The 115,343-nt window shown below is 45.2% G+C and carries 113 protein-coding genes, 3 tRNA genes, 3 rRNA genes, 2 pseudogenes and 2 riboswitches (2 of these 123 only partly in view); of the genes and pseudogenes, 42 read left to right on the top strand and 79 right to left on the bottom strand.

The annotated features are described in order from the left end of the window. The 51 genes from QFZ81_RS34645 to QFZ81_RS34395 all read right to left on the bottom strand — a co-directional run. Positions 1 to 98: the start of a WecB/TagA/CpsF family glycosyltransferase gene (locus QFZ81_RS34645; protein ID WP_307606344.1), read on the bottom strand. 691 nt of this gene lie to the left of the window's left edge; the window shows 98 of its 789 coding nt (coding positions 1-98); it begins with the start codon at positions 96 to 98; the stop codon falls past the left edge of the window. Positions 99 to 160: 62 nt separating this feature from the next. Further along, entirely contained in the window at positions 161 to 1,297 is a 1,137-nt protein-coding gene (csaB, locus tag QFZ81_RS34640; protein WP_307606342.1) for a polysaccharide pyruvyl transferase CsaB, read from the bottom strand. Further along, on the bottom strand, positions 1,273 to 3,333 hold the full coding sequence (locus tag QFZ81_RS34635) for a DUF5693 family protein (protein WP_373463752.1): 2,061 nt from the start codon (positions 3,331 to 3,333) through the stop codon (positions 1,273 to 1,275). The genes csaB and QFZ81_RS34635 overlap by 25 nt, the downstream gene beginning before the upstream one ends. A 175-nt stretch (positions 3,334 to 3,508) precedes the next feature. Continuing rightward, positions 3,509 to 5,212, bottom strand: a complete 1,704-nt coding sequence (locus tag QFZ81_RS34630; RefSeq protein WP_373463800.1) for a phospho-sugar mutase — start codon at positions 5,210 to 5,212, stop codon at positions 3,509 to 3,511. 24 nt (positions 5,213 to 5,236) lie between these two features. Then, positions 5,237 to 5,665, bottom strand: a complete 429-nt coding sequence (gene fabZ / locus QFZ81_RS34625) for a 3-hydroxyacyl-ACP dehydratase FabZ (protein WP_029195635.1) — start codon at positions 5,663 to 5,665, stop codon at positions 5,237 to 5,239. 164 nt (positions 5,666 to 5,829) lie between these two features. Then, complete coding sequence (locus tag QFZ81_RS34620; protein WP_307606336.1) at positions 5,830 to 6,348, bottom strand: CDP-alcohol phosphatidyltransferase family protein; 519 nt, start codon at positions 6,346 to 6,348, stop codon at positions 5,830 to 5,832. 102 nt (positions 6,349 to 6,450) lie between these two features. Beyond that, a complete protein-coding gene (locus QFZ81_RS34615) occupies positions 6,451 to 6,669 on the bottom strand; it encodes a DNA-directed RNA polymerase subunit beta (protein ID WP_171693063.1) in 219 nt (72 codons plus the stop codon). 26 nt (positions 6,670 to 6,695) lie between these two features. Beyond that, complete coding sequence (locus QFZ81_RS34610) at positions 6,696 to 7,562, bottom strand: flagellar hook-basal body protein (RefSeq protein ID WP_307606334.1); 867 nt, start codon at positions 7,560 to 7,562, stop codon at positions 6,696 to 6,698. A gap of 24 nt (positions 7,563 to 7,586) precedes the next feature. Next, positions 7,587 to 8,480, bottom strand: a complete 894-nt coding sequence (locus tag QFZ81_RS34605) for a flagellar hook-basal body protein (protein WP_307606332.1) — start codon at positions 8,478 to 8,480, stop codon at positions 7,587 to 7,589. A 28-nt stretch (positions 8,481 to 8,508) separates the two neighbouring features. Next, entirely contained in the window at positions 8,509 to 9,507 is a 999-nt protein-coding gene (mreB, locus tag QFZ81_RS34600; RefSeq protein ID WP_307436658.1) for a rod shape-determining protein, read from the bottom strand. Between the two features lie 167 nt (positions 9,508 to 9,674). After that, positions 9,675 to 9,965 carry a sporulation transcriptional regulator SpoIIID gene (spoIIID, locus tag QFZ81_RS34595; RefSeq protein WP_047682268.1) on the bottom strand — a complete coding sequence of 97 codons (291 nt, stop codon included), beginning with the start codon at positions 9,963 to 9,965 and terminating at the stop codon, positions 9,675 to 9,677. Between the two features lie 269 nt (positions 9,966 to 10,234). Next, complete coding sequence (locus QFZ81_RS34590; RefSeq protein WP_307436663.1) at positions 10,235 to 10,972, bottom strand: M23 family metallopeptidase; 738 nt, start codon at positions 10,970 to 10,972, stop codon at positions 10,235 to 10,237. Positions 10,973 to 11,054: 82 nt separating this feature from the next. Beyond that, positions 11,055 to 12,107, bottom strand: a complete 1,053-nt coding sequence (gene spoIID / locus QFZ81_RS34585) for a stage II sporulation protein D (RefSeq protein ID WP_307606330.1) — start codon at positions 12,105 to 12,107, stop codon at positions 11,055 to 11,057. Positions 12,108 to 13,275: 1,168 nt separating this feature from the next. Beyond that, positions 13,276 to 14,595 (bottom strand): UDP-N-acetylglucosamine 1-carboxyvinyltransferase, encoded by a 1,320-nt coding sequence (murA, locus tag QFZ81_RS34580; RefSeq protein WP_307449245.1) that lies wholly within the window; start codon positions 14,593 to 14,595, stop codon positions 13,276 to 13,278. A 198-nt stretch (positions 14,596 to 14,793) separates the two neighbouring features. Then, positions 14,794 to 15,054: a DUF1146 family protein gene (locus QFZ81_RS34575; RefSeq protein WP_246321231.1), complete on the bottom strand. Its 261-nt coding sequence runs from the start codon at positions 15,052 to 15,054 to the stop codon at positions 14,794 to 14,796. Positions 15,055 to 15,073: 19 nt separating this feature from the next. After that, positions 15,074 to 17,602, bottom strand: a complete 2,529-nt coding sequence (locus tag QFZ81_RS34570) for a S8 family peptidase (protein ID WP_307606328.1) — start codon at positions 17,600 to 17,602, stop codon at positions 15,074 to 15,076. 314 nt (positions 17,603 to 17,916) lie between these two features. Then, a complete protein-coding gene (locus QFZ81_RS34565; protein WP_307606325.1) occupies positions 17,917 to 19,428 on the bottom strand; it encodes an NADH-quinone oxidoreductase subunit N in 1,512 nt (503 codons plus the stop codon). A gap of 4 nt (positions 19,429 to 19,432) precedes the next feature. Further along, on the bottom strand, positions 19,433 to 21,055 hold the full coding sequence (locus QFZ81_RS34560; RefSeq protein ID WP_307436677.1) for a complex I subunit 4 family protein: 1,623 nt from the start codon (positions 21,053 to 21,055) through the stop codon (positions 19,433 to 19,435). Further along, a complete protein-coding gene (gene nuoL, locus QFZ81_RS34555; RefSeq protein WP_307436681.1) occupies positions 21,045 to 22,976 on the bottom strand; it encodes an NADH-quinone oxidoreductase subunit L in 1,932 nt (643 codons plus the stop codon). The genes QFZ81_RS34560 and nuoL overlap by 11 nt, the downstream gene beginning before the upstream one ends. A gap of 15 nt (positions 22,977 to 22,991) precedes the next feature. Continuing rightward, positions 22,992 to 23,303 (bottom strand): NADH-quinone oxidoreductase subunit NuoK, encoded by a 312-nt coding sequence (gene nuoK / locus QFZ81_RS34550; RefSeq protein WP_029195649.1) that lies wholly within the window; start codon positions 23,301 to 23,303, stop codon positions 22,992 to 22,994. Positions 23,304 to 23,305: 2 nt separating this feature from the next. Further along, positions 23,306 to 23,836: an NADH-quinone oxidoreductase subunit J gene (locus QFZ81_RS34545; RefSeq protein ID WP_057303738.1), complete on the bottom strand. Its 531-nt coding sequence runs from the start codon at positions 23,834 to 23,836 to the stop codon at positions 23,306 to 23,308. Next, the gene (gene nuoI, locus QFZ81_RS34540; protein WP_029195651.1) at positions 23,829 to 24,281 is read right to left on the bottom strand and encodes an NADH-quinone oxidoreductase subunit NuoI; all 453 of its coding nucleotides are present in this window, start codon (positions 24,279 to 24,281) and stop codon (positions 23,829 to 23,831) included. Before nuoI ends, QFZ81_RS34545 begins: the two co-directional genes overlap by 8 nt. A 44-nt stretch (positions 24,282 to 24,325) precedes the next feature. Beyond that, on the bottom strand, positions 24,326 to 25,330 hold the full coding sequence (gene nuoH, locus QFZ81_RS34535) for an NADH-quinone oxidoreductase subunit NuoH (protein WP_307436691.1): 1,005 nt from the start codon (positions 25,328 to 25,330) through the stop codon (positions 24,326 to 24,328). After that, positions 25,330 to 26,430 carry an NADH-quinone oxidoreductase subunit D gene (locus QFZ81_RS34530; RefSeq protein ID WP_307436694.1) on the bottom strand — a complete coding sequence of 367 codons (1,101 nt, stop codon included), beginning with the start codon at positions 26,428 to 26,430 and terminating at the stop codon, positions 25,330 to 25,332. Before QFZ81_RS34530 ends, nuoH begins: the two co-directional genes overlap by 1 nt. A 3-nt stretch (positions 26,431 to 26,433) precedes the next feature. Then, positions 26,434 to 26,955 (bottom strand): NADH-quinone oxidoreductase subunit C, encoded by a 522-nt coding sequence (locus tag QFZ81_RS34525; protein ID WP_307436698.1) that lies wholly within the window; start codon positions 26,953 to 26,955, stop codon positions 26,434 to 26,436. Positions 26,956 to 27,437: 482 nt separating this feature from the next. Further along, complete coding sequence (locus QFZ81_RS34520) at positions 27,438 to 27,956, bottom strand: NuoB/complex I 20 kDa subunit family protein (RefSeq protein WP_029195655.1); 519 nt, start codon at positions 27,954 to 27,956, stop codon at positions 27,438 to 27,440. Further along, positions 27,941 to 28,306, bottom strand: coding sequence for an NADH-quinone oxidoreductase subunit A (locus tag QFZ81_RS34515; RefSeq protein WP_307449247.1), 366 nt, complete (start codon positions 28,304 to 28,306; stop codon positions 27,941 to 27,943). Before QFZ81_RS34515 ends, QFZ81_RS34520 begins: the two co-directional genes overlap by 16 nt. A gap of 232 nt (positions 28,307 to 28,538) precedes the next feature. Then, positions 28,539 to 28,943, bottom strand: coding sequence for a F0F1 ATP synthase subunit epsilon (locus QFZ81_RS34510; protein WP_307436703.1), 405 nt, complete (start codon positions 28,941 to 28,943; stop codon positions 28,539 to 28,541). A gap of 76 nt (positions 28,944 to 29,019) precedes the next feature. Next, positions 29,020 to 30,417 (bottom strand): F0F1 ATP synthase subunit beta, encoded by a 1,398-nt coding sequence (atpD, locus tag QFZ81_RS34505; RefSeq protein WP_171693076.1) that lies wholly within the window; start codon positions 30,415 to 30,417, stop codon positions 29,020 to 29,022. Positions 30,418 to 30,462: 45 nt separating this feature from the next. Next, complete coding sequence (atpG, locus tag QFZ81_RS34500) at positions 30,463 to 31,320, bottom strand: ATP synthase F1 subunit gamma (protein ID WP_171693077.1); 858 nt, start codon at positions 31,318 to 31,320, stop codon at positions 30,463 to 30,465. Between the two features lie 128 nt (positions 31,321 to 31,448). Then, the gene (gene atpA, locus QFZ81_RS34495; RefSeq protein ID WP_307436712.1) at positions 31,449 to 32,963 is read right to left on the bottom strand and encodes a F0F1 ATP synthase subunit alpha; all 1,515 of its coding nucleotides are present in this window, start codon (positions 32,961 to 32,963) and stop codon (positions 31,449 to 31,451) included. 32 nt (positions 32,964 to 32,995) lie between these two features. Further along, entirely contained in the window at positions 32,996 to 33,529 is a 534-nt protein-coding gene (locus QFZ81_RS34490; RefSeq protein ID WP_307436715.1) for a F0F1 ATP synthase subunit delta, read from the bottom strand. Next, the gene (gene atpF / locus QFZ81_RS34485; RefSeq protein WP_307436718.1) at positions 33,526 to 34,011 is read right to left on the bottom strand and encodes a F0F1 ATP synthase subunit B; all 486 of its coding nucleotides are present in this window, start codon (positions 34,009 to 34,011) and stop codon (positions 33,526 to 33,528) included. Before atpF ends, QFZ81_RS34490 begins: the two co-directional genes overlap by 4 nt. 75 nt (positions 34,012 to 34,086) lie before the next feature. After that, positions 34,087 to 34,314, bottom strand: a complete 228-nt coding sequence (gene atpE, locus QFZ81_RS34480) for a F0F1 ATP synthase subunit C (RefSeq protein ID WP_167055274.1) — start codon at positions 34,312 to 34,314, stop codon at positions 34,087 to 34,089. A gap of 76 nt (positions 34,315 to 34,390) precedes the next feature. Beyond that, the gene (gene atpB, locus QFZ81_RS34475) at positions 34,391 to 35,098 is read right to left on the bottom strand and encodes a F0F1 ATP synthase subunit A (protein WP_307436723.1); all 708 of its coding nucleotides are present in this window, start codon (positions 35,096 to 35,098) and stop codon (positions 34,391 to 34,393) included. Positions 35,099 to 35,135: 37 nt separating this feature from the next. Then, positions 35,136 to 35,519: an ATP synthase subunit I gene (locus tag QFZ81_RS34470; protein WP_307436726.1), complete on the bottom strand. Its 384-nt coding sequence runs from the start codon at positions 35,517 to 35,519 to the stop codon at positions 35,136 to 35,138. Further along, positions 35,516 to 35,737 carry an AtpZ/AtpI family protein gene (locus tag QFZ81_RS34465; RefSeq protein WP_307436729.1) on the bottom strand — a complete coding sequence of 74 codons (222 nt, stop codon included), beginning with the start codon at positions 35,735 to 35,737 and terminating at the stop codon, positions 35,516 to 35,518. Before QFZ81_RS34465 ends, QFZ81_RS34470 begins: the two co-directional genes overlap by 4 nt. A 223-nt stretch (positions 35,738 to 35,960) precedes the next feature. Next, a complete protein-coding gene (wecB, locus tag QFZ81_RS34460; RefSeq protein ID WP_307436732.1) occupies positions 35,961 to 37,097 on the bottom strand; it encodes a non-hydrolyzing UDP-N-acetylglucosamine 2-epimerase in 1,137 nt (378 codons plus the stop codon). A gap of 96 nt (positions 37,098 to 37,193) precedes the next feature. After that, positions 37,194 to 37,823 carry a uracil phosphoribosyltransferase gene (upp, locus tag QFZ81_RS34455; RefSeq protein WP_307436734.1) on the bottom strand — a complete coding sequence of 210 codons (630 nt, stop codon included), beginning with the start codon at positions 37,821 to 37,823 and terminating at the stop codon, positions 37,194 to 37,196. A gap of 193 nt (positions 37,824 to 38,016) precedes the next feature. Next, on the bottom strand, positions 38,017 to 39,840 hold the full coding sequence (locus tag QFZ81_RS34450) for an ABC transporter substrate-binding protein (RefSeq protein ID WP_307436737.1): 1,824 nt from the start codon (positions 39,838 to 39,840) through the stop codon (positions 38,017 to 38,019). A gap of 138 nt (positions 39,841 to 39,978) precedes the next feature. Next, positions 39,979 to 41,229: a serine hydroxymethyltransferase gene (locus QFZ81_RS34445; protein WP_171642839.1), complete on the bottom strand. Its 1,251-nt coding sequence runs from the start codon at positions 41,227 to 41,229 to the stop codon at positions 39,979 to 39,981. A gap of 60 nt (positions 41,230 to 41,289) precedes the next feature. After that, positions 41,290 to 41,895, bottom strand: a complete 606-nt coding sequence (locus QFZ81_RS34440) for a TIGR01440 family protein (protein ID WP_307436740.1) — start codon at positions 41,893 to 41,895, stop codon at positions 41,290 to 41,292. A 40-nt stretch (positions 41,896 to 41,935) separates the two neighbouring features. Further along, positions 41,936 to 42,394, bottom strand: coding sequence for a ribose 5-phosphate isomerase B (rpiB, locus tag QFZ81_RS34435; RefSeq protein ID WP_307436743.1), 459 nt, complete (start codon positions 42,392 to 42,394; stop codon positions 41,936 to 41,938). Between the two features lie 104 nt (positions 42,395 to 42,498). Further along, positions 42,499 to 42,579: riboswitch (ZMP/ZTP riboswitch) on the bottom strand. A 76-nt stretch (positions 42,580 to 42,655) separates the two neighbouring features. Beyond that, positions 42,656 to 43,249: a low molecular weight protein arginine phosphatase gene (locus QFZ81_RS34430; RefSeq protein WP_307436746.1), complete on the bottom strand. Its 594-nt coding sequence runs from the start codon at positions 43,247 to 43,249 to the stop codon at positions 42,656 to 42,658. Between the two features lie 57 nt (positions 43,250 to 43,306). Beyond that, on the bottom strand, positions 43,307 to 43,867 hold the full coding sequence (locus QFZ81_RS34425) for a manganese efflux pump MntP (RefSeq protein ID WP_307436749.1): 561 nt from the start codon (positions 43,865 to 43,867) through the stop codon (positions 43,307 to 43,309). Between the two features lie 64 nt (positions 43,868 to 43,931). Further along, the gene (locus QFZ81_RS34420; RefSeq protein ID WP_307436752.1) at positions 43,932 to 45,005 is read right to left on the bottom strand and encodes an L-threonylcarbamoyladenylate synthase; all 1,074 of its coding nucleotides are present in this window, start codon (positions 45,003 to 45,005) and stop codon (positions 43,932 to 43,934) included. A gap of 55 nt (positions 45,006 to 45,060) precedes the next feature. Beyond that, positions 45,061 to 45,819, bottom strand: a complete 759-nt coding sequence (spoIIR, locus tag QFZ81_RS34415; protein WP_307436755.1) for a stage II sporulation protein R — start codon at positions 45,817 to 45,819, stop codon at positions 45,061 to 45,063. A gap of 245 nt (positions 45,820 to 46,064) precedes the next feature. Then, positions 46,065 to 46,949 carry a peptide chain release factor N(5)-glutamine methyltransferase gene (gene prmC, locus QFZ81_RS34410; protein ID WP_307436758.1) on the bottom strand — a complete coding sequence of 295 codons (885 nt, stop codon included), beginning with the start codon at positions 46,947 to 46,949 and terminating at the stop codon, positions 46,065 to 46,067. Next, entirely contained in the window at positions 46,949 to 48,025 is a 1,077-nt protein-coding gene (gene prfA, locus QFZ81_RS34405) for a peptide chain release factor 1 (RefSeq protein WP_047682215.1), read from the bottom strand. The genes prmC and prfA overlap by 1 nt, the downstream gene beginning before the upstream one ends. A gap of 34 nt (positions 48,026 to 48,059) precedes the next feature. Continuing rightward, positions 48,060 to 49,160, bottom strand: coding sequence for a redox-regulated ATPase YchF (gene ychF / locus QFZ81_RS34400; RefSeq protein ID WP_056835783.1), 1,101 nt, complete (start codon positions 49,158 to 49,160; stop codon positions 48,060 to 48,062). 78 nt (positions 49,161 to 49,238) lie between these two features. Then, positions 49,239 to 49,973 (bottom strand): PilZ domain-containing protein, encoded by a 735-nt coding sequence (locus QFZ81_RS34395; RefSeq protein ID WP_307436764.1) that lies wholly within the window; start codon positions 49,971 to 49,973, stop codon positions 49,239 to 49,241. A gap of 102 nt (positions 49,974 to 50,075) precedes the next feature. Further along, a riboswitch (cyclic di-GMP riboswitch) is annotated at positions 50,076 to 50,163 on the bottom strand. Between the two features lie 278 nt (positions 50,164 to 50,441). Between QFZ81_RS34395 and tadA the strand changes: the two genes are divergently transcribed. Both tadA and QFZ81_RS34385 read left to right on the top strand, forming a co-directional pair. Next, positions 50,442 to 50,879, top strand: a complete 438-nt coding sequence (tadA, locus tag QFZ81_RS34390; protein ID WP_307449250.1) for a tRNA adenosine(34) deaminase TadA — start codon at positions 50,442 to 50,444, stop codon at positions 50,877 to 50,879. 138 nt (positions 50,880 to 51,017) lie between these two features. Further along, positions 51,018 to 51,091 (top strand) — tRNA-Arg (locus QFZ81_RS34385). Positions 51,092 to 51,131: 40 nt separating this feature from the next. Here QFZ81_RS34385 and QFZ81_RS34380 read toward each other — a convergent pair. After that, positions 51,132 to 51,692 carry a hypothetical protein gene (locus QFZ81_RS34380; RefSeq protein WP_307606322.1) on the bottom strand — a complete coding sequence of 187 codons (561 nt, stop codon included), beginning with the start codon at positions 51,690 to 51,692 and terminating at the stop codon, positions 51,132 to 51,134. 63 nt (positions 51,693 to 51,755) lie between these two features. Further along, entirely contained in the window at positions 51,756 to 52,010 is a 255-nt protein-coding gene (locus tag QFZ81_RS34375; RefSeq protein ID WP_307436771.1) for a PDC sensor domain-containing protein, read from the bottom strand. Positions 52,011 to 52,406: 396 nt separating this feature from the next. Between QFZ81_RS34375 and QFZ81_RS34370 the strand changes: the two genes are divergently transcribed. Genes QFZ81_RS34370 through QFZ81_RS34355 form a run of 4 tightly spaced genes read left to right on the top strand, consistent with a single transcriptional unit; the run spans position 52,407 to position 55,955 of the window. Beyond that, positions 52,407 to 53,615, top strand: coding sequence for an MFS transporter (locus QFZ81_RS34370; protein ID WP_307436775.1), 1,209 nt, complete (start codon positions 52,407 to 52,409; stop codon positions 53,613 to 53,615). A gap of 60 nt (positions 53,616 to 53,675) precedes the next feature. Further along, on the top strand, positions 53,676 to 54,278 hold the full coding sequence (locus QFZ81_RS34365) for an RNA polymerase sigma factor (protein WP_307436778.1): 603 nt from the start codon (positions 53,676 to 53,678) through the stop codon (positions 54,276 to 54,278). Beyond that, the gene (locus QFZ81_RS34360; protein ID WP_307606320.1) at positions 54,275 to 54,721 is read left to right on the top strand and encodes an anti-sigma factor; all 447 of its coding nucleotides are present in this window, start codon (positions 54,275 to 54,277) and stop codon (positions 54,719 to 54,721) included. Before QFZ81_RS34365 ends, QFZ81_RS34360 begins: the two co-directional genes overlap by 4 nt. 22 nt (positions 54,722 to 54,743) lie before the next feature. After that, complete coding sequence (locus QFZ81_RS34355; RefSeq protein ID WP_307436784.1) at positions 54,744 to 55,955, top strand: hypothetical protein; 1,212 nt, start codon at positions 54,744 to 54,746, stop codon at positions 55,953 to 55,955. Between the two features lie 263 nt (positions 55,956 to 56,218). On the opposite strand, the gene QFZ81_RS34350 is transcribed toward QFZ81_RS34355, so the two are convergent. The 21 genes and pseudogenes from QFZ81_RS34350 to dnaA form a co-directional block, all read right to left on the bottom strand. Continuing rightward, on the bottom strand, positions 56,219 to 56,386 hold the full coding sequence (locus QFZ81_RS34350) for a small acid-soluble spore protein P (protein ID WP_307436787.1): 168 nt from the start codon (positions 56,384 to 56,386) through the stop codon (positions 56,219 to 56,221). Next, positions 56,387 to 56,548 carry a hypothetical protein gene (locus tag QFZ81_RS34345; protein ID WP_164484184.1) on the bottom strand — a complete coding sequence of 54 codons (162 nt, stop codon included), beginning with the start codon at positions 56,546 to 56,548 and terminating at the stop codon, positions 56,387 to 56,389. Between the two features lie 21 nt (positions 56,549 to 56,569). Beyond that, positions 56,570 to 56,917 (bottom strand): hypothetical protein, encoded by a 348-nt coding sequence (locus tag QFZ81_RS34340; protein ID WP_307436789.1) that lies wholly within the window; start codon positions 56,915 to 56,917, stop codon positions 56,570 to 56,572. 128 nt (positions 56,918 to 57,045) lie between these two features. Continuing rightward, positions 57,046 to 57,132, bottom strand: a tRNA-Ser gene (locus QFZ81_RS34335). A gap of 83 nt (positions 57,133 to 57,215) precedes the next feature. Continuing rightward, complete coding sequence (gene serS / locus QFZ81_RS34330) at positions 57,216 to 58,496, bottom strand: serine--tRNA ligase (protein WP_307436792.1); 1,281 nt, start codon at positions 58,494 to 58,496, stop codon at positions 57,216 to 57,218. A gap of 93 nt (positions 58,497 to 58,589) precedes the next feature. Beyond that, positions 58,590 to 59,172, bottom strand: a pseudogene (gene pdxT / locus QFZ81_RS34325) (pyridoxal 5'-phosphate synthase glutaminase subunit PdxT). After that, complete coding sequence (pdxS, locus tag QFZ81_RS34320) at positions 59,172 to 60,053, bottom strand: pyridoxal 5'-phosphate synthase lyase subunit PdxS (RefSeq protein WP_307436797.1); 882 nt, start codon at positions 60,051 to 60,053, stop codon at positions 59,172 to 59,174. Before pdxS ends, pdxT begins: the two are co-directional and overlap by 1 nt. Before the next feature lie 121 nt (positions 60,054 to 60,174). Continuing rightward, the gene (locus QFZ81_RS34315; protein ID WP_307606318.1) at positions 60,175 to 61,530 is read right to left on the bottom strand and encodes a D-alanyl-D-alanine carboxypeptidase family protein; all 1,356 of its coding nucleotides are present in this window, start codon (positions 61,528 to 61,530) and stop codon (positions 60,175 to 60,177) included. 117 nt (positions 61,531 to 61,647) lie between these two features. Further along, complete coding sequence (guaB, locus tag QFZ81_RS34310; RefSeq protein WP_307436802.1) at positions 61,648 to 63,105, bottom strand: IMP dehydrogenase; 1,458 nt, start codon at positions 63,103 to 63,105, stop codon at positions 61,648 to 61,650. Positions 63,106 to 63,268: 163 nt separating this feature from the next. Next, positions 63,269 to 64,471 (bottom strand): putative glycoside hydrolase, encoded by a 1,203-nt coding sequence (locus QFZ81_RS34305; protein ID WP_307436805.1) that lies wholly within the window; start codon positions 64,469 to 64,471, stop codon positions 63,269 to 63,271. Positions 64,472 to 64,573: 102 nt separating this feature from the next. Further along, positions 64,574 to 64,690, bottom strand: a 5S ribosomal RNA gene (rrf, locus tag QFZ81_RS34300). 100 nt (positions 64,691 to 64,790) lie between these two features. After that, positions 64,791 to 67,709, bottom strand: a 23S ribosomal RNA gene (locus tag QFZ81_RS34295). Between the two features lie 198 nt (positions 67,710 to 67,907). Then, positions 67,908 to 69,449 (bottom strand): 16S ribosomal RNA (locus QFZ81_RS34290). Together the 16S, 23S and 5S rRNA genes form the textbook arrangement of a ribosomal RNA operon. A 348-nt stretch (positions 69,450 to 69,797) precedes the next feature. Next, positions 69,798 to 70,865, bottom strand: coding sequence for an HD-GYP domain-containing protein (locus QFZ81_RS34285; RefSeq protein ID WP_307449251.1), 1,068 nt, complete (start codon positions 70,863 to 70,865; stop codon positions 69,798 to 69,800). An 81-nt stretch (positions 70,866 to 70,946) separates the two neighbouring features. Continuing rightward, a pseudogene (gyrA, locus tag QFZ81_RS34280) lies at positions 70,947 to 73,440 on the bottom strand (DNA gyrase subunit A). Positions 73,441 to 73,486: 46 nt separating this feature from the next. Then, entirely contained in the window at positions 73,487 to 75,403 is a 1,917-nt protein-coding gene (gene gyrB / locus QFZ81_RS34275) for a DNA topoisomerase (ATP-hydrolyzing) subunit B (RefSeq protein WP_307436812.1), read from the bottom strand. 152 nt (positions 75,404 to 75,555) lie between these two features. Beyond that, positions 75,556 to 75,804 (bottom strand): extracellular matrix regulator RemB, encoded by a 249-nt coding sequence (remB, locus tag QFZ81_RS34270; RefSeq protein WP_047683999.1) that lies wholly within the window; start codon positions 75,802 to 75,804, stop codon positions 75,556 to 75,558. A gap of 5 nt (positions 75,805 to 75,809) precedes the next feature. After that, on the bottom strand, positions 75,810 to 76,928 hold the full coding sequence (recF, locus tag QFZ81_RS34265; RefSeq protein WP_307436818.1) for a DNA replication/repair protein RecF: 1,119 nt from the start codon (positions 76,926 to 76,928) through the stop codon (positions 75,810 to 75,812). Between the two features lie 28 nt (positions 76,929 to 76,956). Beyond that, entirely contained in the window at positions 76,957 to 77,172 is a 216-nt protein-coding gene (gene yaaA, locus QFZ81_RS34260) for a S4 domain-containing protein YaaA (RefSeq protein ID WP_047684005.1), read from the bottom strand. A gap of 12 nt (positions 77,173 to 77,184) precedes the next feature. After that, positions 77,185 to 78,327 carry a DNA polymerase III subunit beta gene (gene dnaN / locus QFZ81_RS34255; RefSeq protein ID WP_060645524.1) on the bottom strand — a complete coding sequence of 381 codons (1,143 nt, stop codon included), beginning with the start codon at positions 78,325 to 78,327 and terminating at the stop codon, positions 77,185 to 77,187. Between the two features lie 179 nt (positions 78,328 to 78,506). Then, a complete protein-coding gene (gene dnaA, locus QFZ81_RS34250) occupies positions 78,507 to 79,871 on the bottom strand; it encodes a chromosomal replication initiator protein DnaA (RefSeq protein ID WP_307436824.1) in 1,365 nt (454 codons plus the stop codon). A gap of 632 nt (positions 79,872 to 80,503) precedes the next feature. Between dnaA and rpmH the strand changes: the two genes are divergently transcribed. The 12 genes from rpmH (at position 80,504) to QFZ81_RS34190 (ending at position 91,506) form a co-directional block, all read left to right on the top strand. Continuing rightward, positions 80,504 to 80,638 carry a 50S ribosomal protein L34 gene (gene rpmH / locus QFZ81_RS34245; protein WP_029196162.1) on the top strand — a complete coding sequence of 45 codons (135 nt, stop codon included), beginning with the start codon at positions 80,504 to 80,506 and terminating at the stop codon, positions 80,636 to 80,638. A gap of 146 nt (positions 80,639 to 80,784) precedes the next feature. Further along, entirely contained in the window at positions 80,785 to 81,144 is a 360-nt protein-coding gene (rnpA, locus tag QFZ81_RS34240; protein WP_307436834.1) for a ribonuclease P protein component, read from the top strand. A gap of 71 nt (positions 81,145 to 81,215) precedes the next feature. Then, positions 81,216 to 81,983 (top strand): membrane protein insertase YidC, encoded by a 768-nt coding sequence (yidC, locus tag QFZ81_RS34235; RefSeq protein WP_373462563.1) that lies wholly within the window; start codon positions 81,216 to 81,218, stop codon positions 81,981 to 81,983. Then, positions 81,980 to 82,597 carry an RNA-binding cell elongation regulator Jag/EloR gene (jag, locus tag QFZ81_RS34230; protein WP_171690525.1) on the top strand — a complete coding sequence of 206 codons (618 nt, stop codon included), beginning with the start codon at positions 81,980 to 81,982 and terminating at the stop codon, positions 82,595 to 82,597. The genes yidC and jag overlap by 4 nt, the downstream gene beginning before the upstream one ends. A 71-nt stretch (positions 82,598 to 82,668) precedes the next feature. Then, on the top strand, positions 82,669 to 84,045 hold the full coding sequence (mnmE, locus tag QFZ81_RS34225; protein WP_307606315.1) for a tRNA uridine-5-carboxymethylaminomethyl(34) synthesis GTPase MnmE: 1,377 nt from the start codon (positions 82,669 to 82,671) through the stop codon (positions 84,043 to 84,045). 46 nt (positions 84,046 to 84,091) lie between these two features. Further along, positions 84,092 to 85,987: a tRNA uridine-5-carboxymethylaminomethyl(34) synthesis enzyme MnmG gene (gene mnmG, locus QFZ81_RS34220; protein ID WP_307606313.1), complete on the top strand. Its 1,896-nt coding sequence runs from the start codon at positions 84,092 to 84,094 to the stop codon at positions 85,985 to 85,987. Between the two features lie 3 nt (positions 85,988 to 85,990). Continuing rightward, complete coding sequence (rsmG, locus tag QFZ81_RS34215; protein WP_307436845.1) at positions 85,991 to 86,719, top strand: 16S rRNA (guanine(527)-N(7))-methyltransferase RsmG; 729 nt, start codon at positions 85,991 to 85,993, stop codon at positions 86,717 to 86,719. Positions 86,720 to 87,059: 340 nt separating this feature from the next. After that, entirely contained in the window at positions 87,060 to 87,875 is an 816-nt protein-coding gene (gene noc / locus QFZ81_RS34210) for a nucleoid occlusion protein (protein WP_307606310.1), read from the top strand. Positions 87,876 to 88,037: 162 nt separating this feature from the next. Further along, positions 88,038 to 88,796 (top strand): ParA family protein, encoded by a 759-nt coding sequence (locus QFZ81_RS34205; RefSeq protein WP_047684031.1) that lies wholly within the window; start codon positions 88,038 to 88,040, stop codon positions 88,794 to 88,796. Continuing rightward, entirely contained in the window at positions 88,793 to 89,665 is an 873-nt protein-coding gene (locus QFZ81_RS34200; RefSeq protein ID WP_307436852.1) for a ParB/RepB/Spo0J family partition protein, read from the top strand. The genes QFZ81_RS34205 and QFZ81_RS34200 overlap by 4 nt, the downstream gene beginning before the upstream one ends. A gap of 173 nt (positions 89,666 to 89,838) precedes the next feature. Beyond that, positions 89,839 to 90,999 carry an aminotransferase class V-fold PLP-dependent enzyme gene (locus tag QFZ81_RS34195; RefSeq protein WP_307436855.1) on the top strand — a complete coding sequence of 387 codons (1,161 nt, stop codon included), beginning with the start codon at positions 89,839 to 89,841 and terminating at the stop codon, positions 90,997 to 90,999. A 15-nt stretch (positions 91,000 to 91,014) separates the two neighbouring features. Beyond that, a complete protein-coding gene (locus QFZ81_RS34190) occupies positions 91,015 to 91,506 on the top strand; it encodes a DUF4446 family protein (RefSeq protein WP_307436857.1) in 492 nt (163 codons plus the stop codon). Here QFZ81_RS34190 and yyaC read toward each other — a convergent pair. Further along, complete coding sequence (gene yyaC / locus QFZ81_RS34185) at positions 91,481 to 92,104, bottom strand: spore protease YyaC (protein ID WP_307436859.1); 624 nt, start codon at positions 92,102 to 92,104, stop codon at positions 91,481 to 91,483. The genes QFZ81_RS34190 and yyaC overlap by 26 nt on opposite strands. Positions 92,105 to 92,201: 97 nt before the next feature. On the opposite strand from yyaC, the gene QFZ81_RS34180 reads away from it, so the two are divergent. From QFZ81_RS34180 to QFZ81_RS34160, 5 genes are all read left to right on the top strand, one after another. Further along, complete coding sequence (locus QFZ81_RS34180; RefSeq protein WP_082615209.1) at positions 92,202 to 92,438, top strand: putative Se/S carrier protein; 237 nt, start codon at positions 92,202 to 92,204, stop codon at positions 92,436 to 92,438. Between the two features lie 18 nt (positions 92,439 to 92,456). Further along, the gene (locus QFZ81_RS34175; RefSeq protein ID WP_307436866.1) at positions 92,457 to 93,296 is read left to right on the top strand and encodes a mechanosensitive ion channel family protein; all 840 of its coding nucleotides are present in this window, start codon (positions 92,457 to 92,459) and stop codon (positions 93,294 to 93,296) included. A gap of 47 nt (positions 93,297 to 93,343) precedes the next feature. After that, the gene (locus tag QFZ81_RS34170) at positions 93,344 to 93,559 is read left to right on the top strand and encodes a DUF951 domain-containing protein (RefSeq protein WP_307436869.1); all 216 of its coding nucleotides are present in this window, start codon (positions 93,344 to 93,346) and stop codon (positions 93,557 to 93,559) included. A 69-nt stretch (positions 93,560 to 93,628) separates the two neighbouring features. Further along, a tRNA-Ser gene (locus tag QFZ81_RS34165) sits at positions 93,629 to 93,716 on the top strand. A 161-nt stretch (positions 93,717 to 93,877) separates the two neighbouring features. Then, complete coding sequence (locus QFZ81_RS34160; protein WP_307436873.1) at positions 93,878 to 94,309, top strand: hypothetical protein; 432 nt, start codon at positions 93,878 to 93,880, stop codon at positions 94,307 to 94,309. A 43-nt stretch (positions 94,310 to 94,352) separates the two neighbouring features. Here QFZ81_RS34160 and QFZ81_RS34155 read toward each other — a convergent pair whose 3' ends face one another. Continuing rightward, positions 94,353 to 95,717 carry a right-handed parallel beta-helix repeat-containing protein gene (locus QFZ81_RS34155; RefSeq protein WP_307436875.1) on the bottom strand — a complete coding sequence of 455 codons (1,365 nt, stop codon included), beginning with the start codon at positions 95,715 to 95,717 and terminating at the stop codon, positions 94,353 to 94,355. A gap of 194 nt (positions 95,718 to 95,911) precedes the next feature. Between QFZ81_RS34155 and QFZ81_RS34150 the strand changes: the two genes are divergently transcribed. The 5 genes from QFZ81_RS34150 (at position 95,912) to QFZ81_RS34130 (ending at position 100,833) form a co-directional block, all read left to right on the top strand. Further along, positions 95,912 to 97,153 (top strand): hypothetical protein, encoded by a 1,242-nt coding sequence (locus QFZ81_RS34150; RefSeq protein WP_307606306.1) that lies wholly within the window; start codon positions 95,912 to 95,914, stop codon positions 97,151 to 97,153. A gap of 62 nt (positions 97,154 to 97,215) precedes the next feature. Next, positions 97,216 to 97,941 carry an ABC transporter ATP-binding protein gene (locus QFZ81_RS34145; protein ID WP_307606304.1) on the top strand — a complete coding sequence of 242 codons (726 nt, stop codon included), beginning with the start codon at positions 97,216 to 97,218 and terminating at the stop codon, positions 97,939 to 97,941. Then, positions 97,928 to 98,680 (top strand): ABC transporter permease subunit, encoded by a 753-nt coding sequence (locus QFZ81_RS34140; protein WP_307606302.1) that lies wholly within the window; start codon positions 97,928 to 97,930, stop codon positions 98,678 to 98,680. Before QFZ81_RS34145 ends, QFZ81_RS34140 begins: the two co-directional genes overlap by 14 nt. Before the next feature lie 12 nt (positions 98,681 to 98,692). Next, positions 98,693 to 100,120, top strand: a complete 1,428-nt coding sequence (locus QFZ81_RS34135) for a sensor histidine kinase (RefSeq protein ID WP_307606300.1) — start codon at positions 98,693 to 98,695, stop codon at positions 100,118 to 100,120. 17 nt (positions 100,121 to 100,137) lie between these two features. Next, on the top strand, positions 100,138 to 100,833 hold the full coding sequence (locus tag QFZ81_RS34130; protein WP_307449256.1) for a response regulator transcription factor: 696 nt from the start codon (positions 100,138 to 100,140) through the stop codon (positions 100,831 to 100,833). Positions 100,834 to 100,902: 69 nt separating this feature from the next. Here the strand turns inward: QFZ81_RS34130 and QFZ81_RS34125 are convergent, their stop codons facing one another. Together QFZ81_RS34125 and QFZ81_RS34120 are read right to left on the bottom strand one after the other, a co-directional pair. Further along, positions 100,903 to 101,175 carry a hypothetical protein gene (locus QFZ81_RS34125; protein WP_307436889.1) on the bottom strand — a complete coding sequence of 91 codons (273 nt, stop codon included), beginning with the start codon at positions 101,173 to 101,175 and terminating at the stop codon, positions 100,903 to 100,905. A gap of 26 nt (positions 101,176 to 101,201) precedes the next feature. Next, a complete protein-coding gene (locus tag QFZ81_RS34120; protein WP_261303385.1) occupies positions 101,202 to 101,393 on the bottom strand; it encodes a YjzC family protein in 192 nt (63 codons plus the stop codon). 240 nt (positions 101,394 to 101,633) lie between these two features. Here QFZ81_RS34120 and rpsF point away from each other — a divergent pair, with 240 nt between their 5' ends. The 11 genes from rpsF to QFZ81_RS34065 all read left to right on the top strand — a co-directional run bounded on the left by rpsF (position 101,634) and on the right by QFZ81_RS34065 (position 111,249). Next, complete coding sequence (gene rpsF, locus QFZ81_RS34115; RefSeq protein ID WP_028557223.1) at positions 101,634 to 101,921, top strand: 30S ribosomal protein S6; 288 nt, start codon at positions 101,634 to 101,636, stop codon at positions 101,919 to 101,921. A gap of 35 nt (positions 101,922 to 101,956) precedes the next feature. Beyond that, positions 101,957 to 102,442, top strand: coding sequence for a single-stranded DNA-binding protein (ssb, locus tag QFZ81_RS34110; RefSeq protein WP_029196140.1), 486 nt, complete (start codon positions 101,957 to 101,959; stop codon positions 102,440 to 102,442). A gap of 23 nt (positions 102,443 to 102,465) precedes the next feature. Further along, positions 102,466 to 102,753 (top strand): 30S ribosomal protein S18, encoded by a 288-nt coding sequence (gene rpsR, locus QFZ81_RS34105; protein WP_029196139.1) that lies wholly within the window; start codon positions 102,466 to 102,468, stop codon positions 102,751 to 102,753. A gap of 81 nt (positions 102,754 to 102,834) precedes the next feature. Further along, the gene (locus QFZ81_RS34100; protein WP_307436898.1) at positions 102,835 to 103,173 is read left to right on the top strand and encodes a cupin domain-containing protein; all 339 of its coding nucleotides are present in this window, start codon (positions 102,835 to 102,837) and stop codon (positions 103,171 to 103,173) included. A 73-nt stretch (positions 103,174 to 103,246) separates the two neighbouring features. Beyond that, positions 103,247 to 103,558 carry a MazG-like family protein gene (locus QFZ81_RS34095; RefSeq protein ID WP_029196137.1) on the top strand — a complete coding sequence of 104 codons (312 nt, stop codon included), beginning with the start codon at positions 103,247 to 103,249 and terminating at the stop codon, positions 103,556 to 103,558. A gap of 6 nt (positions 103,559 to 103,564) precedes the next feature. Then, a complete protein-coding gene (locus QFZ81_RS34090; protein ID WP_307436904.1) occupies positions 103,565 to 104,479 on the top strand; it encodes a DUF2232 domain-containing protein in 915 nt (304 codons plus the stop codon). Between the two features lie 18 nt (positions 104,480 to 104,497). After that, on the top strand, positions 104,498 to 106,468 hold the full coding sequence (locus QFZ81_RS34085; protein ID WP_307436907.1) for a DHH family phosphoesterase: 1,971 nt from the start codon (positions 104,498 to 104,500) through the stop codon (positions 106,466 to 106,468). Next, complete coding sequence (rplI, locus tag QFZ81_RS34080) at positions 106,465 to 106,914, top strand: 50S ribosomal protein L9 (RefSeq protein ID WP_056838752.1); 450 nt, start codon at positions 106,465 to 106,467, stop codon at positions 106,912 to 106,914. The genes QFZ81_RS34085 and rplI overlap by 4 nt, the downstream gene beginning before the upstream one ends. A 409-nt stretch (positions 106,915 to 107,323) precedes the next feature. Beyond that, entirely contained in the window at positions 107,324 to 108,688 is a 1,365-nt protein-coding gene (gene dnaB / locus QFZ81_RS34075) for a replicative DNA helicase (RefSeq protein WP_307436910.1), read from the top strand. A gap of 441 nt (positions 108,689 to 109,129) precedes the next feature. Beyond that, entirely contained in the window at positions 109,130 to 110,416 is a 1,287-nt protein-coding gene (locus tag QFZ81_RS34070; RefSeq protein ID WP_307436915.1) for an adenylosuccinate synthase, read from the top strand. Between the two features lie 170 nt (positions 110,417 to 110,586). Further along, a complete protein-coding gene (locus QFZ81_RS34065) occupies positions 110,587 to 111,249 on the top strand; it encodes a hypothetical protein (protein ID WP_307436918.1) in 663 nt (220 codons plus the stop codon). On the opposite strand, the gene QFZ81_RS34060 is transcribed toward QFZ81_RS34065, so the two are convergent. Beyond that, complete coding sequence (locus QFZ81_RS34060) at positions 111,246 to 111,503, bottom strand: hypothetical protein (protein WP_307436920.1); 258 nt, start codon at positions 111,501 to 111,503, stop codon at positions 111,246 to 111,248. The two genes, QFZ81_RS34065 and QFZ81_RS34060, sit on opposite strands and share 4 nt — an antisense overlap. Positions 111,504 to 111,775: 272 nt before the next feature. On the opposite strand from QFZ81_RS34060, the gene QFZ81_RS34055 reads away from it, so the two are divergent. The 3 genes from QFZ81_RS34055 to walK all read left to right on the top strand — a co-directional run. Continuing rightward, positions 111,776 to 113,320: a peptidoglycan DD-metalloendopeptidase family protein gene (locus tag QFZ81_RS34055; RefSeq protein ID WP_307436923.1), complete on the top strand. Its 1,545-nt coding sequence runs from the start codon at positions 111,776 to 111,778 to the stop codon at positions 113,318 to 113,320. Between the two features lie 211 nt (positions 113,321 to 113,531). Next, positions 113,532 to 114,251 carry a response regulator YycF gene (gene yycF, locus QFZ81_RS34050; protein WP_029196128.1) on the top strand — a complete coding sequence of 240 codons (720 nt, stop codon included), beginning with the start codon at positions 113,532 to 113,534 and terminating at the stop codon, positions 114,249 to 114,251. A 2-nt stretch (positions 114,252 to 114,253) separates the two neighbouring features. Then, positions 114,254 to 115,343, top strand: partial view of a cell wall metabolism sensor histidine kinase WalK gene (gene walK / locus QFZ81_RS34045; protein ID WP_307436928.1) — the 5' portion only. It continues 743 nt past the right edge of the window; 1,090 of the gene's 1,833 nt are visible here — the first part of the coding sequence; it begins with the start codon at positions 114,254 to 114,256; its stop codon lies beyond the right edge, outside the window.

The raw sequence follows: 115,343 nt of genomic DNA, 5'->3' as shown, positions 1-115,343 counted from the left end.
ATACTCATTTTGGAGATGGGCACTCCGTAGATGCGAACTTTTGGTATAGCATTCGTAGATGCGACTTTAGATTGGGTCGTTGTTGATGTTGAACTCATAGATATCTCTTCCTTTAAATGACGTTGGAAATCGGATTTTGGTTGCCTTTTCTCATTATTTCCTATTTATTATTTCTTTGTTTATAAAAAGAAATGATGCGCTGCGCAGGGAGCTGAGCCTGCGCTTTGAGCTCTTCGATGGCGGCGCGGCTGGACGCCGCCCAAGCCTCTCGGCCGCCGAGCAGGCGCTGCGCCTCGGCCGCGAAGGCATCCGCATCGAAGTGAGCTGTCGATGCGGCGGCTTTCATGCCAAGCCTATGGAGGAACTGGTCGATCTTCGGATCGTACGAGATGCCTACCATAGGCACGAACTGCGAGGCTGCATAAATCAAAGAATGCAGCCTCATCCCGATCAGCAGGTCGCATTCCGCGACCTGCGCGAGCATATCCTGCGGATGGGTGATGCCTCGCACCATCTCCACCCGGGACCCGTGATCGCCGAGGCGGTCGATCACGAACTGCGACGCCACCTCGTCCGAGGGGAGGTGGAAGGGCAAGAACCGCAGCCGCACGTTCGCATCGGCTGCGAGCAGCACTTGCAGGGACCGCGAGAGAGCTTCCAGCTCCGAGCGGTCCTCATTCCAGAAGCGGACGGACACGCCGACCGTCCGCACTAAACCATCCGGCGCGATGTCCGACGCGCCGCCACCAGAACCGGTCCCGCGCAGCGGCAAGCCCATGACCGGGTCAGGCACTACCGTAATGCGTTCCCGAGGGAGCCGCATCTTCCCTAGCAGCTCCGCGGATTCCGTATCGCGGACCGACACATACGCGCAGCGCTGGAATACGCTGCGGATCCAGCCATAAAACATAGGGCGGTTAACCGGCCCGATGCCTTGCGAGTAAATAAAAGTAGGCTTGCCCAGCCACTGCGCAATTTTCAAAACAGCCAAATAATATGGGATCGTCTTCGAGCTTGTAGCATCCTGCAATAAACTGCCGCCGCCGCTAATCAAACCATCGGCTTCACGCAATGCTCGAAACAGCGAACCAGGCTTCATTCGATGATAGGCTTTCACCCCGTACATCGCTGACGTTTTCTCGGGATTAGCAGAAAGGACAATAGGCTCTATCTGTACGCCTTGCTCTCGACCTTGCTCCTGTAAAGCAAACAAAATCGACTGCAGAACAGCTTCATCTCCGCTATTATCGAAGCCATAGTAGCCGGATAGCGCTATTTTGATAACTGAGGCACCCATCGTTTCCAACTCCTAGTGATTATTTCCCAAGCTGCAATCAGAACGAGGCCAATCAAAGCGCCAAACACAAGACCATAGGTAATACGGATCAGGGATATATGAAGCGGCGTATGCAAGTGTGCGAATGTATCTACAATAGAAAGCTGCCCAATTACACCGATGAAGATCAAATAGACAGCATGTCTATAACGAACTGACAAATATGCGCCTAGCAGGAATAACGGGTGTGCGAACAAAAATTCTTTGGTGCGAGGGCGCACGCCCAATGTATTTTCCAAGAAGGAACGGAATAATTTCTCCAGGGTAGAAGCCTGTCCTTCATTTCCTGTACGCGACAAGTAATAATAAACGGCGGCTAGAGCTACGCCAGCGACTACAATCCATAGCACACTAATAAAGGAAGAAAGGATACTGCGAATATTCGCAATCTTATCTCTGTACGTATTATTTTCGCTAAAGAATAGTAAATACACACCTGCGATCACAATAGGAAGCAAATGCAGTACGCCAACGCCGCGGAACTGCTGCAGCACGAGTAAATACGTAACATGATTGAGAAGCGCCACTTCGTAAACGACACCAATCAGCGATATTGCAGATGTTTTGATTAGTGTCCATAAGGCGTAAGCAAGACCTGACTTCCATTTCGCTGCGGCTCCTGAACGAACGGAACGAATGGCTAGCATGATCGCAATACTCGGTGCACTAATGGCTGTACTTAAGGCAAGACCTTGCGCGTATAGATTAGCCGAAAGCGTATGTAAAGCAACAAGACCAAGCATGCCTAAGACGAAGAGGAGCAGCACGGCTTCCGGTATGAAGAAGGACACCATCAGCACGATTAAACTAACACCGCCAAGCAGCATGAAGATGCGGGCGATTTTCTGCCATCCGGTCGTTTGTACCTCGAATGGTTGGGCTTGCCCAAACGTAAACCCGACTTCTTGGATGCGAGGAATAGCGCCGTCTTTTCCTTGCAAACTATCATAGTAAGCTGCTAACGGATCGACTAATTTTCCTTTGTCCAAGCTTTTCACTGGCCTTGCATTCAAGAAAACCATGCGGATATTGCGATCTTTCACTGCAAGGACCAATCGATCCGCAACGCCTTGAATACGATCCTGCAGTTCCGATTTTTTGAGCGGCTCTGTCAACTTTTCTCCGTCTTTCTCTGTGAACGAATGCAGTCGAACGACGTTATAATTGGTTTGCTTTGCTAACGTACTGAACCCTTTTTGCGGCTCTTTTAATAACTCAATAGCTGCTAGGCCAATACCGTTCTTATTAAGAAGATCCGCCATTTTATTCAGGTTAATTTCCGTATTTTCTTCCGTGTAACCCGGAACTTCATTGCCATCGACAATGATGCGCTTCACGCCGATATCATGGAGCTGTTTCAGCAAGCGATCCATTTCATTGGTTACAAAAGGTCTGCGATTCGATAGACGAACTACGATTTGGAACCCTTGATCTTTCAGCATTTGTAATGTCATCGGGTCTGGGTCCATACCCTTGATCGATGCATCGTCCATGCTCATTTGGATCATAAGTCCGTTTCTATTTTTGAAACTCCACGGCTTCGTGACAATCTTCAGATCCGCGAATGTTTTCTGAATCAACGGCTCCAGCTTCTGCTGTGTGGCACTGTCTGCGAATAACACGTAGGTAAAATTTTCGTTAGGATCACCCAAGGTCTGGGTAAGTGCGGCAGCGTCTCGAGAGTTATATATCTCGATGCGTCGGCTCTCTTTAAGCTCCGCTAGTGTACTCTCATACACGGCCATTGAGCTAATGCCCGCTGCTTTCATATTCTTCAGCTGCTCAGCTACAAAAGTCTGCGGATTCGTCTGAATATCCGAAATATCCAGCAAATCACGATAATCGAAAACAAACTCGACTTGATTGGCCGAAGTTTCCGTTTGGTGACGCGTGTAGGCTAACGGCAGGGAGACTACCATTCCAATTATGACGAGCCACCATAGGATATTCTTGAGAGGCTTATTCCATGTTTGATACCATTGTGCCAAGTTGTCCACTCCTTAGAGCTTTCCGATAGAAAGCTTTCTTCGTAAAGCATACATTTACATTGGAAAACCCCTTCAGGTCCTACCTCGGGTAATAGGCCAAATGAATGCGGATTTAATTTCCATCTATTCATTAGACGACCTATCCCTGACTTAGGTTCTGAAGAGGTTCAGTTTTCCTATTTCATTATCCGTCTACACGGTTAAGCACATATTGAATGATGCTATCCAGCTGCTGTGCAGCTGCTGGACCTGTTGATCCTTGTACCGCAAAATAAAACTTAATTTTCGGTTCCGTTCCAGAAGGACGCAAGCAGAACCATGAACCATCATCCAGCTTAAATTTCAGCACATTTTCACGAGGAAGGCCATCTATGCCCTCTGCGTAATCTTCCACTTGGCTTACACGAGTGCCACTGATCTCCGTTGGCGGATTCGTTCTCCAAGCTTCCATGATACGCCCGATTTGTTCCACGCCGTCTTTCCCTTTCAGCGTCCTTGATTCAAGCTTTTCCAAAAAGTAGCCAAAGGATTCGTATAGTTCTTGAAGGACTTCATATAAAGTCTTGCCTTGCTTCTTATAATAAGCTGCAGCTTCAGCAATCAGCATCGCTGCGATAACTGCATCCTTATCTCGGGCATAGTCCCCGGCCAAGTAGCCATAGCTTTCTTCATATCCGAATAAGAACGTATACTCACCATTTTGTTCGAACTGGGACATTTTCTCCCCAATATATTTAAAGCCGGTTAACGTATTTAATGTAGGAATCCCATAATGATTCGCGATGACTGCGCCCATTTCACTTGTGACGATCGTTTTGACGACAACGCCGTTCGCAGGCAGTGTTCCACGCTCTTTCAAGCTTGATAATAAATAATTTACAATGATGGCACCAGACTGATTACCTGACAAAACGACATACTCGCCGTTCGGATCCTTTACAACGGCACCCATGCGATCGGCATCAGGATCGGTTCCGATGATGATATCGGCATTCCAATCTTTCGCTTGTGCAATTGCGAGTGTAAAGGCTTCCCGCTCCTCTGGATTCGGAGACTTAACCGTCGAGAACTGTGCATCCGGGAGCTCTTGCTCGGCTACAACACGTACTTGTCCGAAGCCAACTGCTTTCAGCACTTCGCGTACCGGCACATTGCCAGCTCCATGCAAAGGAGTGAAGATGATGCGGAAATCGCCTTCGATCTGCTTAATCACATCCGGATTCTGGCTAATTGCAGTTACTGCTTTGATGTAAGCTTGATCGACTTCTTCACCTAACCAAGAAAGCAGCCCTTGCGCTTCCGCTTCTTGCTGGGTTATTTTCTTGACCTTGTCGAAGGAATCGATGCTCTGTACTTGTGCAATGACTTGCTCCGCAAACTCAGGAACGAGCTGTCCCCCGTCTGCTCCATATACTTTATAACCATTATATTCAGGTGGGTTGTGACTAGCTGTAACGACAACCCCTGCGGACGCACCTAAGTATCTCACAGCAAAGGATAGCTGCGGAGTCGCGTGCAGCGTTTTAAAGAGATAAGCCTTAATTCCATTCCCTGCGAACACGAGAGCAGATTCTAAAGCGAACTCGGGCGACATATGACGTGAATCATAAGCCAGAACAATGGAAGGACTTGTAGCGCCTGTCCCATTCACATATTGTGCCAAGCCTTGGCTTGCGCGTCCAACGGTATACACGTTGATTCGATTCGTTCCAGCGCCAATCACGCCGCGAAGTCCTCCTGTGCCAAATTCAAGATCTTTATAAAAGCGATCCTCAATTTCTCTCTCATCTTCCCGAATAGCACGCAGTTCTTTCTTCGTTTCGACATCCACTGCTGGATCCTCTAACCATAATTGATACTCTGTTTGTACACGCGTCATAGTAGTCAGGTTCATCTCCTTTTTATCTATGGGTTATTTATTAGCAAGGGCGAACATAAGCTCGCCTTCGACTACCACTTTGTCGCCTACCTTAGCCACAGCTTGGCCTTTGACAATAGTTCCTTTTACACGTGTAATCGTCATTTCCAAAGTAAGTGTATCACCAGGCACTACTTGTTGGCGCCAACGAATGCCGTCTGCACCAGCAAATAAACCAATTTTACCTTTGTATTCAGGCATCGACAGAACAGCCACAGCACCTACTTGTGCCAAAGCTTCCACAATCAGCACACCCGGCATAACCGGATAGCCAGGAAAGTGTCCTGCGAAGAACGGTTCATTGATCGTAACATTCTTTATACCTACAGCTCTGACACCTTCTTCGACCTCCAAAATACGGTCAACAAGCAGGAAGGGAGGGCGATGAGGAATGATCTCTTGAATCTGGTTAATATCTAGCATAGCGGTTTAAAAACTCCTTTCAAAATACTTGTATAAAATACAAGGTAATCACTTACAATAGGGATGTCCCTTCACTAACTGCAGAAGTGAAGGTTCATATAGGGGAGCTTATGTACAGGGCTGTGTTACAGACTTATACATAGGCTCTTTTTACGTAGTATACATTATTTCAATTTGGCTCCTCGATTTAATACAAGGAACTGAATAATATAAATGAAGGAAGTTAAAAATGAGACCCCGATTACAAACCATAAATAGGTCACGGCAAAGGTTAAATGAAAAACAATGAAGAGGATAGCAAAATAGTACAGAACCGTCGTTAACTTTCCCATCACATTGGCGGGAACCGTTAATTTGCCCCTGAAGTGAAAGAAAGCAGAGCCCATAATCATACCTAAATCACGAATGAACATCGCAGCAGCTGCCTGCCAAGGAATCAATTCCGAGATGAGCAGAGATAGGATCACCGCAATCATCATGCTCTTATCAGCAAGTGGGTCCAGCATGACACCGACGGGTGTGATAAGCCCGCGAGTTCTTGCGATATAGCCATCTAGGATATCCGTAAGTCCGGCTGCCAGTAAAATAAAAAAGGCAACTTGGATATGGCCATTAAAAAAAATCACGAGGTACACAGGGATTAGAACAAACCTGCTGATGGTGAGCATGTTCGGTATATTCAAAGTACCCCTCCTGCGCGTTAGTATCCGATAACTGGTACATTTAACCTTCATTCATTATACCGCTGCTTACACAAAAATAAAACTCCCATGCGGGAGTTAGAGTTAATTCGCAAATACCAGATCGTATAAATGCCGCCAAGTACTCATATGAAAGATTTCCCCCGCTGGCTGATGACCAAGCTTGGTGTAACCTACCCATAGGCCGATAAAAACAGCCAACACGCATAGCACAGGAATACGAATGATTTTGAAAATAAGCCATATAATATTCAGCCATTTCGGCCTTGGTTTCTTCTTTGGTGGAGCAGGCTTGTCTGACATCGAGCCCTATCCCTCCCTTTCTAAGATCAGGCGCGCAAATTATTAGCGATATTCATCATCTGATCCGAAGATGTAATAGCTCGGGAATTGAGTTGAAGCGCTCTTTGCACGATAACCAGATCTGTCATTTCATCCGAAAGCGTTACGTTAGATTGCTCCAGAAAACCCTGCATAAGGCTAACACGGTTAGCCGGGTTATCAACTAATGAGTTCACATCTTGTAAGATATTCGCCTTCTCAGCAGCCGTTATGCCATTAGGAATAGCATAAAGGTTATCTCCAACGTCTTGGAGCAACTGTGGACGTACAACGCGAACTAGCTTGATCTGTCCCAAATTAAGGGGTGCTGCACTTGGATCCTGCTCATTGTATCCTTTGATCGTACCGTTCGGTTCAACGACAGGTCGAAAACCAGTCGGCACACGAATCGGGTTGCCATCAACACCAGTGACGAAGTGGCCTTCTTTGGTTGTTAGCACGGTGCCGCCAGTCACATCGGGACTTAAACTGAAAGCACCATTACGGGTCCAAGCAGGCTGGAACACGGGGTTGCCGTTCTCATCTGCCTTACTCACGGATACTTCAAACAATCCGTCACCTTGAATGGCAAAGTCCGTCACTTCCCCCGTGGACTGAATAGGTCCTTGGGATAAATTTGTTTGGATTTGCACCAGCTTCGAGCCCCATCCTTGGTTAAAACCAAGGGGTGAAGACCGGCCTTGCTGACGGAATCCTTCTGGCTGCGATTTGACGTTAGTCAGAACGTCCTCGAAGGAGGCTTCCTTCTTCTTGAAACCATTCGTATTCACATTCGCGATATTATTGGAGAGAATATCCAGCTTTTGCTGTAAGCTATGCATGGATACCGATGAGTTAATCATGGAATTGTTCATGGTCCTGCCCCTTCGCAAGCTAAATTAGACGCGCCCAACTTCATTCGCGGCTTTTTCCATACTTTTATCATAAGATTGGATGACTTTTTGGTTTGCTTCATACGCGCGAAGCGCTGACATCATATCGACCATCGATTGAGCAGAATCCACATTAGAGCGTTCTATGAAGCCTTGACGAACCTCTACTTGGTCACCTGCAGCAACCTGCGTTACAGTCGCTTCATCGCCTGGATTAATGCGCAGCAGCCCGTTACCTTCACGCAGCAACAGATTCGGATCCTCCGCACGCGAAAGCATCAGTCCTACAGGTTGTCCTGCCGGATCTAGAAGTGGAAGACCGTTGCCATCAAGGAACTCACCCTTGTCTGTAACCTTGAAGGAGTGAATCGGTTGGCCCGCTCCATCAACAAGCACCAAGGGTTGTCCATCTCGACCTAGTACTCGGTTGCCGTTCGCGTTAACTAGTTGGCCTGCTGTATCGACCGTGAACTTTCCGTTCAACGAATACCTTTGTTCACCATCAGCGTTCAACACCGTAAACAGTGCCTGCGGCTGAAACGTGCGTTCTCCGTCAGCATTCACGAACTTACCTGAAGCATCAAAGTTCATACCCGGCACTTGAATGTTCGAGACAAGGGCAAAATCGAAGGGATTCTGCGTTTCCTGCAAATCACCCTGCGCATGAATGGAGATGTTCTCTTCGGAGAACACGCCCAAACTCATCTTCCCAAGAGGTGCTGTCGAAGCACCTTGTCCACCGCGAATCGTCGATATAAGCATCTCCGGGAACGATCGAGACAAAGCATTGCCTTGTTTAAATCCTGGGGAATTAATATTGGCAATATTATTAGTAATGGTGTCGTGTCTGCGCTGTTCGGAGATCATGCCTGCCGCCGCGGTATACAATCCTCTTAACATCTCTTCACCTCTTGGGTAGTATGTCTAATTAAAATTTACGTTTGGTAACCTTATCTAAGTTATCTAGCATAATGCCTGTTCCTTTAACGACACAGGACATCGGATCTTCCGCAATTATTACAGGCACTTTCAGTTCGTCCGCCAGCAGTTGATCGAGCCCATGCAGCAAAGCTCCGCCACCTGTCAAAATAACACCACGGTCAATAATGTCTGCCGATAGCTCTGGAGGTGTTCGCTCCAATACACTCTTCGCCGCAGTCACGATGGAGGAAACTGGATCCCACAGCGCTTCCTGAACTTCACTGGAGTGAATCGTGATCGTAAGTGGTAAACCGGATACCATATCTCTACCGCGAATATCCATCTCTTGATCTCTACCGTGTGGATATACCGTTCCGATTTTCAGCTTAATATCTTCGCTCGTCCGTTCACCAATCAGCAGCTTGTACTTATTTTTGATATATTTCGTGATCGCGATATCGAACTTGTCGCCTGCAATCTTAATGGAGGAGGAGGTGACGATGTCGCCCATGGATAACACGGCCACATCTGTCGTCCCTCCGCCGATATCTACAACCATATTGCCGCTAGGCTGGAAGATGTCCATGCCGGCACCAATTGCTGCAGCCTTCGGTTCTTCTTCCATGAATACCTCTCGGGCACCGCTGCGCTCAGCCGCTTCGCGGATAGCCTTCTGCTCAACCGAGGTGATGTTGGTAGGGGCGCAGATCAGTATTCTCGGATGAGAATACCAATTCTTGCCCCCTACTTTTGCGATGAAATGCTTCAACATCATTTCCGTAATATCAAAGTCCGCAATAACGCCATCTTTCAATGGACGAATCGCAATAATGTTGCCTGGAGTTCTACCCACCATGCGGAAAGCTTCTTCTCCTACAGCCAGTACGCGTTTCGTATCGCTTTCAATCGCAACTACGGAAGGCTCATCGAGCACGACACCGCGTCCTTTTACATGAATAAGCACATTCGCCGTGCCGAGATCTATTCCAATATCCTTGCTTAACATTTCTAGTTAATCCTCCCTAAACCTACCGTCCATCCCGTGAAGAATCGGCGCTCTTGTATATAGTTCTAATTATAAGCTAAATTCGCTGTAAATGCATTAATTCCTCTTTTTGTGTGAAATTTCGACAAGGGAAGTATAAAGGAAACCTATCGGGATGAAGGGTACTTTTAGGACTTGACCGTGACCAGGTTTTCGGAAAGCTTCGGATTTCGGGTTTTTCGATACTTAATTTTCGTCGCTTCTCCTCCTCTTAGGTGCCTGATTGACTTGTGATACTCCAAAATGTGCTTCACCTGATTGGCCAGGTCCGGGTTGATTTCCGGTAGTCTTTCCGTCAAATCCTTGTGCACCGTGCTTTTGGAAACGCCGAATTCCTTAGCAATGGTGCGAACCGTATTCTTGGTCTCGACGATACAGGTACCAATCTTAATGGTTCGCTCTTTGATGTAATCGTGCACTCCCCTCGCCTCCCTACTCGAGATAGTTTGGTAAAGTATATGAGGGGCATGACTAGATATTCTACGTAGCCAAGCCTGACAAGCCCATTTCCCATATTTATTTTCAAAATAATCAAGGATAATCGATTCTGCCGTCCTTCGGACAAGCATTTTTGGTAAAAGTGATGCAAAGCAAAGTAAACCTAATCCTTATATCCATGCAAAAAAGCAGCAGGATGTACCCGCTGCCTTTATTTTATGTAGGCTGGTCGCCTATAGGTCGAAACTGATTACTGCTTAGCGTTTAAAAGCGTTTCTGGATTAACCGCTGCATTATCACTAACTTGGCGGACTTCAAAGTGCAGATGCACGCCGTCCTCTTTCTCGAACTCGTTGCGTCCTGCTTTCGCGATGATGTCGCCTTTTTTCACTTCAGCGCCTTTGGCTACTTTCACCTCGGACAAGCTTTGGTAAACACTGATCAAGCCGTTGCTGTGTGTAATTTCAACGAGATTACCAACAACCGGATTCTGCTCAACCGCAGTCACCTTGCCACTCAGAGCAGCTAATACTTCAAATGCTGCGCCATCTTTGGCTTTCAAGTCAATAGCAGTATGCGGCGTCAATTGATCGTTATATTGAATCATTGCCGTCTGCTTCACTTCATTCGTTGCATTCGTGTCATAGAAAGGGATGGAGACTTCGACCAGTGTTCTGTCTTTAACAGGCCACTGTATCGTTTCGGTTTGTGCGTTGACCGCAACCGCCCCGTCCGGTGCTTTGGTAGTGTCTGTCGCTTTGTCGCTGCTGCTAACCTTAATGCCCAGATCTGCTTCGCTGACTGTCTTCTTCCCGGCGTCCTGGTACACCCACATTAAGGTTAAGATAATTGCTGCTGCTGCCATATACGTTGCTGGGAATACCCACTTCTTAGCAAGCAACCTCTTCCATGTGGATGTCGTACTTTGTGCTCCTTGTGCAGTTTTAGGAGCTTCTTCTTTTTGAAAACCTTTGTTTTGATCATTCATGGTTATCACCTCATCAACCATTCTTGACACATTTAAAGGTTTTATACTTGAAGAAAGATATTTTTATAGAAACGTTAAAGGATTACGATTTTCGGATAAAAGGGGTCGCTTTTTCGATAGAGATGCCTGTGTAATAGTAGGTTACGATTTGCTCCGCGGTTTTGCCTTCCTTCGCCATACCATTGGCGCCCCATTGACTTAGGCCAACACCATGGCCATATCCGTAGCTGGTAAACGTGATTTTGGAGCCTGACCATGTCCACGTAAATTGAGAGGATGCTAGTCCTAGCTTCTCTCTTACTTCACGTCCTGAAAATATTTTACCGCCAATGGTTATGGTTTTAATCCGGTGGCCGGTCGACCACGCTAATACTTTCATATTTTTGGCGCTTGTACCTGTTGTTGCTATACTCGTAACGCCTAGCTTCTGAAGCATACTCTTGTAACTGAGATCAACGGTTTCTTGATAGCGAGAAGATAGCTTTATATCCCAGGGGCTTGGCACACTTCGCAGGTAGGGACTCTTGAACGGCCAATAATCTTCCGAGTTTTCGGTGTATCCATTACTTGTCGAGAAAAAGGTGGCGTTGATAGGTTTATGCTCATAAGTGAGGATTAGATCTTTGGTTTCATTCACGGCTCTATCGATTTTGGCCATATTCGTCTCGTAACGCTTGTCCCATCTGTCTCTAAGCTCTTGTTCCGTGATATAAGCTTGATGTGCAGTTGTGTCTGTCACAAGCGCATCGCTAACCGGCATATTGCTGTAGTCCTTCTCTAGCACTCTACGCACAACATAAGTCCTAGCCGCCATAGCCTGCGCTTTGAGCGCCTCCAGCTCGAATTCGATCGGCATTTCGGCGGCGAGCACACCTTTCACATACTGTTCCAGCGGTACCGTCTCAATCGTCGCTTTCTTGGTCAGATACACGGGAATCATTAGGCCTTGTTCGGTGATTGTTTCCTGGAGAAGTCCGTCTTTCGCAATTTGGATGGGAGATTGCGCACCGCCATCCGGAATCTTCTTAACTAGCAATCCTGGAACGATAATAGTCACACATAGCATGGAAGATAAGCAAACAGCCATCCAAAGGATGACCCCTTTGCCCAGCACGCGTTTCTTCTTGAATATCATCTAAGCAGCCTCCATAAGCGCGTTTACTAGCATGTAATTGATATGACTTAGCTTATGATAGGGGTTGCTAGAATAGAACAATGGACTATCTTGTAAAATGCGTGAGATTGTGGATGCTAGAGCTTACGGCGTTCAGCAGCTTCGTAAAGGTAGACGGGCTATAGTGGTTACCAATGTTGCAGTTTCTACAACAATTCACACGTCCAAAGGCTATTTTTCACGTTGAAGTTGCAGTTTGTACAACATCTCAAACCCATTTGTTGCGAAATGGCCCTGTAAAGGGCCAAATTGTTGTACATTAGAGTCAATTTCATAATAAAAGTCTGATTTTTCCACAAGGGATCAATTCGGGAGAAATGCAGTTGGATAAGAGCCTTTAGAGACTGCTATTTCTTCATTTCCAGCGTATTTTGTAAAAATAAGAGTCTCTAGAGACTCTTATCCGTCAAGTAAAGTGTGAATTCGGGAGAAAAGCAATCGGATAAGAGCCTTTAGAGACTGCTATCTCTTCATTTCCACCGTATTTTGTAAAAATAGGAGTCCCTAGAGACTCTTAACGTTCAAGTGAAGTGTGGATTCGGTAGAAATATCGTCGGATAAGACCTTAAGGAGCTAATTTCACAATAAAAGCCCGATTTTCCCATAAGGCGCCTTAAACACCGTACAACTATTGACGTTCAAACCAATTACAGAATTCAGAAAGGGATTTATCCACTTAAATGCCCTGATTTGTAGTAATTAAACGGAGAATAACATGATATCTTGGCACCCAATGGATAACTTGGGTAGGTGACTGTTTTTGAATGCGCTATAAGTCCCTTTGTAGCAAGGGTTTTGAATTATGAAATTGACTCCATTATGCAACATTGAAGGGAGAAAGGCGGGATCTGGGCAGCAATTGTTGCATAATGTACAACATCATTCAACTGAGAGTAAGGATTCATTCATCCGGTAACCTCAAGTGAGCACATGTGACGATGGATTCCCATTTAAGACTCATCCATGTAGAACAAGCTCAGGTCAAACGAATCAACGGTCCCCAAAATACAACAGCATTGCGTGTTGTTGGGCATCCACTAGATATGCAACAATCGCGCATACTCTCCACCTGCTCTAAAGCAAAAAGAACCATCGGAGCAACCCCCCCGATGGTTCTTCAAACACTATCCTAAGCAAGCGTCGGCTGGATGTTGAAAAAACCCAACTCCGCAGCTTCCTGCTCCACTTCTTGCGGCACCGATCTTTGAATATCCGCACCTAGCTCACGCAGTACGTCAGTAATATCAACATACCCGCGATCAATATGGTGAACGCCTGTAATCTCGGTTTCACCTTCTGCAGCTAGCGCCGCTAGAATAAGGGCGGCCCCTGCCCGCAGGTCTGTTGCGCATACCTTTGCACCCTGAAGCTTGGCATTGCCACTCACGATAGCTGTACGGCCATCGACCTTGATATGAGCGTTCATGTTCGAGAACTCCTCGACATGCATGAACCGATTCTCGAACACGGTCTCGGTCACGAGGCTCGTGCCGTCCGCCACCATCAGCAGCGCCATCATTTGCGACTGCATATCGGTTGGGAAGCCTGGATACGGCAGCGTCTTCACATCAACCGCGCGAAGCGGCCCTGAAGCGCAGACACGAATACCGTTCTCATCTTCTTCGATGATAACACCCATTTCTTGCATTTTAGAAATAACAGGTCGGAGATGGTCACCAATAGCACCCTCCATGTACAGTTCACTACCAGTAATAGCTGCGGCAATCATATATGTACCCGCTTCTACGCGATCCGGAATAACCGTATGTACAATCCCACGAAGTTTCTCTACGCCTTCTATGCGAATAACACCTGTTCCTGCCCCGCGAATTGTTGCGCCCATGGCATTCAAGTAATTCGCCAAATCGACAATTTCCGGCTCTTTAGCAGCATTCTCAATGGTGGTTGTGCCCTCAGCGAGCGTTGCAGCCATCATGATGTTCTCGGTTGCGCCTACACTGGCTACATCGAGATAAATTTTGGCACCCTTCAGGCGCCCTTTCACTTTGGCTTCGATATACCCTTGACCCAGTTCGATATCGGCACCCATCGCTTCAAAACCTTTGAGATGCTGATCAATTGGCCTTGTGCCAATCGCACAGCCGCCTGGGAGCGAAATTCTCGCTTGACCAAGCCTTGCTAACAAAGGACCCATCACGAGGAAAGAGGCTCTCATTTTACGGACTAGATCATAAGATGCTTCACATGTGTTAATGTTATGAGCACGAACACGAATAACCTGACGGTCATATTCCACTTCAATACCTAAGCTTTGCAATACTTTATTAATGACTAGTACATCGTCAAGGGGAGGCGCATCATGGATGACGCTTTCACCTTCCGAACCCAGAATGGAAGCTGCAATAATCGGTAGAACCGCATTCTTTGCTCCGTTGATTTTCACATTGCCAGCTAACTTTCGGCCACCGCGGACGATAATTTTGCTCATCATGGTCCCTCCGCGCACTTATTTTAAATTACAAGGTTTTGCACATTTCCTAAGTTTATCATTTCAACCCATACAGTTACAACTGTGTTCTTTTGGTATTCCAACTGACCTACATAGAGTTCGGAGAAGGTTTCATTTTTCGATCCGTTCTATTATCCATTGTTGACAACAAACTTGTTCATTATTCGAAAAATGTGATTAAAACATCTTACCGAAGCCCATGGAGAGCCCTAAATACTGGATAAAAAAACTCGCAACCAAGTGTCCGAGGGCAATAGAAAGCAAAATTTGCAGCATAATCGCTTGAGCCGCCTTAGGTCTTTTGAGCAGGACATCGAAGCGGAACGCTTGCAGCGCCCACCACGATAAGCCAATACACATGATGTAGACAGCAATATCCACCATATTCATCATCGAAGCATATTTCGCCGCTTCATTCCATTTGTCTGTATCTGCCATAAGTCACTCCTCTTCGGTTTTACCGATTCATTACTTTAGCGAGCAGTGTTACGAATTCAGCTCGTGTTGCTTGCTCATCAGGCCGGAAGGTGCCGTCCGAATAGCCGCTTATCCAACCATCCGCCGACATTTGTTTCAGGATCCCCACACCCCAATACGTATCATTTACATCACTAAAAGGTGAGTTGCCCCGTTTTTTCCCTGTCATATTCATGCTGCGGGCAAGCATCTGTGTCATCTCCATACGTGTAAGCGTACGATCAGGCCCAAATGTTCCATCCGGGTAGCCGTCCACAATATTCGCTTGAACCGCTTTGGCTACGTAATCGTAAGCCCAATGCGAAGCATCTATATCACTGAAACGCAGCTCCTGACGTTTAGACAGCTTCAAAGCTCGCGTCAATACCGTTGCTGCCTCTGCACGCGTAATGGGCTGATTTGGAGCAAAACGGTAGTTTCCGTAACCGCTAATTACTCCTTGCTCCGTAAGCTGGCTAATGGCATCCTTTGCCCAGTGTCCATCAATGTCGGCAAATCCGCTCACCAGCGTGTAACTGCCTACTTTTAACCGATACATTTGACTCATAAACCATTGGTTGGCTTGAAGCTTGATATAATAGGTTCCTGCAGGTAGGGTTTTCTCAATAAAAAATTGATCCGTACCATAATCATTTCTATAAAAGCCTTGTTCCCTCAAAGAACTGTCATATAGCGTTGCATATAAAATGCGCGATGTTGGTATATTCGTTAAACGCACTTGGGCGAGACCGTCCTTGCTCATGCGGAATTCGAACCAATCAACGTCATCACTTTTGTTAAATACACCCTCATACACGGAATTCATCGCAGCAAAAGTAGCTTGATACGATTTATCATTCGGCTCATTCGGATCGATCAGCTTCGGCGTGTATTCAATTTCTAACGTATACTCACCCGTAATCGGCTCTGAGTAATCCTTCATATTGCTGACACGAATGTAATACTGACCAGGTAGCAGATCCATTTGGGAGCTGACCTCGATACCTCCATCTCCGGCTTGGTCGATCGTAATCGACTTCTCCCCTTCCTTCTGGAAAAGGATCATCGGATCTATGCGCCCTGTATCTACGGATAGCCTGATACGCATTGTACCTGAGTTTTCTAGGGATATTGCAAACCAATCCAGATCTCCTTTTTGATGAAAAGTACCTCGGATAGATTGACTCCGATCAGGTAAAACGAAGGCTTTATACTGCTTATCATTATCCTCAAATGGATCCTTATAAATAGCAAAATCCGTTCGCATCGAGTAATTTAACGCCGTCTTGCGGGAACGATCCACAGACTGCAGCTGCACGTACGTGCGCCCTTTGGTCACAGAGACCGTGAAAGGCTGACTTCCGTCCGTGGTATTATTCGCGATAAACGTTTCTCCGGAATCGAAACGCACTCGGACACCCGAGCTATCTGCGCTATTCAGCCATAATTTAATAAACCCATCATAAGCCGCATCAATGGCGTACCAATCTTGGTCTTGTGCCGAGCTAAGTACAGCTTTAACAGCCGTATGAACCGGCAATATGGCAGCCTGATTCATATTTTCGTTAGGCTCAAAGTAATCCTCACTGTACGGCTTCGTCAGTGCCAAATCCACTCTTAACAAACCATAGCCCGTTCTGGAATCCCATCCCCCTGACGCCAAGTCTTCTGCCGTCTGCTCGAGCTGCGCACGAACTTGATACACGTTCATACTCGGGTATTTGCCCCATACCAGAGCTGCAGCTGCAGCAACCTGGGGTGCAGACATGGAGCTTCCATCTTGGTACTGATAGCCGCCACCTAGTGCTGTTGTGTATACATCCCATGGCGCCACAAGATCCAGCTCCGGCCCAAAGTTCGAACGAGGGTCAGCAAGCCTTTCCGAGTTAACGCCTCCTACAGCTAGAACAGTTGGATATGCCGCAGGGTATTTCACACTTGTACTTTCATTGCCAACAGCGGCTACGAGCAGTACATTACGATCCTCTGCATACTGCACAATGCCTTCCATATAATCGGAGTATTTGTTCAGCCCTAGGGAAAGCACTACGATTTTCGCGCCGTGATCCACTGCATACTTGATACCTTCGCCAAGCTTCACTTCGCCGCCTGTACCGTCGGCCTCCAATGCTTTGATTGGCATAATCTTGGCATTTGGGGCTATGCCTGCAATCCCTTTATCGTTATTGAACGTGGCCGCAATGATACCTGCTACGTTCGTTCCATGTCCATTATCATCTTGAGGCTTTTTCGAAGGCTGAAGCAGATTCACACCATCTACTAAATTACCAACTAAATCAGGATGTACAAGATCAACGCCCGTATCGACGACCGCTACTACAATTGGTGTCCGGGAATCTCCTGCCGCAGCCCATGCTTGATCGATGTGGATCATATCCAGATAGGTTTGTTTCACTCTCATGGGATCCGTCGACACCGGGTAGGCTGCTTCTACTTTCGTTATCATCCCTGTAAGTTCCACAACAAGCATCATTAGTACAATGAGCCAAAGGTGTCGAGTACATTTCATGAAATCACAGGTCCTTTTTCTTGTATGATCTTTTTTCCTTCTCTATCTATACCACATTACCCGTCTTCTCGATACATATAACGGTTTTTCGTCGCAAAAAGTTCAGATATTCGGGAAAAAATTTTTGTATGTATGGGATGGCGGTCAATCATTCTCCTGTATATTGTACATCGAAATGACAGGCCGTGAAGCCCTTGGAATAATTTGCTGCAAAAGCGATAAATGACTCATTCATCTGGAATCAGCCGAACGCGTAAATCAACGCAAAAAAGCCTTCCCCCACTTTTTAAGCAGGGAAAGGCTTATTCATAAATTTACATAATCAGAAAATCCTTCGTCAAGGTGAAAATGGCTTCGATGCCTTTCAACATCAGGTGTGGAACAACGCCCAGCGCCACGCTGATGAGGGCACATAACCAAACTGTTATCCCTAATGGAATCGACACCTTAATCTCGGCAGGCTCGTAATCGCTGCGCATAAACATTTGGCGTACGATGCCAAAATAGTAGTAAAAGGATACCACACTGGTAGCTATCATCAGTCCCCCTAACCAATAGTGCTGGGTCTGCATTGTTCCCAGGATGATGTAGAGCTTTCCGAAAAACCCGCCAGATAAAGGAATACCAGCCAAAGAAAGCACGATGAGCACCATAGCTACGGCTGTTATTGGGGCCCTGTAATAGAGACCACCAAACCCCTTCGCCTCGGTATGCCCTTCCGCTTGCTCAATAATCATCAGCACAGCAAAAGCTCCGATATTCATAAACAAGTACGCGATCAGATAGAAAATAAATTCAGAAAAGTTCGCGTAATGGGTACCGGAAAAGTAAGTTCCAATCGGAACGAGTAAGTAACCTGCATTGGCAATTCCTGAGTAGGCCAAAAGCCTTTTCATATTCGTTTGCTTCAGCGCAATGAAATTACCGGTTACCATCGCGATGGCAGCCATGACCGATATGGCCAGGAACACGTCCGATTGAAAGCTGCTGTTTTCAAAGCTGCTAAATCCAAACAGCACGTAGAATACGCGGAATAGGATGGCGAAGCCGGCACCCTTGGACACGACGGCCAAAAATGCCGTGACTGGCGTCGGTGCGCCTTGGTACACATCCGGTGCCCAACTGTGGAACGGGGCAGCGGCGATTTTGAAGCCGAAGCCAGCCAACAACATGAAGAATGCTACATAGAGCAACGGCTCGTAAGCAGTTACGAGTGATGGAAGAGCAGCACCAATCTGCGACAGATTGCTGGAACCGACCATCCCGTATAGGAAGGACATGCCATACAAGATGATCGCAGATGAAATACCGCCCATGACCAAATACTTGAAGGCACCCTCGTTAGATTTGTTATCTTTCTTCTTCATAGCTACGAGCAAGTACGAAGTAATACTCAGCAGCTCCAACCCAACGTACAGCGTGATAAGGTCTCCCGAGGATGACATAATCATCGCACCGAGCGCGGCGGGCAGATAGAAGTAGTAATACTCCCCGACATGTGGAATGGCCTCTTCTTTGATGAAGCCTAAGCTCATCAAGACAACGAAGCCAGTACCTAATAAAGTGAACAATTTGAGCAGATTCGAGAAATCATCCACTCTGTAGCTATTATTGAGCAGCCCAATAGCCTCTTCTGGATTCAACTGTAGAACAACGAATATCGCAGAAATAGCGATGCCAACCAACGTCAGCCATCCAATTATCGAGCGACTAAGCCTGTTGGGAAGGACCAAATCCAAGAGAGATAGGATGATCGCAGTGGCAACCAGCGAAAGCTCAGGGAGCAGATGCACTAAATCAGCGACATGGAGTCTTATCTGTTCCACTGGTCTAACCTCCTATCTTCCCGGCAACGCTTTGGATCAATTGATCCAAGCTGCCTATCGTTTGCTGAAGCGGCTGACTTAGCACGCTTGGGTATACACCGAGCAAGAGAATGAACGCCACCAATGTAATCATCGGCACGGCCTCGATTAATCTGGCGTCGCGTATGCCTTGCAGCTGCAGGTTCGGCTGTTTAGGGCCGAACGTGATGTTCAGAACCCCGCGCAGCACGTAAACCGCGGTAAAAATGATCCCAAGTGTACCGACTATCGCGTATACTCGGTGCGTTTCGAAGAGTCCGAGAAACGCGAGGAACTCACTGATGAAGCCGGATAAGCCCGGTAATCCGAGCGATGCCATACCAGCGACCAGCAGAATGCCGCTGATGAACGGTATGGACGACGCGAGACCGCCTAATTGGTCGAGCTGCGTCGTTTGGGTTCGCTCGTAGATGCTGCCTACGAGCAAGAACATCAGGGCCGAGATGAGGCCGTGTGAGATCAGTTGGAACACGGCGCCCTGCAGGCCCGACACATTGAACGCGGCGAGACCCAGCAGGACGATGCCCATGTGGCTAATACTCGAGTAGGCCAGCACGAGCTTGAAGTCCTTTTGTACCATGGCGAGAATCGCGCCGTACACGATATTGATGACGCCGAGGAGCGCCAGCATCCAGGCCCACTGCTTGGCTTCCCCAGGGAAGAACAGAATGCCGAATCGGATGAGGCCGTAGGCCCCCATTTTCAGCAAAATTCCGGAGTGAATCATAACAACAGCAGGCGGAGCCTCTGTATGTACTTTGAGCATCCATGTATGGAACGGGAAGATTGGCAGCTTAATGCCAAAGGCAACCAGAAGCATAATAAACACGGTCCATTTCATGCTCTGACTAAGGAAGAACGGCGATCCTTCTTGATTGACATAAGCGGTGGGATCTTGCAGCAAATTATGTGCAATCGTATGAATGTCACCGCTGTAGTAAATAACAGCTTCTGTCTGCGAAGGCACTTGGTTGAATCCAGCCGTGCTGACGAGGATTAAGAACGCGATCAACATGATCGCCGAGCCAAGTCCATTGTAAAGCAGGAAGCGGTTAGCAGCTTGCTCCCGATTCATATACCCCCAAATACCAATCAAGAAGAACATCGGTACGAGCGTAATTTCGAAGAACAAGAAGAACAAGAAGAGATCCTGTGATAAGAAAACTCCGAACATACCGGTTTCCAGCAGCAAGAACAGAATGAAGTACGTTTTCCAACGTTTCTTGATATACACCGAAGCTAAAGCAGCCATTGACGATACAAGTGCGGTTAGAAACACCAGAGGCAAGGAGATGCCGTCAACCGCCAACGAATACTTAAACTCGAAGAAATACGAAGTAATTTGCTGAATTCCCTCATGATTAAGCGGAACTTTGATCCAGTCCAGCTGTTCTTTATACTGAATCGGATCACCCTGATAATTGTAATCACTATACAACCAAGCCGCCAGAATAAGCGGGATCAGTGTCGTGACAATACCAATTGTTTTAATCAATCGGCCTCGATCACCACGGATGAAGAGCAAGACCAGAACGCCCAAAAGAGGCGAGAAGGCGATCATACTTAGGATGGGTATACTAGCCAGCATGGATGAACCTCCTTCCTGCGATGGCGAGTACCAAAATCAGCATCCCCAAAATCATGATGACACCATAGGTTTGTAGTTGACCATTTTGAAGACGCGAGCCTAGACGCCCTAGTCCGACCACAGTAAAGGCGATCAAACGCACAATACCGTCAACGATATACACATCAAACAATTCGAGTATCCAGCCTAAACCGCGAAGCGGTTTTACAATGACACCATCATAAATTTCATCAATGAAATATTTACGATTCAGCAGCGTATACAGCCACGGCATTTTACTGGAAACCACATCGCGCGGAATCGTACGTTTGAGGTAGATCAAGTAACCGAGCCCAATTCCAAGCACACCAGCCAGTGTGGACAAAATAATAACGGTCCAATTGGCTTTCTCATCATGATCATGCCCGGTCAACCACTGACTGAGCCATTCGTTAAACGGTGTATTCACAAAGCCCGCAACAACAGCAAGCACAGCAAGAACAATCAATGGCGTGGTCATTGTTGCCGGAGATTCATGGGGTTCATGAGCGGTATGCGCTGCATGACCATGATCGTCGTGATCGTCATCAGTAGTCTTTGCTTTGCCTCTAGGCGATCCCATAAACACGAGGAAAAACAGACGCGACATATAGAACGCTGTGAAGAAGGCAGCAATGACACCGACCCAGAACAAGAGCTGGTTATGCTCGTAGGCTTCCGTCAAGATCATATCCTTCGACCAGAACCCTGCGAAAGGGAAAATACCTGACAGTGCCAGCGTGCCTATGCCGAATGTCCAGGTCGTGATTTTCATTTTGCGGGATAAGCCGCCCATTTCGTTAATGTCCTGCGTATGAACAGCGTGAATCACACTGCCTGCGCCCAAGAAGAGCAGCGCTTTGAAGAAGGCATGCGTGAACAAATGGAACATACCAGACGTGTAGGAAACGCCAATCCCGAGTGCCATCATCATATAACCGAGTTGACTCACGGTCGAGTAGGCGAGAATGCGTTTGATATCGTTCTGAACAATACCAATCGTGGCCGCAAAAATCGCTGTGAAACCACCCACATATGCTACAACAAGCAAAGCATCCGGCGATGCGTGGAAAATATCAAAGGTACGCGCAACGAGGTACACCCCAGCGGCAACCATCGTTGCTGCGTGGATTAGCGCACTTATCGGCGTTGGACCTTCCATAGCATCGGGCAGCCACGTATGCAGCGGGAATTGACCAGACTTACCCATCGCCCCGATGAAGATCAGAATAGCAATCCATGTGATGATCGTTGGGTCGATTTTGCCCGTTGTAAAAGCATTATGAATAGATGTGAAATCAAGTGCATGCCCTGGCATGTACCAGTACAACAGCAGAATGGCAATAAATAGGCCAACGTCCCCGATACGGGTAACGATGAATGCCTTTTTCGCAGCAGCCTTCGCTTCTGGCTTGAAGTACCAGAATCCGACGAGCAGGAAGGAACATACCCCTACAAGCTCCCAGAAGATGTACAGCTCCAGCATATTTTCCGAGATAACAAGACCAAGCATAGAGAAGGAGAACAAAGCGATATAGCCAAAAAATACATGAATTCGCTCGTCGCCTTTCATATAACCCTTGGAATAAATGTTCACCAGCAAAGACACCAGTGTGACAATCACGAGCATCAAGGCGTTCAGATTGTTAACCTCAAAGCCCATATTCAGCGTGAAATCGCCCACTTGCAGCCAATGCAGCTTATTCCACGTGTAATCCTCCACTTTACCGCCAATTCGTTCAACGAAAATCAGCAAAGCCACGATAAATGATGCCAGCATCGCGAAAATACTGATGTAAATACCTAGATCTTTTAATTGACGTCCCATAGCCGTAAGCGCTAGAAAAGCAAGCAGCGGAAACAACGGAATGAGCCAGGCGTACTGTGAATAGTCCGATACCATATCCTTGTTAGCCTCCTAGCGCTTCATAGAATCCAAATCCGTAACTTCTACTGTCCCTTTATTTCTGTAAATGGTAATTAGAATCGCGATCCCGACAGCCGCCTCAGCAGCAGCTATGGTGATGTTGAAAAGCGAGAAAATCTGTCCGGTAAGAGCCGGATGGTCACCAAGCTTCGAAAAGGCAATCAAATTCAAGTTCACCGCATTCAGCATAAGCTCAATCGAAAGCAGGACGATAACCCCGTTCTTCTTCGTTAACGCACCGTATAAGCCGATGCAGAACAGGATTGCCGCCAGCGTGAGATAGGGAGTAATAATGTTGCCCACAGCTAATCCTCCTCTCTCTTCGCGACCACGATGGCACCGATGAAGGCTACCGTCAGCAGCACCGACATGATTTCGAAAGGGATAACGTGCTCGTTATAGAGCAGTTTTCCGATTTCTAGTGTGTTATCCTTGCCAGCATCCAGGGTACCCGAAGCGACAAAGGTCGTTTTTTGAATGGCATAAAACAACACTCCGAACAATCCCAAAGCACCAATAATCGCTAGGCCTTCATGCCAAGGACGCTTAGGCTCCTCTTCTTCCCCTTGTCTGTGCCTCGTCATCATAATGCCGAAAATCATCAGAATCGAGATTGCACCTGCGTAGATCAACACTTGCACGAAAGCTACAAACTCAGCCTCCAGAATGACATACAGCCCCGCCAAACTAATAAACGTAAGGGCAACGGCAATGACCATGTGAACGACTTTGGTAAATGAAATCATGAAGATAGCTCCGCCAATTGCGAGTAGAGCGAAGACGAAGAAAGCCCAGCTTGAACCGTTGGATAAGAAATCACCAATTCCGCTAAACATCTTTCTTGGCCCCCCCTTTTGGCAAAGCTGAGTTGTTCTCTTGACGGATATTTTGCGTGTTTTCGCTTAACCACTGCATATTTTTGAACAAATCATCACGACTGTAGGTACTCAGCTCAAAATTGTTCGTCATGACGATTGCTTCTGTCGGACAGACCTCAGTGCAGAGATCGCACAGAATACAAATCTCGAAGTTAATATCGTACGTATCGATAACCTTACCCTTTTTCTCTGGGTCAGGATTCGCTTTACCTGTTAGGGTGATACACTCCGTCGGACAAACGCGTGCACATTGATTACACACAATGCATTTCTCTGGATCAAAATATTGAATACCGCGAAAGCGGTCCGGCATTTTAATCGGAACGTCAGGATATGCGTACGTTATTTTTTTCTGCGTCATACTTTTAAACGTTACGCCTAAACCTTTCATTATGCCCTTCATTCGTTTCCCTCCTTAGAGTTTCCGTAGGAAACTTGATTCGTAAGCTATGTGATGGTCATTACGATCGCCGTAATCAGCATATTAACCAGTGCCAATGGAAGCAGCACTTTCCAGCCGAATCCCATGAGTTGGTCTACCCGTACCCGGGGCAGCGTCGCGCGCAGCCAGAATAGGAAGAACACAACCGAAGAGAATTTCAGCAGGAACCAGATAATACCCGGAATGAAATCAAGGAATGGGAACGGCGAGTGCCATCCACCCAGGAAAATCAAGCTCGTAAGGGAAGCAATGACGAACACGTAAACATACTCCGATAGCATGAAAAAAGCGAAGCGGAAACCACTGTATTCCACATGGTAACCAGCAACCAGCTCAGACTCCGCTTCCGGCAAGTCAAACGGCGTTCGATTGAGCTCCGAGACTCCGGCTATAACAAAAATGATAAAGCCCAGAATCTGAGGAATGAAATTCCAATGCCAGAAACCGCCTGTTTGATGATCAACAATTGTATGTAGATTTAAACTACCTGTCATCATGATGACACCAATAACGGAGATGACGAGCGGTACCTCATAACTAATCATTTGAGCCGCGGAACGCATACCGCCTAACAGCGCATATTTGTTATTCGATGCCCAACCGCCAAGGATGATACCAATCGTAGAAATCCCCGTTAGGGCTACATAAAAGAGCAGACCGACATTCAAATTCGCATTAAACAAACGATCCGAAAATGGAATCGTCGCAATAATTGTGAACGAAGGAATAAACGTAATGATAGGCGCCAGAATGAAAAGCTCGCGCTCTGCTTTTTTAGGAATTGTATCCTCTTTGATTAGAAGCTTGAAGACATCCGCAACACTTTGCAGAAGCCCAAAAGGCCCCGTTCGGTTCGGTCCGATCCGCATCTGCATCCAGCCGATAACCTTACGCTCGAAGTAAATCGCATAGGTTACGAAGCCTAGGACAAGCATCAGCATGACGATGCCCCAGAACAGGAAAACGAAGAAGTTCGTCCATGTTAGACTCTCCTCCAATAAATTCACCATTAGGCATCCACCTCCCCAACGACAATATCGATGCCGCCTAGAATCGTAATCAAGTTGGTCATCGACTCACCGACCAGCAGCTTGGGCAAAATTTGCAGATTCACGAAGGAAGGTCTTCGGAATTTCAAACGGAAAGGCTCTGCTTTGCCTCGGGAAATAATATAGCAGCCAATTTCCCCGCGCGGAGACTCAATAGCCGAATACACTTCCCCTTCTGGAGGACGAATGACTCTAGGCACCTTGCCCATGGTCTCGCCTTGCTCGGGAAACTGCTCAACAGCTTGCTCCAGGATACGAAGGGATTGCTTAACTTCCTCCATACGAAGCAAGTAACGATCATAGCAATCGCCGCCGCTGCGAACAGGCACGTCGAACTGAAAGCGGCTGTACAGGCTGTACGGCTGCGTTTTGCGGATATCCCAGTCTACACCCGTACATCTCAAGTTAGCGCCGCTAAGGCCATACGCAATGGCTGTCTCTGCATCATACTTGCCTACACCCTTGATACGGGATAGAAATATCTCATTCCCCGTTACTAACGTGTGATACTCTTCCAATTTACCGTACATATAAGGAATAAATTTCTTAACTTTATCGATCCAACCCTCTGGAGCGTCCCACTTCACCCCTCCTACACGCATGTAGTTGTAGGTTAGACGAGCGCCGCATAATTCGTTGAACAAATCGATAATAATTTCCCGATCACGGAACGCATATAAGAACGGGCTCATCGCGCCAATGTCCAACAAATAGGTTCCCCACCACACCATGTGAGAGGCGATACGTTGAAGCTCCATCACGATTAAGCGAAGGAACTCCGCTCGTTCTGGTACTTCGAGCTGCATCATTTTCTCTACGGCATTCACTAGCACGTAGTTGGTTGTCATCGCCGATACGTAATCCATACGGTCCGTGTAAGGAATAATTTGTGTATAGCTAAGGTTCTCCGCTAATTTCTCTGTTCCTCTATGTAGATAGCCCATCACGGGTATTGCTTCTTTAATAACCTCTCCATCCAACTTCACGATCACGCGGAAAACCCCGTGCGTACTAGGATGCTGAGGACCAACGTTTAACAGGAGTTCTTCTGTCCGTAACACGAGCTACACCTCCGGGTCAAGCGGTTCGTAATCTTTGCGCAGTGGATGGCCGACCCAATCGTCAGGCATCATGATTCTTACTAAGTTAGGGTGACCTGGGAAATCGATACCCAGTAGGTCGAACACTTCCCGCTCATTCCAATCTGCGGTAGCCCATACTGGAGCCACAGAAGGAATGCTTGGCTGCTCTCGATCTGTTTTCACTTTCACACAATACTCATGCTTGTGTGTGAGGGATAACAGATGATACGCCACCTCTAGGTGCGTCTCTTGGTCAACGCCCGACAGATTGCGCAAGTAATCGCAGCGAAGCTCTTTATGATCCCTGAGCGTCAGCGCGGCCTGCAGCCAACGTGAGCTGTGAATGACTACGTAAGGACGATGCGCATCCCTTTCGTTGATGAATGCGTCGACGACGGTGTCTTCGCCAACGTCGGCTTTCAAAATCGCGACCAGCCGATCAAGCAGCGGCTGGTTCGGTGAAGGCTCCTTCGGCGCTTCAGGCTCCGCCGACTCGGGCTTCACCCCGCGCGCGCTAGCTCGCGCAGCGCGTGCTTCTGCGGCGGCCTGGACTTTGGCCGCCTTCTCGTCGTCCCCAGCATCCGCAGACGCTGGGGTTGGTGCTGCTGCCGACGCGGGCTCGCCCGTCGGCTCAGCGGCCGCCCGCGCAGCGAGGCGGGCGGCTCTCGCCGCGGCGCGCTCCGCTGCCGCGTCACTGCCCTTCGCTGCGTCTGCGTCGCCGCTGCCAGGATCTTGCTCCGCAAGCTCAGCCGCAGGCGCATCGCTCGGCTCGCTCGTCGTCTGCGCAGCCGGGTCAGCGGCCTGCTTCTCCGCCGCGCGATCTACCGCAGCCTGCACGTCCGCGCTAAGCGGCGTCTTACTCGCGCGCGCCTCCGGCGGAAGATCGCCCACTTTAGCGATTGCTTCCTCTAAAGGCGATTCATTCACTTTCTTTCCATCATCAGTTGGAGACGGGGCTACCTTCTCCTCCGGCTTCTTCTCATCACTCATCGATTGGTCACCTGCTTCCCAGTCTTCGCTTCATAGCGAATCTTCTCCTGAAGCTTGTTTATCCCATAAATGAGTGCGGCCGGGTTCGGTGGACAACCCGGAATATAAACATCAACCGGAACAATTTGGTCAACTCCCTTAACGACGGAGTACGACTTCACATAAGGTCCGCCTGCAGTAGCGCAGGACCCCATCGCAATGACCCATTTCGGTTCAGGCATTTGTTCGTAAAGACGGCGCAGCAAAGGAGCCATTTTCTTCGTTACAGTCCCCGCCACAATCATGACATCAGATTGTCTAGGAGACGTACGGAAGATGACTCCGAAACGGTCTAAATCATAGTGGGATCCGCCGGTACCCATCATTTCGATGGCACAACAGGCCAGACCAAAAGTTAACGGCCAAAGCGAATTACTGCGAGCCCAAGCTTTCACTTGCTCCAGTGTCGTCATAAAGACATTACGGTTTAATTCTTCCCGTTCTTCGGGAGATATTGACTCTAGACTGAAGTCCATTGCAGCACCTTCTTCTTCCAAGCGTATATTAATCCAATGGCAAGCAAGGCTACAAAAATACACATTTCCACTAAGGCAAATAGTCCAAGCTGATTAAAAGCAACAGCCCACGGATACAGGAACACGGTTTCCACATCAAAGATAACAAACATCAAAGCAAATAAATAATAACGAATGTTAAACCGGATTTGTCCCTCACCTACAGGCTCATTACCACTCTCATACGTCGTATACTTTTCATCGACGGGTTTACTCGGTCTCAACCATTTGCCTACCGTTAGCGCTATCATAGGGAGAAGAATACCTAATCCTAGAAAGATCGCTACGATTACATAGTTATTTGTATACATCATGTGAATGTAACCGCCTCCATTCGTATTTGCTTTTCTTATGCGTGCTACTAGTTTTGGTAATATTCACCTTCAATATTATAACAAAAAGCCTTTTGGGCGTCGATGACTAATTCCAAACCCCACTTTTCATTCCTAGTGAGTAGATTTTCCATAATTATCTTTTTTTAATCTTCCTATTCGAAAAAAAAGCGGAGGAACCAAAGTTCCCCCGCTTTTCATCAAACATCTATTATTTCCCGGACACACTGATACGATTTACTGCTCTTTGCAAAGCAGCTTCCGCACGTTTGAAGTCAACGTTATCTTGTTTGGTTTCGGCTATACGCTTCTCCGCACGTTCTTTCGCTGCTTTCGCACGATCGATATCAATTTGTTCTGGTAGCTCGGCGCTTTCCGCCAATATAACCACCTTATCCTTGCGCACTTCCATGAAACCGCCGTTTACCGCGATGATTTCGTCTTTAGAGCCCTGTTTCTTCACAGTAATAGGCGCAATTTTCAATGGAGTGACCAGTGGAATGTGATTCGGCAGAATTCCAAGCTCCCCTTCGACACCCTTCACGCTAACCATGTTCACTTGTTCAGCGTACACTTTGCGCTCCGGAGTAACAATTTCCAGTAGGAATGTACTCACTTGGATTCTCCTCCCTTAGAGTTTTGCTAGGCAAAACTGGCTTCGTAAGCATTACTGCGTTGGCATTAAGCCAAACTTACAGTGTTTTTGCTTTCTCGATAGCGTCCTCGATCGTTCCCACGTTGTGGAAAGCCACTTCAGGAAGGTTGTCGTGCTTACCTTCAAGGATTTCTTTGAAGCTGCGCACAGTTTCTTTCAATGGAACATAAAGACCTGGGAAACCGTTGAACGGCTCAGCAACGTGAAGAGGCTGAGACAAGAACAAGCGGAGACGACGCGCACGCTGTACAGTCAATTTATCCTCATCGGATAACTCATCCATACCCAAGATTGCGATAATATCCAGAAGCTCTTTGTAACGTTGAAGAATTCGTTTAACACCTTGTGCTGTTTTATAGTGATCTTCGCCAAGTATTTCTGGCGTCAAGATACGGGAAGAGGAAGCAAGTGGATCTACCGCAGGGAAAATACCTGCTGCAGCAATACTACGCTCCAAGTTCGTTGTTGCGTCCAAGTGAGCGAAAGCCGTTGCTGGAGCCGGATCCGTATAGTCATCGGCAGGAACGTAAATCGCTTGAATGGAAGTAACGGAACCTTTTTTCGTGGACGTAATACGCTCTTGCAGTTGACCCATCTCTGTTGCCAGAGTCGGTTGGTAACCTACTGCTGATGGCATACGGCCCAGCAATGCGGAAACCTCAGAACCTGCTTGAGTAAAGCGGAAAATGTTATCGATGAAAAGAAGAACGTCTTTGCCTTCTTCATCACGGAAATACTCAGCCATTGTCAAACCGGACAAAGCTACGCGAAGACGCGCGCCTGGAGGCTCGTTCATTTGACCGAATACCATCGCTGTTTTTGCGATAACGCCGGAGTCTTTCATCTCGTGGTAAAGGTCATTACCTTCACGAGTACGCTCTCCAACGCCTGCGAAAACGGAGATACCGCCATGCTCTTGTGCAATGTTGTGGATCAATTCTTGCATCGTTACGGTTTTACCTACACCCGCGCCGCCGAAGAGACCGATTTTACCACCCTTAACATAAGGAGCCATAAGGTCGATAACTTTAATTCCTGTTTCAAGAATCTCTGCTTTTGTCGACAAGTTCTCGAAAGCTGGAGCTTCTTTGTGAATGCCGCTTGTAAATGTACGGTCAACGCCTTCGATACCATCGATTGGCTCTCCCAATACGTTAAATACGCGACCTAGTGTTGCTGCTCCAACCGGAACGGTAATTGCAGCTTTTGTATCTTCAGCTGCTGCTCCACGCACAAGTCCGTCAGTTGAGGACATTGCAATACAACGAACCAGGTTGTCACCAAGGTGAACAGCTGCTTCGACTGTCATTGTGGATAGTACGCCATTATCATTTCTTTCAATCTTGATTGCATTCAAAATTTCAGGGAGTTGTCCGCGTTCGAACTCAATGTCGACGACTGGCCCTGTAATTGTTACAACGCGCCCTTTGCTCATGGTTTCCCTCCTAAGAAAAGCTTTGCTTCCGTAGAAGCTTTAATATCATGCGTTCGCGTTCGCTCCAGCAACGATTTCCGATATTTCCTGGGTAATCGAAGCTTGACGCGCACGGTTGTAGGCTAATGTGTAGCCGCTGATCATTTTCGTTGCGTTCTTCGTAGCGGAGTTCATCGCTGTCATTCTCGCACCAAACTCACTTGCTTTACCTTCCAATACAGCACTGTAAATAAGCGTTTCAGCATATTTAGGCAGCAATACTTCCAGAACGCCTTCTGGTGATGGCTCATACTCATAACTTGCAGCAGCCACGCCAGTTACTTCTTCCATAGGAAGCAGGCGGATCATAGTTGGAATTTGGGTAATCGCATTTTTGAATTGGTTGTATACCAAGAACAACTGGTCATACGTTCCGTTTTCGAAGTTCTTCACTGCTGCAGTAGCCACAGATTTAATATCCGCGAATTTCGGTGAATCCGGAACACCTGTTACTTCTTCTACAATTGGCATGTTGCGTTTGTGAAAGAAGTTGCTGCCTTTACGTCCGATTACAAAAATCGAATATTCAGCTGTTGATTTATGGTTTTCACGAATCTCGGTCATGACCTTCCGCAACACGTTAGCGTTGTAGCCTCCAGCCAATCCACGATCCGAGGTGATTACTAAATAGCCTGTCTTCTTCACTTCGCGCGACTGTAACATCGGGTGTTTGATCCCTTTGCTTCCAGCTGCGATGCTTTGAACGACTTCTTTCAACTTATCGGAGTAAGGACGTGCTGCTTCCGCAGAACGTTGTGCTCGTCTCAAATTCGCTGCAGAGACCATTTCCATCGCTCTCGTAATTTGTTTCGTGTTTTGTGTGGACTTGATTTGGCGCTTAATCTCGCGCATTCCTTTTGCCATACCTGCTCACCTCTCTTTTGAGGCTTAGAAAAGCCTTCATTCGAAGACCTGAATTCAGGCGATCAGCCTGCCCAGGATTAACATGGTAGACAAAGCTCCATTTCAACATGAAGCTCTGCCATCATGATTTATTCAGAAGCTGCGAAGCTCTTTTTAAATTGAACAATTGCTTCTACTAGCGCTTTATCGTTATCCGGAGTGATGTCCTTCGTATCACGAATGCTGTGTAGAATTTCTGGACGGTTCGATTCCAGGTAAGCCAAGAATTGACCTTCAAAACGCGTTACGTCTTGAACAGGAAGATCATCCACATGCCCTTTAACAACCGTGTAAAGGGAAGCAACTTGCTTTTCCAAAGACATCGGTTGGTGAACACCTTGTTTCAAAATTTCAAGCGTACGAACACCACGGTCCAAACGCGATTGAGTAGCTTTATCTAAGTCAGATCCGAATGCGGCAAATGCAGCAAGCTCACGATATTGTGCCAAGTCAACACGAAGTGTACCGGCAACTTTTTTCATCGCTTTCGTTTGTGCAGAGCCCCCTACACGGGATACAGAGTTACCAACGTTAACCGCTGGACGCTGACCTGAGTAGAACAAGTCGGATTCTAAGAAGATTTGTCCGTCCGTAATTGAAATTACGTTCGTAGGAATGTAGGCCGAGATATCGCCTGCTTGTGTTTCAATGAAAGGAAGTGCCGTCATAGAACCGCCACCTAGCTCATCATTCAGTTTCGCAGCACGCTCTAGAAGACGGGAGTGCAAGTAGAAAACATCCCCTGGATAAGCTTCACGACCCGGTGGACGACGAAGCAAAAGGGATAACTCACGGTAAGCAGCTGCTTGTTTGGACAAGTCATCATAGACGATCAACACGTGCTCGCCTTTGTACATGAAGTACTCTCCCATTGCGCAACCTGCGTACGGAGCCAACCAAAGCATTGGTGAAGGCTCGGAAGCAGAAGCTGTTACAACGATTGTGTAGTCCAAAGCGCCAGCGTGACGAAGTGTTTCAACAACACCTACGACAGTGGATTGCTTTTGACCGATAGCAACGTAAATACATTTAACTCCGTTGCCTTTTTGGTTGATGATCGCATCGATTGCGATCGCTGTTTTACCTGTTTGACGGTCACCGATGATCAACTCACGTTGTCCACGGCCAACCGGTACCATCGCATCAATCGCTTTGATCCCAGTTTGCATAGGCTCATGTACCGATTTACGGGCCATAACGCCTGGTGCTGGGGATTCGATTGGGCGGAATCCAGTTGTTTCGATAGGACCTCTACCATCGACTGGTTGACCCAGTGGGTTAACAACACGGCCGAGAAGTGCGTCGCCTACAGGAATTTCCATGATGCGGCCGGTACGTTTTACTTGGTCGCCTTCACGAATATCTTTGTAAGGTCCGAGAATAACGATACCTACGTTGCTTTCTTCCAGGTTAAACGCGTAGCCCAGAACGCCACTTGGAAACTCAAGCAGCTCGCCTGCCATTACGCTTTCCAAGCCGTGAGCACGAGCGATACCATCACCAACTTGAATGACTGTACCTACATCAACCACTTGGATATCGGAATTATAGTTTTCAATCTGTTGTTTAATCAATGAGCTGATTTCTTCAGGTTTGATACTCAACGAACTTCACCCCTATTCTTACAGTGCTTGTGTTAAACTAACGCTTTGGCCAAACGATCCAACTTGCCTGCCAAGCTTCCATCATATAAACGATCACCGATGCGCACTTGAACGCCACCGAGCAATTTGGGCTCGACTTCATTCGAAACACGAATCGTTTTACCTGTTACTTTGCTGAAATGTGAAGCAATCTCATCTTGCTGAGCATCCGTCAATTCGAATGCGGAGTAAACAATGGCACTCGCTTGTCCAAGGGCTTCATTCGCAACCTTGACATAGTCGTTAACCAAGGCTGAAAGAATCGATTGTCTTCCTTTATCAATCAAGACCAGCAGCGTGTTCCACACCGGTTCGGAAACTTTGCCTTCGAAAATCTGCTTCAGCAGGTCCGTTTTAGCGGAAGTCCCGATGTTCGGATGGTTCAGGAACTTCTGCAAGTCTGCATTGTCCCTAATCGCACTAGCTACAGATTTCAACTCTTCTTCAACTTGGGAAATGATACCTTTATCCTTCGCTACTTCGAACAGAGCTTTGGCATAACGCTTCGCTACGACGATGTCACTCATACGTTGCCTCCTACCTCTTTGAGGTAATGCTCAACCAGTTGTTCTTGTGACTTTTCGTCGATTTGCTTTTCAATAATTTTGGATGCGATCAGAACGGACATCGCGCCAACTTGGCTGCGAAGAGCGGCAACCGCTTTGTTCTTCTCATTTTCAATATCTTTAAGGGCTTCGTCTTTGAGACGAGCGGACTCTGCTCCAGCAGCACGAATAATTTCATCCGCTTGCTTGGAACCCGTTTGCTTCGCTTGCTCAATGATTTCGTAAGCTTCCTTACGTGTTTTTTGCAGTTCTTGCTTTTGTTCCTCTAACAGTAGTTCAGCTTGCTTGCGGCTTGTTTCTGCTGTTTGAATTTGATCTTTAACCAATTGTCTGCGTTTCTCCATCATGCCGAACAGAGGACCGAACGCAAATTTAGAAAGCAACAAATATAAAATTAAGAACGCGATAAGTTGAATCCAAAATGTGGACCATTCAATATGCAAGTAACGTCACTCCCTTCTGATAACATGGGCAAAACGAAGGCGTGGAGGCTATTGCCTTCCGCGCCAAGCGATTTATTAGCCTGCTTTTCCCATAAAGATGAACGCAAGAACCAATGCAACGACCGGCATTGCCTCAACTAGACCTACCCCGATAAACATTGTTGTTTGAAGCGTACCACGAAGTTCTGGTTGACGGGAAATACCTTCCAAAGCGCGACCTACGATCAAACCGTTACCAATACCTGCTCCTAGTGCTCCTAAACCGAATACGATACCTGCTGCTACTAATGCTATTGCTCCCATTGATAAAATCCTCCCTCAAATTCTTAAGTTTGTTTTTGTATAAGTGACTCGAGACTTCCCGAGGTAAGTCTTACTCTTAATGCTTTTCTTCGTGAATCAACGTTTGCGAGATGTAAACCATTGTTAGCATCGTAAATACGAAGGCTTGAATTGCACCAACGAACACACTGAAGCCCTGCCATACGAAGAGAGGCGCAATCCCAAACCAGCCTGCCCCAATGATGACAGATATCATAATTTCACCTGCATAAATATTACCGTAAAGACGGAAAGCGAGCGTAAGCGGCTTCGATACAACTTCAATCAAATGAAGGATCAGCATAGCCCCTTTAAATTCAAAGTAATGCGCGAAATAATGCTTCGTATTACGAGTTACCCCTAGATAATGACTGAGCAAGATGACGATAACCGTAAGCGCTCCTGTTACAGCGATATCTGCTGTCGGTGATTTCCACCATGATACATGATCTTCAGTCACGATCGAGAACGGAAGGCCAAGCATGTTGCCGATAAAGATGTACATAATGAGCGTAAGACCAAGCGCGATAAAGCCTTTGCCATGCTTCGAACCAATCGTGCTTCCAATAATGCCTTCTACAAACTCAATGGTCCATTCCATAAAGTTTTGCAATTTCGAAGGATTCGTTACCGATGCTCGGCTGGCCCCTGCGATTGCAAGGATAAGCACGATAATGGTGGTAATTCCGATCATCATGAGTGCAGATGCGTCGAAGTGAATACCTAACCACTCAAATTCTGGTGCGTGATGTTCCATGTTTTCCATTTTCACCCCTTTCATCCATTGAAGTTACATCGTGGAATTACTTCTTAGACTTTCGAATAGAAAGAATACCCAGTACGAGTGTTGCCAATTGAGCAAAAAAGTATCCAACGATCGTTGTAGATAACGCAACATGTTCGGGATACCTTACGGCAACCAAACCTACGAACCCAGCGATTGCTGCCCTAGTAAGAAAACCTAGGGTTACCTTCCGCCCGGTCTGCTCTATCGCAGCTGCTGCCAGCTTGTTAATCTTCCAGGCTAAAAACCTTGCGCTGATCATACTCGCAATCGAACCAAGCATAATACCGGCAATGTAAATCCTGTAGTCGACAAGAAGCGCCCATGCAGCCAAACAAAAGGATAAGAAGAAAAGAAATACATTTTGAACCGTTTTCAGAGTGGCTGAAAAGTCATCCATCATAGCCCTCCGTACTGCTTTATCATGAAGTAAATGCTAATGATTCCGGTTACAAGCCCGAGCAAAAATCCGCCTAACAACCAAAGCTGTCCCCCTAGTGTGTGACTCAACCAATCGCCGAGAAAATATCCGGCTCCTAAACAAACAACGAGGTCAATACCAATTGCACTAGTTAACGCTACTGCCCGCCACGGATTATCATTGGGATTTGGCCGTTTCATCGCATCCTCCTGAGAGTTTTCCACATAGGAAAACCCGCTTCGTAGACATAGTGCTACGAATCCTCATTCATTGTATCGAAGCCATGCAAGGTTTGTCAATTGACGGAACTTCATTTGTGACTTCTTACAAAACCACTCAGAGCCTTGCGGCTCTAGGGTTTGCGAGTTTCCAAACCAAACAGTCGAACTGTACGCTGTAGCGTTTGTCATGATTTTGTCACGGTTAGAATGCTTCCGGACGCTCAGAGGTCTTGCCGAAGTGATAAAGTATCGCTTGCACGATGCGTTCAGACGATTTTCCATCCCCATAAGGGTTGGCGGCTTGACTCATTTTGTTGTATAAATCTGGATCGGTTAGAAGCGCGCGAGCACGCTCATAGACCACTTCCTCATCCGTTCCAACGAGTTCAAGCGTACCTGCCTGGATACCCTCAGGACGTTCTGTCGTATCCCGCAGAACTAGAACCGGCACACCAAAAGACGGCGCTTCTTCTTGAAGACCACCAGAGTCTGTCAGGATCATATGGGCGTGCGGATAGAAGTTGTGGAACTCGAATACGTCAAATGGGTCTACCAGCTTGATGCGTGGGTGATTGCCCAGGATCTCATGTGCGGGTTCCTTGACTGCAGGACTTGGATGTACGGGATAAACGATCGCAATGTCTTCGAATTCATCTGCAATACGTTTCACTGCACGGAAGATTTGACGATGAGGCTCACCTTGCGCTTCACGGCGATGCGCCGTCATCAAGATCAGCTTGCGGCCCGCTGCCCATTCCAGAACAGGATGATCAAATTTCTCCTGTACCGTGTATTTAAACACATCCGTAACCGTATTCCCCGTCACATAAATCTGGGATTCAGATTTATTTTCTTTCCGCAGATTATCAGCCGATTGCCCAGTTGGCGCAAAGTGCAAATCCGCTAGCACACCCGTTAATTGACGGTTCATTTCCTCCGGGTAAGGGGACATTTTGTTCCACGTACGAAGACCTGCCTCTACATGTCCCACTTGAATTTGCTGCATGAATGCCGCATAGCTTGCAAGGAATGTCGTCAATGTATCGCCGTGAACGAGAATCAGGTCAGGCTTAGCTTCTTGGAAGACAGGCTCCAAACCTTGCAATACACGCATCGTAATCTCATTTAACGTTTGGCGGTCTTTCATGACGTTCAAGTCGAAATCCGGTTTAATTTTGAAAATATCGAGTACCTGATCCAGCATTTGTCGATGCTGAGCTGTCACACAGACAAGGGACTCAATATGTTCAGGATGCTTCTCCAGCTCCAAAATAAGCGGAGCCATCTTAATCGCTTCGGGTCTTGTTCCGAAGATCGTAATGACTTTTAAACGTTTCATCGGTTTCTTCTCCCCTTAGAGCTTTCCGTAGGAAAGCTATTCTTCGTAAGCATTAACTTTAGAGCTTTCCATAGGAAAGCTTACTTCGTAAGCCAATTACTTAGTGCCGAACAGACGATCCCCTGCGTCACCAAGTCCCGGTACGATATAGCCATGATCGTTCAGGTAGTCATCAACGGCAGCTACGTAAATATCAACATCTGGATGCTCTTGTTGAACTGCTTTGATCCCTTCTGGTGCTGCAATTAAGCACATCAGCTTCATTTGCGTACAGCCTCTGCGTTTCAGCACTTCAATCGCCATATTCGCGGATCCGCCTGTGGCCAGCATCGGGTCAATAACAATTAACTCCCGCTCCAGGACATCTGTCGGCAGCTTCACATAATACTCGACAGGTTGAAGCGTGTCAGGATCACGGTAGAGTCCAACATGTCCAACTTTAGCAGCAGGAATCAGCTTAAGTATCCCATCTACCATACCCAGACCTGCACGCAGGATCGGAATGAGTCCCAGCATTCTGCCAGAAATAATACGGCAATCTGCTGTAGTCACAGGCGTTTTCACCTGAATATGCTCAAGCGGAATATCTCTCGTAATCTCATAGGCCATTAAAGTCGCAACCTCGTCTACGAGATCTCGAAAATCCTTCGTTTTCGTATTCTCATCCCGAATATAAGTTAACTTATGTTGAATTAACGGATGATCACAAATAAATAACTTCCCCATAATTTCCTCCTAAAGAGCTGAGTTTTATATGTATTTCACAAAAAATATCGTCATGGTACGACAAACCTCGTCCATTATATCATATGTTATCCAACTTATCCTCTGAAAAACCAAAGCTTCCGTGAATATCCATTTTACAAGAAAAAACCACTAGGACTATTCACCCGAGCGGCTTTGGAATAACATGATCAGCTCAATCTACGATTTCGGGGCAGAACCAGATGCTCTTGAAATCGAACCAACCAAGCGTATTGAAAGAAATACCTTGAAGGTGTGGACTATAAACTAATTGTTGGGTTGTATGTAGAAGAAATAAGACCGAGTGGTTATGCGATAATAATCCTTGCATGGAGCGGATTCGTTGTAAACGTACCTGACTGTCAGGCTCAGCTTCGATGGAGGCAATGGTTTCATCGAACGTTCTGCGCTGTTCATCGGTCGCGTAAACGCGCAGCGCCAAGTTGCCTATCTTATACATCTCAATCAGACAACGGGCCTCATCGTCATCTGCGACAACCCCGCCGACAATGATATCTGCGCATTGCATCCTATGCACTTTGGACATTTCCTCAAAAGAATATTCTTGTAGAGCAACCTGAATTCCGATTTCGAGGCAGCGAGCATGAACCCATTCAGCTAGAGCACGGTTTTTTGGGGTGAAAGTCATCGTTATCGGCTGGCCTTCATATCCGCATTGACTTAGTAATTCTCTAGCTCGTTCAGGCTGGTCATCTTCCGGCAGTTCGACTGGCGAATCGGTCGGCAAGAAATCTGCTGCAGGTATCGCATTATATAACCCTAGTTCCTTAATCATACCGCTGCGGTTAAGTACTAGCTGCAGCGCTTGACGAAAATGGATATCCTGCTGAGGCCCTTCCTTTCGTAAATTAAAGACCAGCATGCTGGAACCCAGCATCATGATTTCTTTTTTACACCAATGCGCCGGTGTCGGCTGTTTAGAATGACTGAGCTTGCCCATTTGGAAGTTCAGCTGCTGCCACCTTCGCTCACTCACCATTTCCGGAACACAAAGCAGTTCGATACGATCCAGGTGGGCGGACTCCCGGTAATAATCCACGAACGCTTCGAATGTTACGCCTCCCTCATCATATCTCGTAATCCGAAATGGACCAGTCCCAACGGGCAGCATGCCTGGATCGCTCACTTTCTGAGGACTGTACACATCAGCCGGTACGATCGCGGCCTGGTAGGAACTTACGTAGTGTGGAAACATATAATTCGGCGCATTCAACTCGACTCTAACGGTCAGTCGATCCACTGCGCGGATGTCTCTAACAGATTCCAGCAGCCATCGGTTTGGAGAATCTTCCGTGCCTAGCGTACGCACCCGATTAAGCGAAAACACCGCGTCTGCCGATGTCATCTCACGACCATGATGGAATCGTACCCGCTTACGTAAATAAAATGTCCAGATCGTTGCATTCTCATTACATTCCCAGTCATGCGCCAAACCTGGCTCTAAGCTGCCGCAAGCAGGATCAAAATAGATCAGCGTATCGAAAGCCTGCTTGACGAAATGGAGATCACCAGAGAATAGCACATCCACAGGGTCTAGGGTCAAGACTCTCATCTGCATCGGCAATCGAAGGGTTTCAGGATCGCCAGACTCAAGGGTCCCTCTATACCCAAAGTAACTTCCTAACCAAGCTAAGAATCGATCCATGACTCCTGGATCCAATCCTTCTATTTGAAACAAACTCATCGCGCTGTTCAAATTCCCCTGCTCAACATGCAATTTCGCTTCAGTAAACAAAAGATCTTCGACGGAAGCCAGAAACCGGATCGTAGAACGATTACCGCGCCCGCGACCCGGTGTCCAGGAAATCCACGCCATCTCAATCATCTTACGAATCAATATTTTCACATTGCGTTCCGTACAATACAGGTAACCGGCTATTTCTTCAACGGACACGGGCACATCCATATCTGTTTGTTGAAAATTGTGGACCCGCATTATTGTTGTTTTCAACTGCACGTACTGTAAAACAAGCTGCATGGATGCAACCTCCTTTTACACGAATTACCAAGAAGTATAGGTCTGCCCCCATACTTTCGTCAACAGCCCCTGGACCGATAAAAGGGTAAAAAAAAGCCGACTCCAGAGAGCCGGCCTGAACATTTTTTAAAACTAGAATTAATAAGTTAAACCTGGGTAAAGCGGATACTGTGCTGTCAGGTCTTTCACTAAACCGCGTGCTTTTTCCAAAACAGCTTCGTCTTTCGGGTTTTTCAAGGTAAGTCCAATAACTTTCGCGATTGTTTTCATCGCTTCTTCATTCATACCACGGGATGTTACAGCAGGTGTACCAAGACGGATACCGCTAGTGATGAACGGACTTGTTGGGTCAAAAGGAATCGCGTTTTTGTTTGCTGTAATACCAATTTCGTCTAGAACGTGTTCAGCGTCTTTACCCGAAATGTTCAAGTTGCGCAAATCGATCAGCATCAAGTGGTTATCCGTACCGCCGGAAACAAGGTTAATACCTTCAGCTGTTAGAGCAGTCGCCAATGCTTGCGCATTGTTGATCACGTTTTGTCCGTATGTTTTGAAATCTGGTTGCAGAGCTTCACCGAAGGAAACAGCTTTTGCTGCAATCGTATGCATCAAAGGACCACCTTGCGTACCAGGGAAAACGGCCTTATCGATCGCTGCAGCCCAAGCTTTGCGCGTAAGAATCATACCGCCGCGAGGACCGCGAAGCGTTTTGTGCGTTGTTGTCGTTACGAAATGTGCGTGCGGCACTGGGTTCGGGTGCAAACCAGCCGCAACAAGACCTGCAATATGTGCCATATCGACGAAGAAAAGTGCGCCGACATCATTAGCAATGGAAGCCAATGCTTCGAAATCAATCGTGCGCGGGTAAGCACTTGCGCCAGCTACGAGCATGCGAGGCTTGTGTTTGAATGCAGCTTTACGAACATCGTCGTAATCAATGCGGAAATCTTTTTCGCTTACGCCGTAAGCTACGAAGTTGTACAGAATACCGGATGCATTCACAGGGCTACCGTGCGTTAAGTGACCACCATGTGCCAGGTTCATACCCAGAACAGTATCACCAGGGTTTAGAGCCGCCAAGTAAACAGCCATGTTGGCTTGTGCGCCGGAATGCGGTTGAACGTTTGCATGCTCAGCACCGAAAAGCTCTTTTGCACGATCGCGAGCGATATCTTCTACGATGTCTACATGCTCACAGCCGCCATAGTATCTTTTGCCTGGGTAGCCTTCAGCATATTTGTTCGTTAGCACTGTACCCATAGCTTCAAGAACAGCTTGGCTTACGATGTTTTCGGATGCAATAAGCTCAATTTTGTCACGCTGACGGGCAAGCTCAAGGTTCATGGCTGCTACAATTTTAGGATCTTGTTTGCTCAAAAAGTTTGTCATATTAAATTCCTCCTACAGGATAATCTTATTTGTTAAGTCTTTATTCATTGAGGTAAATGGCTAACAATCCGCATCGGGTGCGGCTGTTTGATAGAGCTGATCAGCGATATCTTGCGAGTATACTGCCCTTGTACCACCGACCAGCTTAGGCCGGGTAAAAGCCATCGTTACATAGGCATGGCCAATGTTTCGCACTGGCGGTCTTGCTGGCACAGCAACTGGGCGCAGATGCATCCCGATGAGTGTGCTGCCAATATCGATTCCGGCATGTGCCTGAATCATCTCGACAACGACCGGCTTCGCGAAATGACGGTACGCATAGGAGGCCATCGAGCCTCCGGCCCTTGGCACCGGAATGACAGAGACAGGCTCAAGCTGAGGCGCATGCGATAGCAGCTCTTCCTCAATAACAATCGCGCGGTTCAAATGCTCGCAGCATTGAAAAGCTAAATGCAGCCCGAACTCGCGGCTTATTCGCTGCGCCGTTTCAAAAATCGGCTTGGCCGCATCCAGCGTACCCGATGTACCGATCCTATGCCCGAGAATTTCACTCGTGCTCGTTCCGATAATCAGAATGTGACCTGATCTTAGATTGCCGACTTTGACCAATTCCCGAAGATTCGTTTCCAAAGCCTCGGCAACATTAGAAAGAATGGAATCTGTCATCGTGATCCCTCGTTTCTCGAATTTTCCGTTAGGAAATATTCTATGGATGCAGTGTGAAACGGTCTTCGATACTTTGCACTTTGTTAATCCGATTCTGGTGGCGAACACCTTGAGAAAACTCGGTTTCGAGCCAAATTTTCACGATTTCCTCTGCTACACCCGGTCCAATAACACGTTCCCCTAAGGCAAGTACGTTCGTATCATTGTGCTCACGCGTCGCTTTCGCTGAAAATAGATCATGCACAAGTGCACAGCGGATGCCCGGAACCTTATTCGCGGCAATCGACATCCCGATACCCGTTCCGCAAATCAGAATACCTTTGTCAGCTTCGCCTGATACCACTTGCTCACAAACTTTAAGCGCATAGTCGGGATAATCGACCGAATCTGCACAGGTGCAGCCGTAATCGACGACTTGATGACCTAATGACTCAATAAAAGGAATGATAACATCTTTCAAACGATAGCCTGCATGATCCGCACCTAAAGCAATTTTCATGAGTAGAACGCTCCTTTGCTTGTTCGAAATTCGACCATCCTATTATATCCCAAAGCTCACCAGAAAACGAAAAAAAGAGCGGACACGCTAGAAAACGCGCGTTGCTCTTTTGCCCAGGCGACCGGCCGTATAGCTCAATGCTCCATTGTGGTTACTCCCACTCGTCGCCAGTTACATTGAGTCTTGATTGATACCTCTATTTTATCGCATTCTACCCCATGTGTAAAGATGTATCCGCAATTCGTATATATAGAACGTGAGTTATTTGGAGCCTTCGTTTCGTGCACGTATTTTCTGAACCAATTTATCTAAACTCCCGCTGATTTCCTCGGCCGTTTGTCGGTAAGTCTCTATGGAGCCTCCGAACGGGTCAGAAATGTCAAAGTCAGGAATCGCATGTTCAAGTTTATAAATGCGGCTTCTTTCTTCTACAGACACTTCTTGCGAAAGAGCCTGTTTGAGCTGAAGCTCCGTAACGAGCTGCTCCCTTTCCTCAATCGCCTGTAAAATATGAGCATCATCCAGGGCGTACTCTTTGAGCGTAAAAGTCTTTTCAATCGCACCCGGAAACCGCTGAATGACCGTACGCTTATGACCCATCGTCATCGTCAAAATGAGATCAGCCCAATTCACTTCAGACTCTTGGATCGCCAAAGAACTAATGGACTCCTTGAAGCCCGCTTCCTGTAAAAGCGATGCACTATTTCGGGAAATTGGACCACCCGTCACCGCGGATACCCCTGCTGAACGAACCTCCGCCGCAAGCCCTTCTTGATGCACCCTGATACGCAGCAAACCTTCTGCTAATGGACTGCGGCACGTATTTCCTGTACAGACAAATAGAATTCGCAACATGATTCCCTCCTAATCATAAGCATAAGCTAAGATGAAAACTTTATATACCCTATTGTATCATAGTAAAAACTTGATCCCAAACGTGAGCAAAATAAGCCCGCCAAAAGCCTCGCCATACTCGCCTACCAAGCCGCTTACCCGCCTACCAACCAACAAACCGGCGATGGATAGCAAACCCCCAAACAGACCAAATATCAGCACCGTCAACACAATATCTGTAGCAAACATGCCAAGGGATACACCCACAGAGAATGAATCAATACTGACACTAAGCGAGAAGATCGTCAGGCCCCAAATTGACCTATGATCAAAAGAAGTCGCTTCTTCTCCACGAATCGAACTATATACCATATGCGAACCCAAAAGAATGAGCAAACATCCCCCAGCCGCTGTAGCGACATTCCCTAGCAGCAATGAAACATATTGCCCCATAAACATACCCATCAAAGGCATGAGAACGTGAAATATACCAATCACGAAGCTAATTTTCATAATATCAATCAAACGAATACCCTTCATCCCTATGCCAATCCCTAAGGAAAAAGCATCCAGGCCCAAAGCAATCGCCATAATAATAATTGTTACTAGCTGCCCAAATTCCACCCCAGATGCGAGCATAGCGCTATCCCCCTTGTCCACGTTTCTCTCTCAAGATATGCGGACAAACAGGGAATCATGCTAGCTAAACACGTACAAGCCGGTGACCGGCTGCTTTACGAAGTCGATTCATAATCGCAAGGCCAATCCCCGTTTCAGGACAGCCCTCTGCAGCAATATATTGAATGCCTTCTTGATCAAATTGCCTTAACGCAGCATAAAGATCCTGAGCGATTGTTTCTGGTTGCGATAACGATCCGCAGGCAATAACCAAATCAGCATGATAACAAGAAGCTCTCTCCTCAAAAGTAAGAACACCCGTTGACTCACCTCGTGTTTTGGCAGCATCAATATCGTTTTGGATCCATTCAGCAACAGATTCTGTATCTTCACCATGAACGATATGCATAAATCCTTTTGGTGCATAATGTGTATACTTCATCCCAGGAGCACGCGGTGTTTCGGAATCTTGTACTTCTTCCCGCTCTGGCTCATGAATTCGAATAGCAGGTAGTGCCGATTGCAGCTGCTCTGCCGTAACACCGCCAGGACGCAAAATGTATAGCTCACCGCCTACAATCTCGATAACAGTCGACTCGACACCAACCCCAGTTGCACCACCATCCACGATCCCCCCAATCCGACCATCTAAATCATCTCTGACATGAGAGGCGAGTGTTGGACTAGGTCTGCCTGAGCTATTGGCACTTGGCGCGGCTATAGGAAGTCCCGCTTCACGAAGAAGCTGCAAAGCCACAGGATGATCCGGAATTCGCACACCCACAGTTTTTAGACCAGCGGTTACTAACGGCGAAATGCCACCTGTTTTCACAGGCAGCACAATGGTAAGAGGACCCGGCCAGAAAGCCTCCATAAGCTGGCGATGATCCGACGTAACACGATCAGAAAGAATTAAACTTGAAAGCTGTTCAACATCCGCAATGTGGACAATGAGAGGGTTGTCCGAAGGCCGACCTTTCGCTGAGAAAATCCCTTGAACCGCTGCCGTATTCGTTGCATCTGCCCCAAGACCATATACCGTCTCTGTTGGAAAGGCCACCGTTTCCCCACTTCGGAGAAGCAGAGCAGCTTCAGCTAAATCCTCACCTATCTCGGTCCCTATACCCTGATCCACTTTCCAGTATTTTGTCACGATCATCTATCATCCTAACTTCAAATAAAATTCTGATCCTAATGGGAATGGGTGACTTTTCTTAGCTGAACCACGATACGATCTTCTTCACCATTTCCCAGATAAAAAACTTAACTTGTGGCTGCTTAGCATCAACCGATTCCGTTTTTTCTTCCACTTGTGCATCCTTAACGTCTTTAACGACAGGGTTAGACTTGTCGGGTTTAACCGTTGGAGCAACTTTACTGTCTTTCGTTGCAGGTGTAGGAGATGACTTTACCTTACCATCTCCCTCTGTTTTCGCTACAACAGCAGCCGATGCTACCGCTTCTCCGGATAAGGAATCCACGAAACATAATGGTGGAAACAACACACACCACCAGTTCTGACCTTCCCCCGTTCCAATCGTCACGCGCAGCGCTTCATATTCTCCCGCCGGGTATACTTCATTTCCGTACATTTTCGTTGGAAAAGGGACTTTACCGAGCTCAACTGTATGTGTATAGCTATAGCCACGTGCTTCAATCATTTGTCCAACAAGGATATCAAATTCAGGCAAGTGGGATATTACTACGGCTCTTGCGTCATCCAGCGTTTGCGGACCAACGACCCACTCCTGCATACGAGCAATAATCGCATCACGAATCTCACGTTTCAATGCTTGATCCTGCGCCGAATCGGAGTTTGCTAGAATACGTAAGCGAATAGATTCTTCCGGTATCGTAGGCGAAATAACCGCCGCATTTGAACGATTCGATTCCCAACAAGTTATCATAACAATAAGTGCAAAAGCTACTAATAATAAAGATTTATAAGATTGACGATTAGATCTCTTAACCATGAGGAAAAGCCCCTTTCCCTTCGCTTCTACTAGCCAGTATGGGCAATAAGAGGAGGAGCTAAACCTAGTAAACTATTTAAATTTGTGAAAATGATAGAGTTGGGCTTGGGGGTGGATTCGTTGTTGAAAGAGGTGGCTTTCGGCTGAAGGAGATGAGTTTAACGATGGAAAACACTCTTATCAGACTCCGATACCTCGGTGCTATCCAAAAGTATCGCGTTCGTTCCCAACGCTACGAACTCCCTCTATTCTCGCGATCGGATCGCGATCACATGGCGATCAATGCCCTGGAGATCCGGCACGAATCGGATCTCGTCCCAATCAGCGGCGGCACGCAGCATCGCCGCCACAGCCTCCGCCTGCCGAATGCCCACCTCGAACCCGACCACAGTCGGGATTCGCGGCAGCTGCGGCAGCTGTGAGATCATCCGGCGGTACAGGTCGAGTCCCTCGACACCGCCGAACAAAGCCGTGTGCGGCTCAAACAGCCGCACTTCCGGCTGAAGCGCCGGCAGATCGCCATCAGGGATATACGGTGGGTTAGACACTAGTATATCCGGCGCAATCCGGCGCGCAATGAAGGGCTCGAGAAGGTCCCCCTCGAGCCACTCCACCCGCGCAGCCACGCCGTGGCGCTGCGCATTCACGCGGGCCATCTCCAGCGCTGCCGCGGAGATGTCGCTGGCGGCCACGCGCCACGCAGGGCGCGCGTGTGCCACAGTCACCGGGATCGCTCCGCTCCCGGTGCCCACATCCGCAAGCAGCGGAGCGCCTTGCGGGAACAGACGCGAGCCCTCGTGGAGCAAAGCTTCCACGAGCAGCTCCGTCTCCGGCCGAGGAATCAGCACGGCCGGGCTAACCGCAAAAGGAAGGCCGAAGAAATCCTGCTCGCCGATAATATACTGCACCGGCTCACCCGCGGCCTTCCGCTCCACTAGCTGGCGCCACTTCTCCGCCAGCTCAACAGGAAACTGTTCCGGAAAACGGAACAGCAGTTCCGTCCGACTGCAGCTGAGCAAGTGCTGCAGCAGCAATTCCACACAGGAAGCAGCCTCGGCCACACCGAGCTTCCCTAAAAAAGAAGAAGCCTCAACAAAGGCTTCTCTTAAACTCTTAGCAGCAGTCGGCATCACATTGCCTGCTCCCCGTTATCTAAAGCATCGGACTGCGCTGCAATCGTGAGCGCCGAAACGATCTCTGCCATATCACCATTAAGCACAGTTTCTAAGCGATGCAAAGTCAAGCCAATACGGTGATCGGTAATTCGGCTTTGCGGGAAGTTATACGTACGAATCCGTTCGGAACGGTCACCAGTACCAACCTTGCTTTTACGCTCGCCCGCATATTTCGCTTCCTCTTCCTCACGCATTTTATCGGAAATACGTGTACGAAGCACGCGTAATGCTGACTCTTTATTGGAGTTCTGCGATTTACCATCCTGACAAGTCGCTACGATACCTGTAGGTACGTGCGTCACACGCACAGCGGATTTCGTCGTATTAACCGACTGACCGCCCGCTCCACTGGAACAGAACGTATCGACGCGAATATCCGCATCATGGATGACAATCTCAACATCTTCCGCTTCCGGCATAACCACTACCGTCGACGTTGAGGTATGGATACGTCCACCTGATTCCGTTACAGGAATTCGTTGTACACGGTGCGCCCCACTCTCATACTTCAACTTACTATAAGCGCCTTTACCGGTGATCATGAAAATAATCTCTTTAAACCCGCCCAAATCGTTCACAGAAGCATCGAGAATCTCCGTTCTCCATCCTTGCGCGTCCGCATAGCGCGTATACATGCGATACAAATCGCCCGCGAACAAAGCAGCTTCGTCGCCGCCTGCCGCACCGCGAATTTCGACGATTACGTTCTTATCATCATTAGGGTCTTTAGGCATCATGAGCATTCTAAGTTGTTCTTCCAACTTGGCAGATTGCTCGCTAAGCTCATCGATCTCCATTTTGACCATTTCACGCATTTCATCATCCAGCTTTTCGTTTTGCATCACTTTAGCATCGGCTAGCTGTTCGCTCACACTCTTATATTCGTTATAAGCATCATAAGCTTCTTGAAGATCAGATTGCTCTTTCGAGTATTCTCTAAGTTTCTTCGTATCACTCGTTACATCCGGGTCACACAACAGTTCGCTTAATTTGTCATAGCGGTCTACAATGGACTGAAGTCGATCCAACATATAGGATCACTCCTTTCTTTACTTTTTTTATTAATTACACATTAAATCTGAAATGCATGACGTCCCCGTCATTCACCACGTACTCTTTACCTTCGAGACGCACCTGGCCTTTTTCTTTCGCACCATTCATCGACCCTGCAGCTGTCAAATCATTATAAGAGACGACTTCAGCACGAATAAAACCACGTTCGAAATCGGTATGAATAACACCAGCCGCTTGAGGAGCTTTCGTTCCCTTGCGGATTGTCCATGCTCTTACTTCCTGCACCCCAGCTGTGAAATACGTGTACAAGCCAAGTTTTCTATAAGCTGCTTTAATCAATCTATTCAAGCCGGACTCTTGAAGTCCCAACTCTTCGAGGAACATCGCTTTTTCTTCATCTTCCAACTCGGCGATTTCGGATTCAACCTTCGCACTAATCGACACCACTTCGTTGTTTTCGCTCTCAGCAAATTCTTTCACAATTTTCACAAAAGGATTTTCATCTGCTGTTGCTACTTCATCTTCACTCACGTTTGCCGCATAAAGCACGGGTTTCATGGTCAATAAATGAAGGTCGCGCACGAGAAGTTTCTCATCTTCGCTGAGATCCAGACTCCGTGCTGGTTTATCTTCATAAAGCGCTTCTTTAATACGCTCTAAACACTCCACTTCAGCAACAACCTTTTTGTCGCCGCCCTTGAGGTTTTTGCGCGAACGCTCGATCTTCTTTTCTACCGACTCAATATCTGCCAAAATTAATTCAAGATTAATCGTTTCGATATCGCCGATCGGATCCACTTTACCGGAAACGTGGGTAATATTATCATCTTCAAAACAACGAACAACATGCACAATGGCATCCACTTCACGAATGTGTGCCAAGAATTTATTTCCAAGCCCTTCACCTTTGCTCGCACCCTTTACCAAACCCGCAATATCAACGAATTCAAAGGCTGTCGGGACAATGCTCTTAGGCACAACGATCTCTACCAGCTTCTGCAATCTCTCGTCTGGTACTTCAACTACCCCAACATTCGGATCGATCGTACAAAACGGATAATTCGCAGATTCTGCCCCCGCCTGTGTAATTGCATTAAACAATGTCGATTTTCCTACGTTCGGTAGACCGACGATACCTGCTTTCAAAGCCATTGTAGTTACAACTCCTTAATTTTCGAAAATCATCCTTCTTATTATATAGCACTTGGAACGCAAAAAAAAGCCTGAAGGCTATTGATTCGCCGCAGACTTTTTTTCCGTTGCTCTTTTAAATTGCGCTTCCCGCTTCTGTACGAAGTAAGTTTCGATCTGATTCGTAAGGATAAAACCCCTTAAAGCATTGGTTTTCTCTTGCGGAATGTCGATATAACTGGCCCCATAATAAAAACCATTTTCAACCTTTTCTTTTCTTACAATTTCCATCGAACAAGGCACCGTAAAGCCCAAATCCAGCTCAACTTCGAGCTGTGAATGCTTTTGAACAATCTTATCAATCATAGAATTATCATTAATGGTAAATCCTAAGCCGTTGATGGATATATTTTTGATTGAAATACCAAGTGGGTTTTCAAATTGATGTTTATTCCTTTTATTCATATCCTGAAGTCCGAATAAGAGACCTGTATGTTTCACATCCACACGTGGGAATTCCCGTTTTTCTGCGAATTTCTTACGATTTTCAGGTGGATTAATGACAATGACGGAGCCGAATTCTTTGGCAACAACGGTTGTATTCATCACAAACAAGCCGGATTTGGTATAAACCGTCATTTTCGCTTTATCACCAAGTTGAAAGACATCGTATTCCGGTAATTCCACCTCAATAATGTCTCCGAGTGCATAGGTTAGTACGCCAGTGGCTACGAAATCGTCCTTTCCCAAAACAGCCTTACTATCAATTAGCACGTCAGCGTCATACCCCTCCTTGCTTCCGTAATATTTCATGACGTTATACCCGTTGGCCATTATAATCAGCACCTCTTCCTTACTCAAGTTATTCCCTATATAAAAATAGACCGCCCCTTATGTAGGAGCAGCCTATTACCTCAATCAAAAAAAGCATCGATTTTCGGTAACCAGGCTGCCATAGTTCCAATGGAACCGTAGACCCTCAGCTTTGCGTCCTTGCTTTTCAACAAGTTTGCCATTGTCGAACCTTGCTATTTATTTATACCTATCACGTACTATATGGTCTAAAAGACCTACTAATATCTATCATTATACCTAGCACAGTTGCTATTATCAACAAAATTCCTTGCATAGCTGTTCTTTTTGTTGTATGTAATGTAGAAAGATTAAATATCCACAGCTTTTTAAGTTATCCACAAAGCTATCCACAGGTTGTTAACAACGGAATGAATGTTCGATTGTTATGCACATGTGGATAAAAATATATTAGCGAGGTGTCCCCCTGTGGATGAACATATCCCCTGGATGAAAGAAGCAATTCAAGAGGCTCTCAAAGCAGAAGCCATCCGAGAAGTACCGATTGGAGCTATCGTTGTCCATCAAGGTCAAATCATCGGCCGCGGCTACAATTTGCGTGAAACAACCCTAGATCCTCTCGCTCATGCCGAAATGATCGCTATCAAACAAGCGAGCGAACATCTGCAAGCCTGGCGGCTTTTGGATTGCCAGCTCTACGTCACTCTAGAGCCTTGCCCGATGTGTGCGGGCGCGATTGTGCAATCGCGGATTCCGCAGGTCATCTACGGAACCATTGATCCGAAGGCCGGCTGTGCCGGAACGCTCATGAATTTGCTGCAAGAGGACCGGTTCAATCACCGTGTCGATGTCGTTAGCGGCGTCTTGCAAGAAGAGTGTTCGACGATGTTGACCCAATTTTTCCGTAAATTACGCGGTAAAGCTTAGAATTTCCTGCCTCTAATTCTGCATCGCTGCTGCCAACTCAGCCAGTTTATTCAACGTATACATTCCTTGTCACTAAGAAATACGACCGCCCAAAAGGTTGCGCGACGAAAGCCTTCGTGCTATCATAATTCTTGCCATGCGCCCGTAGCTCAGCAGGATAGAGCAACAGTTTCCTAAACTGTAGGCCGGATGTTCGAATCATCTCGGGCGCGTAACCTTTCAAAACTCAATGAAAACGCCAGGTAACGGTTATTAGCCGCTGACCTGGCGTTTATTATTTTCTAGAAATACGCTGCTGGAGAGAAGAATACCTACTGTCATATCCTGAAAGTTGATAATCTCAGCAGATTGATTTCGCATCCGAACCATTTCCTGGGCAATATTCGCTGCTTCAAAGGTGACCAACTGCTCCTCACTTTCTAGGAATCTGCCATCCTCCTTCGCAAAACCGGTAATCTGCACCAGCAGCAGAGCGAACCACTGTGACTCCGTCTTCCAGTCGAAGCTCTCCAATCGTCCTCTCAACTCAGACTCGCTTAAGGAGTAGAAATGACCTTGAACCAGCTGTAAGAGGAACGCTGACCTGAGTGCAGGGTAGGCCTGGTCAAGTTTCAATTCCAGCGCTCTGCTCTCCTGACTTAAATGCTTCCACTCTCTCTCGATAAATGCTAGTTCATCCTCTTGGCTTTCTTGCGTTGTCTTGTAATCATTGATGACATTCACGAGCCGCACTATCGGTTGATAAATCCGTTTGGATGCGAACCAAGAGAGCAGAACGGCTATAAGTAGCCCTAGTCCTCCAATACTGAGCATGCTCCTCGACATAAATTCCACGGGTGCTGTAAGTTGAGATAAGGAGGTTGCAGTTACATACTTTCACAGAGTTCCTGTACGGGTCAATTGACCGTAAGCAATAGAGTAAGACTGTCCTTTACGATCCAGTATGAAAGAGTCAGATTCTGCCGTCCTGCTCATTACACTTTCATGAATAGCTGCCTTAAATTGGGCGTGCTCCTCGTCGACGGTTTTCTGGGAGACGATAATATGTCCATCTTTTGCCATTAGGAAGGAAGCCCCATTGTTATCTGTGGTCATTTCCTCGACCATCTGCACCAGTTTTTCTTTATTCAAATATAAAATAAGCGCACCGTATGGCTCTCCCACATTAGGAAGCTTTTGAACTAAGGCAACCGTGTTGGAATCCGACTTCGCATTTACTTTAGGCAGCGAATCCCACCAAAAAACGCCTCGCCATGCCCCCTCCTCTATAGTGATGATTTTTGCTAGTCAATGCTAACGGTTGGTCAACAACTGCTTTCAATTTACAAGGCGCATTCGTTTCCATCAATCATCCATTTTTGTTAGAGGAATCATGAGGCGTGGTAAGGGATATCAGCCGATTTCCGACCATTGTCTTATTTTGCAAACATCCAGTCATAGCCTTGCCGCTATCGATGTTCTATAATAAACGGTAGATTTGTTAGTCCTCATTTCAATCCAAGAACCTAATCAGAAAGGGGCTCTTCGATGACAAGCATCAAAGCTTCATCCTCCTATCGCATTCCTCTTTTCTGTATAGTTACACTGCTGTTCTGGATGTCGATGTATACGAGCGTTCCCATCATGGCGCCTTATGTAGAATTCCTTGGCGGGAACCACCAGTTGGCCGGATGGATTGTCGGCATGTACGGGATCTCCCAAATGCTGCTGCGAATTCCTGTAGGTATCATGTCAGACCGATTTCATAAGAGGAAGTTATTTATTACCTTTGGCCTGCTATTCACGGCAATAACCGGTTTAGGACTATGGATAACGCATGATTTCACATGGATCCTTATTCTTCGAGCACTGGCAGGCGCAGCCGCGGCAACATGGGTTGATTTTACCGTATTATTTACGAGCTACTATAAGCATGAAGATTCAACAAAAGCGATCGGAACGATCTCCTTCTTCAATTCACTTGGGCAGGTACTTGGTATTCTCGGGGCAGGATGGGCGGCAGATTCCTTCGGTTGGGAGGCCGTCTTCATTTTGGGAGCTCTGCTAGGCTTGATGGGGATGATTGGATCACTTTTCCTTGTAGAAAAAGTCGAAATTGATGCGCCTAAAATTACGATGCGCGGTATCGGTGACGTTGCGACTGACCGTACGCTGCTGTTCGTTTCCTTACTCGCTATCTTGTCGCAAGTCCTCATATTCGCAACGGTTTTTGGATTTACGCCTGTTTATGCAACTCAGCTTGGAGCTGATAAATTCTCCTTATCGATGCTTTCGTTATTTGCCAATGTACCGGTAGCGCTAGCTTCCTTATTTGGCGGACGGCGATGGGCTGTTCGGTACGGGGAGAGGCGCATGGTTGTCTGGGGTTTTATTCTCATGGGGATATTTACATTTACGATTCCTTTCACCCATCATCTTTGGGTGCTCATGGTTACACAGGCTTTTGCCGGCTTTGGCCGCGGACTTTCTTTTACCTTACTCATGGGGATGAGTATAAAGCATATGCCTGCGGATAAGCGGGCAACAGCAATGGGGTTTTTTCAAGCTATTTATGGATTGGGCATGTTCATTGGACCCGTTCTTATGGGTATAATCGGTGATTGGTTTTCTCTGAATCAGGGATTTATTGTGTTAGGTGTACTTGGCGTTTTGAGCGCACTTCTATCTCAATGGTTCGTACAAAGTACGCCTTCTAAGCATCAAGCCAAACCTAGCAGTTCTACAGCAGCACTTTAAAAGGGGGAACGGATCTTGAAGATTCGTTCTTTTTCTTTTTGAAATCGTGCAGGGGTACCGGTGGTTGCCTTCGTCTATTCATGCGGAGAGGAGGAGAAGCATATTCAGGAACAAGCACTCGTAAAGCGCATAATGAATGGCGATGAGGCAGCATTCCGTGAGCTTGTAACAACATATCGTCACCATTTGTTCCAAACGATCTATGCGATTGTACGCCATGCAAAGGATGCCGAAGATTTATCACAGGATGTTTGGACCCGGATTTATTTCTCCCTCCCTCAGTATCAAATGAAGGGTCTGAAAACCTGGATGACTCGCATCGCGGTGAACCGGGCTATCGATTTCAAACGATCGGCCAGCAGGCGTAGGGAAGAAATGACGGCTGAGATGGAGGAACCCATCCAATCCTCTGGCAATCATCCTTATTCTGAGCATGGTGTGGAACATGAAGTGATATTGAATGAGACGACTGAGCTCGTGCGTAAGAAGCTCCATCAAATCCCTGCCAACTATCATGAAGTATTAACGGCCTACTATATTCATCATCAGTCGTATCAAGATATTGCCAACGCTCATGGGGTAACGGTAAAAACGGTAGAATCCAAGCTATATAGAGCCAAGCAGTGGCTTCGTAACAATTGGAAGGAGGAGGAATTCTTGTGAACCATTATAATGAACATGTATGGAAGCAATATGTGGAAGAGCGTTTGTCACCCGATACTTTGAGTGAGATGGAGCTTCATCTGTATCAGTGTGATGAATGCTTGTCGATGTATATGACATGTTTGGAACAAATGGAAGCTATACTTCCGATCATGGAAAGGGATACGCAAGGGTATGTGGATGCTATCATTGCCCGTACGACAGGAACTAAGCGCTCTTGGTACCACTCAACAATGCTGCATTACGGTATTGCAGCAGCGGCTACACTCATCCTTGTGGCTACCGGCTTCTTTCACGGAATTTCGCAGGAATTGGACTCTGTAGGTTCGTTTAAACCTTCTAACTCAATAAATACATCTTCCTCCCTACAAACAGATAAACCGATATCGGACCAATTGCTAAATAAAACACTGACGTGGCTAGACACGTTGCAAAATAAATAAACACAAGGAGGTTACACCCTTAATGCCTAATAAAAGCAGCCTAGTCGCATTCCTGCTGTCCTTCCTACCTGGAGTAGGCCATCTATATATGAACCGTTTATTCCGCGGGCTCCTATACGGTGGCGGGTTCTTTGGATCGTTATTCCTTATCTTCATGGGAGTCGCTATATTACACGCTCCGGATGACTTCCTGATTCTTCTTGCCTTGTTGGCCGCCTTGACATGGGTTGTAAATATGCTGGATATGATTATCTTCCTGCTGCGTTCACAGCCCTATCGCTTGCCTGGCTCTTACGGGTCCGAGCAGCATGGGCAGCATGAGCAGCCTTCTTGGGACGCGAATCCTTATTCCACTCGAATGGCTGGTCAACAAGAAAAAACAAAAATTATGCTGCTCTCCTTCATCCCTGGACTCGGACATTATCAGCTTGGGTTGATGCATAGAGGTCTTACAGCGATGGTCTCTTTCTTTGGAGTTGCTATATTAGTATTCTTCGTCACCATCATGACGCATAACGAAGGCTTTGTTGCCTTTCTGTTGGCCTTGCCAGTTCTATGGTTTTACACGATGTTTGATGCACTGAAGCAACAGGGGAATAAACAAGCGGGGTTAGAGCTTATAGATCGCAGTATTTTTGAAGACTTCCACTTTGGGGATGACTACGGTCGCAAAAACCGGACATTGGCAACGATTATTGCTATTTTTCCAGGAGCAGCTCACTTGTACCTCTCTATGACGAAACGCGGCGTCCAGTTAATGGCGATCTTCCTCTTCTCCATTTATATATTGGATGTACTCCGATTGTCTCTGTTTTTATTTTTGATCCCGATTCTTTGGTTTTTTAGCTTTTTTGATGCTTTGCAGAGCATTACGAAGTACGAAAATGGTACCCTAATTGACAAACCAATCATCGAGAATTGGACAGCTTATCAACGACCCATTGGCATGGTTTTGATCTTACTTGGCAGTTACTATGTCCTAAAAGATGTTGTTGTTCAATTTATGTATCAAATTCTACCTAGCTCAAAAAATTACATGTATTTAATTACGAATTTCAGTCAAACCCTCATAGTAGCCCTGCTGCTGATCGGTGGTGGCGTACGTTTATTAGTGAACCGTAAACAGCACGTTTCAACGTTTTCAACGTTTACTGATGATGCTCATTCGTCATCGCACCAATCGAATCCAATGCCTCAACAATATCTTGAAATAGACGAAAAAAAGAACCCCTAAGGGTTCTTTTTTGTCGGTGTTGATGATTTCTTTAAAACATGTTACACGTAAACCTTAGGAAAATCTGCTTATAAAACACGGTAAGTGTCTTTGGCACATCCCCTCCAGCCTGATTATAACAGGTAGAAAAGTCCTCTATGCAACGGTTGTTTCCCTTTCGCTAATTGCTCCAACGGAACCACACCTCTCTGCTCACCGACAAAATATAGTATGTCCGGCTTTGTGGATTTTAAACATTTTGTAAAGATTTTCTTCGCGATTATTTAGTTTTCATGACCGCGGCCTTCTGCGTGAGAAGCTCTTGAGTGATTCTGATTCTTCACTTTCTTAGAGCCTGATAATGGCTCTGGACTATTATTCCGATCACTATTCTTTACTGAACCGTTTTCTACCAGATTATCCCCTGCAGAATAAGATTTCGGTTTTGACATTTAGTGGTCTCCCCTATTCTTGTCATGGTTTAAGGCATCTTGATGTCTATGATCATTGACTTGCTGCTGCACTTGCTGAGCCTGATGGCTATTAACAGGGCTAGCTTCAAAATCTTTAGCTACATTCTGCAAATTTTTATCAACCGCTCTTTGTTTGGTCATTGTGAATTCCCCCTTCGCCCTTTAGGCGTGTGTAACTTTCTGCAAGGCTTGTGCGCATTCGTGGATATGCCGAATGTAATCATCCACCAGATTCTGCACAATTTCACTGGTCTCATCAATGTGTGTAGTGCCCTGCTGCACATCAGTCAGTTCAACCTTTACCTCTCTGTCGTCCACGTAGGTGACTTTAAAATCGATTGTATAGCCCGTATGCCCCGCCGCCATAATATGAACCCTCAGTGCCTGAGGATCGGCCTCATCGGCCCATACACGCGCCTGATCGGTTTGATGCAGCGTTGTCGGGAGTACCGTCATCCACTCATTTACCAATTCAGCTTGATCAATCGTTAGCTTGTCAGCTTTGCTCATAGGTAACACCTCCACATGTATAAAATGCGGAGGCCACCCGCCTTTTATCCATGTAAAAAAACAACAAAAAAAGCCACACGATTCAAAATGAATCGCATGACTTCTTGGTTAGGGTATTACCATGGTTACGGAGAGGGTGGGATTCGAACCCACGGAGACCTTGCGACCTCGGCGGTTTTCAAGACCGCTGCCTTAAACCACTCGACCACCTCTCCACGATAGGTGTCTCCTAGTAGGGAGACAACCTTGTGCAGTGACAAAAAGCATTGTAGCACAGATCTTATAGGAGAATCAAGTGCTATTTTTTTGTAATCACTTTGACATTGTTCATGTAAGGAATGAGAACCTCAGGAACCTGAATCGAACCGTCAGCTTGCTGGTAATTTTCGAGAATAGCAGCCACTGTACGACCAAGCGCAAGACCTGAACCATTCAGCGTATGCACAAATTCCGGCTTCGCCTTCGCATCTCTGCGGAAGCGGATGTTCGCTCTGCGAGCTTGGAAGTCTTCGAAGTTACTGCAGCTAGAGATTTCACGGTATGCGCCGCTATTAGGCAGCCATACTTCCAGATCGTACGTCTTAGCCGACGTGAAGCCGATATCCCCTGTGCAAAGTGACAACACACGGTAAGGCAGCTTCAGAAGCTGTAGAACGCGCTCAGCATGCCCTGTAAGCTTCTCCAACTCATCGTAGGAGTCTTCGGGCTTAACGAGCTTAACGAGCTCAATTTTGTTGAATTGGTGCTGTCTGATTAAACCGCGTGTATCTCTACCTGCAGATCCAGCTTCTGAACGGAAACATGCACTGAACGCAACAAAATTAACAGGAAGCTGCTCGTTCGTGAGAATATCTTCCCGATGATAATTCGTTACCGGTACTTCCGCAGTCGGAATAAGAAAATAATCCGAATTCTCCAGTTTAAACACATCTTCCTCAAACTTGGGAAGCTGCCCTGTTCCCGTCAAACTATCGCGGTTGACGATATATGGAGGCAGCATCTCTTCATATCCATGCTCATCGCTATGCAGGTCCATCATGAAGTTAATCAATGCACGCTCCAGCCTAGCGCCAAGCCCTTTGTAGAAAACGAAACGCGAACCCGTCACCTTCGCCGCAGCTTCGAAATCTAGAATGCCAAGCTCTTGCGCTACTTCCCAGTGCGGTTTCACTTCGTAATCGAACTGTGGAATATCACCAACGCGGCGCAGTTCCACATTCTCTTCTTCCGTGCGGCCCACAGGAACGCTTGCATGGGGCATATTAGGGATGGAAAGCAATATCTGCTGTAAGGACTCGTCCAGTAAGCGAATCTCGTCATCGAGCTCCTTAATGCGGTCTCCGACAACTTTCATTTCTTGGATCAGCTCATCCGCATTCTCGCCGGATCTTTTGCGACCAGCTACCTCTTGGGATACCGTATTTCGGCGGTTTTTGAGCTGCTCGGTTTCTTGTAAGAGCTCTCTACGCTTCAAATCTAATTCCGTAAAGCCGTTCAACTCTTCAATTTGTTTACCACGGTTTTGCATTGCAGCTTGTACAGCTGCCAAATCACTTCGAAGTAACTTTACATCAAACAAGGAGATTCCTCCGTTAGCGCAAAATGTTTAGAATATGGAAGCAAGCACCTTACCGGCAATAATCCGGTGATATCAAGGTGCTTGTACCATCAATTATGCTTGTCTTTGCTTTACCATATCTAAGAAATAGCTGTGCAGACGGAAGTCGTCTGTCAGCTCTGGGTGAAACGACGCTGCAAGGAGATGCCCTTGCTGCGCTGCAACGATCTGGCCGTCATACGTAGCCAGTACATCTACCCCAGGTCCCACCTTCTCGATGAGTGGGGCCCGAATAAAGACCGCGCGAACGTTTTCGTCGATACCTTTGATCGGCAAGTCCGTCTCAAAGCTTTCGCGCTGACGACCGAACGCGTTGCGAGCCACCGTGATATCCATCAGCTCAAGGTGAGCTTCCGGCTGCCCGTTGATCTCTTTCGCGATGACAATCAACCCCGCGCAGGTGCCGAAAATCGGCTTGCCCGCGGCGGAAAAATCCTTCAGCGCATCAATGAAACCATAGGTGCGCATTAACTTGCCGATTGTCGTACTCTCTCCACCCACCCGGTAGAATAATCCCATCAAGATCAGCTAGCTGCTCGGTTCGTTTGACAACGACGCCTTCGGCGCCAGCCTTCTCGATCCCACGAATATGTTCTGCTACCGCGCCTTGCAGCGCGAGAACTCCGATCTTCGTCATTACCAGCCGCGCTCCTGCATACGCTCGGAAGCTTGCAGCTTGGAAATTTCGATTCCCTTCATAGGGGCACCCAGGTTTTTGGAGATTTCTGCAATCAATTTATAGTCTGTGTAGTGAGTTACGGCTTCAACAATCGCTTTCGCGAATTTCTCAGGGCTATCGGATTTGAAAATACCGGAGCCTACGAATACACCATCGGAACCAAGGTGCATCATGAGCGCAGCATCTGCAGGTGTGGAAACACCACCAGCTGCGAAGTTAACAACAGGCAATTTACCTGTTTCGTGAACTTGTAGAAGCAACTCATAAGGAGCGCCAAGTGTTTTCGCTTCAAACATCAATTCATCCTTGGACATTCCTTGGATTTTGCGAATTTGACCTTGAATTGTACGCATATGACGAACAGCTTCTACGATATTACCAGTCCCTGGCTCACCTTTGGTACGAAGCATGGAAGCACCCTCACCAATACGACGCAAAGCTTCACCAAGATCGCGGCAACCACATACGAAAGGAACCGTGAAATCGCGTTTGTTGATGTGGAATACTTCATCCGCAGGTGTAAGTACTTCACTCTCATCGATATAGTCAACGCCTAGGGATTCAAGAATTTTCGCTTCAACGAAGTGTCCAATTCTTGCTTTCGCCATGACAGGAATGGATACTACTCTCATCACATCTTCAACGATTGAAGGGTCAGCCATACGGGATACGCCACCAGCTGCACGAATGTCAGCGGGTACGCGCTCAAGCGCCATAATAGCGGACGCGCCAGCTGCTTCTGCGATTTTAGCTTGCTCGGCATTCATAACGTCCATGATGACGCCGCCTTTTTGCATTTCGGCCATACCAGTTTTAACGCGGGAAGTTCCTGTTTCCATTCTTTATATCCTCCTATAGCTTGTATGCCAATTTCATGCAGTTTCCTACACGATTCGATAGTAAATCTTCTAAACAATTATTTTACATGAAGGAGGGTTAATATACAACCCATTTTCTGGTCTAGGAGCCGTCTTTAATCCCTTTAAACATATCGCTGAAGAAGTTTTTGAAGGAGCGGAACAAGAGACGAATCCAGCTGCCTTTTTGTACATCATCATTAGCAATTAGATCAACCGTTTTATCTTGTCCATTGTAGCTTACCTTCACTTTACCGAGCGTATCGCCCTTCGTAATAGGTGCTACGAGCTTGCTCTCTTCAAGCGGCTCTGCCGTAATTTTAAAGTCAGTATCTTTCGCACCTTTTCGAGTGACGAACGTCAGACCCGTTTTAGTCACAAGAGGTACTTGTGTTTGAACACCTTTCTTAATGTTTACGATTTTCAAAGAATCTATTTCTTGCTTCGCATTAAGGAAAGGTTTAATTTCAAAATTATTGAATCCATAATCGAGCAGCTTTCTCGTTTCGTTGAAACGCTCCGGTTCTGTTTTGGTACCCATGACAACAGTGATAATACGCATTCCATTTCGTTCAGCAGTCCCTGTAAAGCAGTACCCTGCATCATCAGTAGAACCTGTTTTCAAACCGTCCAGTCCTTGATAAGCATACTTTTTCAAATTGGTGTTGCTCAGATTTCCTTCTAACATCCAGTTCCAATTGATCATCGGCGTTTTATCCGTAGCTCTTAGTTTTAAAGATGGGATTTTCGTAAATTCAAGAATTTCTTTATGATCCTTAAGGATATTATAGGCGAGAATGCCAGCATCTCGTGCAGTCATTTTGGTCTCACCTTCAATAGATGCCGGCGGATTTTTGAGATCGGCGCGTGAAAGTCCAGTAGCGCTAATGAAATGAGCTTTGTCTGACATACCAAGTTGTTTGGCTTTTTCGTTCATCATTTTCGCAAAATTTTCTTCCGTACCACCGATTAATTCGGCAAAAGCCACGGAAGCATCGTTCGCGGAGTAGATTGACATCGCATTAAACATATCTTTGAAAGTCAATGTTTCATTTTCAGCGATCAGTTGTCCAGAACCAATCACGTCTGCAGCATTTTTAGTTGCTGTTACTGGCGAATCCCATTTGAATTTACCTTCTTTAATACTCTCCATGGCCAGGTACTCAGTCATCATTTTGGCCATACTTGCTGGTGGGAAAGCTTCATCCGCATTTAATTCATAGAGTACGGCTCCTGTGCTTGCTTCCATAATAATCGCAGATTTAGCTGCTGGTTTAGGTTCATTGAGTGCTGGCGTTGGCGCCGTTGGGGCCGTTGAGGCTGCTGGTGTAGTTGTGGCTGCTGGTGCTTTGGTATCCGCGGCATATGTTGGTTGTATATGTAAAAGTAAGGATTGAGCAATTAAACTGACACCTAACACCAAAGCAACCTTTTTCTTTGTAAAACTTAAAAATCTCACAATTTCACTCTCCTAATGATGTAATAATACGTTATATTGTACCACACCCTATTGGACAAAAAAAAGAAGACGTAGGTTCATTTTCCCACGCCTCCAATTTCATCTATATTGTGACAATTACAACGAGTAATTAGGTGCTTCTTTGGTAATTTGAATATCATGCGGATGACTTTCTTTTAAACCTGCACCTGTAATTCGAATAAACTGGGTATCATGAATAAGTTCTTGAATATTGCGGGCACCACAGTACCCCATACCTGAGCGAAGACCGCCCACGAGTTGATAAACAGTATCCGCCATTGGCCCTTTATAAGCTACACGACCCTCGATACCCTCAGGAACAAGCTTGCTCTCGTTCTCTTGGAAATAACGGTCCTTGCTGCCTTCCTTCATCGCCCCTAAAGAGCCCATACCCCGATATACCTTGAATTTACGCCCTTGGAAAATTTCCGATTCACCCGGACTCTCATCCGTTCCAGCAAAAAGACTACCAATCATAACCGCACTAGCCCCCGCTGCGATCGCTTTGACAACATCACCGGAGTACTTGATACCGCCATCTGCGATAATTGGGACTCCAAACTCTGCTGCAGCTTGCGCACAATCATAAATAGCTGTAATTTGAGGAACACCAATCCCTGCAATAACCCTTGTTGTACAAATGGATCCAGGCCCAATTCCTACCTTCACCATGGATGCTCCAGCCTTAATGAGGTCACGTGTACCGTCACCTGTGGCAACATTTCCTGCGATGATAGGCAGCTCTGGATATTGTGATCTAAGCTTTTTCACGGTTTCTGCGATATTAATGTGATGACCATGCGCAGAATCTACGACAATCACGTCGATGCCTGCTTTTACAAGAGCTGCTGCTCTCTCCATAACGTCCTTAGCAACACCTACAGCTGCACCTACGAGTAAACGCCCCTGTGCATCCTTAGCGGAGTTAGGGAACTGAATGGCCTTCTCAATATCCTTAATCGTGATTAAACCTTTAAGCTCAAAATTTTCATCGACCAAAGGCAATTTCTCAATTTTATGCTTTTGAAGAATACCTTCCGCTTGCTGAAGCGTGGTCCCCACAGGAGCCGTAACCAGATCTTCTTGGGTCATTACTTCTTTGATTTTGATGGAATAATCGTGTACAAAGCGCAGGTCGCGGTTCGTTAAAATCCCCACCAGCTTGTTCGCTTCATTCACAATCGGTACACCAGATATACGGTATTTCGCCATCAGCTCTTCCGCGTCATAAACATGATGCTCCGGTGTTAGTGAGAAAGGATTCGTGATAACGCCACTCTCTGATCTCTTAACACGGTCAACATGCTCAGCTTGAAGCTCAATCGTCATATTCTTATGGATAATCCCGATACCGCCTTCTCGTGCCATCGCAATTGCAAGCGCAGATTCCGTAACAGTATCCATAGCAGAGCTAATAAACGGGATATTTAATTTCACATGAGGCGCAAGTACGGTTGAAACGTCGATCTCCTTACCGAACACTTCAGACTTTCTTGGCACCAACAATACATCATCAAACGTTAAGCCTTCCTTACCAAACTTGTCTTCCCTCACAACACGTATTCCTCCTTAGAGCTCTCTATGAAAGAAAGCTTTATTCGAATGAATCTTCTCATTCGTTTTGTTTATGATTGCAATCTTAACAAAAGCCTATTTTTCGTGTCAAGGAAAAGGACAAGTCTACCGGATAACCTTCTGCCCGAATAAGTCAATTCCGTTAACGATACGAATACGTGCTGCTCGAGTTCCATAACAAAAATTGTTCCACACCTTGCTCTTTTGCTGCTTTAATTTGCTCCTTAACATCAATAGTCCCATATTTCTTATGTGATTTCACCCAAGTGGCTGTAAAATCCTGATACCATGGTCTTATTTCCGCAATATGACTATCTGATTTCACTAAAAGCTGGTTCTTCCCATTTGCATCGCTAATCGCTTTACGAATAACCGCATAAGGTTGTAAATCGGGATTCTTAATTCCATATACCCCACTAGAATAATGAGAAGGATACAACATAGGTGAAATATAATGAACCTGCTTACTGATCATCAACCAATCTTGTCCAATGCCCATATCATTATCAGACGAAGTTGTTAATCCAAAGACATCAGCAGATAAATAAGCTTGTCCACCCATTTGTTCTTTGGCTTTCTTGAGGAAATTCTCGATTACCTGTGCTTTGGTCCATTTATTGGGGTTATCAAATTTGACCTCCTGATCCACTTTCTTGCCATTCTCAGGAAACCTCACATAATCGAACTGGATTTCATCAAAACCTAATAAAGCTGCTTCCTTAGCAATTTGAACGTTATAATCCCACACTTCTTCCTTATAGGGGTCCACCCAAGCCGTTCCTTTACTATCCTTCCACACGTTACCCGCTTGAGTCATCATCGCATAATTACTTTTTTTCATGCTTAGATAAGGATCTTTAAACACAACGACTCGCGCAATCGTATATATGTGCTTCTCTTTTAACCTTAGAAGGATGGCTTTCAGATCACGAATAATAACATGGCTATTTGCCCCTATTTCATTCACCAAAGGAACCGCCGACGGATATGTAACTTGTCCCGAATCGTTCTTTACATCGATAACCATCGCATTCAGATCGGTTTGATCCACTAGGTCAACCAACTGCTCAAATTTATTGCCTACCGCTGACCAGGCGGATACATAAATACCTTTAACAACCTGCTTAGCTGGCTTTTGAGGCAGGTTCTTGACCTCAGCTGAAGACAGTTGCTTCGCTTCTTGGATTGAGATAGGCAATGTCTTTCCTAAATTGTTTAAAGCGCCTAACGGATCTGTACCATCCTTGATCGAGCCCATCTTGGCATAGCAGCCACTTACCATTTGTATCACTAAGAAACCAAGAAACAAAACACGCAAACATCTCCTGTATATCGATGCACCCATACTAATCCCTCCTCATAGGGCTAGTATGGTTTAATATGTCGCATTGTACTGATGTAAAAAAAGAGTCTTTCTGGAATTTCTTCCAAAAAGACTCTTTATATTGCTTGGCAACGTTCTACTCTCCCAGAACCCTGCGGTTCAAGTACCATCGACGCTGGAGGGCTTAACGGTCGTGTTCGAGATGGGAACGCGTGGGTCCCCTCCGCCATCATCACCAAACGGGATGCTTCTGCCAGGAAACATCGAAAACCAGTTCAGGCTGTCTTGCACCCTGAAAACTAGATACGAAACTTGCGTAAAGTTAGATTACTTAGGAATTTTGGTTAAGCCCTCGACCGATTAGTATTCGTCAGCTGCATGCATTGCTGCACTTCCACCTCGAACCTATCAACCTCGTCGTCTACAAGGGGTCTTACATACTGGGAAATCTCATCTTGAGGGGGGCTTCGCGCTTAGATGCTTTCAGCGCTTATCCCCTCCGTACATAGCTACCCAGCGATGCCTCTGGCGAGACAACTGGTACACCAGCGGTACGTCCATCCCGGTCCTCTCGTACTAAGGACAGCTCCTCTCAAATTTCCTACGCCCGCGACAGATAGGGACCGAACTGTCTCACGACGTTCTGAACCCAGCTCGCGTACCGCTTTAATGGGCGAACAGCCCAACCCTTGGGACCTACTTCAGCCCCAGGATGCGATGAGCCGACATCGAGGTGCCAAACCTCCCCGTCGATGTGGACTCTTGGGGGAGATAAGCCTGTTATCCCCAGGGTAGCTTTTATCCGTTGAGCGATGGCCCTTCCATTCGGTACCACCGGATCACTAAGTCCGACTTTCGTCCCTGCTCGACTTGTAGGTCTCGCAGTCAAGCTCCCTTATGCCTTTGCACTCTGCGAATGATTTCCAACCATTCTGAGGGAACCTTTAAACGCCTCCGTTACATTTTAGGAGGCGACCGCCCCAGTCAAACTGCCCACCTGACACTGTCCCCATACCGGATCACGGTACTAGGTTAGAACTCCGATACGATCAGGGTGGTATCCCAACGATGCCTCCACCCAAGCTGGCGCTCAGGCTTCAAAGGCTCCCACCTATCCTGTACAGATCGTACCAAAGTCCAATATCAAGCTGCAGTAAAGCTCCATGGGGTCTTTCCGTCTTGTCGCGGGTAACCTGCATCTTCACAGGTATTAAAATTTCACCGGATCTCTCGTTGAGACAGCGCCCAAGTCGTTACGCCATTCGTGCGGGTCAGAATTTACCTGACAAGGAATTTCGCTACCTTAGGACCGTTATAGTTACGGCCGCCGTTTACTGGGGCTTCAATTCATAGCTTCGGAACCGAGGTCCCTAACCACTCCTCTTAACCTTCCAGCACCGGGCAGGCGTCAGCCCGTATACTTCGCCTTGCGGCTTCGCACAGACCTGTGTTTTTGCTAAACAGTCGCTTGGGCCTTTTCACTGCGGCCCCCTCGGGCTATTCACCCTACCGAGGCACCCCTTCTCCCGAAGTTACGGGGTCATTTTGCCGAGTTCCTTAACGAGAGTTCTTCCGCGCGCCTTAGAATTCTCTTCTCACCCACCTGTGTCGGTTTGCGGTACGGGCACCTTCGCCTGGCTAGAAGCTTTTCTTGGCAGTGTAAACTCATGACCTTCGGTACTTAAATTTCCCTCCCCATCACAGCCCAGCCTTACGATGTGCGGATTTGCCTACACATCAGCCTCACTGCTTGGACGAGCATCCATCAGCTCGCGTCACTATCCTTCTGCGTCACTCCATTGCTCATAACGGCTACGGTGGTACAGGAATTTCCACCTGTTGTCCATCGACTACGCCTTTCGGCCTCGCCTTAGGTCCCGACTTACCCTGAGCGGACGAGCCTTCCTCAGGAACCCTTAGGTTTTCGGCGGATCAGATTCTCACTGATCTTTTCGTTACTTATACCGGCATTCTCACTTGTATGCGCTCCACCTGTCCTTACGGTCAGAATTCAACGTACATACAACGCTCCCCTACCCATGCACTAAAGTGCAAGCCATAGCTTCGGTGGCGTGTTTAGCCCCGTTACATTTTCGGCGCAGAGTCACTCGACCAGTGAGCTATTACGCACTCTTTCAATGGTGGCTGCTTCTAAGCCAACATCCTGGTTGTCTGTGCAACTCCACATCCTTTCCCACTTAACACACACTTGGGGACCTTAGCTGATGGTCTGGGCTGTTTCCCTTTTGACAATGGATCTTAGCACTCACTGTCTGACTCCCGGATTTAAGTTTGTGGCATTCAGAGTTTGACTGGACTTGGTAACCCTTGGCGGGCCCCGCACCCAATCAGTGCTTTACCTCCACAACTCAACATCCGAGGCTAGCCCTAAAGCTATTTCGGGGAGAACCAGCTATCTCCGAGTTCGATTGGAATTTCTCCGCTACCCCCACCTCATCCCCGCATTTTTCAACATGCGTGGGTTCGGGCCTCCAGTGAGTGTTACCTCACCTTCACCCTGGACAGGGGTAGATCACACGGTTTCGGGTCTACGTCCACGTACTAAAGCGCCCTATTCAGACTCGCTTTCGCTGCGGCTCCGCCTTTTCAGCTTAACCTCGCACGGGAACGTAACTCGCCGGTTCATTCTACAAAAGGCACGCCATCACCCATATAGAGGGCTCTAACTTTTTGTAAGCACACGGTTTCAGGTTCTTTTTCACTCCGCTTCCGCGGTGCTTTTCACCTTTCCCTCACGGTACTGCTTCACTATCGGTCACTAGGGAGTATTTAGCCTTGGCAGATGGTCCTGCCGGATTCCGACGGGGTTTCACGTGACCCGCCGTACTCAGGATACCTCTAGGGGTTTCGTTCGATTTTGGCTACAGGGCTTTTACCTTCTATGCCGGACCTTTCCAGATCGCTTCGCCTACCGAACTAACCCCACAACGAGGTCCTACAACCCCAAGGAGCAAGCTCCTTGGTTTGGGCTATTCCGCTTTCGCTCGCCGCTACTGACGGAATCACTTTTGTTTTCTTTTCCTCCAGGTACTTAGATGTTTCAGTTCCCTGGGTATGCCTCTACTATTGCTATGTATTCACAATAGAGTAACTGCGCATTACCACAGCTGGGTTCCCCCATTCGGACATCCCCGGATCAAAGCCTGCTTACGGCTCCCCGAGGCATTTCGTCGTTCGCCACGTCCTTCTTCGGCTCCTAGTGCCTAGGCATCCTCCGTGTGCTCTTTCTAGCTTAACCTAGAAAAAACTTTAAAGATTTTTGTGCAATCGTTAGATTGTCACAACCTAAGTTCTTACTTTACGTTTTGTTTCGTTATCTAGTTTTCAAGGAACAACGTTGAAGGTAAATTCATCCTTCAAAACTGAACACGAGTGAGTAAGCGATTTGTGTACTTACGTACACTTGACTGGTCTTATCAAGACCGAGTCTCCATAGAAAGGAGGTGATCCAGCCGCACCTTCCGATACGGCTACCTTGTTACGACTTCACCCCAATCATCTACCCCACCTTCGGCGGCTGGCTCCCTTGCGGGTTACCCCACCGACTTCGGGTGTTGTAAACTCTCGTGGTGTGACGGGCGGTGTGTACAAGACCCGGGAACGTATTCACCGCGGCATGCTGATCCGCGATTACTAGCAATTCCGACTTCATGCAGGCGAGTTGCAGCCTGCAATCCGAACTGAGATCGGCTTTTAAGGATTGGCTCCACCTCGCGGCTTCGCTTCCCGTTGTACCGACCATTGTAGTACGTGTGTAGCCCAGGTCATAAGGGGCATGATGATTTGACGTCATCCCCACCTTCCTCCGGTTTGTCACCGGCAGTCATCTTAGAGTGCCCACCCAAAGTGCTGGCAACTAAGATCAAGGGTTGCGCTCGTTGCGGGACTTAACCCAACATCTCACGACACGAGCTGACGACAACCATGCACCACCTGTCTCCTCTGTCCCGAAGGCCTACGATATCTCTACCGTATTCAGAGGGATGTCAAGACCTGGTAAGGTTCTTCGCGTTGCTTCGAATTAAACCACATACTCCACTGCTTGTGCGGGTCCCCGTCAATTCCTTTGAGTTTCACTCTTGCGAGCGTACTCCCCAGGCGGCATACTTACTGTGTTAACTTCGGCACCGAGGAATCGAATCCCCGACACCTAGTATGCATCGTTTACGGCGTGGACTACCAGGGTATCTAATCCTGTTTGCTCCCCACGCTTTCGCGCCTCAGCGTCAGTTATAGGCCAGAAAGTCGCCTTCGCCACTGGTGTTCCTCCACATCTCTACGCATTTCACCGCTACACGTGGAATTCCACTTTCCTCTCCTACACTCAAGTCAACCAGTTTTGGATGCGAACCGGGGTTGAGCCCCGGGCTTAAACACCCAACTTAATTGACCGCCTGCGCGCGCTTTACGCCCAATAATTCCGGACAACGCTTGCCCCCTACGTATTACCGCGGCTGCTGGCACGTAGTTAGCCGGGGCTTTCTTCTCCTATACCGTCACACAAAGAGCAGTTACTCTCCTTGCTGTTCGTCTAGGGCAACAGAGCTTTACGATCCGAAAACCTTCATCACTCACGCGGCGTTGCTCCGTCAGACTTGCGTCCATTGCGGAAGATTCCCTACTGCTGCCTCCCGTAGGAGTCTGGGCCGTGTCTCAGTCCCAGTGTGGCCGTTCACCCTCTCAGGTCGGCTACGCATCGTCGCCTTGGTAGGCCGTTACCCTACCAACTAGCTAATGCGCCGCAGGCCCATCTATAAGCCACAGATTGCTCCGTGTTTCATAATTCTCTCATGCGAGAAAACCAGTTATCCGGTCTTAGCTATCGTTTCCGATAGTTATCCCAGTCTTATAGGCAGGTTACCTACGTGTTACTCACCCGTCCGCCGCTAACTTATCCCGAAGGATAAATCCGCTCGACTTGCATGTATTAGGCACGCCGCCAGCGTTCGTCCTGAGCCAGGATCAAACTCTCCATAATAGTAAAACTATTTGAAAGCTTAATTGCTCATTTGCGTTGCTAGCGAGATTTTGCAATCTCTTTTTTGAACGATTTCTCATTCGTGCTTACTCACTCGTTGTTCAGTTTTCAAAGATCAATTTCTTTCATTTTAATCCTTCGCCCCTCAAAGGCGACTTGATTAATATACCACATCTGCCTATTCGATTGCAAGAACTTTTTTTAATTTCTTTCGTTCTTTCATTCGACCGCCGAAGCGACAAGGAGTAATATAACAAATCTAAAGGCAGAATGCAAGCTTTTCTTAATCATTTCTTAATAATAAAGAAAACCCCCTATAGTAGGGGGTTAACATTATCTCTATGACTTTTAAATATGACCAATAACATCTTGAATGAATAGGCTTCTTTCTAATGTTAAATTTACGATCGTTCCATTAACGTTAATCCAAGGTCTGGTAGGATGCGAGCGATCGGAGAAAATAATCTCACCTACACGGTTATCGCTTAGTTTTACGATTGTTCCATTGCTTATTTGTGTGGACTTGTTCATAAATACTTGAACTAGGGTTGGATCTACCTTACCGAATGATTCAGTGAAGAGCTGCTCTAGTACAACATACGGCGATACAGCCGTTTTATAGTAACGCTCATTGGTCATGGCGTTATAAATATCAGCAATCGCAACTATTTTGGCATACATGTGAATCTTGTCACCTTTAACTCCTAGAGGATAACCCGACCCATCCTCACGTTCATGATGCTGAATGGCCGTTAATTTGACACCTTCGTTAATACCGGAAATATTTTTAAGAATTTGATACCCGATTAGCGTGTGCTGTTTAATCTCATCCATTTCGGATACTGTTAGAGCACTCTTCTTCTCAAGAATGGCTGGATCAACTTTAGAAACACCAATGTCATGTAAGAGTCCGGCTAACGCAATTTGCATCAGATCTTTCTGAGGAAGACCATGCCATCTAGCTAATGAATAAGCGGTTAAGCTGACCTGAATACTTTTGTGATAGATGTAATCTTGCAAACTGCGATTTTTCGGTGTGAAGGTAAGTACTTTATAGGCATCAATATGTTGAATGAGTGCTTCAAGACCGTTCCGAAGATCTAAAATGGGAAGCGGTTGTCCACCATTAGCTAGATAAAAGACGCGTTTAAGGAGCTTCAACATTTTCTGATATTCCATATAAAAAGGATGAACGGTTGCAACCTCATTCGGTTTCGTTTCTTCACTCGTGGCTTCGGATTCTATACCATTCTTAGATTCAATAAAGACTGATGAAATGAGAAATGCTTTTAGAATTTCAATCTCTCTTTCACTAATGACTTTTCCTTTATTAAAAAGTACATTTCCCAATTTCGTTATTACGTTATCGCCTAATCTTTCACCATATTTTAATTGAGAAACGGCTACTGTCGGCACAATCATTCACTCACCTTAATTTGTCTTATACTTCTTATTGTAAAGTAAAAGGGATGGGTTTGTAAGCCCCATCCCGACATTTTATTCTTCTTCTGTTTCAGTTACTTCTGTTTCTTCCCAATCGCCATCTTCCTCATTCTCGCCTTGCTCTTCATTTTTCTGCACGCGAGCTAAGGTTCCAACTTCATCGTCTTCACGAATATTGATTAAGCGTACACCCTGCGTGTTACGACCCATCATAGAGATGCCGTCCATACTTGTACGAATAACAGTACCCGATGCTGTAATAATCATAAGATCCTCATCATTTTGTACCACTTTAAGACCGACAATAGGGCCGTTCTTATCTGTAACGTTCAAGGTCTTAATCCCTTTACCACCGCGTGACTGGATCCGATATTCAGAAACAGGCGTTCTCTTACCAAAGCCTTTGGTCGTTACAATGAGTACACTATTATCTTCATGGACAACGTCCATATCAATAACCGTATCTTCTGGGTCCAGGTGTATACCTTTAACCCCAGTAGCAGACCTACCCATGGAACGAACATCTTGTTCTGGGAAGTGGATGGACATGCCTAACTTGGTTCCCATAATAATGCCTTGGTTACCGTCAGTCAGTTTCACACCAATGAGATCATCATCTTCCCGTAAATTAATGGCGATTAAGCCGCCTTTACGAATGTTTGAATAATCGTCGATCGGTGTTTTCTTCACAACACCTTGCTTCGTTGCAAAGAATAAGTATTGCTCTGTTTCAAAGCTTTCTACCGGAATCACCGCGTTAACCGTCTCACCTTGCTCGATCTGGATTAAGTTAATGATTGGTGTTCCACGAGCCGTCCGGCTCAAATCCGGAATCTCATAAGCTTTCAGACGATACACTTTACCTTTATTCGTAAAGAACATCAGATAATGATGCGTATTCGTCACGAATAAATGTTCGACGAAGTCATTGTCCTTGGTGTCCATTCCGACAATGCCACGTCCTCCACGCTTCTGGTTCCGATACGTCGTAACCGGAAGACGCTTAATGTAACCCGTATGCGTAATCGTGATGACGACATCTTCACGTGGGATAAGGTCTTCATCTTCGATGCTTTCCTCACCAACCGTAATTTCAGAACGTCGCTCATCGCCGAATTTTTCTTTAATTTCATTCAATTCTTCGCGTAATGATGGCTAGAATCAGATTCTCATCAGCAAGAATCGCTTTAAGCTCAGCAATTTTCTTCATAAGTTCAGCATACTCAGCTTCGATCTTCTCACGTTCTAAGCCTGTTAAACGCTGTAAACGCATGTCGAGAATAGCTTGAGCTTGATCGAGGCTCAAATTAAACGTAGTCATGAGCCCTTCTCTAGCTTCTTCCGTTGTACGGGAAGCACGAATCAAAGCAATAACTTGATCCAAGTGATCAAGTGCGATTCGTAAGCCTTCCAAAATGTGAGCGCGCGCTTCCGCTTTGCGCAGATCAAACTCAGTTCTACGGCGAATTACTTCTTGCTGATGCTTGAGATAATAATGCAGCATCTCGCGAAGATTTAGAACTCTTGGTTCGCCGTTGACGAGTGCAAGCATAATAATACCGAAGTTCGATTGCATGGCCGTATGTTTAAACAAGTTATTCAGAACAACATGCGGGTTGACGTCGCGACGAAGCTCAATGACAACTCGCATACCGTTGCGGTCGGATTCATCTCGAAGATCCGTGATACCATCAATCTTTTTCTCACGAACAAGTTCCGCTATTTTCTCAACTAATCTAGCTTTATTTACTTGATAAGGCAGCTCATTAACAATGATTCTAGCTTTATTATTGTTTTCTTCAATAACAGTTCTAGCGCGCATCGTAACAGAACCTCTGCCTGTTTGATAGGCTTGTCTAATCCCCTCACGGCCTAAGATAAAGCCAGCTGTTGGGAAATCCGGTCCTTTAATAGCTTGCATCAATTCAAGAGGTGTAATATCCGGATTTTCAATCATCATTTGGATACCTTCGATAACCTCACGAAGGTTATGAGGAGGAATGTTCGTAGCCATCCCTACCGCAATCCCGGAGCTTCCGTTCACAAGCAAGTTCGGAAAACGAGAAGGGAGAACAACCGGTTCATGTTCTTCGCCATCATAGTTTGGTTTATAGTCAATTGTCTCTCTGTTAATATCACGAAGAAGCTCCATCGCGATCTTAGACAAGCGAGCTTCGGTATAACGCATGGCTGCTGCCATATCACCGTCGATCGATCCAAAGTTACCATGACCATCAACCAGCATATAACGAAGTGAGAAATCTTGCGCCATTCGAACCATCGTCTCATATACCGCAGTGTCTCCATGCGGATGGTACTTACCGATGACTTCACCAACGATTCTCGCCGATTTCTTATGTGGTTTATCTGGAGACATGCCTAGCTCAGACATCGCAAACAAGATACGACGATGAACAGGCTTCAGACCGTCTCTTACATCTGGCAGTGCACGACTGACAATGATACTCATCGCATAGTCTAAGAAAGATGTACGCATTTCGGTAGAAATGTCAATTTCTTTGACTTGCGAATGTAATTCTTCGCTCATGAATGTTCCTCCTGAAAGCTTACATCGTTAGCAACGTCTAGGACGTTTAGATATCTAAATTTTTCACGTACTTCGCATGTTCCTCGATGAAATCTCTTCTAGGTTCTACGTTATCTCCCATCAATGAATCAAAGAGCGTATCAGCTTCAATCGCATCTTCGATCGTCACTTGCAGGAATGTACGGCTTTCCGGATCCATCGTCGTTTCCCACAATTGTTCTGGATTCATCTCGCCAAGTCCTTTGTAACGCTGCACATTGACTTTGGCGCCTTCACCGAACTCCTGCATGATGGCTTCTCTTTGCTTTTCGTTATACGCATAGCGAACCGTTTTATTTCTTTCGAGCTTGAATAGTGGAGGTTGCGCAATATACACATAACCGGTTTCGATTAATTTTTTCATGTACCTGTAGAAGAAAGTAAGCAGAAGCGTACGAATGTGTGCTCCGTCAACGTCGGCATCCGTCATGATAATAATTTTGTGATAACGTGCCTTAGCGATATCGAAATCGTCACTGATCCCAGTACCAAAAGCTGTAATCATTGCACGAATTTCCGTATTGGATAGAATACGATCTAATCTAGCTTTCTCTACATTCAAAATTTTTCCGCGAAGTGGAAGAATTGCTTGGAAGTGACGATCACGTCCTTGCTTAGCTGATCCGCCTGCAGAGTCACCTTCTACGATGTAGATCTCACTAATAGAAGCATCCTTGGATGAGCAATCTGCTAGTTTACCTGGCAGCGCGCTTACTTCCAATGCGCTTTTACGACGAGTCAATTCTCTCGCTTTACGCGCAGCTTCTCTAGCTCGTGCCGCTTGAATCCCTTTTTCGAGAATCTTCTTGGCTATCGCAGGGTTCTCTTCCATAAATTCCTGCAGCTTCTCAGCAAATAGAGATTCTACAATACCGCGGACTTCACTATTTCCTAGTTTGGTCTTCGTTTGACCCTCAAATTGAGGCTCTGGAATTTTCACGGAAATAATGGCAGCAAGACCTTCGCGCACATCATCCCCCGATAGGTTAGAGTCACTTTCTTTTAACGAATTACTTTTGCGGGCATAATCATTTAAGATCCGCGTTAGCGCGCTTTTAAAACCGGACTCGTGAGTACCACCCTCATGTGTATTGATGTTATTCGCGAAGGAGTAAATATTTTCCGTATAGCTATCGTTGTACTGAAGGGCAATCTCAATGGAGATATTATCTTTGGAACCTTCCACATAGATTGGCATCTCATTGACGACTTCACGGTTACGGTTCAAATGCTGAACGAAGGAAACAATACCACCCTCGTATCTATGTGTATTGATCGTATCCGTACGCTCATCAATTAAATTAATTTCGATTCCTTTATTCAGGAAAGCGAGCTCGCGAATTCTAGATTGGAGAATGTCATAGTCATACTCCGTCGTTTCCTTGAAAATCTCCGGATCCGGTTGGAACGTAACTTGTGTCCCTGTTTCTTCGGTTTCGCCAATGACCTTCACGTCATACTGCGGCGCTCCGCGGCGATACTCTTGTTCATGAATTTTGCCATCACGCTTAACTTGAACCGTCAGCAGCTCAGACAACGCATTTACAACAGAGATACCTACACCGTGCAGACCACCCGATACTTTATAGCCGGAATCATCTCCACCGAACTTACCACCGGCATGAAGAACCGTTAGAACAACTTCGAGCGTTGGTCTTTTTAACTTGGCATTTTCACCGACAGGGATTCCACGGCCATTATCGATAACGGTAACACTATTATTCTTATGAACGATGACGTCTATCTTTGTACAGTAGCCGGCCAAAGCTTCATCGATACTATTATCGACAACTTCCCATACGAGATGATGAAGTCCACGGGCACTGGTTGAACCAATATACATACCCGGTCTTTTGCGAACGGCCTCTAAACCTTCCAGAACCTGAATCTGACTGTCATCGTACGCATTTTGATTCACAGACATGTTATTCTTCACCTGCTTTTTTTTAGTGAGAGAAACCTCTATCGTTGTCATTCTAAAATGAGCGACCGCGCTTAGAGGACAGTATATTCGCCAATAAGAAAGCTGCTTTCGAAATGCCGAAATCTTATGCTTTCTTATGTGGGGAGAAAAGGTTAATTCGTTAACAATTGATGCGCTCTTTTCTTGAGCGTGGTAGAGGAAATTGGAGAATAATACACTTTACTCTTCGTAACAACGAGTGATTTGCAATCTTCTTCGCCGATTTGCTCTGTTTTTTTATCTTTTAAAGCTTGCTGTATGAATTGTTTCGATATTTTGGAAGATTTCTCTATCGAGATATCGAAAATAGCAATCAGTTCGGATGCTCTAATAATTTTCTCTCCACCCAAATGAATAAACATGCTCCTCAGCTCCTGCCGCTTACATTTCCTTTCAAAACATGAAACACGGAAGCATGATCCAGTTGATCCAAATGGACACTCTCTAGACCTGTTGTTGTAATAAAAGTTTGGACTTTCTGCTGAAACGTGCGGATCAACTGTGTTTGTCTATACTCATCAAGCTCGGATAGCACATCATCCAGCAATAATAGGGGATACTCGCCAACTTCCTCATGAATAAGCTCTATTTCTGCAAGCTTAAGTGATAACGCTGTTGTTCGCTGCTGACCCTGTGATCCATACGTTTGGACTTCTTTGTCGTTGATGTAAAAAAGAAGATCGTCACGATGAGGGCCCACTAGCGTAACACCTCTTCGGAATTCCTGATCTCTAACCAATGATAACTTTATCATAAATTGGTCTAATAAAACAGATTCATCTTCAAACGGTGTTATATCAAAAGAGGGGGAATAGCGAATAAGAAGCTCCTCACTATCGTTCGTAATCCCTCTATGGATCGTTTCCGCCCATTGTTGTAGCTTCTTAATAAAGCTTTGACGTTTTTTCATAATTTTAACACCATACTGTGCTAATTGTTCATTCCAAATGTCTAACATCGCGTCTGGCGCGGTTTTTCCTGGAAAAGATTGCTTTAAATAATTATTCCGCTGCACCAATATTTTCTGATATTGCGATAAATCATGCAGATAGGAGGGCTGTACTTGGCCAATCTCCATATCGAGGAAACGCCTTCTAATACCAGGAGTTCCTTTGACAATCTCTAAGTCTTCCGGTGCAAACATGACCACGTTCAAAGCACCGATAAAGTTACTAAGCTTCTTTTGTTCAAGGCCATTGATTTTCGCTTTTTTACCTTTGGTCGAAATGGAGAGATCCAGCTTACAGCTGCCATATCGCTTCTGAATTTCCGCATGCAGCTGCGTCTGCTCACCGTTCCAGCCAATTAATTCTTTATCCTGATGGGTGCGATGTGATTTCGTCATGGCCATTACATAGATTGATTCCAACAAATTAGTTTTACCTTGGGCGTTAGGTCCAACGAATATATTCACATTGCTATCCGTTGTTAGCTCAATCTGGTCGTAATTTCTGTAATGACTGAGTACGAGTCTGTTCAAAAACATGGGTGGCCATCCTCCTGGGTTAATCCGATCAGGAGCTAACGACTTCGAATTGTCCGAAACCCTCCACGGTTACCACATCTTGCGGCACGAGTTTCCGGCCTCTACGATTTTCAGCTTGTCCGTTCACTTCAATTTTTGTATCCACAACAAAAAATTTGGCTTGTCCACCTGTGGATATACAGTCCGATAATTTCAGAAACTGTCCAAGTGTAATATAGTCCGTATTTATGGGGATCTGTTTCATATAGCGCACTCCTTAATTCGTTGTTCGATACGGCAAAATAAGCTGCAGAATGTTTGTGGAATCTTGAGGCTTCATGATGATTGGCTGCATAGCTCCAGTAAATCCGATGTGAATGAACTCGGAATCAAGAACTTTAAGCGCATCGAGCATATATTTGGAGTTAAAAGAGATTTTGAGTAACTCACCAGCAATATGCTGCAGGTTAATTTGCTCAGTTACTTTTCCAAGCTCGGAAGAACTTGAAGAAATCTCAATCGTCTGGTCTTCAAGCATCATCATTTTAACAATGTTCGTTTTATCTTCTCTAGAAAGTAAATAAGCACGGTCGATGGCTTCAGCCAATTCTTTGGTTGGTACGACCATTTCGGTTTGAAAAGATTGCGGAATCAGCTTTGATGTATCCGGGTAGGTTCCGTCTAAAATGCGAGAATAGAACAAAATCGAATGAATTTTGAATAAAACCTGATTGTCTGAAATAACTATATCTATAAGGGAATTTTGATCAGGCAAAATTTTGCTTAATTCATTCAAAGTTCGGCCTGCGATAACAATGTTCGGAAGTTGATGGGCATTATCGTTATCAACCGTTACTTCTCTGCTTGCGAGTCGATGACGATCACAAGCAATAAATTTCAATTTATCACCTGAGATGTTCCAGAGCACACCCGTAAGAATAGGCGTCGATTCATTCGTTGATACGGCATAAGAAGTTTGCTTAATCATTGTTTTCAGCAAATCGCTAGGCAAACGCAGCATTTTACTTTCTTCGATTTCGGGCAGAAGCGGGTATTCATCGGGATCGAGCCCCATGATTTGAATCTCAGAAGAACCAGAACGAATAATGGTTTGAAAGTTATTTCTTACTTCGATTTCGATTAATTGTGCAGGTAGCTTACGAATAATTTCGACGAAGAATTTGGCTGGAAGAACGACACTACCGGCTTGAAATAGTTCAATAATTTTAATCTTGTCATTTTCACTAGGGGTAAAGCTTTGAATGGAAATATCCGTATCGCTTGCTGTAAGGGTTACACCGCTTAAGGTTGCATCTATTTTGATCCCTGTAAGGATAGGTATTGTTGTACGAGAGGATATGGCTTTGGAAACGTGACCAATGGATTCAATTAAATGGTCTTTTAGGATGGTTAATTTCATGATTTCACTCCTGTGGTTCTTTTTTTCATTGCGTTAGCATAATCATTATATAATAACATTCTTTATTAGTAATAGCAGTAGGGGCTCTGGATATGTGGATATGTGGATGAACCTTATATAAATCAAGCCTATCCACATGTGAATAGATTGTGCATAGGCTTACCCAAAATTAAATGTTATCAAGAGGGGTTCTTGATGCGTTCTGTCAGATTATGAACGATCTTGTAAAGATCCTGATCTACTTTTAATTGTTGTGATATTTTATCATGGGCATGGATAACCGTTGTATGGTCACGGCCACCAAAATTATCTCCGATTTTCGGCAAAGAGAAGTCCGTCAGCTCACGTGCCAGGTACATCGCGACCTGTCTAGGAAATGCGACGGCTTTTGTTCGTTTACGGGCTTTGAAATCCTCTAGCTTTAAACCATAGAATTCTCCAACCCGCTGCTGAATATCCTGTATCGTGATTACCCGTGGTCGATTCGATGGAATAATATCTTTCAATGCTTCGGCTGTTAGATGCACACTAATATCCTGATTAATAAGGGATGAGTACGCAACAACTCGAATCAAAGCACCTTCAAGCTCACGAATATTCGTATCGATTTGGTTCGCGATATAGATCATCGCTTCATTCGGAATCTCCAGATTCTCTGCTTTCGCTTTCTTGCGGAGAATGGCGATGCGTGTTTCCAAATCAGGGGGCTGAATATCTGTAATTAATCCCCACTCAAATCTAGAGCGTAACCGATCTTCCAGGGTTGGAATTTCTTTGGGCGGCCGGTCACTAGAGATAATAATTTGTTTGCCTTCTTCATGAAGCGCGTTAAATGTATGGAAAAACTCCTCCTGCGTACCTTCTTTACCAGCGAGGAATTGAATATCATCAATCAAAAGTACATCGATCGTTCTATATTTATTACGAAATCCTTCACCGCGGTTATCACGAACCGCATTAATAAATTCATTCGTAAACTTTTCTGATGAAATATATAAAACACGTGCCCCAGGGTTATGTTCTAACACATAATGGCCAATGGCATGCATTAAATGGGTCTTACCTAAACCAACTCCTCCATAAAGAAAGAGGGGATTATAAGCTTTAGCTGGTGCCTCGGCAACAGCCAAGGATGCAGCATGAGCGAATCGATTGCCGGATCCGATAACGAACGTATCAAAGGTATACCTAGCATTCATCATATTGGTGAAATTTTCTTCACCTGTAACAATCGCAGGACCTTTAGGTGGGAAAACAGCTGGCTGAACCGCTGTAGACTGAGATTTCTGATCTTCCGTTTCAATGATAAATTTCACAGAAACTTGTTTACCCGTAAAGTCATAAATGGTTCCTTCAATAAGCTTGGTATAACGGCTTTCGAGCCATTCCTGGGCAAAATTGTTGGGCGCACAAATAACGACAGTTGAATCATTGAATACTGTCGCTTTGGTTGATTTAAGCCAAGTGTCGAAGCTTGGTTTACTGAGCTTAGTTTGAATAATCGTTAAAATTTGCTGCCATAAGTCCGTAGAATGGCCTTCCACAGTAATTCACTCCTTTGAAATCAAACATGTGGCATAAAGGCCAGTAAAGATATGTTCGGTTTATAAAGCTTTATTGTTAAATCTCGAAAATAAGCAATTCACTTTACACGATGGCTTAATCGAAATCTGTATATAGCTTACTCGGTTAACAACGAAAAGAACCTTATATGTCTGATGCGGTCAAGAAAGGACGATTTTTGTCGATTTTATCCACATTATTAAGGATCGGTTGAAATGACTTATTCTTGTAGAGGGAAAATTGTTCACAATGTTATCCACAGGTTGTTGATAAGTCGGAGGGTTAGTGGTGTCTATCCACAACAGAAACATTATCATCTTATCAAAAGATTACTTGTTAATCAACGGATTGTTTGATATTATCCACATTTACAACAAGTTGTGCATAGATTTTGTTCACAACACAAGATATTGTTGATATTATGTTAATTTTCGACAAGCTTCTCTGTTGGGGAGTAAAATTTTATACACAGGTTATTCTTTTTTTATTTTTTACTGAGGAAATGTCTTCTTCACCTGTACACTCAGGTAGGTTGACTTTCTGCTGTGGAAATGATTTAATGAGTAGTAGAAATTTTGTAGGATGGATATCCTCAGGTAGGGAGGTGCTATAGATGGGTCCGACGTTTAACCCGAATACGAGAAAGCGTAAGAAGAATCATGGTTTCCGTAAAAGAATGAGCACGAAGAACGGTCGTAAAGTTCTGCAAGCTCGTCGTCTTAAAGGAAGAAAAATTCTTAGCGCGTAAAAATGAGGCTCCGGAAGGGGCTTTTTTTTTTGCATTTTGAGGGATTGGTTTATATGGGGATAATTCTGTTAAAACTATATAAGCTAACTAATATTGTATTGAACTTAACTTAATCACGGAGTCATTTGTCTGGAGCGTACATAATTGTGGAAAAAGTATATAGATTAGCTAAAAGAGAAGACTTCAATAAGGTATATCGGTATGGGAAGTCGATGGCCAATCATCAATTCGTTCTATATTATTTGCCCCAACCTAAATTGGAACAGTTTCGTCTTGGCGTGTCTGTGAGTAAAAAGGTAGGCAATGCTGTCGTTCGAAACCGGCTCAGACGAATGATGAAGGAAATTATCCGTTTGAAAAAAGAGAATATGACGCCACACTATGACTACATCTTATTGGCTAGAAAACCAGTGGTTGAAATGGACTATGCCGAGATGGAGAAAAGTATCTGGCATGTGATTCGCAAGGCTTCTTTATTAAAAAGAAATGATGTCATTAAAAAGTAACGTAATATTTCCTTGCGGGCTGAAGATGTGTTATAGTTTATGATGGAAAAGATATTTAGGAGGATCTCATTTTGACTCGTCGAATTTATATGCTAGCTTCACTCTCTGCGTTGATCTTATTACTGTCCGGATGTAGTCCGTCAAGTGCAGCTATGGCACCTATTGATCCGAATACCGCAGGTTTTTTTGTTAAATATTTTGTGTACCCGCTTTCCAGAACGCTGGACTGGTTCGCTGATCATTTATGGGGTCAATACGGATTATCCATCTTGGTCGTTACCTTGATCATTCGTTTAATTATTTTGCCGCTTACACTTAAGCAGTACAAAAGTTCCAAACGGATGCAGGATCTACAGCCAGAGATGAAGAAGCTCAAAGAAAAGTATAAAGATGATGCGAAGAAACAGCAGGAAGAAACCATGAAGCTGTTTCAGCAAAATGGTGTGAATCCATTAGCAGGATGTTTCCCAATCATTGTTCAAATGCCAATTCTAATTGCTCTTTATCAAGCGATTATGCGTAATGATCACATCCGTGAACATACTTTCCTATGGATGAATCTTGGACAACCGGATCACCTGTACATTCTTCCACTGATTGCCGCGGCAACAACTTTCGTTCAACAAATGTTTATGTCTTCCCAAATGAATCAACAAATGAAAAGCTTATTATATATTTTCCCAGTTATGATTTTCGTGATGTCCATGAATTTCGCAGCTGCTCTTCCGCTTTACTGGATTTACGGTAACATTTTCACAATCATTCAGTCTTACTTTATTTATGGTTCTCCTGCATCGCAAAAGTCGGGGCAAAAAAATAAGGGTGGCCTGTCCAAATGAAAAAAATTGTGGTGACTGGAAAGACTATTGAGCTAGCGGTTAAATCCGGTTTATCTCAATGGCAAGTTTCCGAGGATCGTGTAAACATTCATATTTTGGAGCAACCCTCTCGAGGGTGGTTCGGATTTATTGGTACCAAAGAAGCTAAAGTAGAGCTTGAATTGATTCCAGATCCACTTGAGGAAGCCATTGCTTTCTTACAAGATATGTTCGCAGCGATGCAGATTTCCATCACCATAGATACGCGTAAAGATCGTGAAGGCTACATTTTGAATATGAGTGGCTCTGAATTAGGTATTCTGATCGGTAAAAGAGGACAAACACTGGATGCTTTGCAGTATTTGGTGAATATCGTTGCAAACCGGTATGCGAATTCTCATTTTCGTATTATCCTAGATGCGGAAAATTTCAGGGATAGACGTAAGAAGACATTGGAGGAGCTCGCAGTTAGGCTCGCCAATCGTGTAATTAAGTCCAAAAAAGAAGTGATTCTTGAACCCATGAATTCTCAGGAACGAAAGATTATTCATGCTGAGTTACAGGGACATCCAGTTGTAAAAACATACAGTAAAGGCGAAGAACCGAACCGTAGGGTGGTTATCGCTGTCAAATAAAGCTACCGCAATGACTTTGATCATGTCATTGCTTTTTCTTTAAGATGAGGTAAATTCGAGGTGTAAATATTATGTTAAATGATACGATTGCTGCTATTTCTACACCGCTTGGTGAGGGTGGGATAGCGGTTATTCGTGTGAGCGGAGACGAAGCTGTTCCACTCGTGGAACGTATTTTTCGCTCTAAAACGAAATTATCTGTTGCTGAGACGCATACGGTACATTATGGATTCATAATAGAACCTGCTTCTGCCCAAAAGGTAGAGGAGGTTCTAGTTACGTTAATGAAAGCTCCGCGTTCATTTACGATGGAAGATGTCGTGGAGGTCAGTTGTCACGGGGGCATTGTCTCTGTGAAGAAAGTGCTTGATCTATTGCTGCAGCAGGGAGTTCGGTTAGCTGAACCCGGTGAGTTCACGAAGCGAGCATTCTTGAATGGTCGGATTGATCTGACTCAGGCTGAAGCGGTGATCGATTTAATCCGGGCCAAATCGGATAGGGCTTTCAAGGTAGCTTTGAAGCAAGTTGAAGGAAATTTGTCAAAGCAAATCAAGCATTTACGGCATGTATTAGTGGAATTGATGGCTCACGTGGAAGTGAATATTGATTATCCGGAGCATGACGTAGAAGAAATGACGAACACTTTCATAAAGAGCAAGTGTGATACGGTAATGCTTGAAATTGACCGTCTTTTGATAACCGCGGAGCAAGGGAAGATATTGCGAGAAGGTATTGAAACGGCCATTGTAGGTAAGCCGAATGTCGGTAAATCATCGCTTCTCAACGAATTAGCGCAGGAGAATCGTGCAATTGTTACGGATATTCCAGGTACAACAAGGGATGTTATTGAGGAATTCGTGAATATTGGCGGTATTCCTTTAAAGCTGCTGGATACTGCGGGCATTAGGGAAACGTCAGATCTTGTCGAACAAATCGGAGTTGAGCGTTCGAAGACTGCTTTAGCTGAAGCAGATCTTATTTTGTTAGTGCTCAACAGTAATGAAGAGCTTGAATTCGACGAAATTGCGCTGATGAAACAATTAGCTGATAAGCAAACGATTGTTATTTTGAATAAGACGGATTTAGCTAGAAAGCTGAATGTCGAACAAGTACTAAGTTATTTTCCACAGGAACGTATTGTTGAGTTATCACTGATTGAGAATAAAGGTATTGAAGATTTGGAAAAAGCGATCGCGGCAATTTTCTTTGAGGGTAAACTAGAATCAAGCGATTTGACGTATGTTAGTAATGTTCGTCATATTTCGCTGTTGAAACAAGCTAAACGCTCGTTACAAGATGCACTTGATGCTAATGAACAATATGTTCCTATTGATATGATACAAATTGATATTCGAGCAGCTTGGGAGCAGCTTGGAGAGATTATTGGCGATTCAGTCGGAGAATCATTGATCGATCAAATATTTACACAATTTTGCTTAGGAAAATGAAAACGACAGCATTTGCGTTTTCATAAAAGAGGGAGGGACGTTTATTATGGGATATCATGCAGGTGATTATGATGTTATTGTCATCGGCGCCGGACACGCAGGTTGTGAATCTGCACTGGCCTCAGCACGCATGGGTTGTAATACGCTTTTATTAACGATTAATTTAGACATGGTCGCATTCATGCCTTGCAATCCATCTATTGGTGGTCCTGCGAAGGGCCACGTTGTTCGTGAAATTGACGCGCTTGGTGGCGAAATGGGTCGTAACATCGACAAAACGTTTATTCAAATGCGGATGTTGAATACAGGGAAAGGCCCCGCGGTACATGCGCTGCGCGCACAAGCGGACAAATTTGCGTATCAACATAAAATGAAAGAAACAATTGAAGCGACTCCAAACTTGACGTTACGTCAAGGTATGGCCGAAGAGCTCATTGTTGAAGGTGGCGTATGTAAGGGCGTTATCACTAAAACAGGCGCTGAATATTACTCTAAAGCAATTGTATTAACGACGGGGACTTATTTAAGAGGGAAAGTTATTATGGGCGAACTGATGTATGAGAGCGGACCAAATAATCAGCAGCCTTCTGTTAAATTATCGGAATCCTTGCGTAAACTCGGTTTTGATCTTGTTCGGTTCAAAACAGGGACACCGCCGCGCGTTCACAAGGATACAATTGATTTTAGCAAAACGGAAATTCAACCGGGTGATGATGAACCTAAATTTTTCTCATTTGAGACAAAAGCTGAGGTTGGTGGTAATGAGCAGCTGCCATGTTGGTTAACGTACACGTCTGAGGAAACGCACAACATTATTAATTCTAATTTACATCGTGCTCCGATGTTCTCGGGGGCTATTGAAGGAACAGGTCCAAGGTATTGCCCATCCATTGAGGATAAAATAGTTCGATTCGCTGATAAACCTAAGCATCAAATCTTTCTAGAGCCAGAGGGACGTAATACTTCGGAATATTATGTTCAAGGGTTATCAACAAGCATGCCGGAAGATGTACAATTGGGCATACTGCGTTCAATCCCTGGTTTAGAGAAAGTGGAAATGATGCGTACCGGTTATGCCATTGAATATGATGCGGTAGTTCCTACTCAGTTGAAACCTTCATTGGAGGCGAAATTGGTAAGTGGATTATTCACTGCTGGACAAATTAATGGAACATCGGGATACGAGGAAGCTGCTGGTCAAGGGATTATGGCTGGGATTAATGCGGCTCGTAAAGTTCAAGAGAAAGAAGCTATCATTCTGGATAGATCGGAAGGGTATATCGGCGTTTTAATTGATGATCTTGTAACGAAGGGTACGAATGAACCTTATCGTTTATTAACATCTCGCGCAGAGTATCGTTTGCTTCTTCGTCATGATAATGCTGATCTAAGACTAACACCAATTGGTCACGAAATTGGGCTAATTTCAGACGAACGATTCGCAGCATTTTTAAATAAGAAGGCTTTGATTGATCAAGAAATTGAACGTCTGACTAACGTTAAGGTGAAACCAGAACCTCATGTGCAGGAATTACTAGAAAGTCTGGAAAGTGTGCAGTTGAACAATTCTGTGCCAGCTATTTCGTTACTTCGTCGTCCTGAGATTGAATATAAGCATATTGAACAAATGACTCCTTCTCCACTTGAGCTTGACGATGAAATGAAAGAACAAGTAGGGATTCAAGTGAAATATGCTGGTTACATCGAAAAACAAAGCAATCAAGTTGAACGTTTGCGCAAGATGGAAAAGAAGAAGATTCCTGATGACATCGAGTATAGCGAAATACACGGAATTGCGACGGAAGCTAAGCAGAAGTTAGCTAAAATTCGACCGATATCTATTGGTCAAGCATCTCGTATCGGTGGCGTTACACCTTCGGATATTTCAATCCTGCTTGTTTATTTGGAACACTACAACAGAGTCATTGCGGCTAGAGGTTAATTCATGGATGATATTCAACAACAATTTGTTCAATTATTAGAAAAACAACAAATTACTCTTTCTACATTACAGCTTGATCAATTTGAGTTGTATTACAAGACTCTTGTTGAGTGGAACGAGAAAATGAATTTAACGGGTATTACAGAGAGAGATCAGGTTTACTTGAAACATTTCTATGATTCTCTTTCTGTTTCTTTTAATTATCATATAGGACAAGTATCATCCGTTGCTGATATTGGCTCTGGAGCTGGATTTCCGAGTATTCCTTTGAAAATTGCTTTTCCACATCTTAAAATTACGATCGTTGATTCTTTGAATAAACGCATCTTGTTTTTAAGAGAGTTAGTTACGCAACTTGGGCTTACGGATACCGAATGTGTTCATGGTAGAGCAGAAGACATTGCTAGATTACCTAAGTATCGGGATCAATTTGATTTGGTTACAGCTAGAGCTGTTGCACGATTGCAGGTTTTAAATGAATTTTGTCTTCCTTTTGTTAAGAAGGGTGGAACGTTCATTGCAATGAAAGGTTCAGAGATTGATGAGGAACTAAGTGAGGCTTCATTCAGTTTAGCAGAGTTAAGAGGGAAGGTAGTCAAGGTGAATCGTATGCAGCTACCGATTGAGGGATCGATCCGGCATTTTGTAGAGATTCATAAACTAGCATCGACTCCCGCTAAGTATCCTAGAAAAGCAGGTATCCCACTGAAAGAGCCTTTAGTCAAATTGTGAATTTGTTCCACGTGAAACATTTACATGGATTCGAGTGTCAAATAGAAGGAAATAGGGACTCTATGTTGAATTAATAATAGAGTGAATTTAACCCAATAGATAAGCAATTTTAAGAGATTGCACTTGTATTACTTCGACGTAATATTGGCAAAATGTTTTCGTTCGTTGAAAAGAAAGTATAAGTATAAGTATATATTTTTGCTTCGCATCAACCTTGACAAACGCATTCGTCCGTTAAGGACGAAGGTGTCGTTTATCCTTGTGTAGGACGAAGAGGTCGTCTATCTCTGGATCATTTTGGTCGCTTAAACTACGGGAAGAGTTGGTGGTAAGTTTTCCTATGAAAGAACAAATTTCAAAGCTATTTGGCCTATCAGATCGATCAACGACTGACGAGGTCAAGAACATATCGGTTAATAGTATTATTCCAAGTCCCTATCAGCCAAGGTTGTTGTTTGATGATGATCGAATTGATGAACTCATGCAAACAATTCGAACTCATGGCATCATTCAGCCCATCGTTGTCAGAGTTAAAAACAACACGTTCGAGTTAATTGCCGGTGAACGACGTTTAAGGGCTGTTAAAAAGTTGGGTCTCGATACAATCCCTGCGATTGTACGTGATTTCAATGATTCTCAAGCAGCATCTATTGCTCTTATTGAAAATCTTCAGCGCGAAGGACTTACCTCAATAGAAGAGGCTGCTGCTTACCAACAATTAATAGAGATGCATGATTTAACGCAGGAAAGCTTAGCGCAGCGTCTCGGTAAAAGCCAATCGACGATTGCAAATAAAATCCGGTTATTACATTTAAGCGAACCTGTTAAGATGGCATTAATGGAACGTAAAATTACGGAACGTCATGCCAGAGCATTGTTGGCGCTTGATCAAGAAGAACTGCAAGTTAAAGTGCTTGAAGAAATCATCGCCAAAGAGTTGAATGTAAAGCAAACAGAAATAAAAATTAATTTCTTGAAGGAAGCAACTAAAATCAAGAAATCTCGACGCGTCTCTTTTTCGAAAGATGTTCGGTTAGCTTTAAATACAATTCGTCAATCCGTTGAAATGGTTTCGAGTTCTGGTTTAAATATTAATACGTCTGAGCAAGATCATGATGATCATTACGAAATTATAATTAAGATTCCTAAACGATAATAAGGCATTTATTGCTACCTTAAACGGCGCAAGCCGTTTTTTTTGCATCTTATGGACATAAACTATCAAATATTGATAAGGTAACTCGCCCATAGATATGTTAAGATAGTAATACTGCTTTAGTATGGCATTTGGAACATAAGCGATTGAGGTGAAATGGTTTTGTCTAAAATAATTGCAATAACAAATCAGAAGGGTGGCGTCGGTAAGACGACAACTTCTGTGAATTTAGGTGCTTCCCTAGCATCATTAGGGAAAAGGGTGCTTCTCGTTGACATCGACCCACAAGGCAACACAACAAGTGGCATCGGTGTAAACAAAGCGGATGTTGTTAATTGTATCTATGATGTACTAATTAATGATGTTCACCCCAAAGATGCAACGGTTGAAACCAACGTTCCAAATCTCAAAATAGTACCTGCAACGATTCAGTTAGCAGGAGCTGAAATAGAACTTGTTCCGACGATTTCAAGGGAAGTACGATTAAAGAAATCCCTCCAGTTAGTGAAACATTTATATGATTACATCCTTATTGATTGTCCTCCGTCACTAGGCCTTCTAACCATTAACTCATTAACTGCTGCCGATTCTGTCATTATCCCAATTCAATGTGAATACTACGCGCTTGAAGGATTAAGCCAGCTGCTCAATACAGTTCGTTTAGTTCAAAAGCATCTCAATACAGGGCTTCAAATTGAAGGCGTTTTGTTGACTATGTTCGATGCAAGAACTAACCTTGGTATACAGGTTATTGAAGAAGTTAAGAAATACTTCCAAACGAAAGTATACCAAACGATTATTCCAAGAAATGTTCGCTTAAGTGAAGCACCCAGTCATGGACAATCCATTATTACGTATGATCCTAGATCAAAAGGCGCGGAAGTGTATTTAGAGCTTGCGAAGGAAGTGATCTCTGTATGACCAAAGGCCTTTCTAAAGGTTTAGGTAAGGGATTGGATGCTTTAATTACTTCTTTACATATCGATGATAGTGATAAAGTTATCCAAATTCCATTATCTCAATTGAGAGCAAACCCTTATCAACCTAGAAAGAATTTCAATGAAGATAGCATTAGAGAATTAGCTGATTCAATCAAAGAACACGGTGTTATTCAACCGATCATCGTTCGTAAAGTTCTTAAAGGTTTTGAGATTATCGCTGGTGAGCGGAGATTCCGTGCTTCTCAAGTATCAGGGATGCCGACGATACCGGCTGTTGAAAGAAACTTCTCGGATCAGCAAGTAATGGAAATCGCTTTGATTGAAAATGTACAGCGTGAAGATCTCAATGCGATGGAAATTGCTTTTGCTTATCAAGGTATCATTGATCAGTTTTCTCTCACGCAAGAAGAGCTTTCTGCAAAGGTTGGAAAGAGTAGATCGCATATTGCTAACTTTCTGAGATTGCTGCAACTGCCTGATTCCATTAAACAATATGTTTCACGTGGAACATTATCAATGGGACATGCTAGAGCTATTGTGGGTGTGAAGGACGATAAGGTGAAAAAAGAACTCGCAGAAACAACCATTAGTAAACAATGGAGTGTACGTGAGCTTGAAGAAGCTGTGAAAACGTTGGAAGAGACACCAGGGCAAGAAAAAGAAAGAAGTAAGCAAAAAGAAAAGAATAGAGATCCATACATTAATCAAGCTGAAGATCAGTTGAGAGATATTTACCGCACGACGGTGAAAATTAAAAATCAGCAGGATAAAGGTAAGATTGAACTTCTCTACTATTCCAAAGACGATTTAAACCGTCTACTAGAATTACTTCAAGGTAAAATTTCTTAAAATTAGATAGCATACCGATGGTTTTCTTTCGAACTGAAAGATCAAACTAAGGTATGCTATATTTATGAGTTGATGAGTAAGTTTACAACTTAACGTGCTTCGTACCAACCTTACAAACCAGCTCGACTTTAAGGACGGGTTGAACCGTATATCCATGTGAGAGAGGTGACAAAATGACGGGTGTTATGTATTTTGATCAAGCGGCATCTTCATGGCCAAAACCACCTGCTGTTATGGATGCCATGATGCAATGTATGCAGGAGTTCGCAGCAAATCCAGGCAGAGGCAGTCATCAGATGGCAGTGAAAGCCAGTAGAGTATTATTTGAGACACGGAAAAATACGGCGCGTTTATTCGGGATTAGAAATCCTAATGATATATCGTTTGCACTAAATACAACCCATGCACTGAATCAAGCGATCAAAGGCTTCGTAAAAGCTGGAGACCACGTAATATGCACCAATATCGAGCATAACTCCGTGCGTAGACCTCTTGAATATTTGAAGGCCTCGGCTCAGGTTGAACTTACGTATATTCCTAGCGATGAACAAGGTAATATTCGATTAGATGAATTGAAGAAAGCATTTCAACCCAATACAACACTGGTCGTTGTCAATCATAGTTCAAATCTGTTGGGGACAATTATGCCAGTAGGTGAAATGGGAGACATCTGCCGTAATCAAGGCGTTAGGCTGCTCGTAGACGCGGCTCAGAGTGCCGGTATACTGCCTATTGATGTAGTGAGTATGAATATTGATATGCTGGCATTTCCGGGCCACAAGGGGCTCTTGGGGCCTCAGGGAACAGGTGGTTTATACATTCATCCGGACCTTGATTTAGAGCCACTATTACACGGAGGCACAGGGAGTCAATCGGAGGCCATACACCAACCCACCGTGCGACCAGATCGTTATGAAGCTGGGACGCAAAATACAGTTGGAATTGCGGGACTAAATGAAGGTGTGAAATTTGTCTGGGCTGAAACTGTAGAAAAGATTCATGAGAAAGAGTGGCGCCAAACTCAACTCCTGATGGAAGGTTTGCTGGGAATTGAAGGAGTCACGGTTCTTGGGCCAACGCTTGGACAAAATAAAACAGGAATTGTTTCCTTTAATATCAACGATGCGGATTCATCGGAAGTGGCCTTTATCCTGGATCAATCCTTTCAGATAGCCGTTCGTTCAGGCTATCATTGTACACCACTTGCCCATGAAGCTGCGGGAACTTTAGCTAAAGGTGCAGTAAGAGCGAGTATTGGTTATTTCACAACGGATCATGAAGTCGAAGCCTTGATTGATGCTGTAAAAGAGATTCAAACGCAGTATGCGAAGTAGAAAGAGGGATAAATCATGGGGGAACTGTTTGGCCTTGATGCTGGGGTCATTGTATTAACTTGTTTCGCATTAATCGTTGTGCTATTTATTTTCATATTAATTGTATCCATTAAATTAGCTTCCTTGCGTAAACAATATTCACAAATGATGAACGGGTCACAAGCAGAGAATATGGAACAGCTCATTATTGATATGCAAAAAGGATTAAATGAGCAAAAGGCCGAATCAATAGCGACTTCAGCCAGGGTTGAAACAATTCAAAAAGCATTGATGAAGACGAAGTCAAAAATCGCGATCCATCGCTATAATGCCTTCAATGAAGGTGGAAGTGATTTAAGCTTTACTATTGCTATATTGGATGATTATCAAGATGGGGTCATTCTGACGGGTATACATAGTCGCGAGCAGATGTATTTGTATGCTAAGCCAATTCAGAATGCACAATCAAGCTATACGCTAAGCCCTGAAGAAAAAGAAGCGATTAATCAAACTTTAAAGCAGCCGTAGCATTAGGGGTATAAGATTGTGTGCGGCGCAAAGCAGAATGAAGAGCATCACCAATGATATTGGCCATATTCATGACTAAGCTAAGCCGCGTGTTCTGAAGGACGAAATACTCCATAAATCCACCGACATTTACAATTCCGGTAACATGGATGTCACCAACTGGGGGCAAATCTTTATTAACACCAGCGCCCGGTTTAAGAGGTCCATCTGCAACTTGAATGCAACCGACGCTAGATACTTGACCAAGGCAAGCATCGATGGCAACGATGAAGGGGTTTTGAAACTGGTTATGGACTTTATCCACGGTTTCAGCTAAATTCATGGCATGGACAGGCTCATCTAAAGTGCCGAAAAGATGGAGGTTGCGGAGGTTGGTTGTTCGATTCAAATGAGAGCCAACTAGTGGTCCTAAGGAATCTCCAGTAGAACGATCGGTTCCTACACATATGACAACGATAGGTTGATAGGTTGGTAGTTTGCTAAAGATGGTGTGTAAATGCTTTGAGAGAAGAAAAGGGGTATCAGCATCTGTATGTTGAATCTTCAGTGGTTCTAGAACCGTATTTTTCACTCCATCGAAACCAAATTGGAATTTCATCGTATCCCTCCAAATGTTACTATTTTTTTTACTAGTATATGGAGAGATAGGGACATTTATACGTAGAAGAGGGGGACTTTCCCTGAAACTTTCAATCATGTTGCTAGCGTTCGATTCTACTCAACAAGCACTGAGGGCAGAAATGCTGCTAGAGTATGCAGATATCGAGATCGACATACGACCAACTCCGAAAGAAATCACCGCGGGCTGCGCACTGTCTATTGAATTCCCCGGAGAGAATTTAGAACAAGTAAGAGACATCATTCATTCTGAAAATGTGGAAATAAGAGGCATCTATTTTAAAAATGAGGATAAATATGTTACGATGGAATGAAATTAAGGGGGGCTGCAGATGGCCTTTGTAACTAAGTTTTTTGCAGATTTAGGTCAATGGATACACGAACATATAACTAAACCGGAAATGATAGCCTCGATATTTTGGATTATCGTTAAAATTATATTAATCTATGTAGTAGCTAAAATTTGTATAAAAATCGCTGATAAAACAATCGCTCATATGATTTCAGCCAGAGACAAGTCTCCGTTGAAATTTGATAGAAGAAGAACGAACACAATAGGAAGTCTCATACATAATCTAATAGCTTACACGATCAATCTTATATGCATTATGCTGATACTAGGGCAAGTTGGGCTGAATATAGGCCCTTTACTTGCTGGTGCAGGTGTACTCGGGCTAGCGATTGGTTTCGGAGCACAGAGTTTGGTGAAGGATGTAATAACAGGGTTCTTCATCATCTTTGAGGATCAATTCGGAGTGGGGGATGTCATTCAAATTGATCAATTCAAAGGTACAGTGGAAGAAATCGGGATTAGAGTGACCCGGATCAAGAGTTGGACAGGTGAAGTGCATATTATTCCGAATGGAAATATCAAACAAGTAACCAATTTTTCTACCTATAATTCACTTGCTGTAGTTGATGTAACGATTCCTCTTCATTTGGATATTGATAAAGCGACAGAAATCCTCAAGGAAACGGTGAAGCAAGTTCAGCTGCTTACCGATGATATTGTGAAAGAACCTGAGGTGCTTGGTGTTCAGATGGTAGGTACGACGGATTTGAAAATTCGTATTATCGCGGAGTGTAAGCCGACAAGACAATTTAATGTCACTAGACTTTTGAATATCGAAATTAAGAAGCAGCTCAATATCACCCAAATAGAAGTGCTATAACCCAAGAAAATAATGTCCGTAAATTCAAAAAAGGCGGTGGCAGACGAATGGAGAAGAAGCAGTATCAACTTGGCGATATTGTGCAAATGAAAAAGCCCCATCCGTGTGGCACCAATGAAATGGAAATCATTCGGATGGGTATGGATATTCGGATCAAATGTGTAGGCTGTAAACACAGTGTATTAGTGCCGAGAACGAAGTTCGAAAGTAAGCTAAAAAAAGTACTCCGATCGAATATAGAGATACAAGAAGAGTCCTCTTAATGGGTTCAGGAAAAACACTTGCGAGAGCCTGACTTTTTTGATACAATAAGTCCTGTTCTCGCTTTTCATGGAAAGGTACCCAAGTGGTCCAAGGGGGCTGACTCGAAATCAGTTAGGCGTCGCGAGGCGTGCGTGGGTTCGACTCCCACTCTTTCCGTACTCTAGTGGAACCAACAGCGTGAAACAAATTAAGAGCCTTTTACGTCTATGAAGACGTAGGGGGCTCTTTTGCTTTGGCAGTTAGGGGATAAAAGGCAAGGAAAGGAAGCAAAATAACCCCATATCTAGGCATAGGTAAAATGAAGGAGGTAGACCGTTATGAGAATTTGGTTAATGATGCTTCTGGTGCTAGCTGTGGTCATCACAGGGTGCTCCAAGAAGAACGAGGGGGGCACAGCAAGTCCTACTGCTGGTGGGACTGTACAGCCTTCTCCAGGGGCTTCTGCGACGCCTGGCGGGACAAGCGGTCCAACTGGTGGAACAGCTGCAACTGCGACACCAAAGGCCGGAGACAATGCGACGAAGGATGAGCCGCTTCCTAAGATAACGAAGGAACAGGCCGATAAAATAAGTATGACAGGCACTTACGATGACATGGTGAAGCTGACAGGATCCAAAGGTAAGTTGATTAAAGAAGAGAATGGAAAGAAAACGTATGACTTTGAGATATCCAATCAACCTGGTTATTATGTACAGCTTGTTTTCTTTGCGGATGGTAAGATATCGGAGAAGCGAGTTTATCAGAAATAACGAAGAAGGCCGCACACCCAACTGGGTTGTGTGGCCTTTTTGCTCATAGGGTAGAAGTGGTTGTATTTGTGCCTTTATCGAAAATTTTCTCACCATTGCCTGAACCCACATTGCCAAAGAGGATGGTTTCTCGGCAATTGGTATCCGTGATCCGGATCGGTGCTTTGGTACAGGTGTTTAGGCTATTACCTATTAACTGATTGCTATCTGAGTACGAACCGCTTTCTTTGCCTTCAGCAGCTAGTAAAATGCCTTCTGCTTTACAACTACGAATAGAATTCTGACGAATCTGATTATCATAAGCATTAATGAGGACAATCCCGTTATTACCTATAGCTTGGAGCTGGTTATTGGATATGATATTGCGATGAGGTCGTTTTAGTTGGGTGTCCGCTTGTCCCGCTAACAGAATACCAATATCGTCGATATCATTTAGAATATTAGCAGTAATCATATTGGAGATGCAGTGACCCTTGAGACGGATGCCATAGGTATACCCTTTATTTCCGCTTGAATTTATAAAATTCTCAATAATGTTATCGGAGAGGGTATTAAACTGACATGGCTCTTCTCTGGGACCGGATATAAGGTCAATCCCAGACTGATAGCACTTCTGCATGCGATTTCTCGCGATGACAGAATGACTGCTGCCATTGGTAAAAGTGATACACGTTTGAAACAGCATGTTGAATTGATTTTGCACAAAATGATGATTCTTAACATTACTACACCAGATGCCATAACCTTGGGAATCGTAATCCAGCGTTCCGATGATGTTATCGAAAGTACAGTTTTCCACAACGACTCGGTTAGAGTCAACGGATTTGATGCCATTATCGATCATTGAAAAGGTGCAGTCTGTGATGGTAATGTCGGTAGCTTGGTCGAGCGCAATTCCGCATTCAATGCGTGGTACCGAGGCATTCCCGAAAGATCCAATTCCTTGGAAGGACAACCCCTGGATATGTACATGTTGAACCGCGGATAAGTTAAGGAGACCGAATTTATGGGTGGATGACCGAAGGATACTGCTGCTGCCGGCCCCTATTAAGGTAATGTTCGCACTCACGCGCAAGGGAATCTTGAGAAAGTACATGCCTGGCGGGATGTAAACTATGCCACCTGATAGAGCAGCTGTGTCGATTGCGCTTTGGATGTAAGGAGCATCGTCTTCATCATAGCGTCGGTTACCGCGGGCTCCGAAATCTTTGACATTGTAAATAAGTGTGGAAGGAGATGCTGCTTGAGCAGTTGAGCTATTTGTGAAGATGTCTCCTGCTACAAAAGCTAAACCTGCGGCGCCAATTGAAGAGAGCAGTTTTCTACGGCTAAAAGAGGCTGTAGATTGGGGCGGAGGGTTTAGATCAGAAGATGATACTTCACGCTGTCTATCTTTATTTTCGTTCAAAAAATTTCACCTCATTAAAGGATTGGTAGATATAGTAAATTATAAGATAAAGCGAACAGAACGGGAAGAGCAGAAGTATCATTGAAACAGAGTTAATACTTTGTTAATAATTCATTTAGATGGATTCAATAAGCCTATATTAAAATAAATAGTAAGGAAACGTTTCCCCTAAATCGTATTAAAGGAGAACCAAGATGAAACTTAGCAAAAAAGTAATTACTGTACTTTCATTTACGATTGGAGCCTGTCTATTCGTATCTACTGCTTTTGCCGATACGCTGCTTGGATCTGGATATGACCGGCTGAAAGATTCAGCAAAAAACACTGCTGCACTCATGGAAAAGGATTTGAACAACTATACGGTCGAGGCGTTGTATACGTTGAAGGATAATAATCAAACCTTGCTTCAAGCTTCAATGATCAAGAAAATGGATACGGCAAAACAAACATCTGAAGACAATACGGTGACTAAAAAAGCAAATGGCGAAACCACCTCCAATTATACGTATTCCGACAATAAGCTTTCAGTTAGGAAAAGCGGCATGGAGGATACCTATTACGTCACGGAATATCCGGCTAATGTGAACAGGAAAGGACCAGCACAGTTCGACAACCCGTTTAAAGAGAAGGGAGCAGCGGAGATCGAAAAGATTGTTGACGCTGTGGTTGGCTCTCTGAAAGATTATGTGCAGGTAGAGGAAGGGAATGACGGCGGAAAAGTATATGCGGGGAGCTTGTCCGAGACACAAGTGCCGGCCGTCGTAAATGCTGTCTCCTCCTTTGGTATCAAGCAGATGCTTAACGATGAGAGGGATTTACCGGAAATAGAGAGCGATATTTTTGTGAAAAAGGTTGTGGGTACGGCCGTTGAAAATAAAGCAGGCTATCTGGAAAATGTGACGGGTGATATTACCCTGTCGGGAAAAGATAAAAATGGTGTTCAGCATGACTTAAACCTCAATGTCATTGTAAAGCTTTCTGAGATTGGCAATACGAAGATTGCTATGCCTGACCTAACAGGCGCGAACGTTGAGAAGGTCAGCTATTCGGGCGGATTCAGCAGCAAATATGTGGGAACATATAAAAATGATATCATTATGGACAAAGACGGCAAGTTTGTGAAGATTGGCGAGAGAACGGTTGAAATCACAAGCATAGACGGCGATAAAGTGACAGGAAAGTATTCAGAGACTGTTTATCCTGGTTTTGAGAGCGAGTATCCAAACAAGGATGCATTTGACTTTGCATACAATCCGGTGTCATCCACAACTTTTACTTACACAGATGCGAAGGGTGAACAGAAAAATGGAATGATTCATCCGAACTCCGCTGGCAAGGTTTATTTTGAAATGGGTATAGAGGTCATTGATAAAAACTCGTACAAATCTAGCTCGAAACCATATTACGATGGAGAATTTAGACGCATATTTGAATAGAAAATGGGGTTCAGGAGGCTGCAAATGGCGGCTTCTTGAACATTTTTTGGGGAGATGATGAATTGACAGTCAAGGCAATTGAAATAAACGACTTAACCAAGTCATTTAAGAATGGCCGGGGGATTAGCGAGTTAAACTTAGAAGTAGATCAAAGCGATATATTCGGTTTTCTAGGACCAAATGGCGCTGGGAAGACAACAGCCATGAAGATGATGACCGGGCTCACGAAACCGGATCGTGGTGATGTGAAGATTTTCGGCGCCAGCATTTTAGAAGATTACGTCAATGCCATGAAGCATGTAGGCTGTATGATTGAAACAGCGGAATCGTATCCATATTTAACAGCAAATGAAAACCTGAAACTGTTCGCCAGGTTTTACCCGCAGATTGATCAGCGAAGAATTGATGAATGTCTTGAAATCACAGGCATGTTGAAATATAAAAATGAAAAATCACAGAAATTTTCACTCGGGATGAAACAAAGGCTGGGGATAGCGGCTGCGATTCTGTCCAAACCAAAGCTTTTAATTTTGGACGAGCCTTTAAACGGACTTGATGTCGAGGGGATGCTGGAAATGAGAAAATTGATCAAACAGCTTTCCCAGGAGGGCACGACTTTCTTTATTTCCAGCCACTTGATTCACGATGTGGAATTAACGTGCACAAGAATCGGGATTATTTACGGAGGCAAGCTTGTCAACGTCGAATATACCCAGAATATTCTTTCTTACTATTCTTCGCTTGAAAATTATTTTGTAAGTGAGGTGGACAGGAATGGCAGGGTTTAAAGCTGCATTTATAAATGAATCCGTGAAGCTGCTGAAAAAGAAAAAAATGCTTGCAGCCGTGATTTTGTCCATTCTTGCCGTTGTGATCGGGCAAATTGCCGTAACGACGATTAAGCATGGCCTTGGATTAAGGGTTGTTGGGAGTGTGGAATTTCCCATAGTGGTGCTAACGTTTATTACTTATACGCTTTTACCGTTGTTTGCCATTTTTGTAGCGATCGATATGTTTAACGGTGAATCCTCGTCGAATACTATGAAAATAACGCTCTTAAGGCCGGTCTCCAGATTTGGTGTGTTTAGTGCGAAGGTTTTAAATTTGGCCTTATTTATTGTTGGGAACCTTTTGTTTGTTATGCTTCTTTCTTTGCTTGTTGGATTCATATTTAATCCGGCCTCTGCCAGCTACATGGGCATCGTAAAGGTGATTTTATCATATGGCTTAACTTTTCTTCCCGTATTTGTGTTTGCACTTATCGTCGTCCTGTTGTCCAATGTGATCCAGGGAGGACTAGCAGTATTTTTCCTCTCTATTCTAGTGTTTATCGGTTTTAATTTTATGGGTATTGTGTTCTCATCCTATTCGAGTTTTTTTATTACGTCGATGTTTGATTGGTACACCCTCTGGATTTCTGAATCGATCAATGTGTTTAAAATATTCCGACAGATCTTAATCATGTCAGGCTGTGGTATCATGTTATTTACTACGGGGTATTACTTGTTTGACAGGAAGGATATATAGAAAGGAATATACATGCACTTAACCAAACGTTTTTTCACGATGAATGCGCTGGCTGTACTGGTCTCCATTGGTTTGACGTTCCTGGCTGTCATTATTTTTGTTGCTGCTTATACGAAAGTTTTTGGCCGCGAAGCCGGTATAAAGGAGTTTCAAAAAGTCTTCGAAGTCAGGGCAGCGATCAGCGAAATCAAAAGAGAAGCACTGACCTTTAAGTTCGAGCAGCACTTGGATCATAACTATCAACAAAAGCTCTTTGATCGAGTTAACGCTTTGGATGCCAGTGCGATCATTTTAATAAATAGAGAAGTTTTGTTTGCTACACATAATTTTAATAAGATCGATATCGAGAAAAGCCTAATGCTGTCTGGCGATTCGTCTCATCGAGATGAGATTGAGCTTGAGGGCAAAACTTATATGTTTACCCGAGCGGATTACAAACTTCCTTCAGGGGATATGGGCATTTTGCTGCTGCTTGTGCCAATCAAGGTGAAAACAAGTTTTTATGTGCTGCTTGGCATTTTTACAGTCAGCTTTTTCACTGTGGTATTTTTGCTAATGAATTTTTGGATTTCGTATAAGTTTTCACGCGGAATTATTTTACCGATTTCCAGGTTAAAGGACGCCGCTATTAAAATCAGGGAAGGGGATTTAAGCTGCGAGATTTCCGAAGAGGGCGAAGGCGAAATTCAGGAATTAAGCAGAACCTTGGAGTTAATGCGGATCAAGCTAAAGGAGTCTGTCTATTTGCAGCAAAAATTTGATGATAACAGGAAGTTTTTAGTTTCAAGCATTTCACATGACTTAAAGACGCCTGTTACTTCCATTAAAGGTTATATTGAAGGGATTATAGATGGGGTAGCCAAGACGCCTGAGAAACTTGAGGAGTACCTTGAAACTGCACGATCCAAAGCTATTTTGGTGAACGCTATGATCGATGATCTTCTTTTATATTCCAAGCTTGATTTGAATCAGCTTCCTTATCATTTTGAGAAAAGCGATTTGACGAGCTATTTCGAGGATTGCGTCGCGGATCATAAATATGAGTGTGAAAAGGCTAACCTTTCATTAGAGTTAATAAACGAATTAAAGGAGCCTGTCAAAGTATTAATCGATCGTGAAAGATTAAAGAGGGTCATACAGAACATTCTTGATAATGCTGTGATGTATGCAGGTAAGACAAATGGAAAGATTGCCATATTACTCAGGGAAACACGAACGTCTGCTATTATAGAAATTAGGGACAACGGCAATGGAATACCCGAGAACAAACTCCCCTTCATATTTGACCGATTTTATCAGGTAGACCCTTCAAGAAAAAGCGGCAGCGGACTAGGACTTGCTATCGCAAAGCAAATTATAGAAGGGCAAGAAGGGAAAATATGGGCAAAAAGCGTTGTGGGAGAGGGGACACGCATAATGATATCTCTGAAGAAGTTCTAACATGTTTGGAGGTTATGATGAAAAAAATTCTGATTGTTGAGGACGACCAAAGTATTGCCAATTTGCAAAAGGATTACCTTGAGTTGAGCGGTTATTCGGTTAAGACGGTGAACAGCGGATCAGCGGGTTTGAGAGCTCTAAAGGAGGAAGATTTTGAGCTCATTATATTAGATATCATGCTGCCGGATATAGACGGGTTTGAAGTTTTGAGAACAGTGCGTGAGCAGGATGATATTCCTGTGCTTCTGGTATCAGCTAGAGCAGAGGAAATCTATAAGATTAATGGTTTAGGACTCGGCGCGGACGATTATATTACAAAGCCGTTCAGCTCGGGTGAACTGGTAGCCAGGGTTGGTGCCCATCTGAAAAAATTTGAGCGTATGAAAGAGCGGTTTGGAAATGGGAATGAGGGAAGCAGGATTCAGGTCAGAGGTCTTGAGGTTCAAAAAGATGCCAGGAGAGTTTTTGTGAACGGGAATGAAGTCATTTTGGCGCAAAAGGAATTTGACCTGCTTCTGTTTCTTTTGCAGCATGCCAATCGGGTGTTTGGTAAAGAAGAACTTTTTGAGAGAATCTGGGGGATGGATGCGATGAGCGACACCTCTACCGTAACGGTTCATATTGCCAGAATCAGAGAGAAAATTGAGGAAATCCCATCTAAACCCCAGTATATAGGAACAGTTTGGGGATCAGGGTACAGGTTTATAGTTTGATCATTTCAATTGAAAAGAGTTGGCCCTAAGTAGGTAAACTACATAAGGGCCAGCTATTCATTCCAATCGCTAATGATTCCTATCCCGCCGCCTGTAGCTTACAGAGAAACGGTCAATGATATACCCAACCAGGGCCCATGAGGCGATCGTTAACGCATAAATGATAAGCATTCGAAACATGGAAATTTCATAGATGTTCGTAAATGTTGATGCAAACCATGCTGGTATACTGAGAGCGTAGAACAGCATATAGAAGGCATCATGATCATGAAATAAATAATGAACCAAGCACAAGGCAGCACCTAGGAAGGTGAACAGCCATGTAAACGTGGTAATTCTCATTGGTCATTCTCCTACTCATGGTGAACTTATTTTAGCGTTATTTTTTTTCGATGCCATTTTCGATTGTGGTTACTATTTTCCGGGAAAGTGTCACCTTTTTTCAACGTAACGGTTTTAGGATTCTTGATGCCCATGTGAAAAGCATTTTCACCGATTTCCATATACTCGCCGTCGTTAGGAACATGATCGCCAGCATTGAATTCTGTCCATTCACCCACGATGATCACCTCTTCTTAAGAATAACAATCATGTTTAGATTACCCCTTTGCAGGGGAAGCATGTATGAATCCCATTACCAGCTTCCTCCTCACAGTTTGTTAGAGAAAAACTTGTAATCTGTCGCTCAATTTGCTATAGTATTCAGGTGCGAGTTTTGAATAAGAATCCTCGCTCCTTGCTCCTTCGCTTGTCTGACAAGCTTAAAGAGGAGCCGCTTAGTCCAAAAGGAGGTGAAATACATGCGCAAATATGAACTGATGTACATCATTCGTACAGACGTTGAACAAGAAGTTGTTCAATCTACGGTAGAAAAGTTCCAAGGCATCATCACGAACGGTGGGGGAGAAATCTCCAAACATGACCTGATGGGCAAACGCCGTCTTGCGTATGAGATCAAGAAGTTCCGTGACGGGCACTATGTGCTGGTACACTTCAACGCAGAACCTGCTGTTGTAACTGAACTTGATCGCGTACTTAAGATTTCGGACGAAGTTATTCGTCACTTAATCGTAAACGACGTAGCTTAAATGCATGCCAGTATTTTCGTCAGGAGGGTTGTTCCATGTTGAACCGTGTTATTCTTATCGGTCGATTGACCAAAGATCCAGAACTTCGATATACGCCAGCTGGCGTAGCTGTTACACAATTTACACTTGCAGTAGACCGCCCTTTCACGAACTCACAGTCGAAAGAACGGGAAGCGGACTTTATCAATATCGTCACGTGGAGGCAGCTTGCTGAAACATGCGCGAACTATTTGCGTAAAGGTCGTTTAACAGCAGTGGAAGGACGTATTCAGGTACGGAATTACGACAACAATGAGGGCAAGCGCGTTTATGTGACCGAAGTTATTGCCGATAATGTACGTTTCCTTGAATCCAGCAACAGCGGCGGTAATCGCGAAGAAGGCGGATCATCTAACGCAAACGCAAGCTACGGCGGCGGAAGCGGCAGTGGCAATCGTGGCGGTGGATCGCGCGAGCAGCAGGATCCTTTCATAGATGACGGAAAACCGATCGATATTTCCGATGATGACTTGCCATTCTAAAGTAGAAAGGACTGAACAAACTAATGGCTTTCCAAAAAAGAGATAACAACAGTGAAGATCGCGGCGACCGCAAATTTGCTCCTCGTGGTAAAGGCGGTAAAGGTAAACGTCGTAAGGTTTGTTACTTCACAGTAAACAAAATCAAGCACATTGACTATAAAGATATTGAAACTCTTAAAAAGTTCATCAGTGAGCGCGGGAAGATTCTTCCTAGACGTGTAACTGGTACTTCCGCTAAGTACCAACGTGCATTGACGATCGCTATCAAGCGCTCCCGTACAATCGCATTGTTGCCTTACACAACGGAATAGGGTTAAACCAAGAAGGCAGCTGTATCTAACGGCTGTCTTTTTTGTATGCCAAGAAGCAAACTACGAGGGGAGAAACCGATCGTGAAAATCCATAAAAAGCAGGCGGAACACTACATATGGGGCGAAAGTTGCGACGGTTGGTATCTGGAGCGGGACGCAGATAGGACAATAATCCAAGAGCGAATGCCGGCAGGCGCGAGTGAAGTCAAGCATGTGCATGAAAAGGCGAAGCAGTTTTTCTTCATTTTAAGTGGAGAAGCTAAGATGTGGATCGATGGTAAGGTCATCACCCTGAAGTCGCAGGAAGGTTGTACAATCTTACCTGGTATTCCGCACCAAATTCATAACGAGTCCTTGGAAGATGTCGAATTTCTAGTGATTTCAACACCATCAACGCAAGGGGATCGAACAGCTCTGTAGAGGCTTTCTTTTCTTGTGCCTATTTGTGGTATAATTGAGACAATAGTCATTGCTGAATGAGGAGAGATGGCGGTTGCTGAATAGGGAAAAGGATGTTGACCTAGCCAGACGGGCCAAAGTCATTGAGTGGCTCAAGACAGAAGTCGTAGATCATGTAGCACATCTGCTCAAAGGCATATGGGAAGGCAGCCATGTGAAAATTGTAGATGGATTAGCCAGCTTAATTTCGAGCGGTTACATCTTAGGCAGAAGACTAGGCATTTCATTTCACAGTTTAGACGAAGCTATTGTAGAGAAAATGAAGAAGCACCGCCAAGAGGGCCATCAACTTGAGGACTGGTACGGCGACATTTCATCGCTAGAAGAACATTTACGTAAGAGGTGAGCCCGGTTGGGGAAACGAAGTTGGCAAAGCATCATATGGAGCGCAGTGACGATCGTCTCATTGCTATCTCTAATGACGCCTTTTATTATTTTCACATTTAGTTTTCTCATGATTCCAGTTCTAATGTTATATGTAAAATCAAGCACAAGGCGTTTCGTCATTAGCTATGTGCTCAGCTTGCTCGTTGTTTATATACTTACCCAATGGCAAGGGATATTCCTTATGTCGGTTTCTCTATTCTTTTTACCGCCTGTACTGGTCATGGGTAACTTATATAAACGTAAAGCAGCGGCAAGATCTGTGTTAACGGCAGGGATTATCACGATTCTGGCAGAGTCTCTGGTGAGTCTTGTTATCGGGTATGCGCTCGGATTTGATCCGGTTGCGAAGTTCAAACAGTTCATGATGGAAAGTATAGCGAGTATGCCTCCAGGAATTCGTGATATTTTGCCGAAAGATCAGGATTGGTATGTCAATTTCATCGTGCAAGTGATTCCTTTATATTTAATTTTCGTAGCCCTATTCTACACATTTGTGTCTCACGGCATTAGCCGCTGGCTGCTCAACAAAACAGGAGAAGGGATTCCAGGATTGCGCCCGATGAGGGAGTGGATGCTGCAGAAATCGCTTGTCTGGATCTATTTAGTTGTATTTGTTTTAGATTTATTCGTTAATCCGGCTTCAATTTCGCTTATCTCTACGTTATTAATGAATGCGATGCCGCTGCTTATGCTAGCCTTTGCAATTCAGGCGATTTGCTTTCTATTCTTTGTTGCACATGCGAACAAGTGGAAGCCTATTTTGCCAATCGTGGCGATTGTATTAGTTTGCTTCATGCCTCCTTTATTTATCGTATACAGCTTATTAGGGGTATTTGATGTTGCGTTTCCAATCCGAGAACGGTTCAAGAAAAATATATAGGATTAGGAGCTAGTTCGAATGCCGAAGTTCCTTTTAAAGCGGTGGCACGGTCAACATATCGTGTGGATTTTCGTCCTACTCATCATTTTGACAGCCATTATTTATATGTTCAAATGGTGGCTGGGCCTTACAGCCTTTCTAGTCTGCGGTGTATTGGCTTACTTTACGCTACAAGCAGAAACAGCTTTTCGTAGAGAGTTAAATACGTACGTCGGAACGATTACACATCGGGTGAAAAAAGCAGGCAATGAAGTGATGAGTGGCCTTCCCATCGGAATTATTTTATATAATGAAGAGAAGCGCATCGAGTGGCACAACCCTTTTGTGGCAAAAATGCTTGAGAAGGATTCGGTCATTGGCGAGTCGCTATTTGAATACTTCCCTGATTTGAAAAACAAAAAGGACAAAAACGACAAAAGTGACAAGCTGGAGCTGTCCATTGGAAAGTTTATTTATCAAGTATGGATTCGGCCAGAGGAGCGGCTTCTTTATTTCCGTGAAATAACGGAGCAAGCGAATTTGGCGAAGAAGTATGAAGATGAGAAAACGGCGATCGGCATCGTAATGATGGATAATCTAGAAGAGTCGACGCAAGGTCTCGATGATCAGACGCGCAGTATTATGCTGGCTAAAGTGACTGGCGAGATTACGGAATGGGCTCAGAAGTACCAGCTTTATTTGCGCCGGACGTCGTCAGATCGTTTCCTCATTCTGATGGATCAAAAGGCTTTGCGCCAATTGGAACAAACACGGTTTGAAATCCTGGACGAAGTGCGGGATTTGACGATTGAAAATAAGCTTCCATTGACACTTAGTATTGGGATCGCTTCAGGAGCTGAGCAGCTCATGGAACTTGGTCAAATGGCACAGATGGGACTAGACATGTCACTCGGCCGCGGCGGCGATCAGGTAACGGTCAAAGTCGGGCAGCGACTTTCCTTCTATGGCGGAAGGACGAATGCGGTTGAGAAGCGTACGCGGGTTCGAGCTAGGGTCATTTCTCACGCCTTGCGTGATCTAATGAAGGATAGCGATAAAGTGATCATCATGGGTCATAAGTTCCCCGATATGGACTCCGTTGGTGCAGCGATTGGTGTCTTGAAGGCAGTACAGGTTGTCGGCAAGGAAGGCTACATTGTACTGGAGGGTGTTAATCCCTCTATTCAGAAGGTGATGGAGACGATTGCTGCCGATGAGCGGCTGCATCGTTGGTTCATTACGCCGGAGCAGGCGATGCAGATTACGACACAGCGCTCGCTGGCAGTTGTTGTGGATACACATAAGGCGTCCATGGTGGCTGAACCTAAGCTGATTCAGCTGACGCATAGGGTCGTGGTGGTCGATCACCATCGCCGTAGTGAGGAGTTCATCCATGATGCGACGCTCGTCTATATGGAGCCTTATGCGTCCTCAACGTGTGAACTTGTGACGGAGCTTCTTCAATATATCAATGAAAAGCTAACCATGGAAGTGTTGGAAGCAACGATGCTGCTGGCTGGGATTGTGGTTGATACGAAGAGTTTCAGCCTCCGTACAGGGGCAAGAACCTTCGAAGCGGCATCCTATTTGCGCCGTAATGGTGCAGATTCCTCCTTAATCCAGCGATTGCTGAAGGAAGATCTCGATTCGTATATCGAAAGAGCAGAAGTTATTAAACATACAGAAACGATCTACGAGCATGTTGCTTTGGCAGTTGCTGAGCCAAATCGCAAATATTCTCAGTTGATGATTGCGCAAGTAGCTGATACATTGTTGAATATGACGAATATTATGGCATCCTTTGTCATCGCCGAACGACCGGACGGATTGATCGGAATCAGCGCAAGATCGCTGGGACAGATGAACGTTCAGATCGTAATGGAGCGTCTGGGCGGAGGCGGGCATTTAACGAATGCAGCTACGCAGATAGATGGCACTTTAGAGGAAGCAACGAAACGATTGAAGAAAGTACTTGAGGAAATGCAGGAAGAGGAGGGACTTTTCGAATGAAAGTCATTTTGCTAAAAGACGTAAAAGGCCAAGGTAAGAAGGGCGAAGTGAAAGAAGTATCTGAGGGCTACGCACAGAATTTCCTAATCGCGCAGGGACTTGCTGCTCCAGCTACACAAGGAACCGTTAAGGTGCTTGATAATCAGAAAAAGGCAGAACAGCGCCGCAAGGATCAAGAGAAAGCCGATGCTCAGGCACTCGGTGAGAAGCTCGGTGAAATGACCGTTCAAATCAAGGCGAAAGCCGGTGAAGGCGGACGTCTATTCGGAGCCATCCCTAGCAAGCAAATCGCAGAGATTCTAGAGAAGCAATATAAAATCGTAATCGATAAGCGCAAAATCGTGCTGGAAGATCCAATTCGTACGCTTGGTGTGACGAAGGTTGCTGTGAAACTGCACAGTGAAGTAACGGCTAGCTTGAACGTACATGTGACGGAGGAGAAGTAAGAAGTGGAGTGACGGAACGTGGGTAGTGGCGTTTCGGAGCAAGAGAAAACAGCGTAAATGGAGAAAGAACATGGATAAAGGTAAGAGTCCCTTGGAGGGGCTCTTATCTATTGTGAGGTAATACCGCGGTTGTTGGATTAATGAGATAATTCCCGTAGTTTGCTGCGGGGAAATTTATTAGATGTCTGTAGAGATGTTTAAGAGTTTTGTGAGCGTAAGAGAGTAAAGAGTAAAGAGTAAAGAGTAAACCTCTAAAGCCTTCTAAATTGTTTGAAGTGCTTTGAATGATATTTGAACATGAACCAATTCAGTCCGAAGTGTGGATGATAGAAAATGATTAAAGAGTTTCTCATCTTTTGTGATGCAAGGCTAGTAAACTACTAACGAAAAGAAAGGCGGGTACAGCAGCATGAGCGGAGATAATATGTTTATGGATCGTGTACCCCCACAAAATATAGAAGCCGAGCAAGCCGTACTCGGTGCTATTTTGATTCACGGCGAAGCCTTGATTACCGCCATGGAGCGGATATCAAGCGACGACTTCTATCGTGGTACACATCAACGCATCTTCGAGTCGATCGTAGAACTCGCAGAAGAGCAGGAGCCTGTCGACCTGATCACGCTTACGTCGCGGCTACAGAACAAACAGCAACTTGAAGAGATCGGCGGCGTGACGTATCTCTCTGAGTTGGCTAATGCGGTGCCAACAGCAGCAAATATTGACTACTACGCAGCTATCGTCGAGGAGAAGTCGATGTTACGCCGCCTTATCCGCACAGCAACCCAAATCGTCTCCAATGGCTATGCCAATGAGGACGATGTTGGGTCAATGCTCAGCGAAGCGGAGGCGAAGATCCTTGAGATCTCGCAGCGCCGCAGCTCAAGCGGCTTCGTGGTTATTCGCGATGTGCTCATGGAAGTATTCGAGAAAGTCGAGCAGCTTTACTCGAATAAGGGAGGGTCAACGGGGATCCCTTCGGGCTTTATTGACCTCGACAAGATGACGTCCGGCTTTCAGCGCTCGGACCTTGTAATCTTGGCCGCCCGTCCTTCGGTTGGTAAGACCGCGTTCGCGCTGAACGTTGCGCAGAACGTGGGCGTACGGGCTAAGGAAACTGTCGCCATCTTCTCCCTGGAGATGGGCGCGGCGCAGCTTGTACAGCGTATGATCTGCGCGGAAGCGAACGTCGACGCCAACCGCATGCGGACGGGTTATCTCGAGGGCGACGACTGGGAGAAGCTGACGATGGCAATTGGCGCTTTGTCCGAGGCGAACATTTACATCGATGATTCACCATCGATTACGGTCGCGGACATCCGCGCGAAGTGCCGTCGTCTGCAGCAGGAGAAGGGGCTCGGCATGATCCTCATCGACTACCTGCAGCTGATTGCCGGCCGCGGCAAAGGCGATAACCGTCAGCAGGAGGTCTCTGAGATCTCCCGTACGCTGAAGCAAATTGCGCGTGAGCTCAACGTTCCGGTCATCGCGCTCTCGCAGCTGAGCCGGGGTGTTGAGCAGCGGCAAGACAAGCGTCCGATGATGTCTGACCTTAGGGAGTCGGGATCGATCGAGCAAGATGCCGACATCGTAGCGTTCCTCTACCGGGACGATTACTACGATAAGGAATCCGAAAAGAAGAACATTATCGAGATCATTATTGCTAAGCAGCGGAACGGTCCCGTAGGAACCGTAGAGCTGGCGTTCTTAAAGCAATTTAATAAGTTCGTAAATATGGATCGAAGTCATCAGGAAGCAGCAGCCGCGCAGTATTGACGGCTGTTTTTTTTATTTTCATAAAGCTAACCTATTAGTTTGCGCAATATCCGAACGATTATACAGACACCTGTGTAATTGTTCGTTTTTAATTGACTTTGCTCAGGGGGACTGCTACACTAGAGACGGTGAAAAAACCTTGGTCGAATGCCTGCTTATCGTAAGGCAACTTCGAAATAAGGTCGTTTTTCATGCCGTAAGGTAGGTTCACTTCCTGCAGATGACTGCCGAAGAAACCTGGATGTTCCTTTGCGGTGAGTAAGCCCTCTGAACCGGTTCGCCAAATGTGAAACGGTGTATAGAGGTATTTGCATCGCCAGAGGGAAAGTAAGATGGACACTAGACGCTTTAGCGCTTTAATGAAGTCCAACTTCTCTCTGTGGTACTAAAGCCATAACGGCTCATTATGGGTGATTCGTCACCGTACGGAGGTAAGTGCATATGTCAACGGTTGTTGTTGTCGGTACGCAATGGGGAGATGAAGGGAAAGGGAAAATCACGGATTTCTTAGCGGAATCTGCTGAGGTTGTTGCTCGTTATCAAGGTGGTAACAATGCAGGCCATACAATCATTATTAGCGGGAAGAAATATAAGCTAACGATGATACCTTCAGGTATTTTTTACAAAGATAAAGCTTGTGTAATCGGGAATGGCATGGTGATTAACCCGGCTGCACTCATTGAAGAAATTAACTACATTCATGATAACGGTTTTACGACGACGAACCTTAACATTAGTGACCGCGCGCATGTCATTATGCCGTATCATTTGTTGTTGGATGGTCTGGAAGAAGATCGCAAAGGTGATAGCAAAATTGGCACGACCCGCAAAGGGATCGGACCTTGTTATATGGATAAAGCAGCTCGTAACGGTATTCGTATCGCTGATCTAATGGACGCGGAAGAGTTTGAATTGAAGCTTAGACGCATCGTTGCAGAGAAAAATGTTGTGATTGAGCAAGTTTACGGTTCACAGGGTCTTGATGTAGAGCCGATTCTCAAAGAATATCTCGAGTACGCTGAAGTCATTCGTCCATATGTAACGGATACGTCGGTTGTATTGAACCAATACATTGATCAAGGACGCAGAGTACTATTCGAAGGCGCACAAGGTGTTATGTTGGATATCGACCAAGGTACATACCCGTATGTTACCTCCTCGAACCCAACTGCAGGCGGTGTATGCATTGGTTCTGGTGTAGGCCCAACGAAGATCCACAATATCATTGGTGTGGCAAAAGCTTACACGACGCGTGTTGGTGATGGCCCGTTCCCTACGGAGCTAGACAACGAAATCGGCGCTTGGATTCGTGAAAAAGGCTTTGAATATGGTACAGTAACGGGTCGTCCACGTCGTGTTGGTTGGTTCGACAGCGTTGTTGTTCGTCACGCAAGACGCGTTAGCGGAATCACGGGCTTATCCCTTAACTCCATTGACGTTCTAACTGGCCTTGAAACGGTAAAAATTTGCACAGGCTACATGTACCGCGGCGAGTTGATTGAGCACTACCCAGCTAGCCTGAAAGCTATCTCCGAGTGTGTAGCTGTATATGAAGAGCTTCCAGGTTGGACAGAAGACGTATCCGGCGCACGTACGCTGAGCGATCTGCCTGAGAATGCCAGACATTATGTGGAGCGTGTTTCCCAGCTGACAGGTATTCCAATCGCGATCTTCTCCGTAGGTCGTAACCGTGAGCAAACGAACCTGGTTCGTCCAATCTACGCATAATCATAACCAAATGAGGCGTAATGTTCGCTTTTTCCTGAATAACTTAAGAAATCCTCTAGGCTGTTAGCAGCTTAGAGGATTTCTTTTTTATCAAAAAGGGATTTAATGGAGATGATTTCGTCAATACTGGGAAGGAGGAACATGATTATGCGCCAGGAGTGATAGCGAGAATGAAACTAATAGCATGGTTAAGTAAGATCGTCATTGGAACAGTCCTGATTACATCGATTACGATGTTTACGACATGGTATGTTGTAAACATGTACGTGGAGGATATATTTCGACAATATCAGATCCCAGCTTTGGGTAAAAAGGTTCAATTTAACGAATTTGCTGCAAGATTGGCGGGGGAGCTGAATATAGTTATGCGTAGAGACGGGGGGAAGCAAGCTGCCCCATCTGAAAGCCCTGCACCTACGAAGCCTGTTCCTAGTCTCAACCCGTCTGGAAGCCAATCTAGCCCTAGTCCAAACGATCAACTTCCCACAAGTGGAGTTAGTTCTACTGACAGTGGAGATGCTTCCCAAGGAGCCAAGGATGATGCCATAGCCGTTATGGGAAGAGCGCGAAGTGAAGCGAACGAGCAGAAAAAGGAACTCGTTATGTCGACGGAGGATTTTGCCAAAAAAAAAGAAGCACTGTCCAGCGACGATAAGATGAAAATATTTTCTCTAGTTGTTGCCAAGCTGCCGCAAAGTGACGTGCAGAATCTATCCGTTTTGCTCGAAGATGGGATTACCACAGAGGAGTTAAAGCAAGTCAATGACACGCTTAAAAAGTACTTAAGTGAGAAGGAATTGAAGCAGCTTACAGATATCCTGAGCAAGTATTAATGGAGTTGTCCGCCGTATTTGATAATCGTATCCTCAGCTTGGCGGTAGCGTGACTTCTCAACACTTACCATGAGTGCAAAGGAGGGCTCAGCAGCAAAGCTGTCTACGGATTGAATGAAGCTGTCACCTTGATCAGAACTAGGCACTACGCTATTATCGAATTTGATATCTAGTACACCTTGCAGTTTAAGAACTTCCGCCGCTTGCTCTAAATTATCCCTATTTTGGAATGTAGCAGCCAAATTAATTTCCATCGTTGATGTCCCCTTTCAATTTTTCATGCTAATTCGTCAAACCTTGTAACAATGCGCATAATCTCTTGGATTTTCATACAAAAAAATGAATTTTTAGCGCCTTCTTTTGGTGATGGACACGAATCTATCACATGGATATCGAGTATTTTGTTGAAATAGGCAGAGAAAGTGTGTTAAATTTAACAAAAGGAAGACATCCTTTATGGATATTATGTCTAATCAAGGTTTATTTATGTATCTACGGATGCAAAACCGTTCAAAGGGAGAAGATCATGACAGGTTTCAGGGGAATGCGCTTTGTCATGGATCTCATCAAGAGATTCACGCCTAAGCGAGAAAGCTTGACCGGAAATGAATCAATATCAGACAAGCAGCTGGAAGAATCAACGACAATAACGACGCTAACGGTAATGAAACGACAAAAATGGTCCCTTGCTCTGGGAGTTAGTGCAATCGCACTAACTGGGATAATTACGTTTACTGGACATCAATATGTTGAAGCAGGCATGGTGAATGTGTATCATGTGAAGCTGGATGGCCAAGAAATAGGTATTGTAAGCGACAATAAGATTATTGAAGAATATAAGCAAAGAAAACCGCAAGAAGTGCAACAAAAATTCCCAGATGTGCATGTCGTGCTGAAAACAAACGGAGTTACCTATGAGTCTGAAAAGGCTTACAATGTAGAACCAGATGATTCAGCTGTTTTGGCAACACTTGATAAGCTGCTTGTGCCGCAACCGGTCGGCATTGAATTGAAGGTAGATGGGAAAACCATCGCAATTGTGAAGGATCAGCAGACGGCTGATCAGATTCTTGAACAGGTAAGTGCACCCTTCGCGCCTAAAGCCAAGGAAACCGCTAAGGTAGCTGCCCTATCAACAGGGTTGGGTGAGGATATCACAACAGCACCATCGGAACTCGAGAAAGTAGAATTTGTTCAGCAGGTAGATACCAAGGAAGTTCCTATCGAACCAGATGATTTGGCTAAACCGGAAGATGTAATTAAAAAGCTCAAGACCGGTGATGTACAGCCTGCTAAGTATACGGTTGTCGAGGGAGATTGCGTTTCCTGTATCGCGAAGAAATTAGGGATTACAAAGCAATTCATTTATGATAAAAACCCCGGCCTTCAAGATGATAAGCTGAAAATCGGCAACCAACTTGATGTGACGGTGCTCAAACCAACGCTCTCTGTTAAGACAACAGAACGGGTTGTACAGAATCAGGAGATTCAATACGACACTGAGTATGTGAAAGATGATTCACTTCGTGTAGGTGTTGTTCAACCGATAACCGCTGGGAAGAATGGGCTGAAGAAGGTTACGATTCAAGTGACGAAGGTCGACGGTTTAATGACCGAAGAGAAGCTTGTGAATGAAGAGATCATTGATAAACCTGTTATGGCTAAGGTGAAAAAAGGAACCAAAGTCATTCAAGGCGAAGGCTCAGGGAAGTTCGCGTGGCCTGTCATTTCCCCAAGTATTTCAAGTACGTTCGGCATGCGCTGGGGTAAGCTCCACAAAGGAATTGATATTACTGGCAACAAAAATATCATGACGGCCGATAACGGCAAAGTCACGGAAACCGGTTATAAATCCGATTATGGCAATTATATTATTATTAATCATTTGAACGGTTACGAGACGTTATATGGTCATTTGAGCAAAATCACCACCACCGAAGGTACTATCGTCGAAAAGGGCGATAAAATTGGTATTATGGGAAGTACAGGCGACTCCACGGGTGTTCACTTACATTTTGAGATTCACAAAAGTGGTAGTTTAGAAAATCCTTTAAAGTATTTAAACCGCTAATTATAGACAGAGGCAAGGTCAAACCGAACAACTCGGGGGGCCTTGTCTCTTTTTTCCACAATAGAAAGAATAAGTTTCAATTTGCCTCGGGTAGAGGGTTTCTCACTTGAATGTATGATAAAATAGAGGGTAGTATGCAGGAAATAGACTGACTTTACATGCTCGTCCCAGTGGGACGAAGTCATTTATCCTTGAGTAGGCGGTGGTAGGTTTGTTTGGTAAAATTCTCGTGGTGGATGACGAACAACCGATTGCAGATATTTTGAAATTTAATTTGGAAAAAGAGGGCTACCAGGTCATCTGTGCGTATGACGGAGGAAGCGCTGTAGAGCTTGCTTTCTCTGAGCAGCCGGATCTGATATTGCTGGATCTCATGCTGCCTGTGAAGGATGGGATGGATGTGTGCCGAGAGGTTCGCTCGAAGCTGAATACTCCTATCATTATGCTCACAGCCAAAGATACAGAACTGGATAAAGTGCTTGGCCTAGAGATGGGCGCAGACGACTATGTGACCAAGCCATTCGGTACTAGGGAGCTGCTTGCCCGAGTGAAGGCGCACCTGCGCAGACAGACGAAAGCGCAGTCGGCTCCAAGCGAGTCAGACACGCAGCGGAATGGGATGCGTATTCATGCCCTGTTTATCGATAACGACATGTACATGGTGTATAAAGATGGCACACCGCTCGATTTGACACATCGGGAGTTCGAGCTTATTCAGTATTTGGCCAAAAATTCAGGCAAAGTCATGACACGCGAGCACCTGCTGCAGGCGGTGTGGGGCTTTGAATATTTCGGCGACGTACGAACAGTCGATGTAACGATTCGGCGCTTACGCGAGAAGCTGGAGACGGACCCGAGCCGTCCGGAGTATATAATGACGCGCAGGGGCCTCGGCTACTTAATGCGCAGTCCTAAGGCCGGAGGCTTCTGAGCATGAAGGGCATCCGCTTCTTTCAATCGATTCAAGCGAAGCTGATTATTATTTATGTCTTACTTATTCTGATTGCGATGCAGCTCATTGGCGTGTATTTCTATAAGACGGTGGAGACGTATTTCAAGAATGACTTTTTGGCTTCACGCAACAGTCAGGTAACGCTGCTGGCCGGTTTTGTGGGATCGTACCTCACAGGGGATCAGGACAGCAAGAACGCTGCTGAAGGCAAGAAGACGTACGCGGATTTGAACGAATTCGTCAGCAATTTATTTTCTATTAATAATGCGGAAATTCAAATTATAGATGCGAACGGGAACGTCATTAGTACATCGGTTCCTAATCATTTGAAACAGAAGAACACGCAGCCGGAAGTCATCAGGGCGCTGCAGGGGATTAAGGATAACCAACGGATCTTCACGGATGAGGATGGTTATCGGAAGGTCATTATCGCCAAACCGGTGGGCAGCGGTGCCCGTGTCCTGGGTGCGGTATACATTATCGCTTCGATGGAAGATGTCTATAAAACGATCCGATCGATTAACCGCATTCTCATCTCGGGAACCTTGATTGCTCTAGGGTTAACCGCTATTCTGGGTGTGCTCCTTACTAGTACGATCACGAATCCGATCAAAGAGATTACGAAGCAGGCGACGGCTGTCGCAGAAGGCAACTTTGATCAACAGGTTATTATTCAAGGGACCGATGAGATTGGGCAGCTCGGTCATACATTTAATTTTATGATGAATAGGCTCAAAGAAGCGCTCTCGCTGAATGAAGAAGAGAAGGAGAAGCTCGCTTCGATCTTAACGAATATGAATGACGGGATTATTGCCACGGACGATAGAGGCCATGTCATCGTGCTTAACCGCAGGGCGAAGCAAATTCTGCAAACGGAAGAGGAGACGACTCTCGGTCTGGACATATCTGAGGTGCTTGGCATTCCGATGGATACGATTCGCGGTTTCCTCCAAGGTCATGTTAGTACGACGCTGCTGGATATTCATCTCCCCGATGACGATGAGCAGTTATCCGTACGTATCACATTCACGCCGATTCACCGAAGAGGTGAAGGACAAAATGGGATTATTG

It is taken from the genome of Paenibacillus sp. V4I9, assembly GCF_030817295.1.
Lineage (GTDB): Bacteria > Bacillota > Bacilli > Paenibacillales > NBRC-103111 > Paenibacillus_E.
This window is presented reverse-complemented; position numbering and strand designations above follow the sequence as displayed.

Coding starts and splice junctions, on each gene's coding strand:
- QFZ81_RS34610 (WP_307606334.1), bottom strand. CDS start 7,562: ATGAACAATTCCATGATTAACTCATCGGTATCCATGCATAGCTTACAG.
- QFZ81_RS34520 (WP_029195655.1), bottom strand. CDS start 27,956: ATGGACTTCAGTCTAGAGTCAATATCTCCCGAAGAACGGGAAGAATTA.
- QFZ81_RS34070 (WP_307436915.1), top strand. CDS start 109,130: ATGTCAACGGTTGTTGTTGTCGGTACGCAATGGGGAGATGAAGGGAAA.
- QFZ81_RS34140 (WP_307606302.1), top strand. CDS start 97,928: ATGGCAGGGTTTAAAGCTGCATTTATAAATGAATCCGTGAAGCTGCTG.
- QFZ81_RS34125 (WP_307436889.1), bottom strand. CDS start 101,175: ATGAGAATTACCACGTTTACATGGCTGTTCACCTTCCTAGGTGCTGCC.
- recF (WP_307436818.1), bottom strand. CDS start 76,928: ATGTTTTTGAACAGACTCGTACTCAGTCATTACAGAAATTACGACCAG.
- noc (WP_307606310.1), top strand. CDS start 87,060: ATGAAAGAACAAATTTCAAAGCTATTTGGCCTATCAGATCGATCAACG.
- prfA (WP_047682215.1), bottom strand. CDS start 48,025: ATGTTGGATCGACTTCAGTCCATTGTAGACCGCTATGACAAATTAAGC.
- yaaA (WP_047684005.1), bottom strand. CDS start 77,172: ATGAAACAGATCCCCATAAATACGGACTATATTACACTTGGACAGTTT.
- nuoI (WP_029195651.1), bottom strand. CDS start 24,281: ATGAAGGGCATAATGAAAGGTTTAGGCGTAACGTTTAAAAGTATGACG.
- dnaB (WP_307436910.1), top strand. CDS start 107,324: ATGAGCGGAGATAATATGTTTATGGATCGTGTACCCCCACAAAATATA.
- QFZ81_RS34135 (WP_307606300.1), top strand. CDS start 98,693: ATGCACTTAACCAAACGTTTTTTCACGATGAATGCGCTGGCTGTACTG.
- QFZ81_RS34420 (WP_307436752.1), bottom strand. CDS start 45,005: ATGATCGTGACAAAATACTGGAAAGTGGATCAGGGTATAGGGACCGAG.
- QFZ81_RS34545 (WP_057303738.1), bottom strand. CDS start 23,836: ATGTTTAGCGGAATTGGTGATTTCTTATCCAACGGTTCAAGCTGGGCT.
- QFZ81_RS34450 (WP_307436737.1), bottom strand. CDS start 39,840: ATGCAGCTTGTTTTACAGTACGTGCAGTTGAAAACAACAATAATGCGG.
- rpmH (WP_029196162.1), top strand. CDS start 80,504: ATGGGTCCGACGTTTAACCCGAATACGAGAAAGCGTAAGAAGAATCAT.
- QFZ81_RS34340 (WP_307436789.1), bottom strand. CDS start 56,917: ATGAGCAAAGCTGACAAGCTAACGATTGATCAAGCTGAATTGGTAAAT.
- QFZ81_RS34605 (WP_307606332.1), bottom strand. CDS start 8,480: ATGTTAAGAGGATTGTATACCGCGGCGGCAGGCATGATCTCCGAACAG.
- rpsR (WP_029196139.1), top strand. CDS start 102,466: ATGGCTTTCCAAAAAAGAGATAACAACAGTGAAGATCGCGGCGACCGC.
- ychF (WP_056835783.1), bottom strand. CDS start 49,160: ATGGCTTTGAAAGCAGGTATCGTCGGTCTACCGAACGTAGGAAAATCG.
- upp (WP_307436734.1), bottom strand. CDS start 37,823: ATGGGGAAGTTATTTATTTGTGATCATCCGTTAATTCAACATAAGTTA.
- QFZ81_RS34085 (WP_307436907.1), top strand. CDS start 104,498: ATGCCGAAGTTCCTTTTAAAGCGGTGGCACGGTCAACATATCGTGTGG.
- QFZ81_RS34615 (WP_171693063.1), bottom strand. CDS start 6,669: ATGTCAGACAAGCCTGCTCCACCAAAGAAGAAACCAAGGCCGAAATGG.
- QFZ81_RS34440 (WP_307436740.1), bottom strand. CDS start 41,895: ATGACAGATTCCATTCTTTCTAATGTTGCCGAGGCTTTGGAAACGAAT.
- QFZ81_RS34430 (WP_307436746.1), bottom strand. CDS start 43,249: ATGTTGCGAATTCTATTTGTCTGTACAGGAAATACGTGCCGCAGTCCA.
- remB (WP_047683999.1), bottom strand. CDS start 75,804: ATGTTTATTCATTTGGGTGGAGAGAAAATTATTAGAGCATCCGAACTG.
- QFZ81_RS34350 (WP_307436787.1), bottom strand. CDS start 56,386: ATGTCAAAACCGAAATCTTATTCTGCAGGGGATAATCTGGTAGAAAAC.
- QFZ81_RS34150 (WP_307606306.1), top strand. CDS start 95,912: ATGAAACTTAGCAAAAAAGTAATTACTGTACTTTCATTTACGATTGGA.
- QFZ81_RS34345 (WP_164484184.1), bottom strand. CDS start 56,548: ATGACCAAACAAAGAGCGGTTGATAAAAATTTGCAGAATGTAGCTAAA.
- mnmE (WP_307606315.1), top strand. CDS start 82,669: ATGTTAAATGATACGATTGCTGCTATTTCTACACCGCTTGGTGAGGGT.
- QFZ81_RS34575 (WP_246321231.1), bottom strand. CDS start 15,054: ATGGCAGATACAGACAAATGGAATGAAGCGGCGAAATATGCTTCGATG.
- mreB (WP_307436658.1), bottom strand. CDS start 9,507: ATGTTAAGCAAGGATATTGGAATAGATCTCGGCACGGCGAATGTGCTT.
- ssb (WP_029196140.1), top strand. CDS start 101,957: ATGTTGAACCGTGTTATTCTTATCGGTCGATTGACCAAAGATCCAGAA.
- murA (WP_307449245.1), bottom strand. CDS start 14,595: ATGAGCAAAATTATCGTCCGCGGTGGCCGAAAGTTAGCTGGCAATGTG.
- jag (WP_171690525.1), top strand. CDS start 81,980: ATGAAAAAAATTGTGGTGACTGGAAAGACTATTGAGCTAGCGGTTAAA.
- QFZ81_RS34180 (WP_082615209.1), top strand. CDS start 92,202: ATGTTGCTAGCGTTCGATTCTACTCAACAAGCACTGAGGGCAGAAATG.
- fabZ (WP_029195635.1), bottom strand. CDS start 5,665: ATGCTAGATATTAACCAGATTCAAGAGATCATTCCTCATCGCCCTCCC.
- tadA (WP_307449250.1), top strand. CDS start 50,442: ATGAAAGAAGCAATTCAAGAGGCTCTCAAAGCAGAAGCCATCCGAGAA.
- QFZ81_RS34590 (WP_307436663.1), bottom strand. CDS start 10,972: ATGAATGATCAAAACAAAGGTTTTCAAAAAGAAGAAGCTCCTAAAACT.
- QFZ81_RS34515 (WP_307449247.1), bottom strand. CDS start 28,306: ATGTATACAAATAACTATGTAATCGTAGCGATCTTTCTAGGATTAGGT.
- QFZ81_RS34060 (WP_307436920.1), bottom strand. CDS start 111,503: ATGGAAATTAATTTGGCTGCTACATTCCAAAATAGGGATAATTTAGAG.
- mnmG (WP_307606313.1), top strand. CDS start 84,092: ATGGGATATCATGCAGGTGATTATGATGTTATTGTCATCGGCGCCGGA.
- atpE (WP_167055274.1), bottom strand. CDS start 34,314: ATGGGAGCAATAGCATTAGTAGCAGCAGGTATCGTATTCGGTTTAGGA.
- QFZ81_RS34470 (WP_307436726.1), bottom strand. CDS start 35,519: ATGATGGATGACTTTTCAGCCACTCTGAAAACGGTTCAAAATGTATTT.
- QFZ81_RS34065 (WP_307436918.1), top strand. CDS start 110,587: ATGAAACTAATAGCATGGTTAAGTAAGATCGTCATTGGAACAGTCCTG.
- dnaN (WP_060645524.1), bottom strand. CDS start 78,327: ATGAAATTAACCATCCTAAAAGACCATTTAATTGAATCCATTGGTCAC.
- QFZ81_RS34570 (WP_307606328.1), bottom strand. CDS start 17,602: ATGAAATGTACTCGACACCTTTGGCTCATTGTACTAATGATGCTTGTT.
- QFZ81_RS34380 (WP_307606322.1), bottom strand. CDS start 51,692: ATGCTCAGTATTGGAGGACTAGGGCTACTTATAGCCGTTCTGCTCTCT.
- atpG (WP_171693077.1), bottom strand. CDS start 31,320: ATGGCAAAAGGAATGCGCGAGATTAAGCGCCAAATCAAGTCCACACAA.
- atpD (WP_171693076.1), bottom strand. CDS start 30,417: ATGAGCAAAGGGCGCGTTGTAACAATTACAGGGCCAGTCGTCGACATT.
- QFZ81_RS34130 (WP_307449256.1), top strand. CDS start 100,138: ATGAAAAAAATTCTGATTGTTGAGGACGACCAAAGTATTGCCAATTTG.
- QFZ81_RS34395 (WP_307436764.1), bottom strand. CDS start 49,973: ATGGCCAACGGGTATAACGTCATGAAATATTACGGAAGCAAGGAGGGG.
- QFZ81_RS34170 (WP_307436869.1), top strand. CDS start 93,344: ATGGAGAAGAAGCAGTATCAACTTGGCGATATTGTGCAAATGAAAAAG.
- QFZ81_RS34175 (WP_307436866.1), top strand. CDS start 92,457: ATGGCCTTTGTAACTAAGTTTTTTGCAGATTTAGGTCAATGGATACAC.
- QFZ81_RS34195 (WP_307436855.1), top strand. CDS start 89,839: ATGACGGGTGTTATGTATTTTGATCAAGCGGCATCTTCATGGCCAAAA.
- QFZ81_RS34160 (WP_307436873.1), top strand. CDS start 93,878: ATGAGAATTTGGTTAATGATGCTTCTGGTGCTAGCTGTGGTCATCACA.
- gyrB (WP_307436812.1), bottom strand. CDS start 75,403: ATGTCTGTGAATCAAAATGCGTACGATGACAGTCAGATTCAGGTTCTG.
- csaB (WP_307606342.1), bottom strand. CDS start 1,297: ATGGGTGCCTCAGTTATCAAAATAGCGCTATCCGGCTACTATGGCTTC.
- QFZ81_RS34190 (WP_307436857.1), top strand. CDS start 91,015: ATGGGGGAACTGTTTGGCCTTGATGCTGGGGTCATTGTATTAACTTGT.
- QFZ81_RS34465 (WP_307436729.1), bottom strand. CDS start 35,737: ATGAAACGGCCAAATCCCAATGATAATCCGTGGCGGGCAGTAGCGTTA.
- wecB (WP_307436732.1), bottom strand. CDS start 37,097: ATGAAACGTTTAAAAGTCATTACGATCTTCGGAACAAGACCCGAAGCG.
- QFZ81_RS34445 (WP_171642839.1), bottom strand. CDS start 41,229: ATGACAAACTTTTTGAGCAAACAAGATCCTAAAATTGTAGCAGCCATG.
- nuoL (WP_307436681.1), bottom strand. CDS start 22,976: ATGGTATCGGACTATTCACAGTACGCCTGGCTCATTCCGTTGTTTCCG.
- pdxS (WP_307436797.1), bottom strand. CDS start 60,053: ATGGAAACAGGAACTTCCCGCGTTAAAACTGGTATGGCCGAAATGCAA.
- QFZ81_RS34490 (WP_307436715.1), bottom strand. CDS start 33,529: ATGAGTGACATCGTCGTAGCGAAGCGTTATGCCAAAGCTCTGTTCGAA.
- rplI (WP_056838752.1), top strand. CDS start 106,465: ATGAAAGTCATTTTGCTAAAAGACGTAAAAGGCCAAGGTAAGAAGGGC.
- QFZ81_RS34425 (WP_307436749.1), bottom strand. CDS start 43,867: ATGCTCGCATCTGGGGTGGAATTTGGGCAGCTAGTAACAATTATTATT.
- nuoH (WP_307436691.1), bottom strand. CDS start 25,330: ATGGTGAATTTATTGGAGGAGAGTCTAACATGGACGAACTTCTTCGTT.
- QFZ81_RS34355 (WP_307436784.1), top strand. CDS start 54,744: ATGCCTAATAAAAGCAGCCTAGTCGCATTCCTGCTGTCCTTCCTACCT.
- rsmG (WP_307436845.1), top strand. CDS start 85,991: ATGGATGATATTCAACAACAATTTGTTCAATTATTAGAAAAACAACAA.
- spoIIR (WP_307436755.1), bottom strand. CDS start 45,819: ATGGTTAAGAGATCTAATCGTCAATCTTATAAATCTTTATTATTAGTA.
- yyaC (WP_307436859.1), bottom strand. CDS start 92,104: ATGAAATTCCAATTTGGTTTCGATGGAGTGAAAAATACGGTTCTAGAA.
- QFZ81_RS34370 (WP_307436775.1), top strand. CDS start 52,407: ATGACAAGCATCAAAGCTTCATCCTCCTATCGCATTCCTCTTTTCTGT.
- prmC (WP_307436758.1), bottom strand. CDS start 46,949: ATGCCGACTGCTGCTAAGAGTTTAAGAGAAGCCTTTGTTGAGGCTTCT.
- spoIID (WP_307606330.1), bottom strand. CDS start 12,107: ATGATATTCAAGAAGAAACGCGTGCTGGGCAAAGGGGTCATCCTTTGG.
- QFZ81_RS34305 (WP_307436805.1), bottom strand. CDS start 64,471: ATGGGTGCATCGATATACAGGAGATGTTTGCGTGTTTTGTTTCTTGGT.
- QFZ81_RS34055 (WP_307436923.1), top strand. CDS start 111,776: ATGACAGGTTTCAGGGGAATGCGCTTTGTCATGGATCTCATCAAGAGA.
- QFZ81_RS34200 (WP_307436852.1), top strand. CDS start 88,793: ATGACCAAAGGCCTTTCTAAAGGTTTAGGTAAGGGATTGGATGCTTTA.
- QFZ81_RS34560 (WP_307436677.1), bottom strand. CDS start 21,055: ATGCTGGCTAGTATACCCATCCTAAGTATGATCGCCTTCTCGCCTCTT.
- atpB (WP_307436723.1), bottom strand. CDS start 35,098: ATGGAAAACATGGAACATCACGCACCAGAATTTGAGTGGTTAGGTATT.
- rpiB (WP_307436743.1), bottom strand. CDS start 42,394: ATGAAAATTGCTTTAGGTGCGGATCATGCAGGCTATCGTTTGAAAGAT.
- rpsF (WP_028557223.1), top strand. CDS start 101,634: ATGCGCAAATATGAACTGATGTACATCATTCGTACAGACGTTGAACAA.